The organism is Draconibacterium mangrovi, assembly GCF_010586825.1.
In the GTDB taxonomy this organism is placed as follows: domain Bacteria; phylum Bacteroidota; class Bacteroidia; order Bacteroidales; family Prolixibacteraceae; genus Draconibacterium; species Draconibacterium mangrovi.
On record NZ_JAAAGB010000006.1, the window covers coordinates 1 to 115343 of the forward strand.

Annotated in this window: 84 protein-coding genes and 1 tRNA gene (1 of these 85 running past the window's edge); 30 read left to right on the forward strand and 55 right to left on the reverse strand. The window is 36.2% G+C overall.

Translation table 11 applies throughout. The annotated features are described in order from the left end of the window. Positions 1-363: transposase (locus G4420_RS15110; protein ID WP_163324783.1), on the reverse strand; the 363-nt coding region annotated here is incomplete at its 3' end. Between the two features lie 131 nt (positions 364-494). Here G4420_RS15110 and G4420_RS15115 point away from each other — a divergent pair. The 3 genes from G4420_RS15115 (at position 495) to G4420_RS15125 (ending at position 1622) form a co-directional block, all read left to right on the forward strand. Next, positions 495-863: a topoisomerase C-terminal repeat-containing protein gene (locus tag G4420_RS15115; protein ID WP_163324784.1), complete on the forward strand. Its 369-nt coding sequence runs from the start codon at positions 495-497 to the stop codon at positions 861-863. 104 nt (positions 864-967) lie between these two features. Next, entirely contained in the window at positions 968-1402 is a 435-nt protein-coding gene (locus tag G4420_RS15120; protein WP_163324785.1) for a DUF1896 family protein, read from the forward strand. Further along, on the forward strand, positions 1392-1622 hold the full coding sequence (locus tag G4420_RS15125) for a hypothetical protein (RefSeq protein WP_163324786.1): 231 nt from the start codon (positions 1392-1394) through the stop codon (positions 1620-1622). Before G4420_RS15120 ends, G4420_RS15125 begins: the two co-directional genes overlap by 11 nt. Before the next feature lie 678 nt (positions 1623-2300). Here the strand turns inward: G4420_RS15125 and G4420_RS15130 are convergent. The 8 genes from G4420_RS15130 to G4420_RS15165 all read right to left on the reverse strand — a co-directional run bounded on the left by G4420_RS15130 (position 2301) and on the right by G4420_RS15165 (position 12788). Next, entirely contained in the window at positions 2301-2615 is a 315-nt protein-coding gene (locus G4420_RS15130) for a DUF3892 domain-containing protein (RefSeq protein WP_163324787.1), read from the reverse strand. Between the two features lie 44 nt (positions 2616-2659). Further along, positions 2660-3226 (reverse strand): toll/interleukin-1 receptor domain-containing protein, encoded by a 567-nt coding sequence (locus G4420_RS15135; RefSeq protein WP_246241651.1) that lies wholly within the window; start codon positions 3224-3226, stop codon positions 2660-2662. Between the two features lie 793 nt (positions 3227-4019). Then, complete coding sequence (locus tag G4420_RS15140; RefSeq protein ID WP_163324789.1) at positions 4020-4595, reverse strand: outer membrane beta-barrel protein; 576 nt, start codon at positions 4593-4595, stop codon at positions 4020-4022. Positions 4596-5073: 478 nt separating this feature from the next. Continuing rightward, positions 5074-5250 carry a polymorphic toxin type 37 domain-containing protein gene (locus G4420_RS23655; protein ID WP_163325044.1) on the reverse strand — a complete coding sequence of 59 codons (177 nt, stop codon included), beginning with the start codon at positions 5248-5250 and terminating at the stop codon, positions 5074-5076. 7 nt (positions 5251-5257) lie between these two features. After that, positions 5258-5494 carry a hypothetical protein gene (locus tag G4420_RS15150; protein ID WP_163324790.1) on the reverse strand — a complete coding sequence of 79 codons (237 nt, stop codon included), beginning with the start codon at positions 5492-5494 and terminating at the stop codon, positions 5258-5260. 100 nt (positions 5495-5594) lie between these two features. Next, positions 5595-11657, reverse strand: coding sequence for an FG-GAP-like repeat-containing protein (locus G4420_RS15155; RefSeq protein WP_163324791.1), 6063 nt, complete (start codon positions 11655-11657; stop codon positions 5595-5597). Between the two features lie 29 nt (positions 11658-11686). Then, on the reverse strand, positions 11687-12142 hold the full coding sequence (locus G4420_RS15160) for a T9SS type A sorting domain-containing protein (RefSeq protein WP_163324792.1): 456 nt from the start codon (positions 12140-12142) through the stop codon (positions 11687-11689). A gap of 13 nt (positions 12143-12155) precedes the next feature. Next, positions 12156-12788 carry a tail fiber domain-containing protein gene (locus G4420_RS15165; RefSeq protein ID WP_163324793.1) on the reverse strand — a complete coding sequence of 211 codons (633 nt, stop codon included), beginning with the start codon at positions 12786-12788 and terminating at the stop codon, positions 12156-12158. 555 nt (positions 12789-13343) lie between these two features. Here G4420_RS15165 and G4420_RS15170 point away from each other — a divergent pair. From G4420_RS15170 to G4420_RS15185, 4 genes are read left to right on the forward strand one after another with little or no spacing between them, the layout of a single operon-like run. Next, a complete protein-coding gene (locus G4420_RS15170) occupies positions 13344-13688 on the forward strand; it encodes a PadR family transcriptional regulator (protein ID WP_163324794.1) in 345 nt (114 codons plus the stop codon). Then, positions 13661-14374, forward strand: coding sequence for a hypothetical protein (locus G4420_RS15175; RefSeq protein ID WP_163324795.1), 714 nt, complete (start codon positions 13661-13663; stop codon positions 14372-14374). Before G4420_RS15170 ends, G4420_RS15175 begins: the two co-directional genes overlap by 28 nt. Before the next feature lie 53 nt (positions 14375-14427). Then, positions 14428-15075 carry a bacteriocin fulvocin C-related protein gene (locus G4420_RS15180; protein WP_163324796.1) on the forward strand — a complete coding sequence of 216 codons (648 nt, stop codon included), beginning with the start codon at positions 14428-14430 and terminating at the stop codon, positions 15073-15075. Positions 15076-15127: 52 nt separating this feature from the next. After that, the gene (locus tag G4420_RS15185; protein ID WP_163324797.1) at positions 15128-16660 is read left to right on the forward strand and encodes a hypothetical protein; all 1533 of its coding nucleotides are present in this window, start codon (positions 15128-15130) and stop codon (positions 16658-16660) included. Here G4420_RS15185 and G4420_RS15190 read toward each other — a convergent pair. From G4420_RS15190 to G4420_RS15305, 24 genes are all read right to left on the reverse strand, one after another. Next, the gene (locus tag G4420_RS15190; protein ID WP_163324798.1) at positions 16640-19837 is read right to left on the reverse strand and encodes an efflux RND transporter permease subunit; all 3198 of its coding nucleotides are present in this window, start codon (positions 19835-19837) and stop codon (positions 16640-16642) included. The two genes, G4420_RS15185 and G4420_RS15190, sit on opposite strands and share 21 nt — an antisense overlap. Next, complete coding sequence (locus G4420_RS15195; protein ID WP_163324799.1) at positions 19837-22863, reverse strand: efflux RND transporter permease subunit; 3027 nt, start codon at positions 22861-22863, stop codon at positions 19837-19839. The genes G4420_RS15190 and G4420_RS15195 overlap by 1 nt, the downstream gene beginning before the upstream one ends. A gap of 72 nt (positions 22864-22935) precedes the next feature. Next, positions 22936-24195 (reverse strand): 6-bladed beta-propeller, encoded by a 1260-nt coding sequence (locus G4420_RS15200; protein ID WP_163324800.1) that lies wholly within the window; start codon positions 24193-24195, stop codon positions 22936-22938. Positions 24196-24227: 32 nt separating this feature from the next. After that, on the reverse strand, positions 24228-25313 hold the full coding sequence (locus G4420_RS15205; protein WP_163324801.1) for an efflux RND transporter periplasmic adaptor subunit: 1086 nt from the start codon (positions 25311-25313) through the stop codon (positions 24228-24230). A gap of 46 nt (positions 25314-25359) precedes the next feature. After that, complete coding sequence (locus tag G4420_RS15210) at positions 25360-26892, reverse strand: glycosyltransferase (protein WP_163324802.1); 1533 nt, start codon at positions 26890-26892, stop codon at positions 25360-25362. Between the two features lie 6 nt (positions 26893-26898). Then, positions 26899-28086, reverse strand: coding sequence for a DUF4934 domain-containing protein (locus G4420_RS15215; protein ID WP_163324803.1), 1188 nt, complete (start codon positions 28084-28086; stop codon positions 26899-26901). A 337-nt stretch (positions 28087-28423) separates the two neighbouring features. Continuing rightward, entirely contained in the window at positions 28424-28627 is a 204-nt protein-coding gene (locus G4420_RS15220) for a hypothetical protein (protein WP_163324804.1), read from the reverse strand. A gap of 197 nt (positions 28628-28824) precedes the next feature. Further along, positions 28825-30114 carry an HlyD family secretion protein gene (locus G4420_RS15225; protein ID WP_163324805.1) on the reverse strand — a complete coding sequence of 430 codons (1290 nt, stop codon included), beginning with the start codon at positions 30112-30114 and terminating at the stop codon, positions 28825-28827. Positions 30115-30185: 71 nt separating this feature from the next. Further along, the gene (locus tag G4420_RS15230) at positions 30186-31487 is read right to left on the reverse strand and encodes a 6-bladed beta-propeller (RefSeq protein WP_163324806.1); all 1302 of its coding nucleotides are present in this window, start codon (positions 31485-31487) and stop codon (positions 30186-30188) included. Between the two features lie 537 nt (positions 31488-32024). Further along, positions 32025-34250 (reverse strand): peptidase domain-containing ABC transporter, encoded by a 2226-nt coding sequence (locus tag G4420_RS15235; protein ID WP_163324807.1) that lies wholly within the window; start codon positions 34248-34250, stop codon positions 32025-32027. Further along, a complete protein-coding gene (locus G4420_RS15240) occupies positions 34251-35510 on the reverse strand; it encodes a 6-bladed beta-propeller (RefSeq protein ID WP_163324808.1) in 1260 nt (419 codons plus the stop codon). Between the two features lie 479 nt (positions 35511-35989). Then, complete coding sequence (locus tag G4420_RS15245; RefSeq protein ID WP_163324809.1) at positions 35990-37165, reverse strand: 6-bladed beta-propeller; 1176 nt, start codon at positions 37163-37165, stop codon at positions 35990-35992. A 61-nt stretch (positions 37166-37226) separates the two neighbouring features. Continuing rightward, entirely contained in the window at positions 37227-37451 is a 225-nt protein-coding gene (locus tag G4420_RS15250) for a hypothetical protein (RefSeq protein WP_163324810.1), read from the reverse strand. A gap of 140 nt (positions 37452-37591) precedes the next feature. After that, the gene (locus G4420_RS15255) at positions 37592-39235 is read right to left on the reverse strand and encodes a vitamin K epoxide reductase family protein (RefSeq protein ID WP_163324811.1); all 1644 of its coding nucleotides are present in this window, start codon (positions 39233-39235) and stop codon (positions 37592-37594) included. 22 nt (positions 39236-39257) lie between these two features. After that, complete coding sequence (locus tag G4420_RS15260) at positions 39258-39881, reverse strand: lanthionine synthetase LanC family protein (protein ID WP_163324812.1); 624 nt, start codon at positions 39879-39881, stop codon at positions 39258-39260. Positions 39882-40206: 325 nt separating this feature from the next. After that, positions 40207-42228, reverse strand: coding sequence for an O-antigen ligase family protein (locus G4420_RS15265; RefSeq protein WP_163324813.1), 2022 nt, complete (start codon positions 42226-42228; stop codon positions 40207-40209). An 886-nt stretch (positions 42229-43114) separates the two neighbouring features. Further along, the gene (locus G4420_RS15270; RefSeq protein WP_163324814.1) at positions 43115-43405 is read right to left on the reverse strand and encodes a helix-turn-helix domain-containing protein; all 291 of its coding nucleotides are present in this window, start codon (positions 43403-43405) and stop codon (positions 43115-43117) included. A gap of 170 nt (positions 43406-43575) precedes the next feature. After that, positions 43576-44409 carry an RteC domain-containing protein gene (locus tag G4420_RS15275; RefSeq protein ID WP_163324815.1) on the reverse strand — a complete coding sequence of 278 codons (834 nt, stop codon included), beginning with the start codon at positions 44407-44409 and terminating at the stop codon, positions 43576-43578. Between the two features lie 641 nt (positions 44410-45050). Beyond that, a complete protein-coding gene (locus G4420_RS15280) occupies positions 45051-45431 on the reverse strand; it encodes an HU family DNA-binding protein (RefSeq protein WP_163324816.1) in 381 nt (126 codons plus the stop codon). 12 nt (positions 45432-45443) lie between these two features. After that, positions 45444-45746, reverse strand: a complete 303-nt coding sequence (locus G4420_RS15285) for a hypothetical protein (RefSeq protein ID WP_163324817.1) — start codon at positions 45744-45746, stop codon at positions 45444-45446. Positions 45747-46676: 930 nt separating this feature from the next. Then, on the reverse strand, positions 46677-50801 hold the full coding sequence (locus G4420_RS15290) for an NACHT domain-containing protein (RefSeq protein WP_163324818.1): 4125 nt from the start codon (positions 50799-50801) through the stop codon (positions 46677-46679). A gap of 1197 nt (positions 50802-51998) precedes the next feature. Beyond that, on the reverse strand, positions 51999-52691 hold the full coding sequence (locus G4420_RS15295) for a toll/interleukin-1 receptor domain-containing protein (RefSeq protein WP_163324819.1): 693 nt from the start codon (positions 52689-52691) through the stop codon (positions 51999-52001). A gap of 85 nt (positions 52692-52776) precedes the next feature. Further along, entirely contained in the window at positions 52777-53259 is a 483-nt protein-coding gene (locus G4420_RS15300) for a hypothetical protein (protein WP_163324820.1), read from the reverse strand. Positions 53260-53602: 343 nt separating this feature from the next. After that, the gene (locus G4420_RS15305) at positions 53603-53833 is read right to left on the reverse strand and encodes a helix-turn-helix domain-containing protein (protein ID WP_246241653.1); all 231 of its coding nucleotides are present in this window, start codon (positions 53831-53833) and stop codon (positions 53603-53605) included. Between the two features lie 816 nt (positions 53834-54649). Here G4420_RS15305 and G4420_RS15310 point away from each other — a divergent pair. From G4420_RS15310 to G4420_RS15320, 3 genes are read left to right on the forward strand one after another with little or no spacing between them, the layout of a single operon-like run. Next, positions 54650-57700, forward strand: coding sequence for a SusC/RagA family TonB-linked outer membrane protein (locus tag G4420_RS15310; RefSeq protein ID WP_163324821.1), 3051 nt, complete (start codon positions 54650-54652; stop codon positions 57698-57700). 12 nt (positions 57701-57712) lie between these two features. Then, the gene (locus G4420_RS15315) at positions 57713-59083 is read left to right on the forward strand and encodes a RagB/SusD family nutrient uptake outer membrane protein (RefSeq protein ID WP_163324822.1); all 1371 of its coding nucleotides are present in this window, start codon (positions 57713-57715) and stop codon (positions 59081-59083) included. 3 nt (positions 59084-59086) lie between these two features. Beyond that, on the forward strand, positions 59087-61603 hold the full coding sequence (locus tag G4420_RS15320; RefSeq protein WP_163324823.1) for an alpha/beta hydrolase family protein: 2517 nt from the start codon (positions 59087-59089) through the stop codon (positions 61601-61603). A gap of 145 nt (positions 61604-61748) precedes the next feature. Here the strand turns inward: G4420_RS15320 and G4420_RS15325 are convergent, their stop codons facing one another. From G4420_RS15325 to G4420_RS15340, 4 genes are all read right to left on the reverse strand, one after another. Continuing rightward, entirely contained in the window at positions 61749-62018 is a 270-nt protein-coding gene (locus G4420_RS15325) for a DUF6520 family protein (protein WP_163324824.1), read from the reverse strand. A gap of 15 nt (positions 62019-62033) precedes the next feature. Then, positions 62034-63566, reverse strand: coding sequence for a DoxX family protein (locus tag G4420_RS15330; RefSeq protein ID WP_163324825.1), 1533 nt, complete (start codon positions 63564-63566; stop codon positions 62034-62036). A 306-nt stretch (positions 63567-63872) separates the two neighbouring features. Further along, complete coding sequence (locus tag G4420_RS15335; RefSeq protein ID WP_163324826.1) at positions 63873-64484, reverse strand: Crp/Fnr family transcriptional regulator; 612 nt, start codon at positions 64482-64484, stop codon at positions 63873-63875. 132 nt (positions 64485-64616) lie between these two features. Beyond that, positions 64617-65174 (reverse strand): UpxY family transcription antiterminator, encoded by a 558-nt coding sequence (locus G4420_RS15340; RefSeq protein ID WP_163324827.1) that lies wholly within the window; start codon positions 65172-65174, stop codon positions 64617-64619. Positions 65175-65554: 380 nt separating this feature from the next. On the opposite strand from G4420_RS15340, the gene G4420_RS15345 reads away from it, so the two are divergent. The 3 genes from G4420_RS15345 to G4420_RS15355 all read left to right on the forward strand — a co-directional run bounded on the left by G4420_RS15345 (position 65555) and on the right by G4420_RS15355 (position 69469). After that, on the forward strand, positions 65555-66148 hold the full coding sequence (locus tag G4420_RS15345) for a TetR/AcrR family transcriptional regulator (RefSeq protein ID WP_163324828.1): 594 nt from the start codon (positions 65555-65557) through the stop codon (positions 66146-66148). 66 nt (positions 66149-66214) lie between these two features. Further along, the gene (locus G4420_RS15350; RefSeq protein WP_163324829.1) at positions 66215-67354 is read left to right on the forward strand and encodes a beta-ketoacyl-ACP synthase III; all 1140 of its coding nucleotides are present in this window, start codon (positions 66215-66217) and stop codon (positions 67352-67354) included. Between the two features lie 516 nt (positions 67355-67870). Next, the gene (locus tag G4420_RS15355; RefSeq protein ID WP_163324830.1) at positions 67871-69469 is read left to right on the forward strand and encodes a recombinase family protein; all 1599 of its coding nucleotides are present in this window, start codon (positions 67871-67873) and stop codon (positions 69467-69469) included. A 169-nt stretch (positions 69470-69638) separates the two neighbouring features. Here G4420_RS15355 and G4420_RS15360 read toward each other — a convergent pair whose 3' ends face one another. Further along, the gene (locus tag G4420_RS15360; RefSeq protein ID WP_163324831.1) at positions 69639-75749 is read right to left on the reverse strand and encodes an InlB B-repeat-containing protein; all 6111 of its coding nucleotides are present in this window, start codon (positions 75747-75749) and stop codon (positions 69639-69641) included. Positions 75750-75865: 116 nt separating this feature from the next. Beyond that, the gene (locus tag G4420_RS15365) at positions 75866-76018 is read right to left on the reverse strand and encodes a hypothetical protein (protein ID WP_163324832.1); all 153 of its coding nucleotides are present in this window, start codon (positions 76016-76018) and stop codon (positions 75866-75868) included. A gap of 389 nt (positions 76019-76407) precedes the next feature. On the opposite strand from G4420_RS15365, the gene G4420_RS15370 reads away from it, so the two are divergent. From G4420_RS15370 to G4420_RS15385, 4 genes are all read left to right on the forward strand, one after another. Further along, positions 76408-77130, forward strand: coding sequence for a LytR/AlgR family response regulator transcription factor (locus G4420_RS15370; RefSeq protein ID WP_163324833.1), 723 nt, complete (start codon positions 76408-76410; stop codon positions 77128-77130). 32 nt (positions 77131-77162) lie between these two features. Then, the gene (locus tag G4420_RS15375) at positions 77163-79250 is read left to right on the forward strand and encodes a sensor histidine kinase (protein ID WP_163324834.1); all 2088 of its coding nucleotides are present in this window, start codon (positions 77163-77165) and stop codon (positions 79248-79250) included. Between the two features lie 249 nt (positions 79251-79499). Further along, complete coding sequence (locus tag G4420_RS15380; RefSeq protein ID WP_163324835.1) at positions 79500-86261, forward strand: PKD domain-containing protein; 6762 nt, start codon at positions 79500-79502, stop codon at positions 86259-86261. Between the two features lie 13 nt (positions 86262-86274). After that, positions 86275-87234 (forward strand): PorP/SprF family type IX secretion system membrane protein, encoded by a 960-nt coding sequence (locus tag G4420_RS15385; protein WP_163324836.1) that lies wholly within the window; start codon positions 86275-86277, stop codon positions 87232-87234. A gap of 39 nt (positions 87235-87273) precedes the next feature. On the opposite strand, the gene porK is transcribed toward G4420_RS15385, so the two are convergent. The 4 genes from porK to G4420_RS15405 all read right to left on the reverse strand — a co-directional run bounded on the left by porK (position 87274) and on the right by G4420_RS15405 (position 90717). Then, positions 87274-88629 carry a T9SS ring complex lipoprotein PorK/GldK gene (gene porK, locus G4420_RS15390; protein ID WP_163324837.1) on the reverse strand — a complete coding sequence of 452 codons (1356 nt, stop codon included), beginning with the start codon at positions 88627-88629 and terminating at the stop codon, positions 87274-87276. A gap of 1008 nt (positions 88630-89637) precedes the next feature. Beyond that, positions 89638-89976 carry a hypothetical protein gene (locus tag G4420_RS15395; protein WP_163324838.1) on the reverse strand — a complete coding sequence of 113 codons (339 nt, stop codon included), beginning with the start codon at positions 89974-89976 and terminating at the stop codon, positions 89638-89640. Next, complete coding sequence (locus G4420_RS15400; protein ID WP_163324839.1) at positions 89976-90335, reverse strand: hypothetical protein; 360 nt, start codon at positions 90333-90335, stop codon at positions 89976-89978. The genes G4420_RS15395 and G4420_RS15400 overlap by 1 nt, the downstream gene beginning before the upstream one ends. Further along, positions 90328-90717, reverse strand: a complete 390-nt coding sequence (locus tag G4420_RS15405; protein WP_163324840.1) for a hypothetical protein — start codon at positions 90715-90717, stop codon at positions 90328-90330. The genes G4420_RS15400 and G4420_RS15405 overlap by 8 nt, the downstream gene beginning before the upstream one ends. 962 nt (positions 90718-91679) lie before the next feature. Here G4420_RS15405 and G4420_RS15410 point away from each other — a divergent pair. From G4420_RS15410 to G4420_RS15435, 6 genes are all read left to right on the forward strand, one after another. Then, on the forward strand, positions 91680-92282 hold the full coding sequence (locus tag G4420_RS15410; RefSeq protein ID WP_163324841.1) for a peptidoglycan-binding domain-containing protein: 603 nt from the start codon (positions 91680-91682) through the stop codon (positions 92280-92282). 1 nt (position 92283) lies between these two features. Beyond that, on the forward strand, positions 92284-92637 hold the full coding sequence (gene hxsD, locus G4420_RS15415; RefSeq protein WP_163324842.1) for a His-Xaa-Ser system protein HxsD: 354 nt from the start codon (positions 92284-92286) through the stop codon (positions 92635-92637). A gap of 8 nt (positions 92638-92645) precedes the next feature. After that, the gene (gene hxsB / locus G4420_RS15420; RefSeq protein ID WP_163324843.1) at positions 92646-94040 is read left to right on the forward strand and encodes a His-Xaa-Ser system radical SAM maturase HxsB; all 1395 of its coding nucleotides are present in this window, start codon (positions 92646-92648) and stop codon (positions 94038-94040) included. Between the two features lie 5 nt (positions 94041-94045). Beyond that, positions 94046-95149 (forward strand): His-Xaa-Ser system radical SAM maturase HxsC, encoded by a 1104-nt coding sequence (gene hxsC / locus G4420_RS15425; RefSeq protein WP_163324844.1) that lies wholly within the window; start codon positions 94046-94048, stop codon positions 95147-95149. Further along, complete coding sequence (locus G4420_RS15430) at positions 95139-97154, forward strand: GDSL-type esterase/lipase family protein (RefSeq protein WP_163324845.1); 2016 nt, start codon at positions 95139-95141, stop codon at positions 97152-97154. The genes hxsC and G4420_RS15430 overlap by 11 nt, the downstream gene beginning before the upstream one ends. A gap of 296 nt (positions 97155-97450) precedes the next feature. Further along, positions 97451-98515, forward strand: coding sequence for an MBOAT family O-acyltransferase (locus G4420_RS15435; RefSeq protein ID WP_163324846.1), 1065 nt, complete (start codon positions 97451-97453; stop codon positions 98513-98515). Here G4420_RS15435 and G4420_RS15440 read toward each other — a convergent pair. Then, on the reverse strand, positions 98505-99515 hold the full coding sequence (locus G4420_RS15440) for a DNA/RNA non-specific endonuclease (RefSeq protein ID WP_163324847.1): 1011 nt from the start codon (positions 99513-99515) through the stop codon (positions 98505-98507). The two genes, G4420_RS15435 and G4420_RS15440, sit on opposite strands and share 11 nt — an antisense overlap. 36 nt (positions 99516-99551) lie before the next feature. On the opposite strand from G4420_RS15440, the gene G4420_RS15445 reads away from it, so the two are divergent. Both G4420_RS15445 and G4420_RS23600 read left to right on the forward strand, forming a co-directional pair. Further along, positions 99552-101357: a carbamoyltransferase family protein gene (locus G4420_RS15445; RefSeq protein ID WP_163324848.1), complete on the forward strand. Its 1806-nt coding sequence runs from the start codon at positions 99552-99554 to the stop codon at positions 101355-101357. Between the two features lie 17 nt (positions 101358-101374). Further along, positions 101375-101500 (forward strand): DUF5989 family protein, encoded by a 126-nt coding sequence (locus G4420_RS23600; protein ID WP_394351209.1) that lies wholly within the window; start codon positions 101375-101377, stop codon positions 101498-101500. A 581-nt stretch (positions 101501-102081) separates the two neighbouring features. Here G4420_RS23600 and G4420_RS15450 read toward each other — a convergent pair. From G4420_RS15450 to G4420_RS15460, 3 genes are all read right to left on the reverse strand, one after another. Next, complete coding sequence (locus tag G4420_RS15450; RefSeq protein WP_163324849.1) at positions 102082-102618, reverse strand: hypothetical protein; 537 nt, start codon at positions 102616-102618, stop codon at positions 102082-102084. A gap of 163 nt (positions 102619-102781) precedes the next feature. Further along, the gene (locus G4420_RS15455) at positions 102782-104023 is read right to left on the reverse strand and encodes a hypothetical protein (RefSeq protein ID WP_163324850.1); all 1242 of its coding nucleotides are present in this window, start codon (positions 104021-104023) and stop codon (positions 102782-102784) included. 695 nt (positions 104024-104718) lie between these two features. Further along, positions 104719-105327: a hypothetical protein gene (locus G4420_RS15460; protein WP_163324851.1), complete on the reverse strand. Its 609-nt coding sequence runs from the start codon at positions 105325-105327 to the stop codon at positions 104719-104721. A gap of 255 nt (positions 105328-105582) precedes the next feature. Between G4420_RS15460 and G4420_RS15465 the strand changes: the two genes are divergently transcribed. The 3 genes from G4420_RS15465 to G4420_RS23605 all read left to right on the forward strand — a co-directional run bounded on the left by G4420_RS15465 (position 105583) and on the right by G4420_RS23605 (position 106917). Continuing rightward, complete coding sequence (locus tag G4420_RS15465; RefSeq protein WP_163324852.1) at positions 105583-105840, forward strand: hypothetical protein; 258 nt, start codon at positions 105583-105585, stop codon at positions 105838-105840. Positions 105841-106097: 257 nt separating this feature from the next. Next, positions 106098-106547 (forward strand): JAB domain-containing protein, encoded by a 450-nt coding sequence (locus G4420_RS15470; RefSeq protein WP_163324853.1) that lies wholly within the window; start codon positions 106098-106100, stop codon positions 106545-106547. A 202-nt stretch (positions 106548-106749) separates the two neighbouring features. Further along, on the forward strand, positions 106750-106917 hold the full coding sequence (locus tag G4420_RS23605; protein ID WP_394351210.1) for an HNH endonuclease: 168 nt from the start codon (positions 106750-106752) through the stop codon (positions 106915-106917). A 276-nt stretch (positions 106918-107193) separates the two neighbouring features. Here G4420_RS23605 and G4420_RS15480 read toward each other — a convergent pair whose 3' ends face one another. The 8 genes from G4420_RS15480 to G4420_RS15515 form a co-directional block, all read right to left on the reverse strand. Continuing rightward, positions 107194-108966 carry a hypothetical protein gene (locus tag G4420_RS15480; protein ID WP_163324855.1) on the reverse strand — a complete coding sequence of 591 codons (1773 nt, stop codon included), beginning with the start codon at positions 108964-108966 and terminating at the stop codon, positions 107194-107196. Between the two features lie 270 nt (positions 108967-109236). Next, a complete protein-coding gene (locus G4420_RS15485) occupies positions 109237-109674 on the reverse strand; it encodes a hypothetical protein (RefSeq protein ID WP_163324856.1) in 438 nt (145 codons plus the stop codon). 515 nt (positions 109675-110189) lie between these two features. Continuing rightward, complete coding sequence (locus G4420_RS15490; protein WP_163324857.1) at positions 110190-110411, reverse strand: hypothetical protein; 222 nt, start codon at positions 110409-110411, stop codon at positions 110190-110192. A 71-nt stretch (positions 110412-110482) separates the two neighbouring features. Further along, positions 110483-110740 (reverse strand): hypothetical protein, encoded by a 258-nt coding sequence (locus G4420_RS15495; protein ID WP_163324858.1) that lies wholly within the window; start codon positions 110738-110740, stop codon positions 110483-110485. 2 nt (positions 110741-110742) lie between these two features. Next, the gene (locus G4420_RS15500; RefSeq protein WP_163324859.1) at positions 110743-110946 is read right to left on the reverse strand and encodes a helix-turn-helix domain-containing protein; all 204 of its coding nucleotides are present in this window, start codon (positions 110944-110946) and stop codon (positions 110743-110745) included. A 121-nt stretch (positions 110947-111067) separates the two neighbouring features. Next, a complete protein-coding gene (locus G4420_RS15505) occupies positions 111068-112333 on the reverse strand; it encodes a site-specific integrase (protein ID WP_163324860.1) in 1266 nt (421 codons plus the stop codon). A 271-nt stretch (positions 112334-112604) separates the two neighbouring features. After that, a tRNA-Ile gene (locus G4420_RS15510) sits at positions 112605-112678 on the reverse strand. A gap of 145 nt (positions 112679-112823) precedes the next feature. Next, positions 112824-114332: a Gfo/Idh/MocA family protein gene (locus G4420_RS15515; RefSeq protein ID WP_246241655.1), complete on the reverse strand. Its 1509-nt coding sequence runs from the start codon at positions 114330-114332 to the stop codon at positions 112824-112826. A gap of 307 nt (positions 114333-114639) precedes the next feature. Between G4420_RS15515 and G4420_RS15520 the strand changes: the two genes are divergently transcribed. Both G4420_RS15520 and G4420_RS15525 read left to right on the forward strand, forming a co-directional pair. Further along, entirely contained in the window at positions 114640-115182 is a 543-nt protein-coding gene (locus G4420_RS15520; RefSeq protein WP_204273713.1) for a peroxiredoxin, read from the forward strand. 6 nt (positions 115183-115188) lie between these two features. Further along, positions 115189-115343: the start of an OsmC family peroxiredoxin gene (locus G4420_RS15525; protein ID WP_163324861.1), read on the forward strand. It continues 271 nt past the right edge of the window; 155 of the gene's 426 nt are visible here — the first part of the coding sequence; its start codon is at positions 115189-115191; its stop codon lies off the right edge, out of view.

Here is a 115343-nt window from a genome sequence, read left to right on the forward strand (position 1 = left end):
TAAATCTATAGTTTGTTCGGAACCAATTGCGCTTTTTTTAAGTGCCCTGATATGAAGACTTTGCTCTGCAACAAGCAGTTTTAAGTCAGTGTTTTCGTTTTTTAGATCATGTACTTCAACAGAGTTGGCTTCACGCTTGACATCGCCTGCTAAACGGCTTTTACCAGCTTCCATGAAATCCTTGCTCCATTTGTAATATAGGTTGGCATTAATGCCTTCTCGCCTGTAGAGGCCAGCTATACTTTCTTCTCCTCTCAGTCCTTCAATTACAATCCTGATTTTTTCCTCTGCTGAATACTTCTTTCTTGTATGCCTCTTAATCTCTTTAATCTTGGCTTCGGCACTTTGTTTTTTTACAGTCATTTTTGAACTTTTTAATGGTGATTAAATTAAGAAAACCATCTCTTAATTTTTATACCAACGTGTCCAAATTAGGCTGAAGATTTACAGATGATCAACAGCAGCAAGGGCAAAAACAAAACGAACAAAAACAAGTGCATATTCCCAATTCTCTTTTGGGAAAGGAACTTTCCGAAGAGCAGCAACAAAAACTGGAAAAGCGAGAAACCATTTATGTTGCCGGAATGAAAGACAAAAAAGGCGAAGAGTTTAACGCTTACATAAAGGTCAACGACGAAAAAGGCAAGCTGGATTTTTACAAATGGAATCCTGATAAGGCCCAAACCAAAGGAGCAGAAGTTATACCGGATAACAAGAGCAAAACCCAGGTAGCGGTTAACTCGGAAGGTAAATCCAATGAAGCAACCAAAGACGTAAAAGAACCGCTGAAAAAAGACCAGGTAAATCCGACGGAACGTCAACAAACGACCAAACGAAACAGGTCCAAATCGCACTCGATGTAAATCTCAATTATATAGAATTTCCTTTCATCAAAGCGTTCGGAGAATACCGGACGCTTATTTTCCCGCTTCTCACCGCTATATTTTAAAATTTAAATTTCAAAGTCATGAAAACAACATCTACAGAGCTCTCATGGTTTAAGTTGTCTTTGCTTCACTTTTTATACGAAAGTCATCCGGAGTTAACAGACAATAACGATCTTCTGAATACCCGTAGTGATCTTGCGGCAGAATGCTATTCGCAGGCCATTAAAGACGGACACAACCACCAGGAAGCAGAAGAACTGGCGCATAAAGAATTGTACAAGGGGCTTCACTTTTCAAAACACGATACCCTTGTAACTATTATCTGGAATGAGTTTCCGGGAATAATTCCATTGGAAGACGCCAAAGATTTTGCCATTCGATTTCTGTCAGAAGCAGTTCCGGTTTTTGAAAAATACAGGTTATATGATGAGTTTGCTTTTAGCTCAGAGTTCAACGATTTGTACACCGAGCTAACAGGAGCTATAGAAATCTGGCTGGAAGAACATGAGCTTTAATAAAGACCAGCACCTGCGTGCAAATATTGAAGCCATTAAGCTTTGTTTTCTATTGGAGAAAGAAAATCGGAAGCCAACGGCAGAAGAAACAAAAGCCCTGAAACAATATTCCGGTTTCGGGGCTTTGAAGTGTATTCTTAATCCGGCAGAAAATCTGTCGGATATTGCCCGTGGCCCGATTCCGAAGTGGATTGTTTCCAACGGTTATGGAATTACATGATGTTTTAAAGCGAAATTCAAAAACAGCGCAACAATACAAGCTATACACAAATAGTTTAAAAATTTCCATCCTAAGCGCTTTTTATACTCCTCCTGAAATTGTTAATACAATATCGGAAGCATTTAAAAACAACCAACTTGAAGTCTCCCGTTTCCTTGATCCTTCAGCCGGATTCCCTGAATTGCATCCGAATTGAAAAAGATGTTGGAATCCGATTTAAGGACCTGACTTAATATTACTATTATTTCAGAAAGAGAAAACGAACAAAATAGCTGTTAGTTTTTCAAAGAATGGTACAACAAGAGAAATACCAAATGAACAAGCTCCCCAAAACCTGTAAGATCATTTTTGGTTTCAATCAGATAGAACGAATCCAGACAAATATCCGACGGTCCAAACAGATAAAAAAAAAAGCAAACAATCAAACCTGTTTAATACCCCAGGAAATGACAAAGAACGAAAATAGAAGTATCATAGCTTACAGTTTGGACTTAGGGGCTAGAAAAGTAAAAATAGTATTTGGGGAATTAAATACAATTAAATTTATTTATAGTTTGTATTCTTCGATTTAAGTCCCTAACCTGATATTTGCGAACTATATATCCAATAAATTATTCATTGGTCTTTGAGTCAATCATGAAATACCAGATATTATTCTCAACATTGTTCTTTTTTTTATTATTGAAAGATCCAATCAAAATCAATTAAATGTGCAAGATTATCAGTCTCTGTCTTATTTGGATTTGTTCTTAAATATTTCCCATTGCTTCCATTTACAACTTCCACATTCTCTCCAATGTCCCATCGTGAACTATTATAGTTCCATTTCCAAGTAGTTGCACGACTTCCACTAGTTTCCAATATTCTAATTGCTTCTGCTTTTGTAGTTTTACTTGATCTTGAAGTCGATCTTTCACCCACTGTATGGAAAGCATAATGTGTTATCACATCATTTGAATTTTTCCATACTCCTGAAATTCTATATAAAGCCATTTATATTTTATTATTAGTAATATTTGATCTTATTTTCAAGTTCTCTAGATTGCTACAAGTTCAGCTAATTTGGAAGCAATTTCTTTCATCGGTTCCTCAAATGTGCTTAGTCCACTTCTTGAACCAAGTAATGGACTAACTTCACGAAGTTCGTCAAATGTTGTATTATGCAAAATAGGAACAAGTAAATCACGCGCTAGAAGTGCAGAAAGTTCTTTCTCAGCAATTCCTTCTCCTTTAATGCGCTCCAGAAATGAAGGAGTTACCAATACGATTCCTATTCGCGAATTAGCCAATCCTTTATCTATTTCACGGAGCAAGGATGAACCTAACAAAACATCCTTTTCGCTAAACCAAACTGAAACCCCGTTCGACTCAAGAAAATCATGTAATTCTCTTGCAGCGTTTTTTCGATCATCCCACGCGTGGCAAAGAAAAACATCGCGAAGGTCTGGTATCGTCGAGCGTTTTTCTACATTTTCGCGAACGGGTGTAAGCGTTCGAATCTCGGCTGGCGTATACCAATTAGTGGAACCTGCTCCAGACCAACTTGGTTTACTATTTCTGGATTGTCCGCTTCCATATCCGCGACTGCTCGAACTGTTACTCAATGAATTGTATGATGATGAGTAGTACGAATGCGAACTGTAGCCGCGAGAACGACTACCGCATGCTGGACAGGCAGCTGCTGCAGCCGCTGTGCGATGCCCTCTTATTGGTGCTGTACATCTTGCCATAACTTTATCTCCAATACCCTTTTAGGATTTCTTTCAATTTGCCACTGGTACAAAAATGCACCACCCTTCAGATTAGTCTCCCTTCCGATGCTTATGAGGTTTTAGCGATGGCGTATTTCCTGGAGTTTCTTTATTATCTCTTTGACGCCTGTCTGGTTTCCCTGTTGATTTTGCAATTCTTTTTGGACCCGGTTTTATTCCCATAATTTTTTATTTTAGTTAATAGTCTGTATTCATCTATTATCTTCACAAAAGAGGATCTTTGCAATATAAGATTAAAATGTATTTCATGTTTTAATATTTATAATCGCAAACATAATAAAATAAATCAATAAGTAGAATATCTATATAAAAATTTGACTTGTCTTTTTATTCGGATTAGGTTTTATGTTTTCTGGGGGAAATTCAATTTTCTTGAAAATAGAGATATGGATGGAATGAAGTTAATGCAAATTGAGAATCAGTAGATCTTAGATGAAGAGACGGTTATTTGTAATAGTTGTTCTTCATCGGGCACTCTGGCTTGTTTTCCGGAGATATGATTAACGGGTAGTCAATAAAAAAAAAGCCCGGCAAATCCGGACTTTAAAATTCTATTTCACGTTCAATTGAGCCGAAAGATTTTACTTGCGGCTTTTAGGTAAAAGGATGCAGAACGGTGGATTGCCTAAAACAGCAAACCCACAATCCCAATCCCGATAGCAAAAATATTTCCGCTGTAGGAAGTGTCGGTTTCCTTTTCTTTGATATCCATCATATGGTATCCGGCTTCAAAGGTTATTCCGAGGTGAGATTTAACCGGTATAACAATTCCGGCACCAAAAAATATATCGGTGCCCGAACCTTCTGAATTGTCTGAGCCGTAATCTATATTCATCCCATAGTAACGTAATCCTACATCAAAATACGGGAAAGCTGTACTGTTTTCGTTACCAAAGGCATAACCTATTTGCGGGCCTAGGCCGATGTTATTGCTTGTGTAATCGCCTTGTTTCTCATGGGCAAACTCAAGCCCTCCACCAATGAAAAAGTTTTTGGCTACAAAAAAGTTAACACTTGGCGAAAGATTAAATGTACTGGCATTATTGCCATCGTAATCTTCGAAAAGTTCGCCGCCCTGGCTGGTAAAACTTGCTACACCGGAGATAAACGTTGCACCTTTGTCAACGGCGTATATCTGGGCGAATAAATTGCCTGTACTTACTAAAAATACAAACGCAAAAAATAATGGTTTAAATTTCATATAATTTGATTTAAAAGTTATAAATATTTGGCTGCCCAAGTGTCTCATATAAATTATATTCGAACCGTGTATTGTATCTAATATAAATCTACGGCTTTGCTTTATTCAAACTCTTAAGAGTGAAATCAAGCAAGACATGAGGCACTACTCCTGCCAGTCGTTAAAAACATAACAATCGTGTGGCAGGAATATTAGTCGTTGTCTTCTACCAACCAATTGTATTCATCTTTAAAATCCATAAAGCAATTGATGCAAATCCAATGATATCCGCTTACTGTTGTATAACCTTTTTGTAAATTATCATCCGTTTCAAAGAACTTTGTTCCGCAAAACTCACAATGATCATGATCCCTTCCTATTCGATATGGATGATAATTTTTAAATACAAGTTTTACTCCCTGTAGGTAGTTCTCTTGCCCTAGTCTACGCCAATCATTGTCAGCCGGCACATTCCTTTTGCTTATTTTGTTCATAAATCTTATTCTCTAGAGATTCTACTTCCGTCGGGATATAATCGCCACCATTTCCCTGAACTATCCCTATAATCCCAATGAGGGCCAATGGGATCTGGTTGATATAAATCTGGACGTAACGACTCCCGCTGCCCATCTTTTGTAACTAGAGGCAGCCGGGAGTCTGATTTTAATCTACTCAGGTCACCATTAGGCGTTACTTAACTTATCAACAACCAGTTTTGTTCCTGTCAAACTTAGCATAGACTTACATGTTACATAGCTTCCAATAGGGAATAACCATTCTTCATCTAAATCTTCGGGACTTAACCCTTGTTCTGTTCCTACTATTTGATAAATGTTATTTCCCATATCGATAGCAATGACAGGTCTGGATACTGTTGTTCCTTCATTTAACAAAGGCATAAATATTTGTATTTGTTTCATCCGTTTATTTTGTAATGTTCAGAAAGTGAATGGAATTCACCCTCAATAAAGTAATTATATGTGTTTATGAGATTGCTCTCATTGCTCGTTTCATATTAATTTAATAAATAAATCCGTCTCCTCCAACATGCAATAAACGTCCTGTAACATTATCTATAACAATACTTCGCCCAGTTGTAGGGTGAACATAGCGAGTTGCTCCATTATTTGGACTAATATTATTGGGGGCGGAAAACGATTCCCCAGAATGTAAAGCTTCATTTATTTGTTGCTCAGTCCATCCCCTCTGCTTCATTTGATTTGCCCATTTTGTTTGAGATTTATGGTCGCCGTAATTCCAATTGGGTTTATTCGTGTCTAATGATTTCCCGCTCCAAGGATCCAAATTATTTGATTTTGCATATTTGTAGCCACCATACGCCCCGGTAGCTGCACCTACACCAAGACCCGTCAATGCTCCTGTTTTTGCGCCGTTAAGTCCGGCTTTATTGGCAAGCCCAAAGTCTCCTGTTTGTATTAGAGTGGGAAGAAAATTACCGACATAACCGGCACCTGCTCCACCCGCAGAAGCCCCTAGTGCACCTGTTACAGAGCCATTTAATACAGGACTTAAAGAGCCTTGTCCTATTTTCATCAAACCTTTGCTGGCTAAATTTGCACCCAGCTTGCCCATACCATAGCCGGCCATGCCCGAAAGCGCCCCAACACCCATGCCTATAGCACCATTCCTTAAATAGTCCATTCCGCTGCCCCCTGCAAAGGCAGTACTTAAGAGCGAACCTGCCAGCCCTCCGGATGCTCCTGCAATAGCAGCAATTGCCAAAGGGGCTAATGTGCCACCGGAAGCAACAATAAGTGCAGTAACACCTACTGCAACCCCAATGGTTACAACAGTTGATACAATTGCCTGACCATTCTTCCCTAACCAGTCGCCCAGCTTGGAAAACCAAGTATAGCCATTAATATCGACATATAAAAGAGGATTATTTAGGCAATAGGAATATCGATTAAAACTTTGGGTACCATCCGGCATTTGTACAAACGGATCAGGACTCAAAAACCGTCCCACCAGCGGATCGTACAACCTCCCATTCATATTCACAATGTTAAAATACGAAAGTTGTTCGTGACCTGTAAACCCGCGGTCGGCGGTTAAATCAGGTTCGCTGTTTAAGGTATAGCTCCAGTCGTCTTTGTCGCGACGTCGCCCCCAGGCATCAAAACTGTATTCGGCAGTTACGGTATTCGATGTATTTACCTTATGGGTAATATTGCCAAGGTAATCACGTAGTAAGTAATAATAGTTGGTTGTAGAGCCAACCTTTTCGGCAACTACGGGTGCGGAGTACGCATCGCCACCAATCCATGTATATTCGGTAGTTGTGCTTCCTTCGGTTTCTTTTATATAACGGCTGCCTACATACCATCGGGTAAGTACGGTACTGCCCAAATCGGTAACCAACATTTTACAACGTTGGTTGTCACTATTATAAGTGAATGCAGCATGATAGTCATCTTCGTCGATGGTACTAACCTGCTCAAAAGAGGTATAAGTTGCCACCTGGTCGGCCGATGGGATAACCTGGTTGCCCGAGTTAATTTCGGTTACGGCAAATGGTTTGGTGGTATGTCCGTAGGTATAAGTGCCCGGCCCCAAATCGCTTTTGGTCAATATATTACCATTGCTTTCGTATGCCATGGTAAGGTTTTGCGGCCCGCTAACCCCGGTTAACCTGTCGAGGTTATCGTAGGTAAAGGTTTCGGTTTTACTGCGCAGGTAATTTTGCCGCGAGTAAAGGTTGCCGGTGGAAGCCGTAAAGCTGTAGCGGTAATCCTGCCGGTAAGTAGAACTGACCTTGGCTTTTGAGTAAGTCGGGTAACCGTAACTATCGAACCCAAACTCGCCAATCAAGCTGCCTCCATAAGTTGCCCCGGTAACCTGCTGGCGGGCATTCATGGTATTGATGGTATACCGTGTTGAACCACCTGCCGAAATTGAAGCCAGGTAACCATAGCTGTTGTAGTTATTGGTTTCCACAATACCTGAAGGGTGGGTGCGTGTGCTTAAGCGCCCTTTTGTATCGTAAGTAAACGAAGTTGACAATGCCGATTGACCCGGAATGGTTTCACCAATGGTTGAAACCCTGCCTTTGCTGTCGTATGTATAACTCCGGCTTACGCTGCCCGGCGAAGAAATTCCGGTTAACTGCTCATTACTGTTATAGGTGTACGAAGTGGTACCTTCAGGTGTAACCTTTGAACTTACACGGCCATCGGTATGATAGTTATAGGTTGTGGTCTGGTTACGTGCATTCTTTTGTGTTTTTAAATTCCCAAAAGCATCGTAAGTATAAATTATTGTTCCGGCACTTGGATCAACCAGTTTGGTTTGGTTGCCTGCCACATCGTATTCCATACTTGTAACTGCCCCGCCCGGCGAGTTAATAGTTTTCAACTTCCCGTTGGGGTAGTAGGCATAGGTAATATCGCCACCGTTATCGTGGGCTGTGGTCAACAAACCCTGGCTGTCGGTTTCTTTCCAGCTGCTTTTTCCACCGGTTGTCTCTGTTACCCTGTTTGAAGAGTAGGCATAGGTTGTGTTCTTTCCTGATGGACGGGTAATTCCGGTAATCCTGCCATAACTATCGTACGAATGGGTATTCCATTGCGATGGTGAAGTAGAAGTACTGGGTTCAGAAACACGGTACAACTGGCCTTTGGTATTGTATTCGGTAGCAGTATAAATGTATGAGCCACTAAAACCACGCACATCGCTCCGGATTTCACGCCCCAGTTTATCGTGCCATATTTTACTCAGGGAGCCATCATTGCCCGATTGTTGAACGTAGTAGCAAGCATATGACGGGCCACCCGATAAGCCCCAGGGGTAGCTGGTTGTGGAAACAAAACCATCGGCCTGCGTTTCGGTAAGCTGCCGCCCCATGTTATCGTAAGTATAAGAGGTGGTGTTGTCCAGGTAATCTTCTTCTGATGATAACCTGCCATAAGTATCGTAAGTCATGGTTGTAACATGGCTCATAGGGTCGGTAATGGTTTTTACCCTAACTCCGTTGGTTTCGTAAGTGTAATTGGTTTGTTGGGCTCCAACACCACTGGCATACACATACAATTGTTTTAGGTTACCATTACTGTAGTAATCATGGTTTTTATAATAATACTTATCAGTTCCCTCATAATATCTTGTGAAGTCCGGTTTTAAAATACCGTCGGTGTAATACGTGTAAGTTACCGTATTTGTAATAGTTGTTTCTCCAGATTTCTGATACTCAACCTCCGAGCTGTTCAGTTTGCCGATATACCAGTTAGTGGCATCGTTGGTGTAATTATTTGTTGTAGTTTCTGTTACACCATTATTAAAACTCTTCTCAATTTCTGTTGCATTACCATAAGTGTCGTAGGTAAAAGAGGTGGTTACACTGTGACCTGTTAAACTGTTTGTTTGGGTTGATGAAGAAATGTATGGTAATATAGCGCTACCCGTCGTGGTTTTATAAGTCCAGGTATTCGATACCGAATTTAAGGTAGTACTACCGGCTTTATTAACGGTTGATGTCAGGGTGGGGAAAAATTTACTGGTATTGTAACCGTAACTGGTTTCAGTACTCATATTATTGGCCACATCGGTAACAGTTTGTTTGGTGTGACACAAAAATCCTTTTCCCTGACGGTGTATTTTCGCGCCCTCAAATTTGTAGGTTGTTGTATTTTGTGAGCCACGGCCGTTATCGGACAATACTGATTTTACAATTTGTAAGGGCCCCTGAAAATCCATGACCGGGAATGATGCCCCGGAACCTTTCACATAGGTTGTCCCGTATTCAGAAATAGACTGATAACTGATCTCTGTTAACTGATCGAGGCCATTTCCAACTTTTTCCAATAGAATATTGTTTTTGCTTCCCGATTTATAAATCTGGTAACCATTCCACCAAGGTGATTGTCCGTCGGTGCAAAGAAAGTCTGTTCTGCCATTGCCGTAAAAATCAGCTACATAATAACCGTGTGATGCCGAAGGGTAGGCAGGCAAGGTATTGGTATAAAAGTCTGTTCCATTGTTCTTTGCAATATAAAACTTAGTTCCTGTCCAACTTTGGTCAGAAGAGCTAACCATCAAATCGGTTGCTCCATCACCATTGAAATCTCCCAAGCGAACGTAATCATTCTTAAGGTTACTTTTTTTTCTGGCAATATAATTGGTGGTAAAACCGGTACCGGTAGATAAACGGACTTGCCAGTTAGACCAGTCATAAGTTGTATAACCGTATACAAACATATCAGTTTTACCATCGGCATTAAAATCACCTAACGTAAAGTAATGGTTGATGGTTGGCCATGTAGAACTGTAAAGTTGGGTTAATGATGAGCCATTGTAACTATAGATTTTTGTACCATCTTCATCGATGCTCCATATATCGGGATTCCCATCACCATCGAAATCAGCACTTAAAACCTGGTCTGCCAATGTGCTTATATTTCCTAAAGCACGCAGGGCCATTGAGCTTCCTCCTGAATAGCCACATTCATACATCCACCAGTTTCCCTGTGTATCGTTCAGGAATACCTCATTGAGTCCGTCTCCATTATAATCGGCTCCGCTCATTTCATTATCATCCTCCTGTTTATCAACTTTTCGCCGTTTCTTTCCGCTTATTCCTGTAGCATCGCTTCGGGCCGAAATAGATCGTATGGAGATTGGGGAAGAAAATGAAGAACCATCAAAGTACATGTATTTAAAGTAGGATACCCCTCCTGATACAGTTTCATAAACGATATCATCCCGGCCATCCCCTGTAACATCAAGAGCCCTAATATCATCTAAAGTGCTAAGTGATAAACTGGTCGTTTCCGAGAAACCATAATTGAAGTTATTATTTCCATCACCATAATAAACTTTCATCCCAGTCCAAGTAGCCCCTTTGCTGGCATCAGGTAAACATAGGAAATCTGCTTTTCCATCTCCGTTATAATCACCGGTAATCATTTTTGATTTATAAGTAACATAACTATGAGATGTGTTGTAAAGTTCCTGGTTAAAAGTAACATTATCAGGTGACGTATAAGTAAACGCAGTAGAGTTATATCTACTTGAACCAATACCATATTCAATTATCTCGTTTAGTACAGAATGCCTGGTATAGTTGCTGCTGGGATAATTGTATTTGAATTCGTATTTTTTGACAACATTGGAATTGTATTCAATCTCAATCTTATCAAGAATCAGATTTTGGCTTAATTCCTCTCCTTTTAAATAAGTTGTTTTCTTATCGCTCCTTTCTTTGTAATAAAAGGTTACTGTATTGGGGCCATAGGTTATTTCCCCGATATAATTGAAACCGTTGTCTTTTATATAATTGTACTCCATTGTATTGCCGTAAACATCGGTTGCCTTATTGATGTACCAACTTACGGTTTCATTATGTCCGTCAACGGTTTGGTCAGCATCGCTGTCATATCCATACTGGCAGGTAATACCGCCCTTGGTTTTTACTTCAAACTTATCAGGGCCATAGGAGCCTGTATAACAGGTAACTTTGCTGAATACGTCGTTTTCTGTCCTGTATTGAGAGCCGTTGTTACCATAGGTTCCACTGGTGCATCTAAGGCGTTGTCCGTCAAGAGAAAATCTATCGGTTGTGGTTAAGTCAACGCCAACACTTGTACCATCAGAGTAATAAGTTTTAGGGCTTCTGGTAATAACTGAAAGCCCATTAATTTGCCATCCATAGCCTGCAATACCAGATCCGGCCAGGCTATTGTAATTTATAGAAATGGGAGGTTGTAGTCCTGCTACTCCGGGAGGCAAATCCAATGGGATGGAATAAGTTGCTCCACCAACCGGGTTTACATCAAAACTCCCGTTTGTGGTTCCAACCATGTAGGAAGTATTTATTGACCGGGTTTCAGGGTCTGCTACGGTATAGTTGTACGACACACTTCCTGTCACCACAGGGTCAACAATTTCAGCAGTCATTGTGCCACCACTGGGGGTGTAAGAGTAGTTCGGGCCAAAAGTTATACTGTTTCTGGCCTGATGGATTTTGGTACTGGATTCGGCAGCAGTTAAGGTAATGTCAAATTCCTGCGCATAACCCGTGCCAATACCCATCAATAATATGATGAATAAAACATGTATTTGCTTCATTTTAATTGAATAAAGGTTTGTTAGCAGATTTAGTCTTTAATAATTTTCCAGTCAAGGGATTCTTGTCCGTTTACAATCTTCATGATATACATTCCTGCCGGGTGCCCGGAAAGATTGATGGTACTGATTTGGTTAGAAACAATTTTATAGACAAGCTGTTTCCCTTGCAGGTTATAAACTACCAATGTGGGTTTTATGTCACCGATATCCGGGATCTCAACTTTTACTACTCCTTTTGTCGGGTTTGGGTATATTCTGATATCAAGATTTGCCAATTCGGCTTCAAATAATTTTTCTTCATTAGCCGTTGATGCACTTGTCGCAATTTCAGCACTTTTTGTCAGGTCAATAATCCTTTCTGTTCTATTGCCACTTGCATCGTAGGTAAATACAAAAGTGGTATCACCGCTCATCCCGAATGACGGGACACTAATAACAAACAGCATAAAACAAACTACTGAAAGGAAGAAATATTTAAGTTTCATATTGCATTTCCTCCTATTTTTTTGAGTCTTCAAGTTTCTCAATTCTTGCCTTTAAATCATCAATCTCAGCCTGCTGTTCCTGAAAAGCTTTTATTAGAACAGGGATAAGCCCCGTATAGCTAATACCTAAAGTCCCGTCTTCTCTTGCCGAAACAATCTCGGGAAATACCTCTTGCACTTCCTGGGCGATTAAACCAAGCTGGTCTTTTGTTGCCTTTTCTGCAATTTTGGCATCTGCTTTTTCATTGCCTTTATACTTTGGTTTTAGTTTATAGGAAACAGGCCGTAATACAAGTAGTTTGCTTTTGGCATCCGGTAGGTTCTTGATGTCTGTTTTTGCGTTGACATCCGACATAATGTAAGGATTGTAATTGAAAAAGGCCTGGGAAGCATAAAGTTCTTCCCACATGGAACCATAGTCTCCTAACATACTGTAGCTTGAATAGGATGGAGAAAGTGCACCATATTGAAAGGTTATTTCATCACCACCGTCGTCAATACGGAAAGTACCGCTAACATCGAGCTGATAGGTTGGGGAGGTGTTGTTGATTCCTACCTTTCCTGTACTGCTAACTTTAATCTGTGAAAAGCTGTTTAAAGACAGGGCCATAAAGCCCAAAACGAATAAAAAGGTAAATTTTTTCATAATTTTGGTTTGTTTTAGTGTAGCATTATGGGTTGCAGCCCGGCTACGTTATTACTTGCGTTTAAAGCCCGGTCTATTGATCGGGTTTTTGTTTTTTATTCACACATGGAATATCCCCCTAAATTTCTTTATTAATTTGCGTCCAGTCATGTATAGATATATGTTCTATATATGATAGAATCAAAAATAAAAAAGTTTGATGTTTTTCAAAATGTTTTTCAAAAAGAAATTTAATTTAGAAAAAATCTATTTAAGACGGATTGATAAATACTGGGCGAATATCTCTGGTGGTTATTATGATTCTGAAATTCTATATGTCGCAATTATCCAAGATGTCCCATTTCTCAGTAGATTCAAATTGATTCAAAACTTATAATAGTTCGATAAACAAAATGATATAATTGGTTCTATTTAAAAAGAGCTTATTATATTTGCACTATTCTTAAATGTGTGGGATAATTGAACATTTTTATTTAGTAGCTGTATTAGGTATTAAGGTATATGATATTTTTACCTTATATGGATTTGTAGTTTAGGACAAATTTTATTTTCATTATGAGAAAAATTCCAAAGGAATTGATGGGAGCTTCATCAATTCCGCTAATTTTATCCATTCTCCTCTCTCAAGATACTTATGGTTACGAAATTATGAAACAGCTTAAAGAACTTTCTGGTGGCCGGTTGGTCTGGAAAGAAGGTAGTCTGTATCCTGTTTTGAAAAAAATGGAAGATTTAAAGTACATTAAATCCTACTGGAATGTTAAGGATTTTGACCGTCCTAGGAAATATTATAAGTTATTAGCAGGTGGACAGAAAGCATTGGAAGATGCCAAAGAAGATTGGAACTTAATGCAAAGTATTTTTAATAATTTATGGAAAGTACAAACGATTTCAACTTAAATTCTGCTTTAGACTGTTGGATTGAGGTTAATTGTTCTAAAGAGGACATGACTGCTTCAAGTATTGTTGAAATGCGTGACCATATGCTTCTTACTATTGAAGAACTTGTTGAAGAAAAAGATTTAACAACAGAAGAAGCTTTTGAAGTTATGAAAGTTCGCTTTGGTAACTCAGATGATTGGGCAGAAGAGATGCAGATAATGAATGATGACAATTTTCAGCTTAGGAAAGTCGTTTTTCTTTTTGGAGGCGTACTGGTGTATTTTATTTTGTATCATTTTATTATTGCTACTGCCGAACTATTATATTTCTGGCTCGATTATTACAACAATCAACCTGCAGAGATTAATATTCTTAGAATTCAGCAATACATAATTACTTGTTACTTTTTAACCAGCGGGGGGATTGTTACGTTATTCTTTATGGAAAAAAAAATAATTTCCTTTTTATCTAGGGTGAAAATTAAGCCACTTATAATTTTGGTCCTATTCTTTCTTCTATTGGTGCTTTTTATTATGGGAAGATATTTGAAATATGAGATCGGGAATCAGTTTGGTGGTGATACAAGAGAAAACTATAAATTTCTAAAAAGTTTCTCAGATTTAAGTTATATATACCCGGTAATATTTGGTTTAGGTTTTATTATGTTGTTTTTTAGGTATAGAAAAAGATTCTTTGTGAAATAATATTCGGATAATATTTATATATTGCACCTCTATATAATGTTAAATGATGGAATATGAGATATTGGGTTTTGCTACTCTTGATTTTCACAATTATTTTTACTTCATGCAACCACGAAGAGCTTGTATATTCTTGCGATACTGAAATAAACGCTATAGTTAAGTCTGCCACAAAAGAATTTTCGGAGTTAAATTTAAACGATTTCTTGGGATATGACTTAGTATTCCAACGTGCTATTTTCAGGAGCTTTACTCCAGAAAAGATGAGAGTTTTTTGGCTTGAAAAGCTGGATTCAGTACAAATTGTTAATTCGTATACTGAAGAAGAACAGGCGCATATTCAGAAGTTAATTGACCATTTGGATTTAGGATATTTTAACATGACTAAAGTTGATTCCACCGAGATCCTTACACGTCAGGATTTTATTAAGAATTGGTTAGATCATGCCAGAGTTAATCTAAATTGGTCAACAAAACATATTCGTTATATTTTGTACTCTCTGTATATAACAGAAGATCAATATACTGTAAGTTCAATTGAACAACGCGAAAACACACTTCAATCTATGAGTGAAAGTTGTGACTGTTCTAGTGAAATGGATTGTAGTGCTGGTATTGGTTATAGTTGTGTAAGTGGAGGTTGTTCTACCGGGTTAGGATGTGGACCGTTTTGGTTAACAGATTGCACCGGAACTTGCCAATGATCTATTTGCGTATGGAGGTCATTAGGGCCCTTGGTTTCCAGGAGTTAGAGATATGAGGAAAACTCATTTGTATTGGTGGTTTCTGGGAATATTAATTGTATTCGCAGTTTACAAGACATGGTTTGCAAAAGTTGATGACTTGGAGGTTGCGTTGAAGTTGGCAGGAGCAAATCGTAGAGAATTAGAGAAAGTAATAGCACACTATAAAAATGTTGACGAAGATAAAGAGAAACTTAAAGCGACACAATTCCTTATTTCAAACAGTATAATTCATGCATCGCAAAAAACAGGAATTAGAGATATATATCACAATTCGATTCAGTTCAATCCGTTAGATTATAAAGATTTTCCTTCTGTCAGGGAGGCAAAAGATTCTTTATTTAAAGTTTCCCAAGTTACAACTATTATCAACTATGATATACAAGAACTAAGATCGGATTTTCTAATTAAGCACATTGATCGTTGTTTTAAAATTTGGAGAGGAAGTCCTTGGAAAGACAAGATTGATTTTGATAAGTTTTGTAATTATATCCTCCCATATAGAGGGACATCAGAATCTATTTGTTATTGGCCTGAAGAGTTATACAACAAATACCAAAATGTTTTGGATACTATTCAGGAAAAGACAATTATTAACACATGTATAGCACTTAATACTGCTATTGCCAACGATATTTCATACGATAACAGATGGGTTGCAAGAGGACTAGGGGTGCAGAGTATTCATGATATTCTGGAAACAAAGAGCGGAATGTGTGATGACCTGACAGTTTATGGATTATGTGTAATGCGATCGTTCGGAATACCTGTATCTATTGATTTTGATATACACGGAAGACACAATTACGGGCACAGTTGGTGCGTCGTATTTGACGAAAGTGGTGATGCAGAAAGCTTTGGGCCGGGGGAACAACACCCCGGAGAACACAAACATACTTTTGCAAAATCCAGGTACAGAACACTGGCAAAAGTTTTTCGAAAGAATTTTTCTGCAAATGAGGATGGATTATATTTACAAGTAAATGATGAGAATGACATACCTCCGTTTTTTAGAGTTAGAAATATTAGTGACGTAACGAAGGAATACATTAAAACATATAACATTGAATATATGCTGGAACAACCACTCTCTGTTAAGCAAAAGTATCTATATATATGCGTATTTAATAACGGAGTATGGAAACCAGTACAATGGGGTGAGATAAGTCAGGATCATGTAGTTTTTGAGAATATGGGAGCGGATATTTTATATATGATTGGTTGTTTTAACAAAAAAAGAATTTATCCAGTGTCTGAACCGTTTATTCTTAAAACTGACGGATCAAAGAAATTTTTGGGGACATCGAGTGTTAAAGTGTCGAAACAATTTGCCATTAAGGTAATTAAGGGGTACGAGGCTCCCAAAAAAAACAAAGAGTATTATTTGTATTTCTGGGAAAATAGAAGGTGGAATTTAAGTCAAACCATTATTGTTAATAAGGACAGTTTATTAGATCTTGCCAACCTGAATAAAAACACTCTATACAAATTTCAAAACTTTTCCCGGCCTTTTACTGTAAACGACTCAACTTTTACCTGGTGGTAATGATATGATCTTGTCAGTTTTAACCTTCTCAAAAGTTATCTTGTCCTTATTACTTGCTATTAATAAAGGAAGATAAACCACAATGGACAAAAGAGAAAAAATTAATCCACCCATAGCTCCAACGGCAAAAGCAAACCAGAAAACTTCTTTTTGGCCGCCCCAGATAAATGGAATCAATCCTAAAACCGTGGAAAGTATGGTTAAGGTAATGGCGACAATTTTGTTGTTAAAAGCTTTCAGGTAATTTTCAATGCTGTAGGTTTTGTTTTTCCCTCTTACCAGGTTATTAAAATCGTTGATAATGTATATGGCGGCATTCACCACCAATCCGCTTAACAGAATAAACGAAGCAAATCCTCCCTGGTCGAAATTAAAATCGAAGAGGTAAAAAGTAAGGAAAACGCCGATAAACGAGATGGGAATTAAGCTGATTACCGCCAACGGTTTTAATAGCGATTCAAACAAAATAGCGGTAACAAAATAAATGATCAGGATAATAAGCAATAACAGTCCGTATTGTTTTTTATCGTTTTTGTCCCAGCTCCACCAGTTACGCTCCGGTTTTTGGGTTTTATAACCCAGCGGTAATACCTGGTTAATGGCTTCAATTTCGCGTTCCTGAACCATTTCGGCAAGCGGCCCGGGACCTATAAAATTGTAATTCAGATACATCTGGTAAACCTGGTCCTTTTTGAAAATTGATTTTCCACTCAGCCGTTTTTCGATGTCTCCGGCTTGCGACAGTTTTTTCTGCCCCCGGCTGGTTTGAACCGGAATGTTGTAAAAATCCCAGTTGTTATACTCGCTGTTTTTTGATGAAACCAGCACCACGGGCTGTAACTCTGTTTGGTTGTAAAAAGCATCAAGGTTGCGCGAATAAAGCTGGGTAAACAACGACCCGGTGTAATCCGAATAACGCAGATTATAAGCCGCGAGCAACTCTTTATCTACGTTCAATTTATATTCATAACGCGCGTTCGATCCCCAGCTCATAGAACTGGTTATTTCTGTTTTCTCCACCCGTGGATTTTCAAGCAGTTTTGCTTCCAGTTGTTCAGCATATTTATACAACTGGTCGTAATTGTAACCGATAAGCAAAATATGGCTGTTTTTGTAATCCATGTTCAGCGAATTGGAAAAACCTTTTCCCACCCCGTAAACAGCCCAATCCATTCCACCTAAGGAAATCGCTTTCGATTCAATCTGACTTTTGAGCAAATACGGGAACGATGATCTTTCTGCTTCATCGGTAAACTGTATGGTAACCGACGAGTTTTTATAGCCTGTTATTCGTGTTTCAAACTGCGCCACCTCATCAAAAAGGCTAATGTATTGTTCCATTTTTCGTACAGCATCATTTAACTGATGAATGGTGCAACCTTCCGGCATTTGCCCTCTTACGTATAACGTGGTTTTTCCCGGATCGGAATAAAAGCTTCCCTCAAAAACGTGCTCGGTAAACAGGCGTAAACTTCCGCCCATTACCTTGCTGAGAATAGGTTTAATTTCCGATTTAAACAGGTCGCCACCCAAGGTTTTATTGTAAAATTCAGCCGTTTTTTTAGTGCTGTCTATTTCATCAGGCAATTTTCCAATTGGTATACCAAAACCAAGTATGGCCAGTATAAAAAAGGCCCAGCGGAAACGTTTTTCGAAACGAATAAAACGAAGGTAGAAGTGGTTTGAGCGGCTTATTCTTTTTAGTGTTTTTACAGGTATCGGTTTGGGTTTTGTATGATAAAGTTGCTCCATCAGTGCCGGTACCAGGAACAAGGCAATAACCAGCGAAACACTGAGGTTAATAAGCATTACATAAGTAAAATCAATGAGCATTAATTTCTGGTTTTCTTTTAGAAAGAATACCACTGATAAAGCTCCAAGCGTGGTGAGCGTGGCAGCCAGCAAGGAGATAAAAACACGTAGTCCTTTTTGCCGCTGAAGGTGACTCACCATGATTATGCTGTTGTCTATGATAATACCAAACGAAACGGTGATTCCTGCCAGCGAGTAAATATGAATTTCAACTTTAAAGAGGTAATAAAAAACGGCAGCAAAAAGCAGGTTAGCGGCCAGTGAAATAGATAACACCGCCAAAACACGAAAAGACCGGCTGGCAACTAAAACAAAAAGTAAAAGAATGAGTAACGAAAAAAGCGTACGGTAACCTATTTTTTCCAGTTCTTCTTTTATGTATTCGGTTGAATCGGAAGCGATCATTACGGAATAACCCATCGGGAGTTTTTCCTGAATTAGCAGAAGCTGGTCTTTTATTTCGCCGGCCAGTTTTAGCTGGTTTTCTCCCTGTGCAGCATAAACCACCAGGTTGATCGTGTTTTTGCCGTTTATGCGGTAGTAGGAGGTAGGTGGTTTTTCCTGCAATTTAACTGTGGCAATGTCGGAGAGGCGGATAATGCGACCATTTTTATTGGCCACCGGCAAACTGATCCATTGCGAAGGTTCAATAAACTGCGTGGAAGCTAAAACCGGCACCGAAACATTGGCTCCATCGTTTTGGTTGCCTAAAAAGTTTTGATCGCCCAAACGGTTGATAACGGTGCTGATTTCGGCAGTTGTTATTCCGTAGAGTTTTAGTAACTCCGGATTGTAACAAATTTCCCATTGATTAGGCGATGCTCCGTAAAGCGAAATATCAGCAATGCCTTTAATTTTAAGCAGCTCGGGAATTACCAGCTGCTCGGCTTTGTTTTTTATATAATAAGTAGATGAGTTGGCGTTAAGAGTAAGCACCATAAACGAAACCTGGTCGTCTTCATCAGCGGCGTTGGTGGTAATTTCCGGGTAGCTCATTTCGGCTGGCAGATTACTCCGCAGTTGCCGTATCAGCGTTGACACCTCGTAACGTTTTTGGTTCAAATTAACCGATTTGTCAAACTCAATAACTACACTGCCCGAACCTACCGAAGAAGTGGATTCTATGGATTTAATCCGGCTGACTTTCCCCAGCACCCCTTCAATTTTTGAGGTTTCCTGCTCAATAACTTTTGGTGAAGCATTGGGCCAGTAAAAGCTAATGTTTAGCTGTGGTAAACTACGGCTGGGCTTAAACCGGATATCCAACTGTGGAATAAAGGCCAGGCCGATAATAACAAATGCAAGAAATACCACTATTATGGAGAAGGAGGAAAATGCTTTCTTATTTGAAATTGTTTTTTGCACTATCTCCCTTTTTTCAACAAATTATACATCATCGGAATAAAGAACAAACTAACCAGTGTTCCCAGCAGCATTCCTCCTATGATTGCCAGTGCCAGTGGTTGTTGCAATTCAGCACCCATTCCTTTCTGAAAAAGGAAAGGCAGCATGGCCAGGATGGTGGTTAAACTGGTCATAATAATCGGTTTTAAACGCCGGTGTCCGGCTTCCATAACCGAACGAATCAAGGAATAACCTGAATCGTGCAACTTGTTCATGGTGTCGATTTTCAGAATGGAATCGTTGATGATAATTCCGGCCATTACAATAATTCCAATGGCCGACATAATATTAATTCCTGCACCAAAAAGTTTCAATGCCAGAAATGCACCATACAAGTCGATCGGAACTTCAAGCAATACAATTACGGGTAAAACAAACGACTCGAACTGCGCGGCCAGAATAAAGTAAAGCAAGAGTAAACTAACGCCAATAATCAACAGTAATTCTGTTAGCATGGCACGGTTTGAAAGTATTGACCCACCAAACGAAAGATCGAAAGAGGTGTGATTTGCTGCAATGGTTTTTATATCCGCCGAAACCGTTTTAAAATCGCCGGGATCGATCTCAAATTCCACCGGGAAATATTCATTATCCTTACCGGCAACAATAGATTTTAGCCCCGAACCACTATTCACTTTTACCAATCCCGACAAGGGAATTTCCTCATTGTTCTGATTCCGTACCTGGATATTTTGGATGATCTGATAAACCGATTGATACGAGTTTCCTATGCTAACCGGAACAAACATATTATTGTTGTTAATGGTAAACACCGTATTTACATTAAAAGCACTTTTTACTTCGCGGTAGAGTTCGTCGTTGTCAACCTCGTAAAACATCAGTTTCTCCGGATCGGTTTCCAGCAAAATCAATTGTCGTGTTATCAGTTTCGATTGCAAACTGTTATGATAGTTTTTATCCAGATCGGCTAACAAGGCAGAAAGCTCATCGAGGTAATTTTTATTGCCCGGATTAAAATGCGAAAAACGGGCGATAAGCGGTGCTTCCGATTTCCCAAAAGCCAGGTTAAACAGGTTATCAGCTTCTGTAAAACTGAAATCTGCATCCGGGAAATGACCGGAGAAATACGTACTTAATACCTTGATCATTTTTGATAAACGGGCCGGCGATTCAGCTTTTATTATCAGCTTGTTTTCAGTTGTTCCGGCATCCTCTCCACTGTTTAACAGGTATTGTTGTTTTCCTGCTTCTTCAATGATATAAACTGGTTCTGTAGACAGTGAAACCATTAATTCGTTTACCCGTTTGTTATTTTCTTCGAGGGTGAGCGGTTCGTTCCAGTCGATTTTTAAAACTATTTCATCCTGACTAACTTCCGGGAATCGCGAGGTTGTTAACATTCGACCTAATACCGCCGCACCAGCTAATAACAAGATTACAAGTCCGATAGTGGCAGCCTGGTTGCGTAGTACAAACTTTAATCCGCGCTCATACAAGCGATAATAACCGGGATCTTTTTGGCGCTTTTGTTTTTCCTGTTTCGTTTTTGAATAAAACAGCCGGTAAAGGGTGGGGAGGAGAGTGATTGAAACCAGCAGCGAAATACTCAGGCCAATAGTTACTGCAATGGCCTGATCGAAAAACAAGGCTCCTGCCATTCCTTTCATAAAGATTAAAGGAATAAAAACAGCGCAGGTGGTAAGTACCGAACTGATTAAGGGCCGGATAACTTCGTTTGTTCCCACTTCGCACGCCCGTGACAAAGTAAAATGCCGGTCGCGGTATTGCGTAATATTATCGATTACAATAATCGAATTATCGATCATCATTCCAACGCCAAGTATCAATCCTGAAAGCGAAATAATGTTGATGGAGAGTTTAAACAGGTAAAAGAAAAAGAGGGCGAGTAACAGCGAAACCGGGATGCTGATACCGATTAGCCAGGGAGCTTTTCGTTCGCGCAGAAATACAAATAGTATCAGAAAAGCAAGCATTCCGCCGATTAGCAGGCTTTGTCCCAGGTTATTGATGGAATATTCCAATAGTTTCGACTGATCGCGGGTGATCGTAAATTCCAGTTCGGGGTAATCTTCTTTAAAATAACCGACCAACTCATTCAGCTCGTCTTTTAAGTCAGCCATTTTTGCGTCGGATTGTTTAATCACTGCCAGGCTAATTGCACTTTCTGAATTGATCTTTATGTTCCCCTGTGGTTTTTGTGGCTGAAGACCCACATGGGCAATTTCCGATAGCGACACCACTTTCCCGTTCAGGTTTACTGGAATTTCGGCAATCTCTGAAACATCGCGAAGCCGCGTGTTAAAGCGGATGTTGTACTGGTATTGTCCATCGCGTACTAAGAGGTTTCCCAAATCAATATTGTTATTATTCAGCTCCTGCTCCAGTTGCGAAATGGTAAACGTGCCGTTTTGCAGGTAAGCAGCGTGCGGTGTTATTTTAATTTCGGGGTATTGTAAACCACTCATATCCACCAATGCCACTTCCGGTAGCTGTTCCAGACGCTTTCGTATCACCTGGCTGGTGAAATTACTCAGTTGCAGAAATTCCTCTTTGTTGCCCGTTATTAGTTCCTGTTTTTTATTTACCATCAGGTAGAAAACGGGAATATCCGAAGCGCTGGCTCTTATAACTTCCGGGCGGCTCATATTGCGCGGAAGATAATTCATGGCCTTATCCACTTTTTCGTTCACCTCAATGGAAGCCAGATCAATAGAAGTTCCGTGTTTAAAGCGCAGTTCTATCCAGGCTGTTCCGTCGCGTGTTTCGCTTTTCATCTCCTCAATGTGGTTCACTTCTTTCAGCACACTGCGGATTTGTTTTACAACCGTATTTTCCAGCTGGCGTGCCGGCATTTCGTTCAATGGTATCCGGATGGAGATAACAGGAATATCGATGTCGGGCATTAAGGAAACCGGAATTTGTACAGTGGTGGCTAGTCCTATCAGAAGAAAAGCCAGAAATGCCATTGTAACAGCTATAGGTCTATGAATCAGGAATTTTACCATAGATTTGTATTATTTCGCAACCAGATTGATTCTAATATAAATGCATAAATAAGATGAATTACGGTGCAAGATTTATTTTAACAATGCTAGCATAATCACTGGATTATCGTCTTTTCTTAGAGAATCAAACACTTGTTTCAATTGTTGTTCGTTTTGTTGTTGATCTCCTGATTCTTGAGCATTTAGCTTGTTATAAATCTCTTTCAAGTCTGAAGCACTAATTGAACAAGCATACTCATTAAAATTGTAACTTGTTTTACGCATATCAAATGGTATCCCTCCCAAAATGTCGTTTGTAATCTCGCTTATATTTATATTCTGGTTGAATATTTTCGTGTATTTATCGTATATTCCGAGGAAGGATGAGCCTTTTGAATCATATTTTAAAAATATGTGATCAGATGTTTCAAAGAATCCCCAGATTAAGGTTTTGTCTTTAACCTCATTATATTTGATCAATCCAGAACTAAGTTCCAGATTATCTTTGAGTGTCCATTTGTTATTACCTATATTTATTATTGCATGTGGTTCAAGATCTTGCTCGTTGATTGAGAATATAGTGTCGTTAAAATCTGCCTTATAATAATCTTTCCCCTCAAAATTATATGTGGACTCTTTCCCCATGCTAATTCCAAACATTTTAGGACTTTTAGAAACCTTAAATATATCATGGTTTTCAAATGTCTTTTTTAAAACACCGCTTTGTTTATCTAATAAAGCTAGTTTATATTTAGAATTACCATATGCATTTCCGTATGTGATAAATAGATCGCCAGTTTTGGAGCGTATTCCAAAAGATTCGGCATTTCCTGTTGAGGTGTTAAGGAAAGGATCGTCAAAGTTTCTTATAAAATTTCCATCAAAATCATATTTGAAGATTTTGTGTTGATGTAGGCCATAAATATAAATGAAGTGATTTTTTTCATCGGCCTTGAAAAACTTGCATTGACATTCTCCAGGCCCCCTTCCAACTTGATTAATTTGACAAATAAATTTTCCCGCCTTGTTAAATCTCAAGACTTTTCCACCATTTCCAACAAAGATCTCATTTTGCGTTAATTTTATGGAATATCGCCTGCCTATCAAACATTCGTCTTTAGTCTCTAGCGGTATGAATTTTATTTTAGTAGCAATTTCCGATAACTTTAAAATATTAAAGTGATTCTTTTCTGACTCTTGAAACTGTATGACGAAAGGTTCCTGTACAATTCCCATATTATGTTTTTCCTCTATTATTACGCGTTGAGTCTCTTTTGGTTTTTCTTTTTGGGGAGTTTGAGAATTACATGCATATAATGCAATTATTATGAAAAATAAGAAACAAGTTTTCATAATGTTAGTTTTCAAGATTAGTAATACATATTTTATTCTATTTCCACTTCCGATTCGTGTGCCAGGTTTAAATTATTCGACACAATTACCGTGTCGCCGGCTGAAAGTGTCGCCCCTTCAGCAGCTACTACTGCATATTCATTTTCGTTTTCGTTAAGTACGTTTATGTAGGTCCAGTAAGCAATACCCTGGGTGTAGCGGAAAAGCACCTCGCGGTTCTGACGCAATACAACCGCTTCTTTAGGAACAACCAATTGATCGGGTATCGCCTGTTTTATACTTACTTTTACATTCATCCCCTGCATGTATTCTCCGGGATTCTCCACTTCCGCTTTTAGCCAAATCAGTCCATTTTCATCGATTTTTGGATCAATTTCACAAATTTTACCTTTAGTATTACTGGCGCCTGAAATAGGCGAGATAGTTACATCTTGTCCTAATTTCACTTTTGAGATTTCGGTTTCAAGCAAAGGAAAATCGATGTAGAAATGTTGATCATTGATGAGTGTACAAAAAGGTTCTGAAGTGTTAGCCTGCTCAAAAGGTTTTTGTTTAACACCCGATACTTTCCCGGAGAAAGGTGCTTTTAGCGATGTTTTATCTAATTGCAGCCGGGCCTCATCAAAAGTTACCAGTGCCTGGTTATAACCCGAGCGGATATCGGCAATCGCTTCATGTTCTTTGGAATAAACCGTGTCGGTAGTAGAGTAGCCCACCCCAATTAAAGCGTCCAGCTTGTCAATTTTGGCCTGTTCCAGAGTAATGTCGGCCTTTTTCATATTAAGACGATAGGACTCATTGTCCAGACTGGCAATAACATCATTTTTATTAATGATATTCCCGTTCTTCACATTAATGGTAGCTAATGAGCCGGAAACTTCGAAATAAAGTTCAGCTTGTTGTGAAGCCGATAGTTTACCATTGCTAACTATCTCTTTTAGAAAATCTTTTTCTTCGAGAGTGATTACCTCTACCGTGTTTTTTTCTTCAGGAAGTGCTTCCTTGTTTACTTCTGCAGAAGCATTGGGTTTGTTTGTGCACGCCATAGTAATAAATAATGCGAATACTAAAAGAACTGCAACTTGCAGAATCGATTGATAGAAGTGCTTAAGTTTCATTCTGTTTTGGTTTTGTTGAGATTTTGAATTTAACAAAAATATGTCTTTAACCACTGTTTAATACAGCCATTCCTTTTGTGGTTTCAAGTTGGTTAAGTTTAAGATTGGGACTTTCTACCAGCCATTTGTTAATAATCTCCTGTTCATCTGATCGGTTACTATCGTCCAGGATGATTCTGGTGCTGTTATTAAAATATTTCTTTAGTAGTGGTATGGCCGGATAGCGTGAATTCTTTTGTAATTGACCGGGGGGGCCGTCAACCAAAAGTATGTCAATTTCATTTATTTTTGTTTCAATAATATCTGTGTCATACCACAGCCACTCTTCACCATCAATGTATACACTTTTCAAAGGGGTATGAACTAAAGTCACATACTTTTCGAGACCATGTTCTTTTAAATCTGCCAGCGTTGCTTCATGAAATTGTTTGTCATGTTCAACTGAGATAAATTGTTTTATTATTTTGTTTTTTGCCAGGTAGCCTCCGACTAGCGTTGATAATCCACTTCCGCATTCAACAATTGTAGCAGGTTTGTTTTCCTTTATCAACTCAAGTAAGTTGTAAATAAAATCGGGTAACACAGCCCATGGTTTGTGAAAAGGTAGTGCAATTTTCGTTTGTAATTGATCGTTTATTTTACTGATATAAACCTGTTGTTTGCTTCGGTTGCTTTGTGCTATTTGATACTCTTTTAGAATATATTTCAAAAGACTTTTTAAAAAGTTGGCCAATTGTAAAGAATCATATATGCATTTGTCATAATTCGATTCCATCAAATGATTTGCCCAGTTTTTGAGCTGTTCAAATTCAGCCATATCTTTAACCTGGAACCGATTCATTAATGCGAGATGAACTCTTTTCTCGTTTTGGGTTACATCTTCTTTTAACAATTTCAACTGTTTCAGAATTACCTTTCCTACTACTTCAAATTGACCTGACTTATGTGCTGATGAAATTTGCTCCGGATGCCGGCGATATTGTAATAAAACTTCCTGAATATTAGTAACGGGAAACATAAGGGCAGCTTTTACCAAAAAATCATAATCGCCTGCATAACGGTATGAATTATCGTACTTAAGGTTATATTTTGTAAGGAATTCTTTTCGTAAAAAAACAGTAGGATGCCGGAACATAATATTACTCATTGACCAAACCTTTATTTCATCATAATCCTCAGGAGCGGTAATAATCTCATCACTATTCAATACCTGAGCAAAACTACCACATAATCCAAATTTGGTGTTGGCCTCCATAAAATCGAATTGCTTTTGGATACGATTAGGCAGAGCGACATCATCTGAGTCCATTACACAAATGTATTTGCCAACCGCCATTTCCATTCCTTCGTTTCGGGCTGTATAATTCCCTCTGTTTTCGCATTTTTTTACCAGACGTATTCTTTTGTCATGGTATGATTTGAGTATTTCAACTGTAGAATCAGTGGAGCCATCGTCGATGATGATAAATTCAAAATCGGTGAAAGATTGAGTTAAAATACTGAGTATCGAATCCCTAACGTACTTTTCTCGATTGTAAACAGGCATTACAACGGAGACTTTGGGTAATTTTGTTAGCATAAAATTTTATTCTTTCAGTTTTGCGATCATTATAATTGGGTTATCGGTTTCTTTAATATTTCTTAGATTTTGTAAGTAAGGAGGTAGTTTTGTCGCCTTTTCGGGATTTTCATTAACCCAATTAATTACTTCATATGTATCAACGTATGAAATAATTTCATTATTTTCATTTATATACTGTGGAAAAAACTGAATAAAATTATCTATATCATTGTTAAGTCCAAAATATGGAATGCTAAAGAAAGTTTTATCAAATTTTTTCGAATCTGAAATCATAACTTCTTCATTTCGTTTGTCAAATATGCAAGAGCGATATTCACTTTTATAGTTCAATGTAAAGAATATAAATCGATTAGATTCAAAAATCTTTTCAATCAAGTGAAAATTCTTCATTTCTTCTTTTGAAACGAAATTTCTTCTATACGAAGAGGGCTTGAAATCTCCAGAAAAGAATTCAAATTTTGGTAGTAATGTTTTGTTTTCGATTCTAAAAATGGTGTCATTGAAGAGTGTCTTAATATTTAAATGGTTATTAAATCGATAAAACCATCCCTCTTGTTCTCCCCACGAACGATATCGTTTTGGATTTTTTTCAAAATAGTCATTGATATTAATATTGTCTATTTTGTTATTATAAGTATCAAAATAAATTAGCATTGCCTTATCATCCCCTGTAACGTTCGGGGCATAGCAAATAAACACTGAATCATTCAATTCAACAAATGAACTTAGTATTCTAACATAATCCGGTTTTTCAAAAGTTCTTGTAACATTGCCATCAATTGAATATTCAATGATGTTTTTCCTCCATCCTCCGGCATATAAAGTTTGTTTTTTTTCATTATAAGGTAAATTGACTTTAGTGAATCTGTAGCCATTAGGACCTTTATCTCTCCTACCTACTTCTCGAATAAATTCACCAGATTTTCTATCAAAAATGAATTGTTGCTTGAATGCAATTGCAACGATATATTCAGCATCAACAAAAAACTTTGGCGCCAAACCTATTAACGAATCTTTATTTGACAGTTGAACATATTCAACTGTTTCAGCTATTTCACTGAGGTTAATGATTCTTTTATTTTCATAACCAGAAACTAGATCTATTTTTTTAATTGTATTGGGTACTTTAGTTTCTTTGCAACCAGTCAGGATAAATAGGATTATCAATATGAAATAAGCGATTTTAATCATAAGGCTTAAAATTTGAAGTATTCTCATTTTTCTATATCTAACTTTTAATCTGCCTCAAAAAGAGTGTCAAACGATAGCTCTTAATTAAATAGGATTCGATAACCTTAACATCGTAGGTAATTTAATGTGAGCATATTTGTCTAAGCAATACTTAATGAGGCAGATGTGTTTTGTTTTTGTTCTTTAGTGAATATATGGATCATGCAAATTCGTTATTAGAACGTCATGTTATCAATACAACATCTCTGATATAAAGACACTTAAAATAAATTCAGGTTAACGTCCTAACTATGATTGAAGATGAATAATCAATGTTTTAAGCAGTTTCCTGAAACTACTAATTATATTCCAATTCATATGAGCTATTTGGACAGCAATCATAACCTTCTTGCATGCACTGATTTACATCAGTGCCACATCCCCAGTAATCTCCACCAAAGGTACATACAACTGTAATATATTCACCACCTTTCAAATTCACCAGCTCTTCATTTTTTATAACCTTTTCAGGATTGATTGTTAATTTTCCTAATTTTTTCATTTTGTTATAATTTAAATTTAATTACTACCATTTGGGTTATAACACACTGTACATTTAAGGTTGGCAGCCTTTACAGATTTTAATTTATCTTTGCCAAGCTCTCGTTTTTATGGGAAGCGGCAGGCAGGAAGTAGCTAATAGTAGTTGGCATACACTTCCTGCCTTTGTTATCCGCCAATTGACGGACACTTCCCTTGTTATTTTTCAAAAATCATTCTTAACGGATTAATAAACCGATAAATCATTCTCATTTGTTTAGTTATAATCTCAGCCGTACCATCCATTTCCTGTACCAGTTTTAGTTGTTCGCTGTAACTGGAAACCATACCATCGTTTAAATTTATTTCTACAATATATCCTTCCTTTTCGGGCACAAGTGAAATTGAATTAACTGCACCAGTTAAAGTACCGTGTTCTATCGATGGGTAACCAGCCAGTTTTATCAGAACCTGTTGCCCGGGTTCAACTTTTCCTATTCCGGATGAAGGAACTACCGCCCGGCAAATAACTGAAGAACTATCCACAGGGACTATTGTTGCCAGGCGGTCGCCTGCTGTAACCACATGGTTCTCGCTCCAGTATCTGGTCAGGGTGACCTTCCCTTCAACCGGACTGCTCAACAAATAAGTATCTTCCCAACCTTTAATTTGGCTTTTTAATGTTTTTATACCGGAAGTGATTACTGTTTCAAACTGCACTATTTGTTTATCGTGCTGTTCCTGCAATTCAAGTAACGATAGTTTTTGCCCAATCAGGTTTGCTTCAGTCGATTTTAGTGAAGCAAGAAATCCGGTATAGGCCCTTTCCGACTGGATAAGCCTGGCTTTTGCCTCCTCAATCTGCGATTCCGACACTCCACCTTTATCTAATAGATTCTTATAACGCGAAAATCCATTTCTCGCAATTTCAAGCTCTTCCTCCATCATTTGTTGTTGTTTGATGGCAAGCTGGTATTGTTGTTCCTGTTTTTCAGTTTGTTCTTTTAATAACTCAATTTTTTGGGGAATATAATTATTGCTGATAAAGTTCTTGTAGTCATACCAATTTCTGTAAAGTTGGTTGTACAAATCCTGTAAATCGCCCAAAACCAATTTTTCAGGTAAGTTAGTTGTATCCATAGAACTTTGGATATTTTTATAATTCAGGAAGTTTATTATTTCCTTTAGCTTTCTGAAATCATGCAAGTTAGTACCATTACTTATTAGGGCAATGTCGTCTCCTTTTTGCACCAGTTGCCCGTCAGGAACAAACCATTTGTTAATCCTTCCCGAAACTTTGCACATTATTGGCGCAGGTGGATTGGTTGTGGTGATAACCAAAGGAGCTGCAACTACTTCTTTAAAAGTAAAAAAGTAACTGCCTATGATAATTGAAGCAAAGATTAAGAAAATGACTGTCAATCCCCAGCGTAGTATACTCCCCGGAATTTCTTTCATTATTTCCCTTACTTCTTCGTTATGGATTTCTATGTTTTGAATTTTTGACATTTATTATGTTTGTCGTTCTTGGTTTGTAGTTTATTGTTCTGTAACCACAAACAATAAACTACGAACTTTATTTATTCTTTTAACTTTACCAGCATCAAAACCGGGTTGTCATTCTCATCTAAACTGTTTGCAAGTTTTTCGAGGGCTTTTTTCTTTTCGGGGTATTTTGGGGTTGAATTTTTGAAATTATTTGAGTTTATATGTGTTTTGAGATCAAAAGCTGAGATATGACGAATCAAGATATTGTTTTGACAGTTGTTTGTTGGCCAAAAACTAAAACCACCATCAATATCGTTAATCATTTCAGGATCAGACAAGGCTACCACTTTTTTTTCAGTCTTATTGAATAATACCCTCGTATATCTTGTGTCTCGACTCCCAAAAGGTAATCCCTTTATATAGTCAGAGAAAACAAAAATCTTACTCTCTATAATTGAGTTGTTTATCAGTTTATTTTGTGCTTTCTTAATTATTTCTTGCATATCTGGCCCTGGATGTAGGTCAAAGTCTCTGTCTATTAATAACTTATTTTCTTTGTAAACGACATATGGAATCATGGAATTGTTCTTTATGCAATAAAGAGTGTCATTATAGTTTTCTTTAAAGTAGATATTATTTTCATAGGAGTACAAAGGGCCACTGCTCATTTTTAGTTTCTTCTTTATTGGAGGATTATGACTTTTAAATTTACATATTGGTTCCAAATTTGTATTCCAGATAATTAAACTTGTTGGATTTTCAATATCTGCATAACGATTGCATGCTAGTCGCGTTGGATTAAAATAAAGTAACTTTGAAGTAAACTTCTGTTCTTTATGACTTCTAATGTATTTACCTTTCAGATCATACCAATTTAATGAATGTTCACCTTGTATTAAAATTTTATTTGCTGCCTCGTTAACGGCGAAATACATTATGCTCTGGTAATTCTCTGGTCCACGTCCAACACTTCCTATTTGCCTAATAAATCGCCCTTCACGATTAAACTGTTGTAAACAATTTCTTTCACCAATGAAAATGAAAGATTCTGTAATTTCAATCTGCTGTACTCTTCCAATCAATATATGAGGGGTAGTTTCCAAAGGAATATAATTAATATCAAGAGCTACATTAGAAATAGGAACAGACTTTTTTTCATTCACAGCCAGTTCCACATCAATAGTATACAGATCAGAAGGTTGTTGCTGCTTATTATCATGTTTGCAACTTACAAATAGTGTTAACGTAATTGCAATTAAAGAGAAGCATGCCTTCGATACGTTTCCTATTTTGGGATTACGAACAATCATTTTCTTTTGTGTAAAATTGTTAATTATGCCCATCACATGAAATAAAGAGCTGGAATTAGAACTGGTTGGTAGCTCTAATCCCATTTCTCGTTATTCTAATTAAGTACAAGATAACCATGTTGCTGATGAACAACTATCACAACACCAGCTTCCTTCACAATTGGTTCCATCATCATCACATCCAGCAAACGAAATAGCACTGGCTTTACTCAACCCCGTACTACAAAACATATCTCTTTTTGCCGCACATGTTCCACTTTCCCATTCATGCGGATATCCACCTCTCAAATTCACCAACTCTTCATCTTTTATCACCTTTTCAGGATTAATCGATAATCTTCCTAATTTTTTATTTTTATAATTTTATATTCAACATTTATTTAGCCTTGTATATCGTTTCAAAGGCTTGGAATTTATATTCCCAATTTTTTAAATGTTTATCTTTGTCACTTCCCTCCTTTCTTTGTTAATGGAGGAGTCGCGGCAGGAAGCGGAAGTTTTGAGAACAGCATTGCTTCCTGCCCTTCTTCCAATTAGTTATTATTTAAATGTCTCATATTTTATATACTTTTTGGCCAAATCCTCTCACTTGGGGAGTTACTTGCCGGTAGGCATGGAGCATTAATTTCCCAACTCCAACTGATCTTTCACCAAATTAAAATAGTTTCCTTTTGCAGCTACCAGTTCTTTATGTGTGCCAATTTCAACAATTTTGCCTTTTTCGAGCACAACTATTTGGTCGGCCTTTTTAACCGTACTAAGCCGGTGTGCAACCACAACCACAGTTCTCCCTTTAAAGAACCTGTCCAGGTTTTCCATAATTACCCGCTCGTTTTTTGCATCAAGGGCATTGGTTGCTTCGTCGAAAAAAATGTAATCAGGATCTTTATATACAGCCCGGGCAATTAAAATACGTTGCTTTTGCCCGGTACTAAGGCCATGCCCCTGACTGCCTATTTTTGTATTGTACCGCAAAGGCAATGTTTCAATAAAGTCACCGATATTGGCTGTATTAACAGCCTGTTCTGTCTTATCTAGGTTTGGAGTTTCATCCATTACTCCAATATTGTTTGCAATTGTGTCTGAAAAAATGAAACCCTCCTGCATAACTACACCACAACGTTTACGCCATTCCGATTCGCTGTACCTTTTTATTTCGAGACCATTTAATTTAATTGTCCCTCTGGTCGGCTCATAGAAGCCAAGCAACAATTTTATCAGGGTGGTTTTGCCGCTACCACTTGTGCCCACAATTGCGGTTACCTTATTGGCCGGAATTTTTAGGTTAATTTTTTTCAGTACTTTTTCGGAATGGGGGCCTTCGTACTGGAACATTACATTCTTTACTTCAATATCAGCATTTGACGGAATATCCCTTATTTTTCCGTCTTCCGGTCTCTCTTCATCTTCACGGTCGTGTATTTCTCCTAATCTTTCCAAACTGATTTTTGCGTCCTGGGCCTGCTGGGTAAACCCAATAAATTGCTGAATGGGTGCATTTAATTGTCCGATTATGTATTGCACTGCCATCATCATACCGAGGGTCATGTCGCCAGTTATAACCGCTTTTGCAGATAGGAAAGAGATGAACAGGTCTTTGGCCTGGTTAATAAATGTTGCTCCCAGTTGTTGGTTCTGGTTTAATGCCATTCCCTTGATACCTACCCGATATAACCGTGCCTGGATACTTTCCCATTCCCAACGTTTTTGTTTTTCGCAGGCATTTAGTTTTATTTCCTGCATACCGTTTACCAACTGGACAATATTGCTTTGATTGGCTGAAGATTGCTGGAACCGCTTATAGTCAATTTCCCTTCTTCTTTTTAGAAACAGGAGCACCCACCCAATGTATAAAACACTTCCTATGAAAAATACACCAAGAATACCAAGGTGATATGAGGCCATTATCAACGTATAAATAACCAGGGTAATTACCGCAAATACAATATCAATTAGCGATTTGGTAAGGAAAGATTGTATACGGTTATGGTCTTGAATACGTTGCATTATGTCTCCAATCATTTTAATATCGAAGAAAGCGATGGGTAGTTTCATCAGTTTAATCAGGAAATCAGTAATTAGCGAAATACTAATCCGGGTGGTTATATGCAGCATTATCCAGCTACGAATTAACCCGTTTGCAGTTTGGCCAAAGGTTAGCACCATTTGCGCTACCAATACCATGACAATAAAAGCCAGATCACTGTTGTTAATACCGTAGTCAACTACCGATTGTGTAAGGAAAGGGAAAATCATGCTGATTAAACTCCCGGTTAACATTCCCAAACCCAATTGGATAATGTATTTTTTGTATGGCCTTAAATACTCAAGCAGGTACAAAAATCTTAGTTTACCCTTTTCTTCGTCTTCGTGTTTGTAAAAATCGGGCGTAGGTTCCAGTAGCAGGGCTGCCCCTTCTTTTTTCCCCTCGGTTTTGGTACTGAGCCAACAATTAATAAACTCTTCTTTTGAATAAGTTAATAATCCTTTTGCCGGATCAGAAACATAAACTACAGCTTCATCTTTGCCTCGATTTTTTAAAATGGATTGTGATTTTTTTATCGAATAAACAATTACAAAATGCCGTTGTTTCCAATGCACGATACATGGCAGGGGAACTTCATCGCGCAATTCTTCCCATGTTAAGCGGTAGCCTTTAGTACGGAAGCCAATGTTTTCTGCGGCTTCGCTAATCCCCAGCAAGGATACTCCCTCCCGGGTAATGTATGAAGTACTACGAAGATATTGCAAGCTATAGTTTTTACCGTAGTATTTTGCCACCATGCGCAGGCAGGTGGGGCCACAGTCCATAGCATCAAGTTGTTTATAGTGTGGGAATTTTGGCATTTATTCTTTTAGTTTTACAAGCATCAGCACCGGATTGTCATTTTCATTTAAACGATTAGCGAGTTGATGAAAGGCTTTTTTGTTTGGCGGATAGTTAGTCTTGGAAGATTCAAATTCTGGAGTGCTGATATGTTTTTTAATTTTGTAGGCATTTATTGTACCAACTAAGTACTCTGCCCGCATATTGGTGAAATAATTAATAGGAAAAAAATTTAATCCACAGTCAAAATTATTTGGGATACCTTCATTTAATTCCGAATTCCATTCGAAATCACAGGTATATGAAGATTTGGATCGCTTGTCAAGCAAAACGTATGACGATTTTCCAGAATATGTGTATCTACTAATTATATACCGAGTGGTTTGAATAAAATAGTGAGGATAATACAAATTACCAACCTTTTTTAAATAATCTTTCATTGACCGAATCTCAATGTTTTTAGGCGACCATTTGTGATCACCAGAACTAATTATTGCGGATGCTTTGAATGTAAGATCGGGATAAATCGTAAACAACGTATCGTTATAGTCAACCCAATAGGTTATTTTATCGCCAAATTTATATATTTCGCCTAAAGGGCCTATATTTGTTTTGAACGCTGGTGTCGTATTTTCCTTCAGAAACAAGTTATTACCAAGTGTATCACTAATACTCCAGAGGTGTTCACACTTTGCCCCAAGTTTTTTCATAGCAAATAGAAGGTAATCATTTCCCAATAAACTTATCTGAGCATAAGATGGACTATGGTTATTAAACTTGAAATCTCTAATAAAATCTCCGTTGGTATTATAGACGAGTATCGTATTGGGTCTGCCGTTAATATAAATCCTATTGTTTATTTCATCAACGGTAAAGTATTCACTTGATAAATATTCTTGAGAGCCTCTCCCTGTAGCTCCAATTTGTTTTGGATTTTTACCGTCAATATCAAATCTGAATAATGTTTTTAACCCATTTCCTTCACCACCTTGGGCCTTATCGCTAACAACGTATATAGCTTTATCATTAACATAGAGTTTAACTATCTTATCTATAAGTACTTTATTGGAAAGAGGTATATATTCTATATCTTCAGCGAAACTTGTTAACTGAAGTTCATTTTTCTCAAATGTTCTGGGATCAATATGAATTTCACTATTTTGCTCTAATATCGCGAATGATTGTAATGGTATGCTGGAATCATTATTGATTCTAACCTTTTGCTTACAAGAGATTGAAAATAGAAGAAAAAGTAAAACGATTATTTTTGAGATTTTCATGTATGTTTTTTATGATAATTGAAGATATTAGATTGATTCTTTCAATCTAATATCTATTTGAAACTAACAAGTATACCAGGTGGCAGAAGAACAGCTGTCGCAACACCAATTCCCTTCACAGTTTGTGCCATCTGAATATTCACAACTAGCATGAAAAATCGCATCGGTCTTACTAATATTACAAAGTATTATTCCCTCATGTATTGCCGCGCAAGTACCTCCATTGTACCCTCCTTTCAGATTTACTAGTTCTTCATTTTTTATCACCTTTTCAGGACTAATCGATAGTTTTCGTAACTTTTTCATTTTAATGATTTTAAATTTAACAATTCAAATATGCCTTGCTATTCCTTTCAAAGACAGGAATTTTGTAATTCCAATTTTGTTTAAATAATTATATTTGTCACATGACCTCCTTCCTTTTTTAAGTAAGGGGCAGGCAGGTGGCGTAAGCTTCCTGTCTATCATTTCTACCAGTTTTATTCTTTTAATTTTACAAGTATTAAAACTGGATTATCGTTTTCGTTTAAACTACTTACAAATTCATGAAAGTTTTTTTTCTTTTCGGGGTACTTGGGAATTGAGTTTCTGAAATCATCTGAGTACATATGTTGAATTAGATCCATGGAATAAATCACGCCAATTAGTTCATTATTCTTCTGCCTTAACGGCACAAAAGAAGGACCATTATCATAATTGTTTGGAATCCCAGTCGAGATGAACGAAAATGATTTATTTAGTGATTTATCATAGTAATCAAAATGTTCATCTTTATTAAAGGAATAATTATATAACCAATATTCTTTTGTCTCAATAATATGGTTCATTAGAATATATTTGAAATCTTTTCTTTTTACAAATTCCATAAATTCTTGTCGGAACCTAGCCGGGCACTCATATTTTCCAGAGTTGAATACCAACTTCGGAATGAAACTATTATCGGCTGAAATTTGGTATAAGGTATCATTCAGTATATTCTCCTTAACAAATAAGGAATTGTTAAAATGGTAACAACTAAACTCATTTATGGTACTAAAATAATTTCTACTAGAAAACTGAACCGGACGGATATCGCTTTGTATTAATTTAAACTCAGTTGTGAATATTTTATAACTAAATTGTGTATTTCCATTTACATTACATAACATCATCAGCAATCTGTCTGGTTGAATAAATTCCATGTCAAAAAAAGGTTGTGTGTGATAGTCGGGACAATCGATCTTCTCAAGAAACCTTCCACCTATATCGTAGATTAAGATTTTCGCTGGTGAACTTGCGTATATATAAATTGTTTTATCTGCCTCGTTGAAACAAAAGCCACTTAATGTGTTATATTCATTTGGCCCATTTCCTTTATGCCCTATTTGTCTGATATACTTTCCGGAACGATTGAAAAGATATAACTTAGCCGGATTTAGATTTTTGATAAATATATATTCGTCTGAAAATTTTACTTTGTCAATATTATTAATTAAATTCTCATTAGTTGTTTCAAGTGGGACATACATAATCTCGTCTGTAATATCGGCCAATTTTAGATTCCCGGGACAGTTCATCCCTGCTATAATATCAATGACCTTTGGATTTTGAGCAAATGTATGCAAACGAGAAAGTAAAATAATAATGAACAAAATTGTGTGTAATAATTGTTTCATTTGGTAATTTTTATGGAGAAGGGATATGGAAGATATCCCTTCTCCATTTTATTATTAATACTTAAACCATACAATTATAAAATGTTGTCCCAGAATAATATGACCTGCACTGTTCCAAAAGGTCTCCAGAGCAATACGGATTTAAAAAAGTGCCAAGTAAATTTGCCTGACTATCAAAACAATATACTTTGCCAGGATCTTCGGCATAACCACCTTTTAAGTTTAACAGTTCGTTGTTTTCAATCACCTTTTCAGGGTTGATCGATAATTTTCCAAGTTTCTTCATTTTTATTGATTTTGAAATTAATCACTAATAGTTAAGGGGATAATATACCGCTATACAAGGTTGGCAGCCTTTCACGGATTTTTGTATCTTTGCCACCATCTCCTTTCTTTGTTGAAAAGGAAAGAGCTGGCAGGAAGCAGCTAATGACAATTCACGCAGGCTTCCTGCCTTTTACTTTCCCTTGTTAATTGTATAATATCGTCAATAAATAATTCAATATCATTGTAATCGTATTGTGTTGAGAATTTATACCCGTTTACATAGATTGTTGGCGTACCCTCAACTTTGTATTTTTCAAAAAGCGCTTTGTTTTTGTCTTCAATTTGCTTAGCAATATCGAAAGCTTTGGATATGTCATTTGCGTAAATTGATTTCCTGTTTTGTTTGAACAGGGAATACCATTTGTCGAGAAAATCAACGGTATGTGCAGCCCCTTGCACAATGTAAGTGGAATACAATGTATTTATCAGTTTTTTTGATTCTTCATCGTTATAAACCGAAAAAACAGCGTTGATTTTTATATCAGGGCAATTCTCTAATAAATTTTTAAGTTTATTAAAAGCACTGGCACAAGGATTGCAATATGGACTAAGGAATGCTGTTACCGTTAATTTGGCATTGGGGTTTCCAAGAATCAAACTATTTTCATCTTCTTGGAATTCAGTAAACCCATTACCCTTCAAAAGATGCAAGAAAATATCAGGATTTCGTTTAAACTGAAGAAATAAATAATGCTCTTTCTTTTGTTCTGTAGATTTATGGTAAAAAGCCTTAAAGGTTAACCAAATTGAAGCGGGGACTAAAAATGAAACAATTAATTGTAGCAATTCAATACCCGAGAAAGTAAAAAATTTTAACGAAGGAAATAAAATAATAAATTCTGCAATTAATATCACTTGCACCAATAAACAAAATGGGCACCATTTTTTTAGTTTTACCGATTGATAGTAGATAGAAAATACCGGATACGGCATTGATAATGCACTGATTATGGCAAGTAGCCCAAACGTGTTATTTTCTGGAATGTCCAATAAAAAAATGAGTGAGCCGGAGAAGAAAACAAGCCCTGTATCGGCCCAGTTTATCCAACCAAATAATTTCGATGCTTTTGAAGACAGAACGGTATCGCAATCAGTTTTAGAGCCAAAACCACAAATCTTGTCTGCTAGCGGTGTATGAACCTTGAGTTCGTGTAATACCAGAAAAATGGAAGCCGTCAGCCCAACTATTTTGCTTGCCAGTAATCCAAAAAAATGAAATCCGAGAGAAGGAAATAAACTACCCGATCCAGCGGTAAAACTTAAAACAACTAATACTAAAAGTGTTATAACTCCAATTGGTAAAAGGCTTTTATTCAGAAACTCGTTTTGCCGAATATAAGAATATTCCTTTTCGCCTGAAATCTTGCTCCCTTCCATTACCACAATAGCTCCTGACATTCTTTCTGCGAATTTTTCGAATTCCTCTGTAACCCCTCCACTCCCCGTCACGAAATAAGTTACTTGTTCATAATTTATCTTTTCTACAAATACCAATTGGCCTCCTGAGGTTTTCAAGTGAGCAATAAATGGCATTTCCAAAGCTCTAATTTCGTCTAATTCGAGGTTTAAAGCATAATGATCAACCTTCCATTTTTTTAGGGCGTCGCAAACACTCTTTAACGATGGGTAATGGGGATGCGCCAACAAAAATTCTTTAACCGAGGTATTTGTCACTTTAATTTTGAAATGTTTAATAGCCTTTTGTAATATAAAAATTACATTGTCTTCTTTCGATTTTAGCATAAGGAAATGGGTTTTGGATATGTCAGGATACTTTTAAGTTTTCTGTGTCATGAATAATGTAGGCAATCACTTTTGCATTGCTTTGGACAGTTGAGTTTACGTTTGAAATATTAGAAATGCTAGTTTCAAGGCTATTTCTTAATTTATCGAGAATGATATTTTCTAGCTGGTGTGCAATTGGGGGTGTTGATAGAAAAGCGTTTGAAAACAGCTTTGTTAATTCGGGGACAACTTTCTTTCTTTTGGAAAAATAGGCAAAATGACCCAAAAGCCCATCTAGGCCTTTCTCCATATTAGAATGGTTTTCCTGTAGTTCAAAATAAATCTTTTTATCAAATTCCTCCAGCACTTCATTCGTGTCAGCCTCAATAAAACTATTTAGTACAAGGTATTCTATACCCCAACCAATTCCGGCTAAACCATTTTCAAAATCTACTGGGGTATCCGCTGTAATCTCTTCATAAATTTCATCAATCAGTTCACCGGCATACTCCTCATAAATCTTGTTCTCAAATTTTCTAGAAAGGTGATAAAATAAGATTGAAATACCCATTTTGCCATTGAGTAGTCCTATATTGTTTATAAAACTTGCATTTAGCAATAAGGTATTTATTAAATGTTCCTGGTGGTCTACATCCGTTTTCATTTAGGCAATGAATTTGATTTATAAAATTGTTAGATGGTATAGTTTATATATTAGACCCAAAATAGTTAGAAAAAACAAATAATAACATCTATGCAAATATGTTTAGCGACATAAATAGAAAATCTATATATGATTTGAGCAATAGATTGAACTAAAAGCGCATTTTATTTTTTCATTTTTAGATTCAATAAAAGAAAGGATATATAAGCTATGTATGTTAACGAAGTTAAAACTGTAATCAGATTTAATACAAGTAATTTCAAAAGTACTAGGGCAATTTATTCTTCATCAAAGTGCTAGCTTCGAAAACAATAAATATGAGGTTTTATGATAACTGATGTTTTGATAATATACTTCTCATTTCCTGTTTCATTTCTTCAATTGCATCTGATTCAATTTTCACTTCTTTGTTTAAAAGTTCGTATGCTATCTTTACTGCTTTTTCTTTTTGCCCGGTTTCATCATATAATTTGGCAAGTAGGTATTTTGGGTAGAACCGGCTCGGAATCATTTGCCATGCATACAAATAAGCTTTTTCTGCTTTTTCGATTCTCCCCAGGGCCTTTTGGCTATCGCCCAAAGCAGTGTACAATATTGTGTTTGGATAATATTCCCGGGCATATTCCAATATCTCAACAGCTTTGTCATGCTTTTCGGCCATAGACAGTGCTTTGCCATAATTGAGCAAGAAGTCGCCGTTATACCTTAAATACGGAAATGTTTTCTCGTAATCTTTTATACAAATTTCATACGCTCCCATTTGGTATATGGTAAAAGCCCTTTTCCAGTTCGTATTGGCATCGTACAATTTTACTACGTTCTGAATAAATATATAACCTCCAAAGAGAAGTAGGGTAATTATTGATATTCGTCCAAAATTCAATAAGAAGGTATTTTGATTCTGATAACTTGTTTTTACATCAAAGTTCATTGGTACTATTTTCAGCACCTGAAAAGGTTTTAAATAATCTGCAACCAATGCCAGAAGTACTACAATATTTATTTTTATGGGAATGATTTCAGCTGGATATGAGAACAAACCAAAAATAATGATAGCTACAAAGGTTGTACGAAAGGCTATTAGGAATAATTTTTCTGTCTGATTTAATCGAGTTGTTTTACCAAATAGTACGAATCCAATAATTATCAGACAGATACTCAGTCCAAAAATCCCCATTTCAACACCAATACGGATAAACTCATTAAAAGCATATTTCGTGTTGTCTGCAACAAAACTTTCATAAGAGCTAAGGTTTTGAGCAAAATAGTTGGCCTGATAGTCCATGTATGTCGCTTCAAACGCATTTATTCCATGTCCAAAAATTGGTTTGTCTTTAATGATTTGCGATGATACTTTCCATATTAGAAACCTTCCATCAACCGATCCTTGTTTCATTGTGTATAAGGAGAACAATCCGCTCAATAATAAAACAACAACAGTTATCGCACCTATAACCTTAATTATAGTTTTTCTTAATAATTTGTCAACTCTGACTTTCCATTTCCCTTTAAAAAGAGTGATGTTTCTTAATAAATCAGGTTGCCACATATGCATAAAAACAAACAGCAGGGAACTTGCTATGGCTACCCATGCAGCACGAGACCTTGAAGCTGGCAACACTAATAAGGTTGTAATAATTGAAATTCCTATTAAGTATTGCGATAGATTTGTTCGGTTCTGATAGGCAGTTTTTGTGATTTTCTGAACAAGGGGTTCTAGGGCAGATTCCGACATAGAGCCGAGATCTTTTATATTAGTTGATTTGTTTGGAGCCGGAAATTCTGTCCCGGAAATATTTTTATGATGGTTTAGGTGAGTTGTATATTTTAATAGGAATAGAGCTAGGGCTAACGGTATAATTGAAATTAAGTAACCCGAATATGGACCGGGATTAAAAAAACTTCCTGTAATTTTGAACGTGCTGTGATTAGACGGATAAATATCATATAATTGCAGGTTGCCATAAATAGCCTGGGCTGTTCCTGCTATAAGTAAGGAGAATAGCAATATTACATTGTATTTTTTATCTATTCCACGCAGCGTTATGTATAGCAAAATATAGGAGATTGTTTCCAAAATAAAAGCGATGGAAAAATAATTTTGAATGTAGCAATGAATTCCCGTAAGGACAATTAAAGAAAGTAACAAAATATCTGTTTTTGTAATGTTTAGGATTAACGAGGTCAAAGGTTTTGATAACCTTAAAAGATGTAACGACAAGATAGCCACACTAAAAATAATAAAAATAAAAAACTGCCCAGTCTGGGCATGTACGAATTGATTTGAAAATCCCCATGGTACCGTACAGAGGAATAGTGACAGTAAAAGAATTTTGAGTATATTCATGATTAGTTTACATCCAAATATTTCAGTTGTTTTTTATGTGCATAAATATAGGTAATTGTTTCTTGTGAATATAATCTCTACTTATTGTGTGATATAAAATTTGTTTTTAAAGACAATAGAAAATCTAACCTTTTGAAGCTGAAATTCACAGAATTAATTGATCGTATCAATACATTTGAAAAAGAACTTAAAAAAGCAAGAAATACTGGAAAAGATAATTTAAATTATTCGGCTAATGCGTTTGTTTCTGCAAAATAGTAATACTTAATGTATTGGATTATGTAAAAGAAAAAGGATTTGATAATATTAAAGAAGAGACGAATCGTCTAAAAAACATGAAACGAAAAGTATTTAGCAAACTTAGTTTTTATTCAAAAACCCACCCGATAGAAACCAATCGTCCTAAGTAAAACAAAAAGTTTCAAATCAAGTACCTAAAAATGGAATTTCCTAAATTTCATCAATACCTAGAATTGAACTTTGACTTTTGCGAATATTATTAGAGAGGACTGACCTACTTAGAGGATATTTATTTTGTACGAAATCAGGAAATTCTTATTTGAAATCCCAAGAGGTATGAGCAGAACATGATCAAAAGTTCTGAATTTCTTTTGATGAACTGGCCTTCAATATTTTGGCTTATGAGAATTTTGAAAAAAAGTAGATAATGAAATTGTCAAGATGAAAAAACAAGAAATATTCTATATTTTCAATACAAGATCGATATATTAACTTGTGGTCCATTATCGAAAGATTTGAATGAGAATTGGGAAATGGCCTTCCGTTTTTATCATGTATTTATTATTCTGATAGGATATTCATTTATTTTTTGGAAGTATAATAAGATCTTTAATGTTAGCATTTAATATAAGAATAAGGTTTGAAATTACCTGTTTTTAGGAAATCCATCATAAATAAAATTAGTAACATCCGATTCCAGATAGTAAACCTTTCTACCAATTAGACGATAAGGTAGTTTGCCGGATGAACGAAAACGCTGCAAGGTTCGTTGGCTTACTTTTAATAGGAGACAGAGGTCTTGATTATCGAGTAAGATTTCATTATCAATTTTTGGAGTGACTGTATTATCCTGCCGGTCAATTTTACGACCAATTTTTTCCAGTTGACTTGTTAAGCGGTTCATCCACGAATCAAAATATTTTTGGTCGATATACATATCAGTAACTTTTAAAATTACTGTAAACTTAAGGGGAAGGAGTATTGCTGATCAGGAAGTCGGTATCATTTTTCTTTTAGCGTTTGGTGTAAGGTGCATATAAACAGTGTTGAGAGTGTTGTGCTTTTTGCAAGTTTGCTTCAGTTAATATGAATATTTACTCGGTATAATTATTCAGATTTGCGTCCCATTCGTTTTAAGAGAGCATTTTTTAAGTTATCAAGAAATGGGGTAGGGACATTTCTGATTTTCATATCGCTAAAAGAACGCGATAGGTTTTTATCCAACTGGATATTAAAAACTTTCTGGATGTAATCGGATAATTGCGTTAATGGAACATCTCCGAAAGAATTATCACTATCCCATGAGTAAAGCTGTTCCATAAGTTCTGTTTTTGTCCCTTTCCATGTAAGTTTGGTTGCAGGGAAACCAAAATGAAATGGTGTTAGGCCGTTGGTATTTAACAGCTCTATTTCTTGCATCAAATATGCAGATAACATATCGTTTGATAATATTTTTGCAACTTTAAAATCGCAGTTTGTTGAAAAATTTGGATCTAGCTCGAAATAGAAAGTTTCCAGGTACTGTTCCGTATCCATCTTTCCTCGCAGAAAATATAATGAATCCAGATGAGAAGCACCCGAGCGGTAATACCGTATAAAATCGAGCCGCTTAATGTTATATTTATTGATTTCATTCAACTCATCGGAGAGATACTCCTTTTGTTTGTTGGCTCCTGCAGGGCGGTTCATTTCGATGTTGTAGATTTTTCGGTAATAAATTAAACGGTAACAAAATTTCGGTTTAATCTCTTTAAAAAAGGTAATCTCTTCCATTTCGTCCCGAAATTTATAAGAAAGAATAAATTGTTTTAGTTTATCGAACGATTCAGCAAGTACGCGTGATGCTTCGAGCGATTTTTTTAAGACATTATTGTTCGATGACTCAATATTCTCTATTAATTCATCGGTCTGTTTTCGCAGATTAGTAATGTATTCAAGCATAAATTTTAGTTTTTGATTTGTAGTGAATATTTTAATGGGGTAGAGGCTCAAGAGTTATTCGAAAAAATGGTGGTTATAATCAGTGGCTCTCCTAATGATCTAACTATTCATGTGGTATAAATAGTTCGACAGACGATGGTCCGCATAAAAGTTGAAGCAAGGCTAAGATGAGATCGTGGTATTTTAAAAATATTGTGTTAACAATAAGTGTAAGATAGAAGTAGACTTACCCTATAAAATCCTGGAATAACATAGATTATTTAGATCACATTTACACCAAATTGCAATTAAAAAATAATTATATTTACAACAGATGATCATTCTGATCATCTGTGTGTTTGGGGGTTAACATTAGAAAGAGCCATTGTTGAATGGCTCTTTTTTATTAAACCTATTTATCTGCCTGTACAAGCCTGTTTCAGAACCGTGATGACCGGCAAATAGCTTTAAATAAATCCAATCAAAATAAATTCGTAAAGAACTTTCGGCTAAAACATGAAGAAGATCTCTCAACTTTATCAAGAAGATCTTTAGAAAAGATAAAGACGATTTCCGGAAAAGTCTTTGTTGAATTTCGTGTGGTAACAGCAACCTCCCAACAAACTGTCGGGAGGTTGTGGTATTAAAACAGAAAGCAGCCACTAACGGGCTACAAAGGTTGCTTTCGACAGGGCCTCTTTCATCTGTTTGCCGGGGCGGAAACGGATGTTGACCGATGTTATTTTATCGGCTGTGCATTCCGCTTCGGTATCCGTGCCGGTACAGTTGAAGGTTAACTGAAACGAGCCCCAGTCTCCCATTTGCACCGAGTAGCCATCGAGCAAGGCATTCTGGATCACCGCCTGCAGCTCATCCACTACCAAGGCCGCTTCACCACGGCTTAAGGTGGTGTTTTTACTCAATGCTTCGGCAATCTCCTTTTCTGTTTTTTGTTCCACGCGGTTGGGCACCAGGTACCATTTACGGTCGGCTTGTGGGTTGCGTGGGTTCACCCGTTGAATTTTTGAATATAATATCGACATAATTTGTTGTTTTTAAATTTGTATAAATCTCCCCGTACCGCCGGCCACCCCTAAAAACCAGGCAATATTTCCCCTCCTCTGTTCGAAACCAAACAGCGCGAAGCGGTAAAAGTAATATCCGGTAAATTGATGGGGTAAAGCCGCAGGTGCGGCACCGTGGAGTGAAAATTGAAATAAAAAAAGCTGACTACCCCTGCGCAGGATTGCTCCCGGCAAGGGCCTGGCCGCAGGTTCTCCGCTTGTAACAAACAGGTACCTAGGAAGCACCCGCCAAAACTGTTGCAAGCGGAAATTGGATTTAAAAATATAATACATGGGAATAGGGTTTTTAATCCGGTTGGACTACCGGAACATTTATTATTTGATGGCTATATTCTATCCATTATTGATTACTTAAGTGATTCAATACTGAAACATTAGTATACCTTAAGCTCAGAAAGTGTTGAAAGAATAATTACATCCTTGACATGCCAATTAGTCACCTCATTTGATGCAGATTAAGTCCACTTATAATGAAATTATGGCAGAATCATTTTACAATATGTTGTGGCATTGTTATTGAGAAACAGCCTAACTGAACCAATGCTCTTTCTCTGTGAGAAAAACGAAATATGAATTTCGATATTGAAAACAATCGCTAACGGTTGAACTTGAAACTGATCTGACTTCCAACGAGTGATCTCACCTCACTGAAATATGTTTTAAACCTTCTACATATTTTCAGATTATTTACAAATCATTTTTTATAATCAAAAAACTGAAAGACAATGGCTTTTTACTATGTAAACAAAAATGCTCAGGCTAATGGCGATCATGAAGTACATACAGGTAGTTGTTCGTACTTACCAGCAGCAGAGAACAGAATTTACTTAGGTTCTTTTACGAATTGTGCTGAGGCGGTAAAAGCAGCGAAAAGTTATTACAGCCAGGTAAATGGTTGTTATTACTGCAGTCGCCCATGTCATACTGGGTAAATAAGTGAACATGCCTTGGATTATTAGACCGCAACTCCATTATGTGTTGCGGTCTTTTATTTTTGAACAACCTTTTTAGATTATACGTACCGGCGATGGCTACATCTTTTATGGAATCTATGGAATAAACTGAACAGCTCCAAAGAACCGGTTCAATCCGCCGAATTGCACACCGAGCACATCCCGAAGTTTCGGGAGGCGCGAGCGGAGATTAATCCTTAAACAAATTTGGTTGTGTGGCTGATATGTGCGTTTGCTTAATGTGCATGGCTTAGGTGGTTATTAATGATTGTATCTTTATTAAAGCAGTTTCAATATTATAATTTATATTTTCATTACTGTAATATTTTTCTTTAATTCCTTCAATTGGTCTGTTTAAAAATTCAACATTTTCCAGGATACCTTTCTTTTCGACAATAAATGACTTCATACGTGCTATTACAATAGAATAATTTTCTTTTGAAGCAAGCGCCAAATTCTCTAAGCCATTTACTACTAAACTCCACAACCTATCAAAACTATGTTCAGATGTTATGCTAGAGTCATATGATAATTCTAATAGTTCGATTAAGTATGGTAAAGCTTTAATGTCATTAAAATGAGATAAACCTTGTCCATGTTGACTAAACGGATTTTGCTTATGACTCTTAATCCAGTCAATAGACCTTTTAAGACCTGATATCTGTTTTGTTGTAATGAGTAAATTATTTACTAATCTATTCTCATTTACATCTAAATCTGACTCAGAATATGCCACTAATTTTGCAACAACAAATGAAGCTTCATCATTTTGAATAAGTTTATCAAATAGATGTATTTTCACATTAAACTCAAGTTCGTCGCACATATCTTTTAATCCCATAATCCCCTCTTTATATTTGAAGAACAAATCAATTATTGAGTTTTTGTCGTATTCTTCATCATCTGCGATGAGTAAGTTTTGTAAGATTGTAGGATAACATTGACTTAGATTATTTATTAAGGCGAACTCTACGTGAGCCTTGTAAATGGAAAAATGGGCAATTTTTTGTGAGATAATATTTTCAACAACCCTAGCTTTAACTAATTCTATATCACTTACTGATTTTATAATATAATCAAATTGAATAGTTTCTATTCCAATCAATTCACCAAATGCAAATAAAAGCATATCAAGCAATATGGCTTCTTTACATTCGAATCCAAATTTCTTCATGAAAAAAGTGAGATAACAAGCATAATTGTTAATTGAAAATCTTTTCTCATCTTCTTTTGTTACAGCTCTTTTGAAATCAATAACTCCGATATATTTTTCGAACCAACTTTTAATTTCATTAATTTGTTTTTCACTAATTTCTAGAGAATCATTGTTTTTAATGCTGTGATATTTTTCTTCAATAAAATAACGTTCCACATTATTTTTATTCGTAAACCATTCTTCTATATTTTTTTTGTGAGCTATTTTTGAATCTCTAGCAAAATCACGAACAAAATCTAGTGCGGAATTAACAAATACTTCTTCCATCTCCTGCGGAATTGATTTTGTTTTCGTAATATCCCAAAGTTCGTCCCAAGTTAAAGATACCTTATCACCAAAAACTCTTAATGCCTCTTCCTTAAATGCGTCAACATCAAAAAGTAAATTAAACGAAGCTTGAGCTCGCTTATTCCTAATTTCATCCCAATCGATTTGTTCTGGCAATTCAATCTTAATATCAGTTTGTTTATGCACCGCTTCTTTATACAATTCTGCTAGATCAATATCTTCGTTCCTAATATCCCAATAAAGCCTTCGTGTAAAATTATTTGAAATATAATTGCTTAGATTTTGTTCTATTAGCTGGTTGTAATTATTTACATTGATAAAGCTTGACAAAAGAGCATAATAAGAATGGTTCTCATCTTTTGTTTTAATTAATTCCAATGTTGTTTCAAATGCTTTCTGCTCTGTTTTTGTTTTAACAAAAAAGTCTTTAACTATTTTGGCAACATTATTTGACCAACGTCTACAGAAATGATGCATCAGTTTGAATACATAATCAAATATTTCTTGTTCTGTTACATAGATTCCGATACAATTAGCGATTATGCTCTTAAATACCTTATCGCTGTCATATTCCTTTTCAAGATAATTTTCAGAAATACAAAATTCAAGGATTAATTTAAGAGAATTAAAAGTCTTAAATTTTTTCAAACCTTCTCTTAGATTCCAACTTTCATCCCATAGACTAGTTTCCCCTCTTCCTTCATCTTTTGTCTTAAGTATACGGAAACCTTCTATGTAGTATTCTATGTAATTTTCAAAATCAATTGCTTCAATAAGAAATTTATACATTGCAGCTCTAATGTACCTTGCTTTCTTGTCTTGTGTTATTTCAAATACTTTACTTACGGTATTTTTATCTGTATAGCCACACTTGCGAATAGTATTAATAACTGTAAATACAAAATTTGAATCTTCAATCTTCTCTTTTAGAACATTTATCAATTGATTTTTAATTAATGTATTATCAGAAATATTGGTATATGAAAATCCGCCTAGGACATTTAGGGCATTTAAACGCACAATACGGGGCTCATCTGAATCTATAGCAATATTAAAGATATATTTTATACATTTTTCAGATTGTCCAAAATAAGCTAAATCCTTATCTCTAAATTTATTTGAGTCAATCCAAATCTTTAAGTTTCTATAATAATTGAAAATTTGAATAAAAATACTTTCCCTTAATTCTAATGATAGTTTCTCTCTTTCTACATTAACCAACACTTCTGAATCATTTTTTATTAACCATTCAGTTATTTCTTTTAATAAATCAGATTTTGAATCTAAAATACTTATAAGTTGCGCGACAGTATTAAACCATGTTGGCAAAACCTTTTCATATTCATTATATGAAATAAAAGATTTTACTATCTCAAATGGTTGTTCCGATAATAATTCTGCACATAAAAATTCTTGAAAGTAATTATGTTCAAACTTCCACTTTGCAGCAACTCCTTCTTCCTTTTTAAAAACTGTGCAGTACTTAACCAGATTAAAATCTGAAGTTTCCGCAACAACCTTTCTTAAGTCTTGTTCGTCAATGGCTCTAGCTCCAATAACCTCCATTGAGAGTGAAATCTTTCGTAATAGATTTAGTGCTTTATACTTTTCATCATTCAGATTTACTGTTTCAACAAAATGACTTTCATCTAGTTCTAAACGAGAATCTATAAATTCTCTAAATAATTCGACTCTACTAGAAATTAGTTGTTCGTTATGCTTTTTATAGTTCTTAAGAATGAGTTTTAAAAAGAATGGGTTAAAAAGTAAATCTTCTAAATTGTTATCATAAACCGCCTTTAGAAAGGCTTCTCCATCGTAGGAATAGTACTTTGTAACATATGTCTTTACATCATTTAAAGTAAGCTCATTTATAAAGTAGGGTTTAAAATCTCGTAATGTTCCAACTTTATTATTAGAAGGCAATTCATAAAAATTGGTTCTACAACTAATTACAATTTTTGTTTTAGAATATTTTTGAGAGTATTGAGCTATCCTCCTTTTTGCATGATTGAATTGAGAAGGTTCTATTTCATCAAGTCCATCAAGAAAAAGAATAAATTTGTTTTCGGGAACAGAATTCCACTCATTCGGTAAAATATCTTCAATTTTATCTTCTGGAAGGTATTTATTTAAAGTAAGAAATATTGGATAATATTCATTTGATCTTGCAATTTCTATGGCTGTTTCTTTTAATTCAATGGATTTCCCAGTTCCTGCACTTCCAAGTAGTACTACTTTTGATTCCTTTAAAAGCAACTCTTTTAAACCAATATTTTCTTCAGACTTGTCATTAAATAGAATTTTCTCTTCATTTATATTTTGGTAGTTTACAAGAGTTCTTGGAATGTATATTGGTTCATTTTGCAATTCATTAATAAAGAATGATTTTGGAATTGTCGTATTATCTTGGATTAAAGAAATTGGAACAAATTCTTTTGTATCCAAATTTCTCAATTCAAATCGTTTACTAAAATCAACTATTAATTCATCAATATTGTCAATTTTACCTTCCATTCTAGTTAATCGACCGATAATATTTTGAAAATAATTATCTATTAATAGATTATAGGCAACCTTATCACTCATTAATTCTAAGCGAAACAAATTCAAAAGTTCCTGTATATTCTTATCAATTGAATTACTGCTTTCATATTCAGTTACAATTTGTTTCAATAAAGTTATTCTACTTGCAATATGAACAGACTCTTTTCGTCGGATATCGTCATTAACAGTCCAATTATTAAGTGCTCGGTCAAAAGCATCTGCAACAAATTGAACTATCGTTTTACGACCTGTTATTTTTTCTAAGATAGCCTTACCTGCTTCTGTTGTAATATTTGCCAGTATACTTATTAAAAAAGCTGTCATATTCAATTTTTCTTTTGTACGATTGATAAAATTTGGCTCCTTACAAGCTTAAGTATTAGCCTGTGTGTAGCTTGTAAATGAGCCAAATATTCGATGGTCTTTTCAGCATGAAGCACAACGGTTGGTACATGTTTCCAGTATTGATTTTGGAGGGAGTTCCTGTCCAAAAAACACATAACTGCAACACGTGAATCCAGCGAACGACACACCTCGAAAACCGCGATGTAATTTATAATTGTTGTACTCGACATTCTTCATAATGTCTTTTGGTAAAACTCTAAATCATTAATTTGAAATAAATTGTTCTTTATGAATAGGTTATTCAGTTCTGTGAATTCATGCGATTTATAAGCTACAGTGTCGAAGAGCTTAAAATCATATTCTGGTTCTCCAGTGGAGTCAACGTTATTACAAATTCTGAAATAGTGTTGAAGTAACAATTGCTCAGTTTTTAAATAAAATTTTTTCTTGTATCTATCACTAAGAATGTCATTTTGTATTACTTCGTTAAGGAAAATGATGAGATTTTTATAGTTACGAATCAATGGAAATATGACTCCGAAACGTATTCTGCTTATTAGTTCCTCATTGTCACTTTCTGTTCTTGATAACTCAGAGCCTAAAAATAGCATGAACAAAGAGATGTAATTTGTTCTGTTAGATTCCGCTAATTGCTTTTTAAAATTGTCGGAGAATCCATCTGTGTCAAAATTAAAGGTTAGATTCTCAATATTGGTTTTTACCAATTCAAAATCCTGCAATAATATATTATACTCGTTTATCCCTAATTGTCTTGAATTAAAAGTTTGACTGTCAGACAGTGTTCGTATCAATAGGATTACAGAAAATAAAGTAATTACCGGAGTCAGTAAATTGCTAAACTTGGAACTGTCTAAACACAAGAAGAAATGATTCTGATTTAGCCATAGAACTGTTACAGACAATACAAGCAATATTGTAAGATAGATCAAATTATTTTTGGCTCTTAATTTCATATAGCTATTGTCTTTTTTAGCCTTGCACACAACGATTGGCACTTTTTGTCAGGGTGGATTCCGGAGAGCGTTAGTGTCCGGTAGAACACCGAACTGCGATGCGAGAATCTACAGTTGGCGCACCACTAAACCCCGCCCTGCAATATGTACCGTGTTGCAGTTTTTTTCTTAATTAACCAGAATTCTGATTTTAAAAAATAGTCTATATGGTTACTAATTCGGCTAACTTTGATGCAATATTTTCCATTGAATCTTCAAGTGTACTTAGTCCACTACGCGAACCTAGTAATGGACTTACTTCTCGTAAATCTTCGAAAGTCGTGTTGTGAACAATTGGAACTAGTAAATCACGAGCTAATAAAGCAGAAAGCTCTTTATCTGCAATTCCCTCTCCTTTTACACGTTCAAGAAAAGAAGGAGTAACTAATACAATCCCAACTCTAGATTTTGCCAGTCCTTTGTCTATTTCCCGAAGTAATGATGAGCCTAATAAAACATCTTTCTCACTAAACCAAACGGATACACCATTTGACTCAAGTAAATCGTGCAAATCTTTAGCAGAATCTTTGCGGTCATCCCAAGCATGACAAAGAAAAACGTCTCGTAAGTCTGGTAAATTTGAACGTTTTTCAACATTTTCTCGAACTGGTGTTAGAGTTCGAATTTCTGCCGGTGTGTATAAAACAGCAGAACCAGCAGAAGACCAACTTGCTTTAGTTTTAGTTCGTCCTGTACCACTGCTACTACTTATTCGATTGTTTGAATATGAAGAGTAAGATGGAGAATAAGATTGATAGGAACCGTAACTACGATAGCTACTACCTCCACATACTGGGCAGTTTGCCCTTCCACTTGCCGTTCGATGACCATTTCTTGGTGCTGTACATCTTGCCATTTTTCTTAATTTAGGTTGTTTACATTATAATTTATAAGCTTAAAAAATTGTGTTTCATATTTAATGTTTCAAATATATATGTCTATTATTTTCCTTTTTCAATTAGATTTATTTCATCTTCGGTAAACAATTCCCAATTCTTTGTTTCATTGTTCCATGAGAATTTGTTGTTGTTTATACAGTCGATATATAATTCTTCAAAATGAGTAACAATGTTATCAAGGTCACTACCAAGTTCGCTCGCATTTTGTGTTATAAAAAGGCTTGACTGTCCTAAAGAATTTTCAAATTTTATTTGCCCTTTTATATATTTGTCACAAAATTTTCGGTCGTCTACTCCAATTACATATTGTCGTATGTAAGGACACTTTTGCAAAACAGCGCAAACTTCAAGTTCAGATTCAATAACTTCAAGAATTAGAGATTTAATCGGTCTGTCATCAAGCGGTTGACCGCAAATAGCATAGCTCCCAATTAAATATGGAATGGTTAGTCCGTTTGCTATAATTCTACTTTCTTTTTGGAATGTAATCTGTTTAAACCATATCGGTAAATTAGTTATTCTCATGTCGTTTTAAAATTGAACACATCTAGTACATAATATCCCCAAGCGATGTTACATTCATGATATCATTTTTTTAAGCACTGTTCCCAACCAAAATGGAGGAATAACAACACTTAAAATAATTACCGATTTTTTTATTGTTATTTCAGGGTACCCAATCAACGGCTAAGGTTTTTATTCGAAGCTTAAAGTTAACAATATAAATAATTAAAACAACACTTGTTAATTGATAGTCACCAAATTGTAGGTGATCGGTAAAAAATAGCTTAAAAAGGATTGATGTAAATCGGAAATACCAATCGATAGAATAGCTGCCGATTTTATTATTAAGTGAAGACTCTCTATTTTAAGTTATTGGAGTATCCGGCCAAAAGTCTTTAGGAGAACAAGCAAAAACTTTGGCAATTTCATTTAGATGATTAATATTGTATTTGGCCCTACGTTTTGAAGATTCTACATGAGATACAAAGCTACTACTCATGCCTATTTTTTGAGATAAAGCCATCTGTGACAGATCGTTATTAATCCTCATTCCACGAATCTTATCAATTATATATTTTTCAATCTCAGTTGCCAATGACGATATTATTTTATCTACAAATTGGGAGATTTTTTATTTTTTTATCAACGGTACATGTACCATTAAATAATTTTTATTAATTTAGCCTCGTAATCATAATTTTGCGATACTTCGTAAATAAAATATAGAAGCTATTGCTTAGAATCTCGACTTGAAAACTGGTAATTTTACGGAACGAGATAATAAGTCAAGAGGCTCACGACCTAGGCGTGGGTTCTCTTATCGTTCCAAGGTATACCAGTACCTCAAGTCGGTAAGTTGAGTCCGCGCCCTTTTTCATTTAATTCCAGGCGTTTTATAATTCAACTCAGCTTTCCGGCTTACATCATACTTATCCGCTGGTATGATGCTGCGTAATGATGCTTTTACCTAAAAATAAGCTGCCTATGACAAAATAAACAGAGAACAATTAGTAAGCCCGCTACAACAGTTTGGCGACGTGTAGCAGGCTTGGTCGTTAATTAATTCTAACCATCAATTAACATCGAAATTTATGAAAAACTTTCCACACAAGGAAAATTATACCTCTGTGTGTCTGATTTTCCGGAAATACTTTGAACTTTTTGCGATTCCTCAAATAGTCAACAACAAGCCAGGGAAACGGCAAAAACTATTCAGTTTTGCATCTACACTTTCCTACATGAGTTTGGTATTTTTCTTCAGCCGGCACCATAGCCTGTACCAAAACAAAATTAAATCACCCGAGTGAGGAATGACTTCCTATAAATCGTGAAATACCAAACTTTCACGATCCACATACCAATCCTGGCATCTTAGGATTTAACCTTATTACCCAATATTAAAATAAATTTTATGCAAAATTTTAAAAGCTATTCCTCTGCATTATTACGTCGTGTGTCGCAAATAGTAAACGGCTTGGACAGAACGCTTAAGCTATTAGTTATCTTTTGTATTCCCATTCTATTGTTCTCCGGCCACGCCTACGCACAAACCATTAACGTTAGTGGTCGTGTAACGGATCAGAACAATCAATCACTCCCCGGAGTAAACGTAGTACTAAAAGAATCACCGTCAATTGGTACGATTACCGAAGCCAGCGGGCGTTATTTCTTAGATGACGTACCTTCCGATGCAATACTCTCCTTTTCCTTTATAGGTTTCAAAACCCTGGAAATTCCTGTAAACGGACGTTCGCTGGTGGATGTACAGCTGCAGGAAGATATTACCACACTTTCAGAAGTAACGGTTAATGCCGGTTACTATACGGTAAAAGAACGCGAACGCACAGGTAGCATCTCCTCGGTAGCAGCTAAAGAGATCGAAAACCAGCCTGTAAATAATGTGTTGTCGGCAGTTCAGGGGCGTATGGCCGGCGTAAATATTACCCAGGGCAGCGGAGTGCCCGGTGGAGGGTACAATATACAAATCCGCGGTGTTAACAGTTTGCGTCGTACAGGCAACTATCCAATGTACATTATCGACGGAGTACCCGTAAGTGCTGAAAGTAGTTCTTCTCTGTCCGGAGCGATACTGCCACGCGGAGAAACCAGTCCGCTTAATGCCCTCAATCCAAATGATATTGAAAGCATCGAAATTTTAAAGGATGCCGATGCCACGGCCATATATGGTTCTCGCGGTGCCAACGGAGTAATTTTGGTTACCACTAAAAAAGGAAAAGCGGGAAGCAAAACTATTTTCAGTATCAACAGTAGCTACGGAATTAGCCGTATAGCCAATAAAATGGAACTGATGAATACTGAGCAGTACTTAGAAATGCGCCGCCAGGCTTATGTCAACGACGGAAGAACAGACTATCCGGCCAATGCCTACGATGTAAATGGTACCTGGGACGAAAACCGTTACACCGACTGGCAGGATGAACTGATTGGCGAAACAGCCACCAACACCAATATTCAGCTATCGGTAAATGGAGGCAGTCAAACTACCCGCTTTCTAATCAGTGGCAGCCACAACGAGCAAAGCACGGTTTACGGTAAGGGTTTCAAATACAAGACCAATAACCTGTCCTGGAACCTGAATCACCGATCTAAGGATAATAAATTTACTTTAAATGCCAGCACTCTGTTTTCGGATCAATCCAACAACCTGGTACAATCCGACATAACCAGCAAAACGCTGATCTTAAGTCCGAACGCCCCGGCACTCTACCAGGAAGATGGCAGCCTAAACTGGGAAAACAAAACCTTTAACAACCCGGTAGCTGCATACGAGGCCACCTATTCGAGCGATGTGAAAACTATTAACCTTAATATGAACATTTCTTACGAATTATTACCTGCGGTTTATATAAAACTAAATGGCGGAATCAACCAACAAGGTTCCGGAGAATTACTGCTGTCTCCCAATACAAGGTATAACCCGGCCTTTGGAATTACCCCGGCCAGATCGTCAGCTTATAAGAGCCAAAACCGTCTGTTTTCATACCTTGTAGAACCCCAGTTGAACTACAAACAAAAGTATGGAGACCATGAAATCGACCTGCTGGCCGGAAGCACATATCAACAACGGGACAAAACCTCGTTGCAGATCTTTGGATATGGGTTTGAGAGCAATGCTCTTATTACCAACCTGGAAGCGGCTAATACGGTTTCGGTACAAAATGATGCGAAAACCGAATACCGCTATTTTGCAGTTTTCGGGCGGGTAAATTACCAGTACAAAAAACGGTACATCGTAAACCTTACCGGGCGGCGCGACGGTTCCAGCCGTTTCGGGACCAACAACCGTTTTGCCAGTTTCGGGGCTGTGGGAGCTGCCTGGTTGTTCAGCGAAGAGAACTTTTTAAAAAACAGTACGTGGCTAAATTTCGGTAAACTTAGGGCCAGCTACGGGACTACCGGCAACGACCTGATTGGCGATTATCAGTATCTGGATACCTATACGCTAAGCAGTACCAGCTACGGCGGCAGCTCTTCGCTTTACCCTTCCCGGCTGTACAACCCTTATTTTAGCTGGGAAAAAACCACCAAGCTGGAAGTAGCACTGGAAACCGGCTTTCTAAACGACCGTATGCACTTTTCAGCAGTCTGGTACCGGAACCGTTCAGGCAATCAGTTGGTAGGTATCCCGTTGCCAGCCACTACGGGCTTTAACAGTATACAGGCCAACCTACCGGCTACCGTAGAAAACAAAGGAACAGAGTTCGAACTCAACACCACGCCAATCCAGGCAAAGAATTTTCGCTGGGTTAGTGATTTTAATATCAGTTTTCCTGATAACAAGCTGGTGGAATTCCCCGGTATAGAAGGTTCCACCTACGCCAACTCCTATGAGGTGGGCTATCCTGTCTCCATTAAAAAAGTTTATAATTACGAAGGTATTGATCCCGAAACCGGCCTGTATACCTTTACTGACTATAACGAAGATGGCAGTATAACCTCCCCTGACGATAATCAGGTAATTGAAGATGTAGGGATAAAGTACTTTGGCGGCTGGACGAACCAGTTTACTTATAAACGATGGGATTTCTCGTTTTTGTTCCAGTTTGTAAAACAGCGCCAAAGTAACTATAATGCTTTGATGCTAAACCCGGGTACGATGAACAACCAGCCTGTAGAAGTGCTGGATGTATGGTCGGAATCTAATCCCGATGGCCGGTATATGGCCTATACCTCCGGAGCTGATGCCCAGAAAAACAAGGTGTTGAGGTATTTCAAAGGCAGTACAGCCACTATCAGCGATGCTTCTTTTATCCGCTTAAAAAACATACAGCTCAGCTATCGTTTACCGGTTTACAAAAAAGTACAGGATATTAGGCTGTATGTACAGGGACAAAACCTGTTGACCTTCACTGATTATTTTGGGCTTGACCCGGAATTTTTCTCGACCGGTTTTTTGCCACCGCTAAGAACATGGTCTTTTGGCCTACAACTTAACTTTTAAAAACATAGAATCATGAAAAATATATATTTATTGTTTTGCTTTGGTGTATTTCTGCTGACAGCCTGCGATGAATTGGTTGATGTTGACGCCCCGACTAATCAGCTGGGCACCGAACAGGTATTTGAAAGCCCGGAAACCGCAAATGCAGCTCTTGCAGGTTTATATGCCGATTTACGCGACGGATCAGTTATTACAGGTGCCGGATTTTATACCGCCGGTACCTTAATGGCTTCTTATACCGACGAATTGGATTGCTACACCAATGACCAGGACGGGATTCTGGATATATACCGAAACCTGCAGCAGGAAACCAATACGGTTATTTCAAATATATGGAATACCGCCTACGGGCAGGTCTATTATGCCAATTCCATTATTTATGGGGCGACACATTCAACAAAACTTTCTGATACCGAAAAGAATCAAATTACGGGGGAAGCCCTGCTTATCCGTTCCCTCATTTATTTTTATCTGCAACAGTTTTTTGGCGATATTCCTTATACCAGTAGTTTGGATTATGAATACAATCGTAATCTAACTAAAACAGATGCTACGGCAGTATTGGAACAACTGGAAACCGATGTAACAGAAGCGGCTTCGCTTTTAGAGGATGAATACCGTGACTCAGAACGTATTCACCTGAACCGAAAGGCTGCGCAACTGCTGCTGGCCCGCATTTACCTGCTCAGGGAAGAATGGGAACTTGCCGAACAAACAGCAGGTACGATTATAGAATCACCCTTATACGAGTTTGAGGAGGATATCAACGAAGTATTTCATAAAACGGGCAAGCATATTCTCTGGCAATTGCAACCGGAAAACGATGGAGATGCCACCGAAGAAGCCTCCTTTTACTATTTTTCTGATGCGGCCCCCAGCGCTTATACGCTGGCACCTGATCTGGTTAATTCCTTTGATAATAACGACCTGCGCAAACAGGAATGGATAGCCGAAGTATCTTTTGATGGTGAATCGTGGTACCGGCCGTTTAAATACAAAAACAAGGATAACGGGTCAAATGACAATGAATACTCCGTTATTTTTCGCCTGGCAGAGCCCTATTTTATTATGGCCGAAGCGCTGATCAAACAAAACCGGCAGAATGAAGCTTTACCTTATTTGAATGCGATCCGCGAAAGGGCCGGGCTGACTGCGCTTACCTCTTTATCTGGCGAGGATTTCATTAATGAACTGTTGGCAGAAAAGCGCCGCGAATTCTTTACCGAGTTTGGACACCGTTTCCTTGACCTGAAACGGACAGGGTACCTGAATGAATTAAGAGCGGTAAAAACGAACTGGGAAGATTATATGCAGGTATGGCCATTGCCCCAAAACGAATTATTATTGAATCCTAATCTCAACCCTCAAAATACAGGTTACTAAGGCATGAAAACCGCAATTCTTTTCATAATCCCGGTTCTGCTGATTCTGGCAGGCCGGGAATTAACTGCACAAAGCAGACACGACAGCCTGTCCCGGATTGCTAATGAAGCATCACATGACATTAGCGGTACTGTAATGTCCGAAGACGGCAACTGGCTTACAACACGCAAGCGGAGTAGGATGCCTGTAAGGGAAATAGGAGATATGGACAAGGATACAATAATCTTGTTCGACCTCCGTGATCCGGTGAGACACAGTATTACGGGATACAGGCAAAACGTATGGAAAGTGGCGTTTGTTGACAACCACCACTTATTGTTACAATATGAACGGCAAACCGAGCTGCTTGACCTGAGTAAACAATCCAGTATTTTCTATAAAGGTGTAAAAAGCATACAATCCCTAAACGATCACGGGAATTTCCTGCTGCATTACAACCAGGAACACAACAACAAGATTGAACTACGCAATAACAGGGGGGATTTGATTAATGCTGCAAATCATGTGACCCGTTTTTATCCCACTGGAAACAACCATATTTATACCATTACAGACAATGGAGAAAACAGGTATGAAATCCTTCGGTTTAAAGGAGAATCCACAGAAAAAGTGTACGAAACTACACGTAAAATTGTCTCTTTGGTCACAGTCCCGGGAGAACAAGGGATTATAATCTGTGAACAAGTGACTGAGAATGATTGGCAGGAAATTGTTTACCTGGATTTAAGCAATAAAATAACTTACCCTTTAAAAGAAATTTTACCCTTAAACTTTCAAAAGGGATCTATTGAAATAATACCGGAGAGTAGTAGCTATTTCTTAAAACTTAGAATGCCACGCAAAAAAGGAAGCGACTCACCGGTTGATATCTGGTACGGAAACGAAAAAGGACTGAGACAGAAATTCTTTCCAAACAGAGACAGTTGTTTTGTGTGGGAGCCTGAAAAACGAAGGGTACAGCGAATAGGGAACAATCAACTTACTAAAAATGCAAACATCGGAAGTAACCGTTATTTCCTGAGTCTTGACCCTTCTTACTTTCAAGACTATCCCCAGCCTCCCCGGTATAAGGTAAACGTTTACGACCGGCAGAAAGATTGTTATACACTGATGGATACTACATCCCGGAATCTATATACTTCACCCGACGGACGGAATGTTTTGTACAAAAAAAACGAAGCATGGTCTTTATATCATATCCCCACCGGCACTAAAAGAACGATCAGTAACAGTAAATTAAATACTCCCTATTTTGTAACAGGCACTGACACTGTACTGTTCGAAGGCGAAGGCGGACTATTACGTTACAACCTGACAGAGAAAGAAGAGTCCGTACAATTGGGCAGTTTTGAAGGCTGTCAGGTTACCATCCTGAACGGGTCATCACGCAATACGTTGCCGGGACTTAATTTTTTCGAAAAAATAATTATGGCAGAGCAAGCTTTGTTGCTTAAACTATATAACTATCAGAAAAATACGAGTACTTATGTTTTGTGGCAAAGCGGCAGGCAGGATACGGTTATCGCGCCAACAGGTAAGCGCATAGAAAACCTTGATTATAATAGCACGTACAACCGTTTCAGCTATACCGAAGAGGATTACAACCACCCGCCACGCCTGGTTTATAAAGAAATGGGAAAAAAGAAACGGGTTATTTATCAAAGTAATAAGGCCGACAAAGCAGTTTTATCCCTCAAACAGGAAATTGTTTCCTATACCAACAGCGACAGTATTCCCATGAAAGGTGTTTTGTATTATCCGGCAAACTATAATCCTTCCCTAAAATACCCGATGGTGGTGCACATTTATCAGAAACAGCGTAGCCTTTCAAACCTGTATCCGTATCCATTTTATTATAACGGGCTCGGATTTAATATACGTTTACTTATTGAAAAAGGCTATTTTGTGTATTTGCCTGACATTGTCATCCAGGGAAAAGACGGCCCTGGTATGGATGCACTGGATTGTGTAAACCATGCTCTGGATGCTTTAGACGGCAATCCCTTAATCGATAAAAACAAAATTGGCTTAACCGGTCATTCCTTTGGTGGTTATGAAACCGACTTTATTGCTACCCGGTCCAACCGTTTTGCCGCTTATGTTTCCGGCTCAGGGCATAGTGACATTAATTGGGCTGCCAATGCTTTCAATTATAATTTCCTTTTCCCGGATTATGTAAGGATAGAAGCCAATATGTATAAACTGGGTGTAGCTTTTTGGGAGAATAAAGCATTGTATCTCGCAAACAACCCCATTTATCAGGCCGACAAGGTAAATGCCCCGGTGTTGTTATGGTCAGGTCTGGAAGACCAAAATGTAACCAGCGACCACAGCATGGCCTTTTACAATGCCCTGCGCAGGAACAAAAAAGATGTGGTGGCGCTATTTTACGAGGGCGAAGGGCATAGCTTAATAAAACCCCGGGCACAATTCGACCTGACAAGTAGAATTCTGGATTGGTTCGATTACTTTATGAAAGGAAATACAGATATCGAATGGATTAATAAAAGACTCAATTGACCTCCATATGTTGAAAGTCGGAAACGGGAAAAAGCATACAGGACATTTAGCCTGTAAGGTTTTGGAAAGTATGATAGAAAGGAAAGATATTCTTTTCCTACAAAATGGGAGGAAGGGGGTGCCTACGTGGCATCCCCTTTCTTTCTCAATTCGCAGGCTTGTACAATGACACTGAACACTCAGTATCAGCCTGGAACAAACTGTGGATAGTTGAACCATCATCCCAGGTACATAAATCCCCAGGTGTGGTGGAACACATTTCCGGAGATTGACGACATTCTCCCGTAGAGCTGTCGATATAATATCCGGTTTGCGAATTAGCATCCGAATTTTTTGCAACGTTAGTTGCAAGAGCGGCACCGGCTCCTATCAATATAATAGCAGCGGGTAAAATAAGGCTTTTTAAATTTTTCATAATTAAAAAATTAAATTATTGCTTACTCTGTTTTGGGTTTTCAGCTTCCCCCGTTTTGAAATTCGCCGTCACCGCTTGCGCAAAACGGTAGCGCACGATTTCACTGCCACGCAATACAAATAGATAATTATCTGTGGCAAGCATTTGAGACATTTTGTTTTCCCCGCGGTGGTATATATAGAAACTGCCCAAATACTCTTGTTTTCCGGTACTGTACATGTCAACAATGGCAGCTTGTTGCCATGCCTTTCGGGATTCGAATTTTCCCATTAACATGGATTCATTAAACAGCACTTGTTTATACAGCACGGATGTCTTATTTACCTGTAGTGGTGGTGCATCAAGTTTATGTCTTCCGTCAGATAGCCTTCGTACTTGCACCTGAGCATGAGATATGGTATCAATGGTATGAAGTTTTTGCAGAAGTTGTAGTTCCTTGTTGATCACCAGAATTTCGTTACGGTAGCTATAGATGTAAGCCAGTTCGTCAGTGCTGTTATCACGAAGTAACTTACCATCTGTATCAAACATTCCGTCTATCTGTTTTTCCAGCAATCCATAGTTGAGGGTTACTTTAGGCTCCCGGTTGAGACTGAGCCTCCCCAATACCTGGGATTTGGTACTTCGGCTTTGTGCCCTGAAAGCAAAATTAATGGAGTCTATCACTTGCAATTGAGAAAAATAACAGTCTTCAAAACTGATTGTCCGAGCTTGCGAATCGCCCAGCTTTCCTCTGTATATTATCGGGATATTGCCATCATATACATAAAAATAAGGAGATTCTATTTGTATTCTTATGGAACGAAATGGAAGGGCAGTATTGTCAAGCTCTAATTTAGCCTGCACTTTAGTTGTCAAAGAGGTATCCACGCTGGTTAAAACTAATGGAGCAGTATAATTTCCAAGATAGATCTGTCCATAGGCCATTCCTGCAAAATAATAGGAATTTGCTCCCAGATCTAGTGCCTTTTCGTCTCTAAGAGAATGTTGCCCAAACCGGCGAATAAAGTTGTTTTCTTTTTTTATGATATGCTCCGACGACAAAAAGAGCCCCACAACAACACCTGCTGCCAGCAAGGATGGCAAGGATATTTTGAAAAGTACCATGTGTTTTCGTGTATGCTTCTCTTTTTCTGAAAATGCGATTGCGAGAAGAGCGAGGATTACGAAAGAAAAATTAAAAATCATGTGCTCCGTCCAGTTCAATTTTTCAATGATACCTCCACACGAGCAGGGAACAAAATCGCTGTAATTCAGGATCAGATAAATATAGATGGTAAAAGCGATCATTAGAAAGAATGATCCATAAAGACCTGTTAGACGAGTCTTTCTAAAAATCAATAATAAGGACAGTATGAATTCCATGCATATTACAACGGGTGCAACCACGCCGGCATATGCGCTTAGTAATGGTGACTGTGCTAACTGTACGGTGAAGTTTTCATAGTCCAGCAATTTGCTGAATCCGGCATACACAAAAAGCAGGATATACAAATGGGAGGTGACCGGAACCAGAATTGAAAAGTGTTTTGTCAGGAGCTTTTTCATAGCTTATAAATGTTTGTTTTAAAGGTCTGTCTGCGGGAGAATGTAATCTTCAGGTTATTGAACAACTAGTGGTTGATGTATATTACCGTTCTCCCGTTAAATATTTGAGGTCATGTTTTTGCCTCAATACATTTACAAAGGTACAGTTGAGCCGGGTCATTCGTCTGAACCTGTATTAACAAATGAACGAACCCGGATCAAAAAAAATCTTAACCGAATGATGGGGCACTCTTAAAGAATCACAATTCAAAATGTGCATAATTGCAACTGATCATCCTATATGATGAAATCAGAACTTCTGAACAATCAGGGATGCCCTTTCTTTCGAAGCATTCTACTAAGTGACTGTGGGGCTATGTTCAAATAAGATGCTATGATATCCTTCGATACTTTTAATTCGATATCCGGATGTGATGCTAATAAGTGCAGGTACCTTTCCCATGGAGAGTTCACCGCTAATTGCCGGGATCTTTGGGCAAAAAAGTAAACATACTGAAGGGAAACACAACGTTCAAAAACACTCGCTTCCGGGAACTCATGAAATATGTCCTGCAATTGGGGATGAGAGATCGAAAGCAATAAACTTCCCGGCATCACTTCAATATTAACCTCTGATGTCTTGCGCTGAAAAAAACTCACCGGATCACAAACAATACTCTGTTCTTTCCAAAGAATGGAAGTAAGTTCCCTTCCGCTACGATCGTCAAATGAAAAGCACCGGGCAATGCCTTTCTCCACAAAATACATATAATCTGACCGATGCCCGGCATTAAGTAACAATGACCGGTATCTGTGCTCGGTTATGGTTAAACGTTCTTCAATGGCTGCAACCAGCGCATCAACATAGGATCGTTCTGTAAGTTTTTTGGGCAAGGGTCTCATTTTAAAAATGACATCATATAAACTGTGTTTTTCCATAGCTAAGCTTGTAATGAGTTCGGGTCAAAATCTTAAAAAATTAAAGTCTCCATTTAATGGAGCAGGTGTAATCTTTATCACGACGACTTTATTGCTCAGATCCTGGCCTAAAGTTTTTAATCTTTGTTATACTTAAAGCTTTTCCAGATCTGCTTTGCCTATATCGATAAATACCGCATGGTTGATCGCTTTCAGGCGAATTCCAAAACGGCTGTTATTACGTCTTTTAATCAGGATTCCTTCATGCCCTTTTAAGGGACCAGAAACGATTCGTACATGTTCTCCGCTGGAGAATTGATTTTCGACTGTAATCACACTCCCTAATTCCAACATTTTCCGTATTCCATCTACCTCCTTTTCCGTTATTGTGGATGGTTTACCGGCAAAAGAAACAAAGTTTACAACCTGAGATATTCTTCGAATGGTATATATTTCATGGTGATAAGTAAAGACAAATAAGTAATTAGGGAATAGCGGGAACCAGATCTTTTTTCGTTGTCTGTTTTTCCACAGTCTTGATTTGGGAATTGCAGGACAAAATACTTCATAGCCATGATTCGAAATTAGCCGGGTTGCAATTCTTTCATTACGTGGACGAAGATAAAATACATGCCATGCTTTTTTCGTGAAATCATTCTGCGTTTCATGAAATTGTGCCCCTCCTCTCATATGAATAATTCTGTCTGGCATGGTATAGATTTAATGGTGTATATTAAGCACCCTTTTTCTGTGAATTATACTATACAACCAAATAAATATTGGTTAATAATCCTGTCGTATAGCTAGAGTCTATCTGGTTGTTCTTTCATATAATTATAACTTTTTCAGGAAGTCATCTTTACTAACATTTGCAGTTGCCGAGCATGCCAAAGGCACGTCGCTTAGCACAAATAATGTATGTATAGCGTCCAATAAAATACCATATATGCGGTATGTAAATATATGAAAAAATAATCCAAACAAAAAAATGGTTAGCGATACCATATGTTATTTTCGATCATAAAAATGATTCTTTCATTTGCTTAATCATGCTTTTTACGTAAGTTTGTTAGCATTAGATCTACAGTGTTATGACAACAAAAGAAAGAATTATTGAAGAGGCTTTTAAATTATTTCTGAATAATAATTATGAAAAAGTAAGTATTTCTGATTTGGAAAATGCAATCGGGAAAACAAGGGGAGCAATATTCTATTTTTTTAAAAATAAAGAAGAAATATTTAACGAGGTAATAGATACCTACCTGATTAAAACGCAGGATCCTTCTGTGAAATTCAAATTCGAAGACAATATTTCTCTTGAACAGTTTATTAAGCTATATATCAGTGGAATAAATACCACTATGTCGAAGATGTTATCCATTTCTGTAGTCAATATTTACAAGCATTATTTTTCCCTGTATCTCCAGGCAGCTCGAATCTATCCAAACTTTTCTGAGATTATGACACGTAACTCAATTGAGGAGACCAACATGTGGGAAAAAGTGATATCCAGAGCAATACAGAATAAAGAAATAAAGGCAGTAGATACCAAGCATTATGCAACTCTTTTTCGAAGTTGTTTTCTGGGTCTCGCATTCGACAGATGCCTTTTATACGGGCTAAATACAGAAGAATTATTTACGCTTTATCAAACCATTTACCAGCAAATAAAATTAAAATCCTAACTCATTCATAACAATTGTATGTAAATTTTACTTACTTTTACATACCAACCATTATAATTTATTGTTATGAATAAAAATGTTTACATCTTATCCGTCAGCAAATTTTTGCCCAATTCACCCGTCGAAAATGAAGATATGGAACAATATCTGGGCTTAATTAATGAAAAACCGTCAAGAGTAAGGCGTATTGTATTGAAACAAAATGGAATAAAATCCAGGTACTATGCTTTGGATAAAAAGCAAAAAATTACCCATACCAATGCAGAGCTGGCATTCCGTTCCATAAAGAAATTATTTCCTGATGAGAGAATTCCGGAGGATATTGATGTATTGGCATGTGCCACTGGTAATCCTGATCAGTTGTTGCCATCCCATGCATCCATGGTTCACGGACTGATGAAAAACAGGCCGATGGAATTGTATTCAGCATCCGGGGTATGTCTTACTTGCCTTCAGGCTTTTAAAACGGCCTATCTGTCTGTATTGTCTGGAGTTTCTTCTAAAGCAGTCTGTTCAACTTCGGAGCTCGCTTCTCCTACATTGTTATCAAAAAACTATGAAGAAGAGTATGAACATTGTTCGAAGGTAGGAAAAGATCCGTATATGGCATTTGAAAAGGATTTTCTGCGCTTTATGCTTAGTGATGGTGCCAGTTCGGTATTACTCTCTGACAAAAAGAACGATAATGGAATTTCATTTAAAGTTGAATGGGTTGAAATGACTTCCTATGCCAATGAACTTCCAACCTGTATGTTTATGGGAGCAGAACTTCGTGAAGATGGAGAACTCACCAGCTGGAAGGAATTTGAAAGCCGGGAACTTGTCAATCGTTCCGTAATGACAGTAAAGCAGGATATTCGCTTGTTAAAACCAAATATTATCCGTTACTGGGTAGACCATCTGGAATATTGTCTGGAAAAATATAGCCTTGATCCAAATGACGTCGACTATGTCATCCCTCATGTTTCATCTATGTTCTTTTATGGTAAGCTTGCCGAGGGAATAGAGGCCAGAGGTTTAGATTTAGGGACGAACAAATGGTTCACCAATCTTACTGAAATTGGGAATATTGCCTCTGCTTCTATTTTTGCAGCACTTGATGATTTGTCAAACTCAGGGAAACTTAAAGAAAATGACAAGATCTTACTCTTGGTCCCTGAAAGTGGACGTTTTTCTTATGGTACGGTTTTGTTGACCGTTAAATAATTGCGAAATATAAAAGACGAACATTATTTGAAACTAAAGTTAGAAACACAAAAACATTAATAGTTTTATTCAATAGTTATTTTCCATACGTTCCTGTGAAATACATATTGTAGTAAAAGCGTAACAATGGAATTTTTAGAACAATTAAAGACACATAAGGCCTCAGACGGACATAAAAGCACAGCTCTTTAAGTCTTGTGCGAAATTGTATACGTTTGATATGACTCAATAACCATGATGTTAAATGGTCATATTAAACTATGCGGGAAAACGAAAATAGAAGTATTGAAGAAGCCACAGAAAGAGTCAAAAAGAGACTCTCATTGGAGAAAATACGTTCTATTCCTAAATACAGAGATTTGACATTTTCCGATTATGAAAAGCTTATTAAAGATTCGGAAACGATTGCTTTGATGATTTTGAAAGCCTTTATGTTGAAAAAATAACTGCATTAGTATTGGGTGTTTTCGCAATTTCCAAGGATTATCATCCCTTTCCAAGAAAATTCTTCAAGCCATGAATGATTTAAGTCTGTTCAAACAATTTGCTCCACAAACCCCAAAGAAATTTGAGGAGGGAAACAACGCTGTAATTTACACCCGTGTATCATCAGCAGATCAAGAAGATAATACCAGCCTTGGCTCACAAAAAAGATATTGCGAGATGTACGCGAGCAAACGAGGTTTAAGTGTGGTTGGTTATTTCGGTGGTACGTACGAATCGGCAAAAACGGATGACAGGAAGGAATTCAATAGGATGCTAACCTTTGTAAAGAGGTCTAAAAATGTCAGCTATGTAATTGTTTATTCCTATGAAAGATTTTCACGTTCAGGAATCAATGGTGCATCGATTGCCGATGAATTACTTAAAAAGTATGGAGTAATAACTTTGGCAACCACACAGGAGCTTGATCCAACAACACCATCTGGCTCTTTCCAACAAAAAATACTTTTCCTGTTTGGGCAAATGGATAATGAACTCAGGCGTGATAAAGTTGTAACAGCAATGAAAGAGCTTCTGATGAAGGGTTATTGGGTGTGGGCTCCTCCAAGAGGGTACAAAGATTTGAATAAAGGCAAGGCAACTGAGAGAAAATTGGTGGTTGATGAAGAAGGGAAACTTCTAAAAAAGGCATTTGAATGGAAAGCTTATGAGGAGTTGTCAAATGCTGAAATTGTAAGGCGCATGAAGAAGATAGGTGTAAAACTATCGGAAAAACATATAAATAATCTATTTACCAACCCTTTCTATTGTGGTTTAATTACAAGCAAACTAATTCCCGGGGAAGTAATTCAAGGCATGCACGAGTCACTTGTTACAAAAGAATTGTTTTTAACCGTGAATAATATAAAGCAAGAAAAGAGAGTGCATGGTTTTATTTATAAACACGAGAATGAGAATCTGCCACTAAAAATATTTACAAAGTGTGACAAGTGTGGAAACACAATGACAGGTTACTTGGTGAAGAAGAAATCGTTGTATTACTATAAGTGCAACACAAAAGGGTGTGGCTCAAATCGAAGCGCCAAGGTTATGCATGAGCTTTTTAGAGACCTACTTAAGAATTTTCAGATAGGGCAGGAGGAAATGGTTCTTATCAGAGTTCAGCTTGAAGAACAAATGGCCGGTTTCTTTAAATCTGCTACAGAAGAGATAAAGACTTTAAAGAGTCGTTTAAGGGAAATAGAACGGAAGATGGAAACAATGGACGAACGTTTTGTAATCGGTGAAATCCATCGTGACTTATATGAGCGGTTCAGGCCAAAATATGAAAAAGAACATTTCGAAATTGAGCAAGAATTAAGCAAGACAGGTAGTTATTCATCGAACCTGAAAAAGGTGATCGATTTTGCTGTTAGAATATGCCTGAATCCCTTGGAATTGTGGGATAATTCAGATTTATACGGAAAGCGTATATTCCAAAAATTGTTGTTTCCTGAAGGAATTGTCTATAATCGAGAAAAAGACCAATATCGAACCACCAGAATAAATGGATTCTTTTCTCTAATCCCAGAGATATCAAGGGATTTGAATGGTCATAAAAAAAGGGATTCTGTTATTTTTAACAAAATCCCCAATTGGGTGGGCCCACCTGGGCTTGAACTTGTTTTTTAATGTCCATATAGTCAATGTGATAGAGTGATTCGTTTTCTTCAACTCCCGAATTCTACACCTTTTGTTTGCATCATGTATTAGAACTTCTCCATAAAAATAAAAAACTCCCCGATGAAAACAAAGGGGAGTTTGAATGTGAATGTTTACGAATTAATATTCGTTCGATGATTTAATTTTTATTTAGAATAAGCTTTTTTATCTCCTGTGTGTTAAAAGTACTGACCTTTACTAAATACATACCACTAACATGCTCCGACATATCGATAACTATTTTATCGGTTGGCTGATAGGTCTTTTGAAGTACTTTTGTTCCATCGATGGATAAAACTGTTACTTTGATCTCCTCTAACGGTAATTTATTAAATTCAATATTTAGCTCACCTTCGCTTGGATTTGGATATAGGTTACATTCGCCCAACATTAACTCTTCCACAGAGACAGGAGGATCATATAAAGCAGTAATTGTTAAGTCAGAGGTAATATTGTCAAAAGGAACATCCCACCCTAAGAAGGAACGCCCTTCTAATGTCGGATCAGCCGGGGCAGTTGCCGAACCATTTTCAGCAACTTCTTCCATTTTTATTACTGTACTATCCCCATTAACAAAGGTCACTGTATATATAGGCAAGTACAGAGCAGTAACTGTTAAATCCGAAGTAATATTATTGAAAGCTACATCCCAGCCCGTAAAGGAATAACCATCCCGTGTTGGATTATCGGGTGCTGTTGCCGAACTATTTTCTGTTACTTCATCTGTTTTCAGAACGTTGTTATCCCAATCTACGAAGGTCACAGTATAAGTAATAGGATTAGCTGTGTACTGAGCTGTTACAGTCAGATCTGAAGTAATATTGTCGAAAGTTACATTCCAACCGGTAAAGGTGTAACCCTCGCGTGTTGGGTCAGCTGGTGCAGTTGCAGAACCATTCTCTGCAACTGTTTGGGAATGTAATTCTGTGCCATTCCAATCAACAAAGCTTACAGTATACATTGTTACATTTTGCGAGTATTGAGCAGTAACTGTTAAATCGGAAGTGATATTATCAAAAGGTACATCCCAGCCAGTAAAGGTGTAGCCATCGCGTGTTGGGTTAGCTGGTGCAGTGGCCGAACCATTTTCTGCTACCTCTTCTGTTTTCAAAACAGTGCCATTCCAATCAACAAAAGTTATAGTATACGTTCTGGCAATTACAGATAGTTGATCTTCTAATATCCACCCCGCAGAAAAATCTATAGTATTCGGCCCCGATGACGTTTCATCGTAAATCGTTTCCCAATTATTCTGATCACGGATGGCGGCACCAACAGAGATATTTCCAGTTTCCAAATTTGCCGGAACAGTCCAGTCAAAACTCATATAAACTGTACCCGACTGTGTATCAATGGCTATGGAGTATGAATTATCTGCATCAACCTGATGTGTATCGTAAATAACATCACCCGATTTGTTAAATAAATTAAGGACACCCAAAGGCAAGATTGCGCCTCCTGAATTACTAACTGAGAAAGTAATACGAGCTGTTTCACCTGGTTGAAATTCAGATTTTATGGTTCCCGGATTAGAAGTATTGGATCCTCCTGAAGTATCTGATATTCGATATAGTTTTAATTCAATCTCAGGATCAGTAATATTTGAATCAGTTACAACTTGTATTCCTTCTTCAACAATAGTACATCCATTAGCATCCGTTATCTGAAATTGTAAATTGTAGGTGGTCTCGGCATCTAAGCCATCATATATTAATGGAGAAGTCTCAATTGCATCCCCCTGATTAAATGAACTTGCATCAGGAGTACCAACTACTTTAAGTTGGTATGGCGCAATACCTCCGGAAATTTCAATATTGGAGAGTGTGAATGAATTTGAAGTCTGACTTATTGAATAATTTATTAGTTGAACTAAATCAGGTTCAGATATATGTACTTCTTCTACCTGGCTATACTCAATTCCGGCTTCATTTTCAGCATATGAACAGACATTATAGGTTCCTGCTTCAAGATTTTCAATTATCGCCTCAAATATTCCTTCACCAGCTCCCTGACTTACAAAATTACCATCAATTGATGGATTCCCAGACTCACTCCAGCAAACTCCTTTATCAAAAATATTTCCATTTTCTAATATTACAGAATAGTTTATTGTTATTTCACCATCAGAGGATGAATTGCAACTAGCATCAGATATAGAAGTACTAATAATAGCTACGTCAGGAAGGTTAATAATACACTTATTTCCGGTATCACTTGCTTTGCTACTTTCTCCACAAAATCCATTCGCGGATACTGAATAAGTTGCAACATTTGAAGTTGCATCATAATAATCATATGTTGTATTGACAATATTTGATGCAATCATATTATCATCTTTATAAATATTATATGATGTTGCTTCAGAGAATTCATCCCATGTTATTCTTACTTTATCACAATAGATACCATCACTTGCCTGTACGTTGTTAGGTGCAGAAATTTCAGGTGCTCTAAATCCTGAATCACTTGTTTTATCACTTTCTCCACAGTTGCCATTCGTTGTTACATAATATTCTGTCTGTACTGTTGGGGCATCAATATCTTCAAAATTTGTTTGCGTAATTTCATTACCAATTTTTATGTTTCCCCGGTAGACATTGTACGACACAGCTCCGTAAACATCATTCCAACTGATATTTACCTTATCACAGTATGTTCCGTCACTGGCTACAACGTATGTAGGAGCTTGGGATTTTGGAGTTTTATAACCTGCATCATAAATTCTATTGCTTTCGCCACAGTCTCCTATTGCAGAAACAGAATAAGATGAAGAAGTTGAGTTTGCATCATAATCATCAAAACTTGTTGAAGCAATATTACTTGCAATTATTTCATTATTTCGATAAACATTATAACCGTAGGCACTGCTTAAAGCATCCCAGGATATGTTTACTCTATCACAATAGGTTCCGTCACTTGCCAGAATATTCTCCGGTGAATCCATAGTTCCAATGCTAAAAGAAAAACCATTACTTGTACCGGCACTATTAATTACATAAATATTTCCAGCTTCAATTCCAGAAGGTACTGTGCATTGAATACTTGTATTTGACCAACTATTTATAGTTGAGGAAGACAGGCTATTAAATTTAATTGTGCCTTGTTGCGTTCCAAAATTGGTTCCATTGATTGTTATTATATCATTTCCACAAAATGAGTTTTCTGAAAGAGAAGTAATTGATGGAAGAGGATCTAGTACAGTAATAGATAACATACGTAAAAAGTAATCACCACCTGATAGCTCGGCACCCATATAAAACTCATAAACCCCTGCTGGTGTATTATTTGGAATTTCAAATTCGTATTCAGCTGTTTTATTACTATTGAATAAATCTACATCTTTATACCAATCATCTATTTCGACATTTCGGTAAATATTAGGACTCCACGTATTAAATGTTGTTCCGTTACATGTTCCAGTAAAAAATACACTTTCTCCCGGATATCCTGACACATTTGTTGAAGTGTATTCAACAACACCACTTTCTGAACTGCCAAAGCTCACCCATGCAGCAGCATCTCCCACCGTATTTATATATTCACAAATAAGTACATCTGTATAGCTATTGTACTCTCTAAAATCTTCTGTATCTATATCTTTTTGTGAACCTCCATCCTGACTTATTTCAATTTTTCCATTTCCGATGTATTGTATGGTGTATGTATGACCCTCAAAGGTTACAGATTGGTTCTCGGCATCCATTTTAACCTCTCTCCATTCTGACTTGACGTAATACTCACGTGTTGGGCCATCGGCACCAATAATTACAGGTATTGACTTTGAATTGTTAGTATTATCTACATCTTTATCCGGATAAACCGTAAAAACTATTTGATGTGAACCATCAATGTTATTTGGAGTCAAAGTTACGGATTTCGTTAGTATTGATCCTTTAGGACATTGCGCTATAGTTCCTGATTCTGAATCTTCCAAATCTCCATTAGGTGAAAACATCTCAAATTTGTAAGGGAGATTATAATAAATTTTGTCCTGCGAGTCTGACATGTTAACGTACTCTACAGAAACACTCACATTTTGTGCATCAAGCATGTATTTTGGAGTGGCACTAATTTCATTTGTAACCATATCCCATCCGTTGACACTTTCGTTAACATTAACTTTTAATTCTCCGGATGCAGGAAATCTGAGTTGCCCTCCAGAATTGGATATTGCTTCAAAATGAAAATCATAATCTCCCATACTACTGAAATTCTTTGTATATGTATATGTTTCGCCGGAAGATGGAGAGTCGCCAGATCCGCTCATCGCATAGGATATTCCTTCTATTACTGCATTAACTTGTTGTGGAGACAATCCTGACTCATCAGCATAAATTACGGAAAACTGAAAATCATCTTTTGTGGTTCCTGTTTCATTATTTACTTCTCCCTCGGTTAAAGAATTATTGCCATCATCAGTAGTGAAGGTTAAAGTATAGTTTGGGCCTTCAGTTCCATTATTGTCACCGTCAAGACTGTTGCCTGCCATATCTTTTATCCCGGTGGATAGGGTAACTATTATATCTTCATTATAGTCAAAATCAATCACAGGTTCTAAAGTCATCAGGTTACTACTATCACTATATTTTAAGCCAAATGTATGTATCCCGGAATTTGAACCAACCAAATTGATGTTTGCACTCGTCACAGTATTAATATCCATCTTCTCACTAAATATGAGGTTTATATCAGTAGTGATATCAGATGTAAAATTGGTTTGAGTTACAACGGGGGGATCATTATCAATAATTACGTTCAAATTCACTTCTTTCTTATCAATAATAGTATAAACTCCTGATAATGTTTCCCGATATAAATAGATATTGCATACTTGTGACTCTGAAGTTGGAACAAAATCGAATGTAAAAATGTTTTCTTTTTGCGAATCGATAAAAACACATTCTGAACCAATATTAAGGTTTGCAGATGAATAATCTTGCTCCCATTCCCAAAGAGGTTTATCGGTTTCATTTTGGTTCCAGATTCCCACATAATAATTATCCCCATTAACCACTGATACATTAACTTTTAATGTATTCGATTTTTCAGAATAAATATTATCACATTCTATCTTGTCAATACTGCCACCGCCTTTAATAAAAATGTCGACTATACCATATGATATTGAAGTATAATTAGCAGGTAGACCATCAGGTATTTCATAAAAGTATTCACTACCCTCCTTTGCATATGGTCCATCCTTCCAACCATAGTTAAAATGAAATCTTGTGCTACCGTTCTCCGTAAGAAATCCATCACAAATTACACCGTGCCCACTACCGTCATCTTTGTAAATGGCTAACAGGCAGGGCATCCCATTTTCGATATTCGATCTTAATTTAGATGCGAAAGTGCCATCATAATTTAATCTTTCTGCATTTGTAAACCTAAATTTATCAGTTAAAGCTGTTGAGCGAAAGTGAGCTCCTGATCCAGTATATGTGTAATTCATTTGTAATGAAACGCCACAAGCATAACTCAGTCTTCCCTGATCAACTGTCGACAGTGGATAACTCAAATTTGATATTGATGCATCAACAGCATTCACAAACCATTCATTTGTCCTAGTTGTATAGTTGTCTTCTGATGAAAAAGATACGCTCATTGGATTTCCTGTAATCTCTCCCCAGTAATTCACAACCTGAGCCATTGCAGTCGCAGCACATCCAACGACTGCCTCTTCTTCTTGGTCCTCAGGATTTGGACAATAATCATTGAAAATCCCGCTTTGGTACCATGACGTTTGGATTAATCCACCTGTTGTACTGCTGCCTAATAATGGTATCTGATATGATTCATCAATTGTCGCATTTTTTAAAGATAAATCATTCCACTTTGTTTTATTTTTTTCAATTCTAGATTGTGGAATCTTATTGTCTTTTAACGCTTTATATCTAAGTTTTAATTCATTAGATAAAAAATCAACAATAAAGTTATCGGCATTACTGCTAAAATCCCCTTCTCCAGAGAATGCAAACTCAGGCGTTAGTTCTCTAAATTTCGGGATTAGAGAGAAACCTTCGGGAGAGTAATAAACCATATATCCAATTGTTGTTCCATCGACAACAATTGAATCCATTCTTTCAATATTAACTGTTTGTCCGCTTTTTAGCTTGTTTTGCTGGAAATAAGACTTTTGAGAAAGCTTATTAGCAATGTTACTAATTTCAGTTTTTGAAACTTCTTGTGATAAAGTATTATTACAAATAAATACATTTATCAGAAACATAATTAGTAAAGCTCTTTTCATACCACAACATATTTTAGTTAAACATTTATTTTTTATTATTAATCTGGTGCTTTAGGGTTAACAAAAAAACCTGCAAGGCTGTATAACCTTGCAGGTTTTTACGGTCAGGTCAACGCCTAAACCTTAGTGGCCACAATATCACTTTGCATTCCAGCCTCGTTATCGCCGAGGATTAAGCAGGCGTAATATTGTGTACCGCTTTCCATGGGGTGGTTATCAAAATAAGGGCTGAGTGAATTCATGTTTACTGTATTCGTGTATGGTGCCATAAAAGTTTGGTTTTGGTTGTTTCATATTTTCTTTAAAAATAACAGTGAGAAGTTAAGTATCGCCAAATAAAGCTTAACGCTTATTGGACCACGCTTTTTTATGATTAAAACTACTGTTCATAAGAACGAGCAAAATCCAAAATTTAGGGATCATATTATTTTATTCAAGATTAAATGCTTAGATAGATTTATTGAGACACATCTTTTTATGATTAAACATCATTATTTCACAAACAAGCTATTACAGAATAAAAATCGAAATGCTTATATTGCGAATAAGAAAATACAAATTGTATTTCTTAAATACCCAGCAACAATGTGTGATACCTAAATTCGCCTATAAAACAAAAAGATTAAAAACCAAATTGCCCAATTAAAAGTGTCCGCTAATGTCCATTTACAGCACATTTATTATTGATGACGAACCCGATGCCGGGAGATTGTTAGAGAACCTGTTGATTTCGCATCCAGCTATTCATGTGATAAAAACTTTTACTGATGCTTACGAGGCCTTGGATGCCCTGATGATAGAGCAGCCATCCATAGTGTTTTGTGATATTGAAATGCCGGAAATTTCCGGCATTGAGCTATTGGAACAAGTAAATAAATATGTGCCGCAAACCAAAGTTGTTTTTGTGACAGCCTATAAAGATTATGCATTGGAAGCCTTGCAAAACAATGCTTTCGATTTTATTTGCAAGCCCATAGACAAGTCTGATTTACGCCGGGTGGTCCATAAATTAATGGCAGCTTTTCAATTGCAACAACCAGCAAATGAAACGGAAGACAATAGGCGTATTCTTTTAAAAACAACTGAAGGTCATCATTATGTAGCGATTGACGAAGTGTTATACCTTGAAGCCGACAGCAACTACACTTATCTTGTATTGAAAGATGGACGTAAGTTGTTATCAAGCATCAACCTGGGGAAAATACATGCACTTTTCGCCGAAGCAGATTTTATACGCATCAGCCGCAAACATGTCATCAACAAACAATACCTAAGCTTTATGAATTTTTGCAAAAAATACTGTATTGTTTCAAACAACGGAGAGGAATACCAACTGGAGGTTAGTGTTAGGATGAAGGACCTGAAGCAGGAATTAAGTTAACCAGTCATATTCACAGTCATCAAGAATCTAGCATGGAAACCAAACTTAAAAATATCTTTTCCAATCCGTACCTGCAATCGACTTTCGTGGGGGCTTTGGTTACCTTTCTGGTGATTTTTGTTTGGGATGCACCCATTACTAAATATAAGGTGGAGATTGAACCATTTGCACACAAATCAGATGAGAAAACGCATTGGTTTATTGGAGATTTTGATGATGACGGAAATAGCGAACGAATCAGATGTTTCCAAGGCTATAACTCCTCCTCTATGGATATCATACATTACGATAAAGATGGTAACCTGAGTGATCATTTTCATTTCCCTTTTTCTGATTGGTATTATCGACTGGTTCCAAAGATATTCGACATCGATGAAGACGGCACAGAAGAAGTATTGTTTTTTACAACCCGAAATGATTCGATATTTCTGAATGCATTCAATCTAAAAAACTTTAACTTAATAATCGATCATCTATATTTTAACCAATTTGAACAAAAGAGAACTAATTATGCACATTTCTCACAATTTAATGAATTTGGAGATTTTAATGATGACGGTAAGAATGAGCTGTTCTTTACTTTCGACGCAGGATTTGGCCTTTATCCACGGGGATTATTCAAACTTCAGTTCCCATCCTTAGATATACAATCATCTCCAACAGGCTATATGCTCATTAGCGAAATTTTTTTTAACGATTTGAACTATGATGGAGTTCCAGAATTATTTTGTCACACTTCTTCTCCATCTAACGCATCGGGATATAAGAATAAATATTCAGATACGATAAGTTATCTTACGGTATTGGATTACAACCTTAATCCTATTTTTGAACCTATCCCTTTCGGTCCAGAATACTCTTCTGTAATAAGCATGCCATCACCAAATCAGGACTCGATATTCTACTCCATGTATTTTTGTCGTTCAAATTATAGTGAGCCATTTAAAATAATGGTTGTAAACAGTTCTGGAAAAATAATCAATGAAAAAAGCTGGAAGAATATAGCAAATCCGGAAGATCGATATCGAGGTTTTAAAATCATTAATGGCAAATCTTATGTTTTTTTCCATGATGTTGGCAGATTTGAATTAACCCCTTCACTTAATCGGCTGCCTGATAATTTAAATGCTGGTCAAAATGCACCTAATAGAACTCCCATCTGCTTAATGGATTTCAACAATGATGGCTGGGATGAATGGACTTATTGGAACAGAAAGGATGTAATAACCATATATAATGAAAAAATTGAGGAAGCAATTAGTTTTGACTCCCCATTGTCGATAAATTCATTTTTCAAGATATTTCCATTTTATGAAGGTCAAAAACTTACTAAATATTTCGTTGATACTGGTGCCGGTTATTTCTTTTTTAGATATCATAGGAATAATCTCTTCAATACCTTATATCTGATTTATTTTTTGATATTTTCCTTAACAAGTGGATTAATTTTCATCATACTTTATTTCCAGAAGCACATGATCGAGAGAAAATGGAACATTGAAAAACAACTTTCTGAACTGCAGTTTAATTCAGTAAAGAATCAATTGAATCCACATTTTCTTTTTAATGCTCTTAACTCAGTAGCCTATATGATTAACGAAGGCCGGAACGACGAAGCCTACGATTTCCTTGCTGTCAACTCGCGAATGATTCAACGGGTTATGAATGATGCTAAAGATGTAAAACGTTCTTTAACTGATGAAATTCAATTTACAAAGGATTACATCAGAATACAGAAACATCGTTTTAAAAATAGGTTTGATACTGAATTTATCGTTCATCCTGATGTTGATGTGAAAATGGAAGTTCCAAAAATGTGCATCCATACTTATGTCGAGAATGCGATAAAGCATGGTTTTCGAAATACGAAATCAGGAGGATTATTAAAAGTAAATATTGAGCCGGAAGTAAATGGGATTCTGATTACAATTTCGGACAATGGTATGGGCAGAGATGCTGCTTCTGAATACAAAGATTCATCAGGCAACGGTATTGCTATTATGAACGAATTCTATCAGTTATTCGAGAGATACCATGGTTATAAGATTTCTTGTAAATTGATAGATTTACATGATAATACAGGCACAGTTGTAGAATTAGTAATACGAGTGCAAACGTAAGTTTAAATATCCGTGTCAAATACCATTCAACCATTGTCTTCAATGTGTTTCTATACTTATTTAACAGCTTTTTAGGCACAAAGGTATCGGCTGTTGCTAGCATCGGTCCCCAAATGGTTAATTAGAATAATTACAGATAAAAGCAAAAAACGGCAAAAAGGAGCAAATGCTCAAAAGATAGATTATCTTTAGTTTTCGAACTGAAAATTAAACTTAACGCACAATCGAATCGATTTCAAAATCAGCCGTATGAAGTTGTTGGTAAAATACACTGGGCTAGTCTTTTATGCTTTAACAGTGGCACTTTCAGCAGTTGCTAATGATACCGATGAAGGTTTAATTGAAGGACAATTGATTAATAGGGTCAATTCCCAGGCTGAAGAACTTAAAGTAGATTTTTCCTTTCCCGAGGAGGCGGCATGTTCGGGTACTACCATCCAATTCACATCGGAGGTTACAGGCAAGCCTCCATATAAATACTCATGGGATTTCGGAGATGGAACTAATTCAGACAAGCAACACCCAACACATGTCTATAACTCGCAAGGGTGTGGCATTGAGGTGTATACGGTTGTATTAACTGTTACGGATGGTGACACAATCTCTAACGCGATAAATAAGCAAATTGAAGTAAAGCAAAAACCAGATATTAATTTTGCTGACCCAGAAGATGAGTTCGGCAACAACCCATTTAACAACTGTTCTTTCGCATCTATCGAAAATCCAAGTTATACAATAACAGTAGAGAATACCTCACCATCGGCAAATTGTATTAGCAACTACGATATTGACTGGGGAGATGGAAATTTTGAGACAAGTATCTCTTTTCCAATAACACACACTTATGATTTTTTAGGTGCGTACAAAATGGTTATCAGTGCAATAGGGGATAATGGCTGTAAAAACGACACAATGTTTGTTGTAAAGAACCAGACTAATCCATCAGGAGGAATTAACAGTCCAGGTGAGACGGCAGGACTTTGTTCTCCAACAGACGAATTGCAATTTACAATTTCACAGTGGGGTAACAATGCTCCTGGAACTAGGTACGAAATTGACTATGGCGATGGAAGTGAAATTAAGACATTCTTTCAAGATGAGATGATGAATTCCGAGTATTATGATGCTGATGAGCCATCTGCTTCTAGAAATTTTCCAATTCCACATTCCTATACTATCTCAAATTGCCCAAATGAACCATTCGTTATAAACATGGACATTATTAATGAATGTTTAACTACCCCTGCATCTGTAGGTGGAATAACCGTATATTCTGTTCCACAAGCAGATTTTACTGTGCCTTCTGCTTGTGTTAACACAAGTGTTTCATTTACAAATACTACAATTCCTGGCTTTGATAGCCAATGTAGGCAGAAATCCAACTTTACTTGGGATTTTGGAGATGGTTCAGATGTTATAAAATTAGTAAATGTTGATCCCCAAAGTGTTTCTCATACATATACTGCTCCCGGCGAGTATAGCGTGACCTTAACAGCCAAAAATAGCAGTTGTGGAGAAACCAGCATAACCAAACAAATAACAGTTAGCGAACTTCCAACGGCAACAATTTCCGGGGATAATAGTGTTTGCGTTGACGATGAGTTGCCCTTGATAACATTTGTTGGTGCTAATGGTACACCACCATATTCCTTTAATTACAGAATAAATAATGGAAGTATTAGAACGGTATCAACAGCTGATGACAAAAATAGTGTTACCGTCGAAGTTCCCACTAACCAGGCAGGAACATATATTTATTCTCTGGAAAGTGTTAAATCGCAGACTTGCTCACAAACTCAGAGTGGCACTGCAGAAGTTGTTGTTAATCCGGCTCCAAAAGCAACCATTGCAGGTGATCAAAATGTTTGTCTTGGGAGCGATGAACCCCGTATTACTTTTACCGGAATTGACGGAACTCCACCTTATACTTTTACATATACTATTAATGGAGGTGATGAGCAGCAGGTTACAACAATAACAGGAGATACTGTAACTGTTTCGGCACCCACTAATGCTGTAGGAACTTACCACTATAATTTAATCGATGTTCAGGAAACGAGTGTAAATGCATGCGCACAGGTACAGTCGGGCACTGCGACCATTACTGTTAATCAACCACCTTCTTCACTCGACTTGACAGATTATGAATATTGCAATGGTGTAGCTACATCGAAAATAAGTTTTTCAGATACAGTTCCCAATACCACTTTTACATGGGTAAATTCAAATACAGCTATTGGATTAAGCCAAACAAATGGAATGGGAGATATTCCTTCATTTATTGCCAGAAACACAGGAGATAGTGCAATAACGTCAATAATTACTGTCACTCCTGAGTCTATGGCTTGTGTCGGAGAAAGTCAATCATTTAAAATTACCGTGAATCCATCAGCAACAGTTCAATTTTCACCCGATAACCAAATGATTTGTTCCGGCGGTAATTCGGAAGAGGTAAAATTAAGCAGTACTACTACCGGTGCAGTTTTTAGTTGGACAGCAACAGAGCCGGCCGGAATCTCTGGAGTAACAACAAGTGGCTCAGATATAATTCCAGTACAAAATCTAATTAATACAACGGATACACCGATAGATGTAATTTATACCGCACAAGCAACTGTTTCGGGCATGACATCATGTGAGGGTGCTGAATATAAATACATTATTACCGTTTACCCTGAACCTGTAATTACGGAGGTTTACGAAGAAAGTATTTGTAATAATTCCGCATTTACAATTATTCCTGAGAACAATAGTGAAAATGTTGTTCCATCCGGAACTCAGTACATATGGGACCTGCCTGTCATAAGTCCTGCCGATGCTTTAGTGGGGGCAGACGAACAGAATGTGCCTCAAAACAGAATTAGTCAAATCTTAGAAAACAAAACAACATTAGTTGCTACAGCCACATATACGGTAACTCCTTTATTAGACAATTGTGCTGGCACCCCGTTTGAAGTTGTCGTATCCGTAAGTCCAACCCCGACAATCGATTCGATTTCCAATATAATCTTATGCGAATCAGACCTGAGTGATGAAATTGTTTTTACAGGAGTTATACCCGGAACATATTTTGAATGGGAAACAAATAACTCAGGTATTGGTATTTCGCTGTCTGGTACCGACTCAATTCCTCCTTTTACTGCTGTAAACAATGGCACTTCGCCAGTTAAGGCAACCATTACGGTAGTGCCCACTTTAAATATTGGGACTGGAGAATGTAAAGGTGAACCTTATCAATTTACAATCACTGTCAATCCTTCAGCTCAGGTTAACAATCCTGGAGATATAGATGTATGTATTGGGGATAGCGTTAAAATTGAATTCACAACAAACAATTTGGGAGGAACTACAAGCTATACATGGACAAATAGTAACAGAAGAATAGGCTTAGAAGGTACAGGTACTGGGGATATTTCATTTGCCCCTGTAAACAGTGGAAGCACTGTCACAACTGCTACCATTGAAGTTACACCCAATTATAGTAGCAATGGAGTTTCTTGTACCGGTGAGGCTGAACAATTTATAATTCGTATAAATCCGGAGTTAAGCATGGATCAGCCATCCGACCAAATTTTATGCAACGGAGCACCAACTGATAGTGTATTTTTTAATGGGAATTTGCCTGATATGAAATTTTATTGGACGAATGATAATCCTTTGGTAGGGCTGGGATCCAGTGGGGAAGGAACCATTCCTACTTTTGTAACCCAGAACAACACTGCCGATACACTGGTTTCAACAATAACAGTTACTCCCTCATTAAATAATTGTAATGGTGAAACTAAAACATTTTTAATAAAAGTAATACCTGCTGGCATTTTAACACAACAACCGATATCTAATACTATTTGTCTGGAAGAAACACTTACAGAGTTATCTGTAGACTATAAAAACGGAACCGGAACACCGGTTTACCAATGGTATAAAAGTACCTCAAATAGCACATATGGAGGAGTGGAAATACCTAATGCCACCGCACCAACCTATTTGCCGCCAAATACATCTGCCGGTACCAGCTATTACTATTGTGTAATTTCTTTCCCTTCTGGAGATTGTAGTACGCTAACTTCTAATGTTGCTGAAATCATTATTAATCCTTACCCCGTAATTTCAACATATACTATAGATATAAGTAGCGGAAAGACCTTTTCAGTTGAGCCTGATTCATTAAATGGAGACATTGTTCCTGAAGGAACTACGTACACTTGGGAAGAGCCGGAAATATTACCTCTTGGGAGCGTTACAGGAGCGAGTGCAGAAATAATTCCGCAAGCATTAATAAGTCAAACTCTTACAAATAATTCAACTAGTACTTCCACTGTTATTTATAAAGTTACTCCTACATCCGGTTCTTGTGTGGGGGAAGTTTTCAATGTTGTAGTAAATGAAAGTCCTCCGATGAACACAAATGCAGTTGTAAATCATATTCCGTGTTATGGGGCAAATAACGGTAGTATTGAAACAAAAATCGAAGGAGGTTCACCAATTAGTTCGGAGAATCCATATTTAATGCAATGGACAGGCCCCGATGGTTACACTTCTTCAATGGAAAGTATATACAATTTAAAGCCTGGCATATACGATCTGGAGGTTACAGATGCTATTGGCACGAAATATAACTTTAGCTATACTATAACAGAGCCTGAGGATATTGTTGTAACATTAGATACAGAGAAGAACATTAGCTGCAATGGAGCAGAAGATGGTGAAATCACACTTACTGTAACGGGAGGGACAGGTGAATATACGTACGAGTGGAAGAAGGATGACCTTTTCTTTTCAGACAAACAGGACATCACAAATTTGGCACCTGGAGAATACAGCGTTTCAGTGACTGATGAGAATGATTGTGGACCAAAGATGTTAACATTCGAAATTACTCAGCCTGATATTCTGGATATTAATATTCTGAGCATTACCAACATTGAATGTTACGGTGATAATACTGGGGCTATTTCAATTGATGTACAAGGCGGAACTATGAAGGAAATGGCTCCGGGAGTGTTCGATTACCAATATTTATGGAGTGGAGATAATGGTTTTTCTAGTACGGAGCAAAACATTAGCGATTTAGTAATTGGGAATTATACCTTGTGGGTTGTCGATGCTTTCGGTTGTACTGATAGCCAAGCAGTTCAAATTGAAGAGCCCAATGAAATTGAGGTATTTGTAGAACAAACTTCCATAAGTTGTTACGGAGCCAGTGATGCTTCGATTAGTTTAACAGTTTCAGGTGGCGTGTCTCCATATGATATTGGTTGGAGTAATTTTGCGACTGGTGCATTTCAAGATAACTTATCACCTGGCGATTATATCATTACCATTACTGATGCTAACGGATGCCTAAAAGTTATTACAGAAACTATAGCTGAGCCAGACGTGTTTACAATCAATCCGGTTGTAAAAAATGTTTCGTGTAATGGTTTAAACGACGGTAGCATTAATTTAAATTTCATAGGTGGGCAGCCACCCATTAATTTTAGTTGGCTTGATAATGAAACAGCAGGAGCCACGCGAAATAATCTTCCACCGGGAATATATACCGTAAACATTAGTGATAATGCCGGGTGCTCAATAAACGAATCTTTTATAATATTAGAACCGTCTCCATTGCAGCTAAAAGCCGATATAAAGAATTCATTGGATTGTATTGAGGATAATAGCGGGGCAATTGACCTTCACGTAGCAGGAGGGCAAACACCATTTAACTATTTATGGTCAAACGAAGCAACAACCGAGGATCTGTTAAATATTCAAGCCGGAGATTATTTCGTTACAGTTACCGATATGATGGGCTGTTCAGAAATAGCACAATTCTCCGTTGATAGACCTTTGCCATTAGAGTTAGAAGTAGATACAAAGATTAATTACGATTGTGAAAGTCAGGAGGTGACAGAAATTTGCACAGCTGATGTACGTGGTGGCATGCCTCCGTATCAATACAATTGGTCCGTTGGAACAGTTAACGATTTGAATCCTTCAGTAATGGAAACCGAACTCAGTGGAATGGTTGTATTAACAGTTACAGATTCCGTGGGATGCTCTATTATAAACAGTTTCGAGACTTATATCCCTCAGATTGGATTGACAAACAAACTCATTAATTGCAATGATCATGCTTACCAGTTTGAAGCTTTGGTTGCAAGTGAAGATAGCAAATACACATTTGAATGGAATTTCGACGATGGAAATACATCTAGCTTAAAAAATCCCATGTATTCTTTTAACACGGCAGGTGCTTTTAATGTACAGCTTTCCGTCACAAACGATATTACCGGATGTGTCAGCACATTCAACCAAGTGATTAATGTTGAACCAATACCCACCATTTCGCTTAGTGAAGCTCCTCAGTTTTGCGAGGGAGATTCAATTCTTGTTTTTGCAAATGGAACGGATTATTTTGAGTGGAGTGACGGTACGTTCGGTGATAGTATTCTGATAACAGATATCGGGAATTATAGCGTTATTGGTACTTCTATAAATGGATGTAAAGACTCACTTAGTTTTGAGGCAACTAATTTTGAAGACATTGGTTATGCTATATCGGCGGATAAGGAAGAAGTTACACCCGATCAAAACGTTGTATATTTCTCCACAGAAAACATTCAATATTCGGATTATACCTGGGATTTTGGAGATGAAATTGAAGGCTATGCATCAGATATTTCCCATAGCTATGATATTACAAGCGACGGTTTTTATAGTGTACTTCTAAATGTTATTAATCCGTATGGATGTCTTGAACAAGATTCAATAAGGATTATTAGAAACATCGTTGACATACCAAATACCTTCACACCAAACGGAGATGGAATTAATGATTTCTATTTATCGGGATGGAATATTAAAATCTACAATAGAAATGGAATATTGATGTTCGAAGGCGACGAAGGTTGGGATGGTACCTATAATGGGAAACCAGCCGACAATGACACTTATTTTGTAATTGTTTATGACTCTTCTGCTGAAGGAAGTAAGTACAGAACTAATTATGTAACTGTTTTGCGTTAATTGAGTTATCAGCATGAGGAGTAAAAAAATATACCGGATTTTGGAATACAATTGGATTAACCGGGCGCTAACAGCACTTGTATTTTTATTTATTTACTGCTTGCCTGGCTTTTCGCAGTCGAATATTAGAATAAACAATTACTGGGAGAACACCTATTATATTAACCCTGCCTCTATTTATGGTGAATACAATTTTGTACTAACCGGGGCTGGTCGTAAGCAATGGATCAATTTTCCGGGGGCTCCTCAAACATTCTTTACCACATTTACTGCGTATAGTGATCATTTAAATACGCAGTTGGGCTTAAAATTTTTTAGTGATAAAATCGGTTATACATCACTCAAAAACCTTTCATTATCCTATTCCTACTCTGTAAAACTCGATGATGCACATAAACTCAATTTGGGCGTATCCGGAAATGTCCAGGATGTACTGTATGATATGAATGAGGCAAATACAGAAACAATCGGAGATCCTGTGGTATATGCCAATCAGAATAAAATGACCAATTTTAATGCAGACGTCGGATTTGAATTGGTAGGCAGATATTTCCTTATCGGTGCTTCCAGCCAGAATCTATTGTCGTTGTTTAATGAGGATAATAAGCTGCAAACAAATGCCAGTTTTTTATATGGGTCATATAATATGTTGTCCGAACAACCAGTTCGTTTACGTACCGGCATAACATTCATAAAAAATGATGCATTAAACCAACTTGAATTCAATTTATCCAGCTATTTTAGTTTTAACAGACACCCTGATTTATTCCAGTTAGGCGCATTGTACCGCACAAATAATGAGATTGCCGCACTATTTAGTATCGACCTGATAAGTTCAGTTCGTTTGGCATATAGCTACGACTTTTTTATCGGAGATATTAGAAGAAGTTCCTACGGTAGTCAGGAAATAATGTTGATCTGGAAATTTAGTGAAATACCGGGCTGTGCTACATGTTATAAGTTGTTTAAGTAGAGGGATAAGGAATATTGCCCATTACCTAATTCCGGAATTTTACCAATATTTCTTATTACTAAAGCTCGGATTGAAAGAACTCCTTACACAACGGAATCCGATATATGATTTAGCTGAATCCTGATATTCAAAATTGCGTGTTGAAGCTCGAATATTACTCGCAATATCTTTCCATGAACCGCCACGAACCACTTTTCGTTTCATAACAGGCGGATCATCTGGCCTTGCATTATATCCTAGACTGGGATTTAAATCATGAATGTATTCATATGCAGCTTCATCAAAGGCATCATTCGTCCATTCGGCAACATTTCCTGACATATCGTATAAACAAAAATCGTTTTGCTCGAAACTTCCTACTTCCATTGCGGTCATTCCTTCGTCGTCTACATAATTCCCTCTTAGGGGCTTAAAGTTTGCCATGTAATCATATCTATTATTTCTTGAATAATAGTTACCCCAGGGATACATCGCATTGTTTTTACCTCCCCGTGCAGCGTACTCCCATTCTGCTTCAGTCGGTAGACGATAATCATTTACTGTAGTCTTCTGCTTGTTTTCCAGAAAATCATTTTGAAGTTTCGAACGCCAGTGACAGAATGCTTTTGCCTGTTCCCAGGTAATACCAACAACAGGATAATCATAAAATCCGGGATGTGAGAAATAGTAGTTTGCAAGAGGTTCATTATAAGAATAGGTAAAATCCGCGATCCACACCAAAGTGTCGGGATAAACGTGAACCTGCTCATGCATAATGAAAGATGATCGATCTACAATTGGTACCAACTCGCCGTCATTATTGTATACGTTCCCATCATACTTTTGCTTTTCAAAATTATATCTGTTGCGTTTTTTTGCTGCTTGTTGCAAATCAATCCACCAGAATTCATACACCAATTTACGTGTATCAATTTCTTTCTTACCATAAAAACGTTCATTTTCGGGCAGGTATAAATCCTCCATGGCGGTCAGATAATCAGGGTCGTCCCATTCTATTTTTTCATCCCAGTTAATTTTAGGTGGATCAATTGGATTACCATTCTTATCTTCTGCAATCAAGAATTCTGAATACTGTTCACTCAACATTTTACGCGCCATTGATTCTTTTACCCAGTTTACAAACTGACGGTACTCGCTATTTGTGATTTCTGTATCATCCATCCAAAAGGCTTCAACTGAAACAGTTTTTGTTGGTGTATATGCCGAATTTGGTTCCTGATCACTTGGCCCCAGAGTATAAGATCCTTTGGGAATAAATTCCATCCCAAGGGGAGTATTCTCTTTCCAATTACCTTTGTTCTTTACTCCAATTAATTCGCCATTTCCGGATTTACTGCATCCTGACACGACAAAAAATGTTAAAATAATTATTGATAATAACGGAGTTAGCTTCATACCCTTACTTATATGTGTTCTTTATCTTTTATCTTACGGTTATTCTCCTGTCCCTCATTCAATAATCATATCAAATCACATTGGGCGGGCCCAAACAAAAATGCAAACTATTAATTAACTGCTTGACTGATGCGTTGTCAGGATATGTCGTTGAATATCATTGGTTTTTTCAGAATAACATATGTTATAAAAGTATAATAAAAAAATGATTTGTTGATATCACATGCTTATAATTGTAAGTAAGTGAAAATATGACCTAATTTACTATGCAGTCAGATGTTTCATATCCATTGTAAATTGAGTATGGCGAGTGTTAGCTTAAAACAAGTGCTTTTATTTGGGAAGGTCCAACATGAGCTTGAACTTAATTTTAAGATTCACACATTCAATGCGATAGAGTAGGGGTATTTTATAGCTCTCGAATGTTACACCTTCTGTTTTTAATCATGTGTCTGAACTCCTTAGATATGATAAAACTGTCTCTTCAAACCGATGTACGTACTGAATGGTTATGAACGTCGGGACTACAAAGGTCGCTGATTATCAGCGGCCTTTTGTTTTATCATATCCTAAGTTATACCCTTTAAAATAAAACGTTTAAATATGGTCGAATTGGAAACTTCCACACAGGATGTTTCTAATCAATCGAACATGGATACAATATACTAACTAAATGTTTTTACCAAGTAACAATCATTGAAATTTTAACGACAAATTCTAAATTTTGAAGCTTATGAAATTCCTTTTACTTTATTTATTTGGAGGTGCAATAATTGGGCTAATAGTATTTCTGATTGCCGCAGCTATTGGCCTATTTAGCCACATTACAAAGAAGAAAAACAAATAGCTGATTGCCATTACTTCAGACAATTGCGAAAAAGAAACAAAAAAGTCCAACTCAAACGAGTTGGACTTAAAATATGTATTCTGATTAAAACCGTAATAACTAACCATAAATTCTTTTCTGATATTTGGTTGTAATGGTTTCGTTCTTAAACTATTTGATTTTCAAAGTATTGATTTTCTTAACTTCGGTAAATTATTCATGAAGTATTGTCGAATAGCAAGAATTATTTCTTTTTTAACTTCTGGACTGATGTCATCTATTTCATTTAGACCTCTTACAAAATCTGCCTCTAGTTTGGTATAAAGAGAATCTCTATTTTTTAAAAAGTGCATCATTTTTGAAGTTTTAAATACAGTTCGTTTAAACATTGGTCTTGTTGGATCTTTTATCTTTATTTTTAACCAGTTAGTTTCTCCAAGGTCAATATGTGCTCTAAAAACGTATTTTTCAACTGCAAACTCTAGAGGAAGGAAAGTTATTGATGTATATTTTATTGTCATTATTCTCTATTTGTTAAGTTATATCCTGCTTTTTCTTTTAATGCGAGTAGTTTTTTATAATCTGTTTTATTTCCATTGATTTCTTTCATGAGCTCTTCTGCTAAAGCCTTTTTTTCTTCGTCTAAAAATCTGTCAGGGTGATAGTTTCTTGATAACTCTTTATGAAGTTGGGATGATTTATTGATGTTATTCATTAAGTTATCCATATCGATATCTTCTTTTTTAAATACTCGATAATTCTTTCTTTCAGTTCTTACCTTTAATCTTTTTCTTTTGTGAAAAAAAAGAAATGCTACCGTTATTGGTAACATTGTAATTAATAAAATAATATATGGATTGAATAAAACTGAACTATTCATTTAGCATTCCTCCAATCTTAGCATGATTTTCTAATTGCCACTGTAATCCTGTTTTTCCAATATTGTCGTGAACTTCAAGCGTATCCCAACCAAGCGAGATAAGCTTTCTAACTAATATTTCGTTTTCTATAATGATATTCCCAATAAGATTCATTTCTGATTTTAACAATTCCCTACCTGATAATGCTTTTATTCTAAAACCAGCTGCTAAAAACTTTGAAAAACTGTGTTTATAACTAAAATTGCCCTTTGTGATACTTGCATTTAGTAAAGTTTCAGCTTCTCCGTTTACAAAAGCTCTTCTTGAAAGTGTATTAAATTCTTTAATAAGTTTTCTTCTTTCTTTAAAATCTCCAAACCAATCAATTATTCTATTCCACATAATTAGTTTTGTTTTTATTTAGTTTCTAATATCTATTTTCTTTAATAATTCCGGCAGTGCTAACCATGGTAAAGCGGAGCTAATATTCTAAAGGCAACCACTTTTATACTTTCAGGATTAAACCTAAAATTCTAAGGCGTTTTTGTCTTAGTAGTTTGTTTGCTGGAGCAGTTTATGATTTTGTATTTATGGTTTGTGAGCCAAAATAATGAGAATTAAATTATGATAAAAGAAATTATAAGTAAAATGATCAACAGATATAAGTTGAAACTATTCAGATAATAATTAGCCTTTTAATCAAGATCCTATTAGACAGGAAATAAGGTATTCGTCATCAATCGTCGGCAAAATACACGCCAAGCATTTTTACGTGTTATATCAAGTACCGGTTTTACAAGGCATATAACACATAAAAATCCCTTCAGGTACCGTTGGTAGCTTGTCATGTTTTTTGCGCTCCTCAATCTTCCTCATGGCAGCTTCCACTGTATTTTAAGCACATGTAGTCGTTCCTTTGTACAAGAGCTTAAAATCCAACCGCTGCCTGTGTTGGGCTCGCCTGCGGATCGCTCAGGCTTCAACCGGGATTTTTTAAAGTGATGGTCTGGCGGTTTCGTCTATTTCGTTCCTTCGTCACTGCACAGATATCACACAAACCGGTTTCATACTTCAACCTGCTTTTTGTGAGACCCTCGCTCAACTCGCAGACGGCTCGCGATGCTTGAACGATAACTGCAACCCATTTCATTCATTGCATTTATTATTCAGCCGTATTAGTCTGACAAGAACCCGGATCGTACAATAATACAGGCTTTTAATATCTCACTACTTTTTTTAATGAAGAAGCGTATCGGTGTTTTGTTTAAAGAATTACCTACCTCCTTAGTTAATTTAGAATAGTTCTTATGAGGTTTTTTTCAATTTTTCAATAAATTTGAATCCAATCAACCCAAATTTGGCTTATGAAATTAAAATTCAATAACTACCTAAAGGGAATATTTATAACATCTGTAGCAACTTTGTTCCCTAATAAGGATAATTTGGCAAATGTTTACGATGTTTCTAAATTGGAATTAGATGATAATTCAATTGGATTGAATGAAAATAACCGGGATTTATCTCCTAAATTCATTATAAGTTTTAACGATGATGATACTTATAATGTAAACTCGCACAGAAGCCATAGGTCCCATTCTTCTCATAGAAGCCACAGTAGTCATCGATCCCATTATTCGAGTACAACTGGTACAAGTTCGCAACAAAACAATAGTAATTTGAAAGTGCCTACTACCACTAATAATACTACGCAAAATACAAATCCAACATTATATTCTCTTGGAGACAGAACTATTAAGTCAGGCATGTCAGGTGCAGATGTTACAGAATTAGTAAATCTTCTTTTAAAGAAAGGTTATCTTGAACTGAAAGATGGAACAACAAAAGTAACCGGAATTTATACTTACGAAGGAGTTATTGTTGATGCAGTAAAAAGTTTTCAAAAGGACAAAGGATTAACCGAGGATGGTATTGTTGGACCGAGTGTGATTTATGCATTAAAACATTAGCATGTTCGATTTTAATCTTTTAAGTGAGAATAAGATATCTTTTAAAGTTAGCAATAATTTATTCTCTGATAGAGTAATTACAAAAGTTATGTATTGGCTTCAAAGTTCTTATGTAATAGAGTGGAAAAAAAATGAAGAATTTTCAGAAATTAAGCTAGTCAAAAAGAATGGACATTTCAACGATGAAGAAAGGGATTCACTATATAAAAGAATAAGTCAGGACCTTATAGATTTTAAGACGAGAGCTTTAATTTTTGAAGAAACCAAGGAAATCAGAAATATACTTTTAATTAAAGCCTTTGCGAATAATGATGATTTTGAAGACTATTTCCTAACAAAAGATTCTCCAACCTAGATCTCACTATGTATTTTTTATTACCATTTAAGTTCATCGACATTGATGATAAAGAAATATTAGTAAATGAGGTCGGAGACTACCTGGTAGTCGAAAGAGGTACTGCGGAAAGAATTGTAAATAGAGAAATTCAAAATGATGGGAAACTTTTCTATGATTTGCATGCTAATTATTTCATTTCGCAATCTAGGATTCCGAAACTTATTGACAATTTAGCCACAAGGTATAGAACTAAAAAGTCATTTCTCAACGATTTTACCTCGCTCCATATTTTTGTTATGACATTGCGATGCAATCAAAATTGCGAGTATTGCCAGGCTTCAAGCGTTGTATGTAATGAATCTAGCTATGATATTTCTTATGAGGATTTAGATCATGCAATTAATCTGATGTATCAATCCCCATCTCCTTCATTAACAATGGAATTTCAAGGAGGAGAACCAACTTTGGTTCCTGAAAAATTAGAGTATGCTATTCAAAAGTCGGAGGAATTAAATCTATTGTATAATAAAAGGATGACATATGTTTTGTGTACAAACTCAATTGAATTAAACGATAAGATTTTGTCAATTTGTAAAGATTATCAAGTATTGATTTCAACATCACTTGATGGTCCAAAAGAGATTCATGACGTGAATAGAAATAAGGAGGGGAGTTATGATAGAGTGGTCAATGGGATACAAAAAGCGAGGGAGGCACTTGGATTTGATAGAGTATCAGCATTAATGACTACATCATTTTTGTCGCTTGATTACTCAAAAGAAATTGTAGAAAGTTATATCAGAAACGGCTTTACAAATATTTTTATTAGAGCATTAAATCCTTATGGATTTGCTCGCGAAAATGATTGGGATAGTTATTTCGAGAGATTTATTGAATTTTATAAAGAAGTTTTAGATTACATAATTGAAAAGAATAAGCAAGGTGTATTTTTTATTGAGGATTTTACGGCGTTGATAATTAGGAAGATACTTACGCCTTTCCCTATTGGATTTGTTGATCTCCAATCTCCAGCAGGGATAATAAATAGTGTTATAGTCTATAATTTTGACGGGTATGTATACGCATCAGATGAATCAAGAATGTTGGCAGAAAATGGAGACTATACATTTAGGCTAGGTAAAATTTCTGATAGTTATGAAGAAATCTTCTATGGGAATAAAGCTCAAAACATTTCACTTTCTTGGTCTACTGAATCACTTACAGGATGTGCAGATTGTGCATTTCAGGGATATTGTGGGGCTGATCCAGTAAGAAACTATGCAATTCAAAATGATATGATAGGATTCAGGCCAACATCTCATTTTTGTTTCAAACATAAAGAAATAATTAAACATATATTTTCACTTTTGATTCATAGAAAGGATGAGGTCTTGCCTATTTTCAAAAGCTGGATAGCTTAATTTAGATGCAAAATACGATACCAATTATATCAACAAACATTGAAGGAAGTTTCCTATTAGAGTTTAAGGGGCAACAGAATTGGTTCGGCTATAACTTGAATTCTAGTATTCCAAGACCTGAGTGTGTTTTGGTGTCTGATTCAGAGTATAGTAACTCTCTTTTTGTTAGAGTGAAGGATTTACAGTTAAATGAGCTTACGATTGGTGATATATATTTTATTTCAAGATCCAATTTAAGGTTGGTATACAAAGAAGGATCACATGAGAATGTGTTATTTCTGACAAATCAGTGTAATAATCATTGTCTAATGTGTTCTCAACCACCAAGCGAAAAGGATGATATACCTTTTTTCTTTCATTTTAATAAAACTTTGATAGGCATATTGCCAAACCATATTCAAAATATCGGAATTACAGGGGGAGAGCCAACATTATATGGAGATAAACTTCTTGAAATAATTGAAGTACTAGTGAATAAAAATCCGGATATCAAAATTCATATTTTAACTAATGGTCGCTATTTTAATAATTTTGAGAAAACACAACTATTTCAGAAGTATAGTGGCCAATTAACTTGGGGTATACCAATACATTCTGATTTTTATGGCATCCATGATGAAATAACAGATAATGATTCATCTTATTTTGATACTCTCCAGGGGATTTACAACTTGGGACGAATTGGAAGTTCAATAGAATTGAGAATCGTAATTAATAGGATTAATTTTAGCAGATTATTCGAATTATCGGAATTTATATATAAGAACATGCCATTTGTGAGACATGTGGCATTTATGGGGATGGAATATTTCGGACTTGCTGTTAAGAATCATCAACGACTTTTAATAGATCCAATAGATTATGCAGATGATTTAGAAAGAGCTGTTATAAATCTTGCTACATGGAAAATGAATGTCTCAATCTATAACATACCATTTTGCTTGCTAAGGCCTTCACTTTATGAGTTTTCTAGAAAATCTATATCTTCTTGGAAGATTGTATATTCACAGGAATGTAGTTTTTGTAGTATGCGTCAAGTCTGTGGAGGCATGTTTGGAACTTCAAAATTTCAAAGTGAAAATATTAAGGCAATAAAGTATGAAGCGTAATGTTTCAAATATATATAAATATCTTGCCTATGTCTTGATTCATTTACTGTTAATAAATCCTCTGACATTATTTCTTTTAACGAAATCTGTATTAATCACACTTCTAATTAGCCTGGTTTTATTAGGTGTGACATTATATATTATTCTTCATGACGGTAATATAAGAGTCAAAGTGTATTACTATAATATTCTTTTCTTAGTCAGTATTTTTTATAATGCAGAACTAATATTTAGGGTAAATTTTACGGATTATAATATTCCAAATCTATACGAAATAAGAGGTAAGTATTATTTTAATAAAGGTAATCTTACTAAGGTTCTAGATGATGGCGAATATGTGACAGATTATGTGACAAATAAACAAGGTTATAGAATTGCGATTTCTTTAGATCCTAGTATTGAGGTGAAAAAGTGTGATTGGCTATTCCTTGGGGATTCCTTTACCCAAGGAGCGCAAGTTAATTATGAAAAATTGTATACGACGCAACTGTATCAATATTTCCCTGATAAAGTTATTTTAAATGCAGGGATAAGTGGATACAGTCTTATAGATGCTTATAACTACTATGTTAATGAAGGGTGTAAACTTAACCCAGATAAAGTTTTTTTGCAGCTCGGAACTTTTAATGACTTCATGAATGTGACTTCCTCTAATATTGGAATATCTGAGTATTTAATGCAATATTCTGAATTGTACAGATACGTTATTTACAATACAATGTATCAAACACCTAATAGTTTGCCTTTAGGACGCTTCACAGAGCCATTCTATCCTAATGAAAAAGATAACATTGATTATAACATATTTTATAAAGAATCTTCAAGCGTCAAAGAAAATGACATTGCAAATCTGAGATCATATTTAAAGAAATTCAATGATGCAGTTAAACGTAATGGATCTGAACTGATCGTCGTATTATTGCCAACTAAGGAACAAACAAACTATCAATTTTTTGAGCAGGTAATTGAGAACTTCAATATAGAAATATCTAAATTGGATATGCAATTCCCTAATAAAAAGATGGTCGAATTTTCAAAAGAGATTGGATTTCAGGTGATTGATGTTTTGGACTCGTTTCTAATCACGACAGAAAATTTATTCTACGAACAAGACGAACATTTAAATGAGTGGGGGCATGAGGTTGTAGCGAAGACCATTGCTAGTCAACTTGAAGATAATAGACTTTCATATTTATATCTATCAAAGACAAATAATGGGAATAGGTATCCAAATTATTACTCCGGAGATTCACTTATAATATATCAAGGAATAAAAGAAAATCATTTTCAGATTTTTATGAATAATCGGTCCTTCGATGCCGAAATGATACTGTTATCTAGTAATGAAGATAAGATTCATCCAAGAATGTCAGCAAGAGAAAATTATATCGCATATACAATAGGAGATCAAGAGAGTAATAGGACAAAGGTTATTCTTGAAGATTTCAAAGGAGAAGAAGTAAAAGTTTTACCTACCGATCAGAATCAATATGCTGCGATTCCATCCTTTTCAAATGATGAACAATTTCTTGTATATCCAAGCTGGGAATATAATAATGGCCTATTTACGAATCCGATTATAACGCTGTATAATATTCTTAGTGGTGAAAGCTTTTATTTGACACAAGATATAGAAGAAACGTGGAGACCAGTTTTTCATCCAAATGATTCAGTTGTTTATTATATTGGAAAGGGAGAAGACAAAAATTTTTCGATTAAATGCATTAATATTTATACACAAATTGACAGTACTGTTTTAACCACAGATTACAATATCTGGGATCCATGTATCTCTAGTGATGGGAGTGAAATTGTCTTCGCCGGTTATGAAAATGATAACTGGGATTTATTTATTTATAATATTAATTCTAAAAGTATCGAACGCTTAACAGAGACTATTGGAAATGAATGGGACCCATCTTTCAATCGAAAGGCAGATGAAATATTGTTCGCGGGGTCTTTCGGGCTAAATAATGGCATTTATACAATGAAACTAGAATATTAATGTTGCCAACATTCTATTTATTTCTATCACTTATTTTGATAATAATTGGTTATTATCAGCTTTCGAATGTAATTGGAAGAAAGGTACTCCTTGTTCTAGTAAGTCTAATTTTATATGCTCAGTTTTCGTTCTATTATTCGATCGCACTGATAATAAGTATTGGAGTCACATATATTTTCGGCCGTTTAATTGCTCGGTCTGATTGTAAGAAAATACTTATTGGAGGGATTATTTCTAACGTTCTAATTTTAATTGTTTTTAAGTATAGTGAAGAGATTGGTATTAATAATAAGTTTTTGGCATATCCAGTAGGTTTATCATTCTATGTGTTCCAATCCATCAGTTATCTTGTTGATATTTACAGAAAAGATTACCAAGGGAAAAATGATCTTATCAGTGTCAGTTTATATATTAGTTTTTTCCCAAAACTTCTTGCTGGGCCAATTGAGAAGGTGTCAGAATTCCTTCCACAGTTTAATATTAAACAGTCTTTCAATTTTGAGTCCTTCTTCACTGGAATCAAGACAATATTGTTCGGCCTGTTCTGTAAATTTGTTTTGGCTGATGGCTTAGGTTTATCTGTAGATGAATCTTTACGAAATATACAAGCCCTTCACGGAGCTCAAATTTTCATCATCTCTGTATTGTATTCATTTCAAATATATTTTGATTTTTTTGGGTATTCAATTTTAGCAATTGGGACAGCAAAACTTTTTAATATACGTCTATCAGAGAATTTTGACCGGCCATATCTAAGTCTAAGTTTAAAGGATTTTTGGAGAAGATGGAATATAACTTTATTTCAGTGGTTGCGACATTACCTATATATTCCATTGGGCGGGAATAGAGTTGAGAAAAAAAGACAATACGTTAATATTTTAATAGTCTTTATTATAAGTGGGCTATGGCACGGTCCAACCCTGAACTTCATTTTATGGGGGGGGCTTCATGGTGTTTTATTTATTTTTGAGGACAAGTTATTTACGTCTAGAAAGAATATTTTTTCTAAAAGATTCATAGTTCAGTTCATCCATTTAGTTTTTATGTATGTTTCTATTTCGTTATTGTGGTTAGTTTTTAGAATTAATGAATTTGGAGTATTAGAACATGTCTTTTTAAAGTTGACTGATTTTAGTAATTGGTTTATATTTTCAGACTCCCTAAAGATTAATTATTATAACATTTCGTTAGTTCTTCTGACTTTTGTATTACAGGGATTTAAATTGTTTAAGAAATATACCTATCAAAGTGAAAATACAGTTCCATATATTATTAGGGAAGTGGTCTCAATAAACGCCTTGATTTTTCTGATTTTGACAAGCAGTGCTGGAGGAGCAGGTTTTATTTATTTTAATTTTTAGTTTTTGAAGGTGTCACTAGTTGTAAATTTTCTACCTTTCTTTTCAATTCGCCTAGATGATAGTAGCAAAACTTTTCGTTTGGAGCTCTTGATCTTGTACAGCGATAACCATTGGGCTCGATATACTCACATTGATTAAGTCGAAATTCCCACTGCCATTTATTAATATCGATTTTCGATTCAATAGAATCTTCGATAATATCTGGGATCAATGGGAAAAAATCAAGGTTTGTTAGTCTCTCAATACTATCAATCGAGACTGCAAATTCGTATAGCTCTTTGTCAGATCCTTCATTTGGAATAACGAAACCTATTGCATCATAATTAGGGGGAACATGGTCAAGTACGATTTTATAAAAATATTTAGGAATTGATATATTGTTAAATCCAAGTTTACTTAAATTCGGCTGAAGAATGGGACCGGTAACAACTAGTAATTTCTGATTAGATTCTGACCACCTTCTGACTAGGTCTTCAAGCCTTACCCAAATACCTCGGTTGAAAGAGGGGTCCTGAGGACTTATATTACTATATAAGAAAGACTCATGCATTGAGTTCCAGGACCAACACATATCTCCTGCTGGAGCCAAGTGACCTCTATCCCATCCTGAACCTTTATAATCGATATTTAATGCAACTTTACCGGCTAATTCATCATCCGGTCGAAATGCATTATTTCTCTTGAAGCTGCGAACCAATTCGGAGCTAGTTAATTCATAGGCTACCCAATTGGCCTGTTTGTATTCAAGATTGTAAGATAATGTATAAGCGAATCTATAAAGTATGATGTTCTTATCGGAATTTTCAATCTTTGGAATTTCTATATTTGGGATTGAATCTAATGGCAATTCATCAAATCGGTTTATATTACCTTCTAATTTTTTAATATTAGGGGATGAAAGAATTAATTCTGAATTATTTTGAGCATCGGTGTTGTTAAAAACAAAACAGAAGAACCCTACAAAAAGGTATGTTAAGATTAATGATTGGTGACTTTTCATAACCTTAAAATTAATAAAAGTTACTTAATTTAGATTATGGTTTTATTGGGTATATCTGCATATTATCATGATTCAGCAGCTGCATTAATTCAAGATGGAAAAATAATTGCAGCTGTTCAAGAGGAACGTTTTTCAAGAAAAAAGAATGATAACTCTTTCCCTATAAATTCTTGTATTTATTGTTTGGAGCAAGCTAAACTCAAATTGTCGGATGTAGATAAAATAGTCTTTTACGAGAAGCCTTTTTTGAAGTTTGAAAGGATAATGGATACACATTTAAATAATGTTCCAAATGGATTAATTTCATTCGTTTCTTCAATTCCTGATTGGATTTCAAAAAAAATCTATTTCAAAAGATTGTTGTTTAAAGAGCTAAAGTTAATTGATGTATCAATCACGAAGGAAATAAAAGAAAGATTTCAATTTGTTGAACATCATCTTTCGCACGCAGCAGCAGTGTTCTTTACTTCCAATTATCTGGAATCTGCTATACTTACTATTGATGGAGTAGGAGAACATGCCACAACGTCAATATTTAAAGGAGAAGGGAATAATATTGAACTTATTAAAGAAATTCACTTTCCTGATTCAATTGGACTTTTATATAGTGCATTTACTTATTTTCTTGGATTTAAGGTGAATTCAGGAGAGTATAAATTAATGGGCTTAGCACCTTATGGTGATCCAAAGAACCCTGAGACTTCAAAATACATTGATCTTATCAGGAATAAATTGGTTAGGATCAATCAAGATGGATCCGTAAAATTAAATATGAAATATTTTGGTTTTACGAGAAGGATGAAAATGATTGAAGTTAGGAAGTGGGAAAAATTATTTGAATTAAAAAAACGAGAACCCGAATCTAAAATTCTGCAAAAACACTGTAATCTAGCTTGGGCAATACAAAATATTACCGAGGATATTATTTATTTACTAGCGGTCACCGCCCAAAAAGTAACTAATTCAGAAAACTTATGCATAGCAGGAGGTGTGGCTTTGAATTGCGTGGCAAATGGCAAATTGTTAGAGAAATTAAAAACAAATAATATCTATATACAACCAGCGAGCGGTGATGCTGGAGGTGCTTTAGGGGCCATTCTTGCAAGTTACTTCATTGGTACGGGAAATGAACGAAATATAAATATGAAATTCGATCCATTTTTGGGGCCATCCTATTTTAATGTAAAACCGGAAAGTCTTCTAAAAGGTAACAATTCAATTAATTACACTTCATATGCTAATGAAAAGGAATTAGTAGATAGGATTAGCGATCTGATTTTGGAAGGTAAGATTGTTGGATGGTTTCAGGGTAGAATGGAATATGGCCCAAGGGCATTAGGAAACAGAAGTATTCTTGCAGATGCACGACATCAAAAAATTCATAGTTTTATAAATGAAAAAATAAAAAAGAGAGAGAATTTCAGACCTTTTGCTCCATCTGTTTTGGAAGAGGATGTTTCCTCTATTTTTAATTTTGAAACAGTTTCTCCATACATGTTATTCACAGGGACTGTTCGAGAGGGGTATAGGAAAAAGATATCAGGCAATAATTATGATCTTCCAATTTTAGAAAGATTCGAAATTGAGAGATCTAGTTTTCCTGCAATCACGCATGTGGATTATTCTTCAAGAATTCAAACGGTTGATGCAAATTTGAATCCATTGTATTATAAATTGCTATCGAAAATAAAGGAGAAGACTGGATTTGGAATTGTTCTCAATACTAGTCTTAATATAAGAGGAGAGCCGATGGTTTGTTCACCGTTTGAGGCTATAAGTTGTTTTAAGAATACACACATGGATTATCTCGTTATTAACGATTATTTATTTGAAAGATCATGAGTGAATTAAGGGATTTAATGATATTTATTATAAAAAGAAAAAAGTGGTGGTTATTACCATTCACCGTTTTGCTACTAATAATAGGTTTATTTATCATTTTTGGATCTAGTTCCGTAGCTCCATTTATTTATTCGTTATTTTGATATGAAATCTCTTAAACATATTGTTGAGGTTTTTCCAATTCTAGTTGCTTTAATACTCATTTCGTATTTGTCAAAGGCAGGTGGTGTCGTTGGACTATGTATTATATTGGCAGTTGTATTAGTTTTTCCAAATCCAGTTTCAATACAAGTACTGAAATGGAAGGATAAAACAATTCAAGTAATCAACAAAGCTTTAATATATGTCTTACTAGGTATATCATACTTCTGTTTGTTATGGCCTATTGCAATATTGAAGAAGCTTTTAAATAAGAAGGAACAACGGACCAGATCAACATTTGTTGACCGGTGTTATACCTTTACGCAAAAAGACTTCGACAATTTATGGTAGACTCAATGTTCAATTGACAAAATAATTTCATATGAATCATTAGACCATATTAGTAGAAATTGTAAATCTGTCGTTCGCAGATCGAAATTTAGTGTCTTCTAAGATTCTATGTATTGGAAAGAGCGAATAACCATTTTTACATGTGAAGATAAATTATATTCCTTTGAGAAAATACTCTATAATGTTTCTCTTGTATCATCGAATTAAGCTAAAGCCAGCCATATATGATTGGTTATGAACTATTTTTATCTTTTTTATATAACTCTCTAATTTTTTCTCTTGCAAACCTATCTAGATCAACAGAGGTATGACCAGATTTATTATAAAAATCACTTATGTCAAAATATATTATTTTTTCATCTCCTTTGTCGTTAATAATTGTCAAATTGTCAAAGTATAACGACTGATTTTTATTTATGTCAATCTTTGATAATCCTTGGCTGGTTATGTTGTATCTCGGATAATGTCTTTTTATCCAGCTGTATTCCGCATTTAATCCTATACTATGTGTAATTGCATTTATTTTTACAATGTCAAAGTATGTACTTTTTGTTTTATACTCACAAGTAATTGTTTCACCATCATGCTTAATCACGAAATCGTTAGTCTTTTTACTTAATATCGTTTTAGTGAATTTGGAAATTTGTAAGATGCCATCCCAAAATGAAGGAATAAATGCAATTAATAGTGCGATAATTACTATGATTGCTATAATCCAATAGTCTAACAGAAAAGTGATTATTTTGTCATATTTTGTGCTATCGTTCATCTGGTCAGCTGTTTAGATTGATTATGATAGATGGTACAGGTTATCGAGGCAAATTTCGGAGAGCGTTCCTATCCGAAGGACGAGGAACTGTGTAACAAGAATCCATAGTTGGCATGCCACCGTAATCCTTCCCTATAAAATGTATTTCGTCGACGGTAGTGTTTTATTTAAGAACTTTTTCAAGATCATTTTTCCATTTTTCAAATCCATTTTCGTTCGTTGAATAGTCATGATATATTCGGTCAAAATTGTCATTACTTAATTTTATATAATCAGTCTTGCCATTTAAAATTAGATTATTTATTATTAGCTCAACTTCTCGAAACGTATGTTTTAAAAATTCTATTTCTTTCGGTGAATGCCAAACATAAGTGGCCTCTTGTGTATCTAATGTTTCCCAAATCAAATGATAGTAATTTTGTCCTTGAATAAGAAAAAGGAAAGAAAAAGGCCTATGAATAAACCTTAACTTCATTTTGTTATGAGCATGCTTCTTGGACAAATAACTTAAATGATTATAGTGTTTAGAATTTGATATTAAAACCATGTCTTCAACAAGCTTCACTTCATTTTCATGAAAAGTGTCAGGCTTGTAATTTTCGTCTACATAGTTTTCGAAATATTCCTCCATTGTATATAATGCCTTATCTGTATCGATAGGTTTTTTTCTATTTTTTGCGGACCTAAGTATCTCTAATTTTACATCATCAATAATTTGCTCATTTATCTTTTGAATCTCTATTGAATTTGCCATTTTAGAAACGATTCTACTATCAACAATTTCAATTTTTACAGAAACTTGTATTTTTTTAGTTCTTAGCACGTTAGAGAAGTAGGTTTTGACAGCTTCAAATTCCTCACGAATATGATGATTTGAAATAGTCAATTCAATTGGCTCTAGATATTCTGTAAACTTTTTTTTGAAAAAAATTTCTCCCGTCCCAAAAAGTAATTTTTTAATTGGGACAAAGAATTTTTCAATTATTTGTATTCTTTCGGGTTCATAATGTTTTGAAGGAGGGTTGGTGTGATGTTTTATAAATTCAGGCCGTGTGGAGTCATAAGATTTATGTCTTAAAGACCTTGAACTTCTTCCTCTAATAGTGTTTAATAATCCACCGGTGTTAATACCATTAAAAGATATTCTTTCAATCTTGGACAGTTGTTCAGATACTCTTGTTTGATAGAGGTTAAATTGACTTTCTCCAATGTTATACTCTAGTATGTCGACGAATAATTTATTTTCGTTAGGTCTATAGTTTAATACTTTAATTACCCAAAAGGCAGGTTCCTCGAATGTTCTCTCTTTTGGAAAACCTTCCAATTGACTTAATGACAATGGGTGTCCATCAACTAAGTATGCTTTGTCGAATCGAAATTTTATTTTTAGTTCATTTCCTATCATTTTACTTACATTAATTTATTGGACTTCAATATTACCACCAACGTATAAGTGTAATGCAATGTGTAATACATACCATTAAATGTTAGCTATTAATTTGTTGTTATTCAGATTTATATCGTCATGCAAACGATAGGGTGGGCTTTTGATATTTGCAAGAGTTTTTTTGAAAAGGGGATAAATCTCTGTTGTTATGGTCGTTTCATGCCCCAAAAGATTCTGGATATAATTAAATCTTACACCATGTAAAGGCTGTCCGTAGTGGTGTTCGTTTGGAAGCAATATTTGAGGCTTAATAGTCACATCATTAAGGTTTTCCGAAATATACGAATAACAGATTAATTAACAATATATTTTTTCTCAACTAACGTTGCTTGAAGGATGAAATTCAATGAGATTACTGGCGGGATTGACCCATTGCGGAACAAATCAATTCTATTTCATAATTTGCGATGATTGATCATTGAAAAATTAATTGTGACACCCGGAGATTAGTATACTCCATAATACCCAATTTCTCCTCTCAAAATAGGTGCTATTCAGAGCTGTTTTCCCGTATATAATACAACTTCAGTTTTGGATAAAAACTATTAGACTTATTAATGCCCGTTTTTGAGGAATTTTAACACAAAACAACGCTAATTTGACTTAATCTGAATCAAAATGGCCATTTTGTAACACAGGTATAATCACTACAATTATATGTCATCATCAACAGTTGCTTCCGGATTGATGGATTGCATTATAAACTCTTCTACCTTATCCTGGGATATTTTATAAGGTTTGAGTATTTGATTGATCCTTTTAATGTCTTTTTCCAATTTGTCCTGAGCCCACGAAACTTCTGCTTTTAGTTTATTAAAAGTAATCTCTTCCACCGTGTAACGGTCCGCTAACCGGAGTATGTCGGTAACGTCATAGTTAACGGGTAAGTTGATGCTTCTTAGGATTCTGTCATTTTTGAAGAAACAGGTTTCTACCATCGTGGTTATATCATTTACAATCATGTATTCATTGCCTACCTCAACCTTTGTTATTTTTAACGGCCGGTCGTTTACCAGGTGTTTGAAATATTTGTAGGAGACGTTTATTCGTGCCGGACCTTTTGCTTCACACTCGATACTTTCCTTAATTCCGGCAACAACAAATTCCACTTTCTTTGTCTTGATGGTTATCTCACAGTAGGGATATTGGTTTTTTCGTTTTGCATCAAAGGCATTATTCAGTATTCTGAAAACACGTCTTAAATCTTTTGTTGGTGCTTTGAATCTTGCTTTTACAGGCCCTTGCTTTGTGAAATCTGACATCGAATGCAGTTTTATGGATTAGTGATGTTTAAAGTTATGAGTTTGCTGAAAGAATGAGTACCGGTTATAACAAGAGTTATTAAGAAAAAATTTGTGTCGCGCGGATTGCTATATACCCCATGTAAATAATTGTTTGGTCTCAAATGGGAAGCATCCCCCCCACCTTTGCCTGTGAAAAAACACACTTGACCTTCATTTTTTTTCAAATCGAGATCTTTCTAAACCATTAAATCTCCCAATCTTAAATTATTAATTATGAAAGAATATTCTAAGCACTTTGTAGGAAAGGGCACACAGGTACCTAACCTACCTATCATTAAAGCTACAGTGAAGGTAACAGAGTTTATGAAACACGTTCATGTTTTTGAAGGTGACTTGTACTGCACTTTTGAAGTTGCAAAGCTCCAGGAACCTGACAAGTTCGGAAGGGACCATACAGTCTACTGTACAACCCTGGAGGAAGTGCCGGAAGACAACACCAAAAAGACCGTGAAAAAACCTGCGAAGAAGTAGGTACAGGCTGTTATTTTACTGAAGACAATTTCCATAGTGCGGGGATTGTCTTTTTTATTTTCAGTAGGTACACGTTGCTGATTAATCATCGGCAAATATATTGATCGCATCCCTGGAATGCACAAGGCTATACAAGCTCCTGAGAGGCTTTCTGAGGTGGTTACGGCCTTGTGCTTATCCAGAAGCTCAATGGGGCGGTGCCTACAATTAATTAGCTCGCCAATGCTTTAATCAGTCCCTTGGCAAGGGCAAAATCTATGAATCTATTTGAACAAAACATTGCTGAGGTTACTATCAGCTATTCACATCGCGTTATGCCGTCTAAACAGATACGCGTTACCGGCTCGAAGTCCGTTTATGATTACGTTTACCCCGTATGGCCCGATCTGGATTATCGCGAAAGGTTCGCAGTTTTACTACTTTCTCGAAGCTTGAAGATACTGGGACTCTCCTGGATCTCGACCGGTGGAGTTTCCGGGACCGTGGTTGACGCTAAGTTGATATTTCAGTTAGTATTAAAGGCCAACGCTTCCTCAATTATCTTGCTCCACAACCATCCTTCAGGAGAACTTCGTACCAGTGAAGCAGATCGTAGCATCACCAGGAAGATCAAGGAAGGTGCAAAGCTATTAGACGTAGAGGTTCCTGATCACATCATTATGACTTCGGAAGGTTACTATTCCTTCGCTGATGAAGGTGAGTTATAATCTTGTAAAACCCATCCGTTGCCGGAGGTTGAACGATCCGGTTCGATTATTCGTAAACGGATGGGGCTTCTTAACCTGCTGTGTGATGATTTCGATGGACTACTCAACGGTAAATGTGAAATACACTGATCTGGGTAAGAAAAGAAAGCCCATGGCTAGATGGGCAATAAAAATTAAAATAAGGGATCACAGTGTATGTTAGATTTGTGGATCGCATGAAGATCTGGATGCCCATCATATTATGCCGAAAAGTCGTTACCCTCATTGGAAATATAATGTTGACAATGGAATCACACTCTGTAATCAGTGCCATGAAAAAGCTGATAAAGGTTTGTTCGCATTGAGTTTCCTTCTTGGTATCACTTCCTAAGACTTCTAACGAGGATAAGTGCTTCCTCCTGACATATTCGGTAGTCAAACCATTAAAGCTTCCAAAACACTTAAATCTATCATCATGAAATCTTACAGTAATAACCACATCAAAGAAGAAAATCTACTAACTAACATCTGGGATGCTTTCGTTGATCATATTGATTCAATTTACTTTCCTGGTGCATCTGAATTACTTGATAAAAAGACGTTGAGTTTTGAATTTGAATCGTTCGTAACTTACTATCCAAATAATCGGTAGCCACAATAAGTTTCCCTACGGATTATTTTGTTGCTCCCGATTCCCAATTATTTCATAGCCTCGGATATTTCCGCCTTTATAAGTTTGCACCTTAAAGAATTGACTTAGATCAGAGGCTTTTGCTTTTCTACTTATATTGTTATTGTCATAAACATCCTGCAGTGTTTCTTTAATGAAGGTATTAGTATATCTATTATTTATTTTAAACTGTTTTTGCACCTCTGTTATTATTGCCTGAGTCATAATACTCTTGTACTCCGCAATTTTATTTATAGCGTATCTATGATTGGAAAAGGTTTTTCCAAGATAATACTTACAAGTTTTAATCGTATCAACAAACTCCGTGTATATCTCATATTCTCCAAAGTTCCCATTTTCGCGAAAATACTTCTCAATACTTTCATAACTCGGAGCTTCAATTATTGCTTCCTTTCCAATGTTCATGTTACCCTGAAATTCAGCTATGATATTAACGCCTTTTTCATATATCTTTCTTGTTTCAAGAATAAATTCCAAATCTGACTGATATAGATTTTCATTGAATGTAAAATAACCGGTTGATTCGTCATGCAATGTGTATTCTTTAAAATCCTTATTTTGGACAATGAAATCATCAAAAATGGATTTATCCACTTTTCCCATTGTGGCATCAAAATGATATTTTAGCGCTCCTTCTACTTTGACTTTAATTTCTGCGGCCTTTGCCAATAGTTCTTCTTCAGTTATATTAAATGATGACTGATTATAAATAAATATAAATCTTCCATAGTTAGGATTGTTCTTATTCCTTTGACGTGATATAGCTTGCTTTAAATCTGTACTGAAATCGATCATCGTGAAATTTTTTCTGATTTCGGAGATTACAATATTAACTGCATTATCGTCATACAAGTCTATTCCTTTAAATCCGGTTCCCGTGACGAATGTGTATTTGGGTAAATTGCCATAGTCCTTCAGCCTTTTGAATCCCTGCATATAACTATCGTTCCCTTGATTATTTCCCATTATAACTCTGATATCCTCCTCTGAGATTAATGAATTGTCTGCAACGTGCTTAATAGCCGAGAGCGATTTTACAAAGATTATCGCCTTACTAAATGTCATACCACCTATTGTAACCGAACCATTCTTTTCGATTGGATTTAGAACTTCCTTAATCAAAGCGTTCTTTGGATAAGATCTTTCCATGGAGATAGGACTAATTGTGATGGTGTTCGCCCATTTTATGATTACTTGTTTCAAATTACTTATCCAGTTAGGCAAATACTTTAATTTGATCGGAGTGGCCGATACAAAACTCACTCTTTCCTCAAAGGAATGGGCGATGTTAAATACATTATCAACAACATCAAAAACGTATGCATCGATCTTGCTTTTAGCTTTAAGTCTTGCATAGCGTAACAGTTCCTGAGATTCGTCGATAACAAGTCTACACTCTTTGTATTTGTATAAGATCCATTTGACTTTCCAAAGACCATCGTAAGTCGTTATTATTTTAACGGGATGTCCAAGTTCTATAACTTCAGCTATATACATTTCAATTTCTTTAGTGTTCACGCCGGATTTTATTCCAAGAACGGAGTAATTGCACCTTGCATTAGGATACTGTGATAACTTATTTTCGATTAACTCGATATTGGGGACAGCGATAACCGTATCTAAGTGATTTTCCAACGCAACCGTTGTTAATCCGCATCCAGGAACTGTTTTGTCGATATATCCTAATGGGATCTCCGTCATAGCCTGTGATGCATATTCGACTTTGTAATATAATTCAGTTTTATTCATTTTCTGTAGTCAATCTTTATATATAACCTGATTTCCGGGACACATGTCTTGGGACATTTTTTTTCTGTTTTATATAGGAGTTTTTGACGAAAACTGCCCTGAGACTTCGATGTTTTAGGAATATATCCCTCCAACCTGAAGTTCAGGAGCAGTTTAAGACATAACCATATGTAACCAAAAATGCATGCAGGAATGGATTTCTTTGTTGAAATGATTTAATAAGGAAGTAGTTATACGTCTATTTATGTGCTTATTCAGATTTTATACTCCCTACTTCGGGCTGTCTTGTGCTTCCTCTTTCATTACGATTTCGCCGTCGTAATACACAGATATTTTTTTCTTATCCCGTAGAAATATTAGATGGTCATCTTGTTCAAAATCCGGAATTTCTTCCAATAATCCATTCAGAACGCGAGGAGAAAAGAATTTATCGTGCCATAATAGGAACTTTCTTACTGTTTGGGTTTCCTTTTTATTTAGAAGATCTAAAACTAAGTTTTTTATTTCTTGAAAGTTGAAATGCGTAAGGTGGTATTCGTCAGTCATTACCCACATGTATTCCCCAGGGATTACTATCTTGCGCATACCCATGTGGGATAGCTCATTAATTAACATAACTTCGTTCCATAAAACTTCACCATCTTCTGTAAGGTAGCAGATATTTTCCGGTGATTGTCCTTTGTGGGTAAGCATGTTTTCTCTTTCCATGTTTCAATATTTAGTTTATAATTCCATTTTTATGTATAAATCTTTACAAGGACCCAACTACTTCACCGTGTTTCGCACTCATGGTAGTTGCAAGTATTTTGAAAAAATTAAAATTAGTTTTTATCATTGCAACTCAAATTCCCATTCTCTTTATACGAGCGGCAAAAGTATAATTAAACAACAAATATTCAAAGGGAGTAAATTGGCTAATAAGCTGAATATCAATTTCGTATAATAACTTTAATGAGCTTATCGAATCGTTTAACTGATTGATATTAGAGGGTTTATGTTTTAGTCAATAATGGACATATGATCAAAAAATAGAATATTATTTAACAAATATTAACATTTCAGCAAAAGGGGTGCCAGCATTCCGTCCGCATTATTTGGGAAAATAAATTAGAACCGGATATCAATCACTGAGGAGTTTTCTAGACAATGAAAATGGTTCAAACAGCATGTGGTACTATTAGGTTGGCGTTGAATAAAATTTAAATAGAAAAAGGAGGATGAAGCTATTCGCCACCCTCTTTTGATTCAGTTTCTTTCATCAATGCTAGAAAGTAATCCTGTAACGCAAACCAACTTTTTACCATTTCATATCTTTCTTTGTCAGTACGTTTTAGATACATGGATGAAATCAGATACTGACCAAATACAAGGTCAATATTTTCTTTTATCACTTCAGGACTTTCGTACGATATTATTTCATTTTCTCTGTCATTTAATTTGCTCATAGGTCATAAAGTAGGATTCGTTTATTAATTATAATACTTCATTATTTTGTGTAATCAGGGATTTAAGTAATCTATGTTTTAACGGTGTTTCTCCTAAGAAAATCATCACGCTGTTGTTTGGTGTACCAGATTTTATCTCCGGCTTTTACATATTCGATCAGACCATTCGCTCGCCAGCTCGCCAGTGTTCTTTTGGAAATGTTCCAGTTTTTGATCATGTCACTGTTGTCCCATAGAGCCTCGTTAAAGCTGTTTTTAAGTTCATCTATTTCTGATCGTAATAATGTAATTTGGCTCAGGAGGTCTTGTATCTCGTTGTTGTAATTCATTATTAATTTAATCTGTTTGCCATTAGCGCCTCAATGACTTCATCTTTGTTATAAACCCAGGTGGTACCCATCTTATATGCCGGTATGATTCCTTTAATTCTCCAGTTTTGTAGGGTACTATCAGAGATATTAAACATATCTCTAACATCTTTGCTTCTCAGGTATTTTGATACACCATAATTTTCACATTCTTCAATCACTTTCATTATTTCAATTTTTAGGTATTATACGATTGTTTGTTAAGGTCTTTTTTATTCTCAGTAGTTATAATATTTAAGTTTTGAAGGACCACAGCATGGGATATGTTGCGGTCCGTAAATTTCTGAATTAGACTATACTTTTTTTAGATTGTACCTCTAATTCCTGTCCTGTTTCACCTTTTGAGGCAAGGATTTTTTCAAGTTGTTCCATCTCATTCGAGATTTTAGTGTCAACAACCTTACTATATATTTGTGTTGTCTTTAAACTTTTGTGTCCAAGCATTTTAGAGACAGTTTCAATGGGCACACCGTTTGTCAATGTTACTGTTGTTGCAAACGTATGTCTCCCAATATGCATTGAAATTTTCTTGTCAATCTCACAGAGTTCTGCAATTTCTGAAAGATATAGATTGAGCTTCTGGTTGCTTTTCACCGGAAGTAGTTTGTTCCCCGTTAAACATTGCTCATCGTTGTTGTATTTGTCAATTATCTGCTTTGCAATAGGGAGTAGTCTAAGTTTTACTTGGATTCCGGTTTTCTTACGCTTGTATTCAATCCAGTGTTTTCCATCAATACCAATTGATAAATTGTCTTTTGAAAGTAGTTTGAGATCAGAATAAGATAAACCGGTATAACAAACGAATAGAAAAATATCTTTTACTTCTTCCAGACGTTTAATCCTGAAGTTTTTCTTTTCTATCCTGGCGAGTTCATCTTCAGTCAATACTTCTCGTTTAACTTCTTTTTCCGCTGTTTTGTAGTTAAAAAACGGATCATGCTCAATGTAGTCCTGTTCCATGGCAAAATGTATTACTCTTTTTAATTGTTTTAAGTATTTCATTGTTGTATTGTGTGAATAATTATATTTCGTTCGTAAAAAGATTTCATATCTCCGGATGAAGTCGTGATTTAGTTTATCTAGTCTAATATCTTTCAATCCAAGATCTTCGGAAATAAAGGCTTTTAGCCTTTCAATGGAAATTCCATATCTTTTAATTTGATCAGTGCCGTATTTTGCTCCTTCTTCCAGTTTTATCAGCTGATTATTTTTCTCAAATACCTTAATGAGAGTATGATTCTTGTCGAATTTGCCTGTTACCATGTCGCGCAAGATTGAAGCGGAAACTTCATCTTGATTGTCAAGTAATTTATTAAAGGCTCGTTTTATCGTGTTATCCCAAGTGTCTAGGTAGTCATTAAGCGTACGAGCAGTTTCCGAACGGCCTATTACTCGTTGCATTTTGCTGTTCCATTTCTGTGGATCAATCTTCCTTCCAATAGATAATTCTGCACGTTCACCATTTAAATTTATCCTGACATAAATATTCGCCTCAGAGCTATTAGGAGTTCTGGCCCCTCTTAAAAAGAAAAGTGTAGTAAGATTTTTTTTCATAGTGTTTACTGTTGTTATATATAATATACTCAAAAAATGTGAATTTTACAAGTGCAAAATGATGTATTAAGATGCAATATAACAGTCAGTTACAGTGATTTTGGTGGGCATTTTTTTAGTGTCTAAAATGCTCACCGATTGCACACCAGAAAAAGACGAAAAAATGTGAATTTTGGGGTTTTTATTACCCAGTGATATGCTTGATAAAACGCAAAAATGCCCGCTATCCATTGATAACAGGCATTTTTATGAATTTTACTTCCTATTGAAGTGGGCCCACCTGGGCTTGAACCAGGGACCACCTGATTATGAGTCAGGTGCTCTAACCAACTGAGCTATAGGCCCGGAGTGAAAATGTACTATTACATACGATTTTCGGGGTGCAAGTTTACGAATTTGCACGAATATACGCAAGCATTTCTTGAAAATTAGACAAACAAAAAGGTGCCCGCTCTTGCAGGCACCTTTCGCTTATCTTCTAAAACTGAAATTATGCAGGCATATCAGGTAAGCTCCAAGGCTTACGGTAAGTATGCTTGATTAATTCAGCTGCAAATTCTTTTGCAGGAACAGGATCAGTCCATGTTTTCGTGAACGATGGGTGACCATCATGAATTTCGAAACCATCTTTGATAACAACTTTGATTTCTTCACTGTCGGTAAGGTTGGTGAATTGCATGTTTTCGCCATCCCAATCCAGTTCTTTATTCAGTCCTTGTAAACGAACACCAAGAACACCCATAACCACCATTTCGTTGAATGGTCCTGCTTCTTTAAAGTCAGATGCAGTTGGAACACGGTTCTCAGCACTTTCTTTACATGCGCGTACCCAATCCATTTCGTGACTGGTTTCTACACGACGACGGAACTTCGGAGCATTTGGCTCGCGACCCGATAATAACCATGGGTTTACGCCGTAACATCCGCAAATCAGTTTGTCTTTTGTTCCGTGGAAAATTACACCACCACCCTGGTCGTTAGGATTTTTACCATCTGGCCATCCTTCAGGTAGCATTGGCTTAATACCACCGTCGTACCAGTGTACATCAACTTGAGGAAGTGTGTTTTTCTTCAAGCCTTTCCATGGTTTATCAGTATTTGCCTGACGCGCAGGGTAAGTCAATTTTACTGATTGAGCAGTAGGAGCACAGTCTTGTAACAACAATGTTGAGTTTCCTTGAGTATGAATAGGATAGCCTAAATCAAGCCCAACGAATACCGGGTGCAGAATATGGCAAGCCATATCGCCAAGAGCACCAGTACCATAATCCCACCAGCCGCGCCAGTTCCATGGGTGGTAAACCTGGTTGTAAGGACGCATTTTTGCAGGACCGGTAAACAAATCCCAATCCAAAGTATCTGGAACCCAATCGCCTCTTTCAGGAGTATTTAATCCCTGAGGCCAGATAGGACGGTCGGTAAATGCTTCAACTTTTGTTACTTCACCAATTTCGCCGTTAGCTAACCATTCCGAAGTAAGGTTTACACCTTCGCCCGAAGATCCCTGGTTACCCATCGATGTGGCCACTTTGTACTTGTCGGCCAGTTTGGTAAGTAAACGCGATTCGTAAACGGTGTGAGTTAATGGTTTTTGCACATAAACGTGCTTACCCAAAGTAATGGCATGCGCTGCAATAATGGCGTGCGTATGATCGGCAGTAGCTACTACTACACCATCAATGCTGTCGGCCATTTCGTCGTACATTTTACGCCAGTCTTTGTACTTTTTGGCACCCGAGTAATTCTCGAATACAGGTGCTGCGTACTTCCAGTCAACGTCGCAAAGTGCAACGATATTTTCCGACTGAAGATTTCTGAGGTTTGAATTTCCCATTCCTCCGATACCCACTGCAGCAATGTTTAATTTGTCACTTGGTGCTTTATGACCAAGGCCTGCTACTGCGTGGCGCGGAACAATTGTAAATCCTGCAGCCGCTGCTGCTGTTGTACCAAGAAATGCTCTTCTCGATACAGATGTCATTTTTGATTTTTCCTCCATAACAATATTAGTTTTAATCGGATAGGTATTAAATATTCTTGAAAATTATTCAAAAAACGGTTAAATATAGTGATAGTTAAGTGCTTTTCAATAAAGAATGTTGAGAAACAAGCAGAAAAATGAAAATAAAACGGCTCTCAACGAAGTGGTGTTTTTAATTACCGGAAGTGAACAATCTTCAACATCAAGGGGTTACTGTTTTTTATATAGCTTTTGTCTATTTCGCTTAAAAAAAATCAATTTGACACGCGCTGTATTTCAATCTACATTTGCATGTAATCTTTAAAAAATAAAAAACGAAAAAATCATGAAATCAGTAGGAGATAAATTTCCAAAGTTTAAAAAAACTGCGGTATTAGCAGACAACCAGTTCGGAGAAGTAACATCTGAAGATCATAAAAAAGCAGGCAAGTGGATGGTAATCTACTTTTACCCAAAAGACTTTACTTTTGTGTGCCCTACCGAAATAGTGGAGTTTAACAACAATCACGCAAAATTTGAAGAGTTAAATGCTGAGTTATATGGTGTATCAACCGATACTGCCGAGGTTCACCTGGCATGGAAATCGAACGACCCGCGTTTGGCCAATCTTACCTACCCATTAATTGAAGATACTTCGAAGTCATTGTCTAAAAAATTGGGTATCTTACAACCTGGAAGCGTTGCTTACCGTGCTACTTTTATTGTTGATCCTGAAGGAAAAATCCAATGGGTGAACTGTAACAACGATGCAACCGGCCGTAACGTTGCCGAGGTATTAAGAGCTTTGGAAGCTACTCAAAATCCTGGTTTAACCGGATGTAACTGGCAGCCAGGCGAAGAAACATTGAATTCATTAACATTAAACTAAAGAATTATGTCAGTAAGAAAGGTAAACTCAGTTTGGAACGGAACTCTTAAGGAGGGAAAAGGAAATATGAACATCACCGGTTATAGCGGGCCGTTTACTTTTGCATCGCGTTTTGAAGATGGAAAAGGAACTAACCCTGAAGAACTGGTAGGTGCAGCACA

What these genes read in the sequence shown, in the direction of transcription:
- G4420_RS15120 (WP_163324785.1), top strand. Translation starts at nt 968, where the DNA reads ATGAAAACAACATCTACAGAGCTCTCATGGTTTAAGTTGTCTTTGCTT.
- G4420_RS15125 (WP_163324786.1), top strand. Translation starts at nt 1,392, where the DNA reads ATGAGCTTTAATAAAGACCAGCACCTGCGTGCAAATATTGAAGCCATT.
- G4420_RS15130 (WP_163324787.1), bottom strand. Translation starts at nt 2,615, where the DNA reads ATGGCTTTATATAGAATTTCAGGAGTATGGAAAAATTCAAATGATGTG.
- G4420_RS15140 (WP_163324789.1), bottom strand. Translation starts at nt 4,595, where the DNA reads ATGAAATTTAAACCATTATTTTTTGCGTTTGTATTTTTAGTAAGTACA.
- G4420_RS15150 (WP_163324790.1), bottom strand. Translation starts at nt 5,494, where the DNA reads ATGAAACAAATACAAATATTTATGCCTTTGTTAAATGAAGGAACAACA.
- G4420_RS15155 (WP_163324791.1), bottom strand. Translation starts at nt 11,657, where the DNA reads ATGAAGCAAATACATGTTTTATTCATCATATTATTGATGGGTATTGGC.
- G4420_RS15160 (WP_163324792.1), bottom strand. Translation starts at nt 12,142, where the DNA reads ATGAAACTTAAATATTTCTTCCTTTCAGTAGTTTGTTTTATGCTGTTT.
- G4420_RS15165 (WP_163324793.1), bottom strand. Translation starts at nt 12,788, where the DNA reads ATGAAAAAATTTACCTTTTTATTCGTTTTGGGCTTTATGGCCCTGTCT.
- G4420_RS15170 (WP_163324794.1), top strand. Translation starts at nt 13,344, where the DNA reads ATGAGAAAAATTCCAAAGGAATTGATGGGAGCTTCATCAATTCCGCTA.
- G4420_RS15175 (WP_163324795.1), top strand. Translation starts at nt 13,661, where the DNA reads ATGGAAAGTACAAACGATTTCAACTTAAATTCTGCTTTAGACTGTTGG.
- G4420_RS15180 (WP_163324796.1), top strand. Translation starts at nt 14,428, where the DNA reads ATGAGATATTGGGTTTTGCTACTCTTGATTTTCACAATTATTTTTACT.
- G4420_RS15185 (WP_163324797.1), top strand. Translation starts at nt 15,128, where the DNA reads ATGAGGAAAACTCATTTGTATTGGTGGTTTCTGGGAATATTAATTGTA.
- G4420_RS15195 (WP_163324799.1), bottom strand. Translation starts at nt 22,863, where the DNA reads ATGGTAAAATTCCTGATTCATAGACCTATAGCTGTTACAATGGCATTT.
- G4420_RS15200 (WP_163324800.1), bottom strand. Translation starts at nt 24,195, where the DNA reads ATGAAAACTTGTTTCTTATTTTTCATAATAATTGCATTATATGCATGT.
- G4420_RS15205 (WP_163324801.1), bottom strand. Translation starts at nt 25,313, where the DNA reads ATGAAACTTAAGCACTTCTATCAATCGATTCTGCAAGTTGCAGTTCTT.
- G4420_RS15210 (WP_163324802.1), bottom strand. Translation starts at nt 26,892, where the DNA reads ATGCTAACAAAATTACCCAAAGTCTCCGTTGTAATGCCTGTTTACAAT.
- G4420_RS15215 (WP_163324803.1), bottom strand. Translation starts at nt 28,086, where the DNA reads ATGATTAAAATCGCTTATTTCATATTGATAATCCTATTTATCCTGACT.
- G4420_RS15220 (WP_163324804.1), bottom strand. Translation starts at nt 28,627, where the DNA reads ATGAAAAAATTAGGAAAATTAACAATCAATCCTGAAAAGGTTATAAAA.
- G4420_RS15225 (WP_163324805.1), bottom strand. Translation starts at nt 30,114, where the DNA reads ATGTCAAAAATTCAAAACATAGAAATCCATAACGAAGAAGTAAGGGAA.
- G4420_RS15230 (WP_163324806.1), bottom strand. Translation starts at nt 31,487, where the DNA reads ATGGGATTAGAGCTACCAACCAGTTCTAATTCCAGCTCTTTATTTCAT.
- G4420_RS15235 (WP_163324807.1), bottom strand. Translation starts at nt 34,250, where the DNA reads ATGCCAAAATTCCCACACTATAAACAACTTGATGCTATGGACTGTGGC.
- G4420_RS15240 (WP_163324808.1), bottom strand. Translation starts at nt 35,510, where the DNA reads ATGAAAATCTCAAAAATAATCGTTTTACTTTTTCTTCTATTTTCAATC.
- G4420_RS15245 (WP_163324809.1), bottom strand. Translation starts at nt 37,165, where the DNA reads ATGAAACAATTATTACACACAATTTTGTTCATTATTATTTTACTTTCT.
- G4420_RS15250 (WP_163324810.1), bottom strand. Translation starts at nt 37,451, where the DNA reads ATGAAGAAACTTGGAAAATTATCGATCAACCCTGAAAAGGTGATTGAA.
- G4420_RS15255 (WP_163324811.1), bottom strand. Translation starts at nt 39,235, where the DNA reads ATGCTAAAATCGAAAGAAGACAATGTAATTTTTATATTACAAAAGGCT.
- G4420_RS15260 (WP_163324812.1), bottom strand. Translation starts at nt 39,881, where the DNA reads ATGAAAACGGATGTAGACCACCAGGAACATTTAATAAATACCTTATTG.
- G4420_RS15265 (WP_163324813.1), bottom strand. Translation starts at nt 42,228, where the DNA reads ATGAATATACTCAAAATTCTTTTACTGTCACTATTCCTCTGTACGGTA.
- G4420_RS15270 (WP_163324814.1), bottom strand. Translation starts at nt 43,405, where the DNA reads ATGTATATCGACCAAAAATATTTTGATTCGTGGATGAACCGCTTAACA.
- G4420_RS15275 (WP_163324815.1), bottom strand. Translation starts at nt 44,409, where the DNA reads ATGCTTGAATACATTACTAATCTGCGAAAACAGACCGATGAATTAATA.
- G4420_RS15280 (WP_163324816.1), bottom strand. Translation starts at nt 45,431, where the DNA reads ATGTCGATATTATATTCAAAAATTCAACGGGTGAACCCACGCAACCCA.
- G4420_RS15285 (WP_163324817.1), bottom strand. Translation starts at nt 45,746, where the DNA reads ATGTATTATATTTTTAAATCCAATTTCCGCTTGCAACAGTTTTGGCGG.
- G4420_RS15290 (WP_163324818.1), bottom strand. Translation starts at nt 50,801, where the DNA reads ATGACAGCTTTTTTAATAAGTATACTGGCAAATATTACAACAGAAGCA.
- G4420_RS15295 (WP_163324819.1), bottom strand. Translation starts at nt 52,691, where the DNA reads ATGGCAAGATGTACAGCACCAAGAAATGGTCATCGAACGGCAAGTGGA.
- G4420_RS15300 (WP_163324820.1), bottom strand. Translation starts at nt 53,259, where the DNA reads ATGAGAATAACTAATTTACCGATATGGTTTAAACAGATTACATTCCAA.
- G4420_RS15310 (WP_163324821.1), top strand. Translation starts at nt 54,650, where the DNA reads ATGCAAAATTTTAAAAGCTATTCCTCTGCATTATTACGTCGTGTGTCG.
- G4420_RS15315 (WP_163324822.1), top strand. Translation starts at nt 57,713, where the DNA reads ATGAAAAATATATATTTATTGTTTTGCTTTGGTGTATTTCTGCTGACA.
- G4420_RS15320 (WP_163324823.1), top strand. Translation starts at nt 59,087, where the DNA reads ATGAAAACCGCAATTCTTTTCATAATCCCGGTTCTGCTGATTCTGGCA.
- G4420_RS15325 (WP_163324824.1), bottom strand. Translation starts at nt 62,018, where the DNA reads ATGAAAAATTTAAAAAGCCTTATTTTACCCGCTGCTATTATATTGATA.
- G4420_RS15330 (WP_163324825.1), bottom strand. Translation starts at nt 63,566, where the DNA reads ATGAAAAAGCTCCTGACAAAACACTTTTCAATTCTGGTTCCGGTCACC.
- G4420_RS15335 (WP_163324826.1), bottom strand. Translation starts at nt 64,484, where the DNA reads ATGGAAAAACACAGTTTATATGATGTCATTTTTAAAATGAGACCCTTG.
- G4420_RS15340 (WP_163324827.1), bottom strand. Translation starts at nt 65,174, where the DNA reads ATGCCAGACAGAATTATTCATATGAGAGGAGGGGCACAATTTCATGAA.
- G4420_RS15345 (WP_163324828.1), top strand. Translation starts at nt 65,555, where the DNA reads ATGACAACAAAAGAAAGAATTATTGAAGAGGCTTTTAAATTATTTCTG.
- G4420_RS15350 (WP_163324829.1), top strand. Translation starts at nt 66,215, where the DNA reads ATGAATAAAAATGTTTACATCTTATCCGTCAGCAAATTTTTGCCCAAT.
- G4420_RS15355 (WP_163324830.1), top strand. Translation starts at nt 67,871, where the DNA reads ATGAATGATTTAAGTCTGTTCAAACAATTTGCTCCACAAACCCCAAAG.
- G4420_RS15360 (WP_163324831.1), bottom strand. Translation starts at nt 75,749, where the DNA reads ATGAAAAGAGCTTTACTAATTATGTTTCTGATAAATGTATTTATTTGT.
- G4420_RS15365 (WP_163324832.1), bottom strand. Translation starts at nt 76,018, where the DNA reads ATGGCACCATACACGAATACAGTAAACATGAATTCACTCAGCCCTTAT.
- G4420_RS15370 (WP_163324833.1), top strand. Translation starts at nt 76,408, where the DNA reads ATGTCCATTTACAGCACATTTATTATTGATGACGAACCCGATGCCGGG.
- G4420_RS15375 (WP_163324834.1), top strand. Translation starts at nt 77,163, where the DNA reads ATGGAAACCAAACTTAAAAATATCTTTTCCAATCCGTACCTGCAATCG.
- G4420_RS15380 (WP_163324835.1), top strand. Translation starts at nt 79,500, where the DNA reads ATGAAGTTGTTGGTAAAATACACTGGGCTAGTCTTTTATGCTTTAACA.
- G4420_RS15385 (WP_163324836.1), top strand. Translation starts at nt 86,275, where the DNA reads ATGAGGAGTAAAAAAATATACCGGATTTTGGAATACAATTGGATTAAC.
- porK (WP_163324837.1), bottom strand. Translation starts at nt 88,629, where the DNA reads ATGAAGCTAACTCCGTTATTATCAATAATTATTTTAACATTTTTTGTC.
- G4420_RS15395 (WP_163324838.1), bottom strand. Translation starts at nt 89,976, where the DNA reads ATGACAATAAAATATACATCAATAACTTTCCTTCCTCTAGAGTTTGCA.
- G4420_RS15400 (WP_163324839.1), bottom strand. Translation starts at nt 90,335, where the DNA reads ATGAATAGTTCAGTTTTATTCAATCCATATATTATTTTATTAATTACA.
- G4420_RS15405 (WP_163324840.1), bottom strand. Translation starts at nt 90,717, where the DNA reads ATGTGGAATAGAATAATTGATTGGTTTGGAGATTTTAAAGAAAGAAGA.
- G4420_RS15410 (WP_163324841.1), top strand. Translation starts at nt 91,680, where the DNA reads ATGAAATTAAAATTCAATAACTACCTAAAGGGAATATTTATAACATCT.
- hxsD (WP_163324842.1), top strand. Translation starts at nt 92,284, where the DNA reads ATGTTCGATTTTAATCTTTTAAGTGAGAATAAGATATCTTTTAAAGTT.
- hxsB (WP_163324843.1), top strand. Translation starts at nt 92,646, where the DNA reads ATGTATTTTTTATTACCATTTAAGTTCATCGACATTGATGATAAAGAA.
- hxsC (WP_163324844.1), top strand. Translation starts at nt 94,046, where the DNA reads ATGCAAAATACGATACCAATTATATCAACAAACATTGAAGGAAGTTTC.
- G4420_RS15430 (WP_163324845.1), top strand. Translation starts at nt 95,139, where the DNA reads ATGAAGCGTAATGTTTCAAATATATATAAATATCTTGCCTATGTCTTG.
- G4420_RS15440 (WP_163324847.1), bottom strand. Translation starts at nt 99,515, where the DNA reads ATGAAAAGTCACCAATCATTAATCTTAACATACCTTTTTGTAGGGTTC.
- G4420_RS15445 (WP_163324848.1), top strand. Translation starts at nt 99,552, where the DNA reads ATGGTTTTATTGGGTATATCTGCATATTATCATGATTCAGCAGCTGCA.
- G4420_RS23600 (WP_394351209.1), top strand. Translation starts at nt 101,375, where the DNA reads ATGATATTTATTATAAAAAGAAAAAAGTGGTGGTTATTACCATTCACC.
- G4420_RS15450 (WP_163324849.1), bottom strand. Translation starts at nt 102,618, where the DNA reads ATGAACGATAGCACAAAATATGACAAAATAATCACTTTTCTGTTAGAC.
- G4420_RS15455 (WP_163324850.1), bottom strand. Translation starts at nt 104,023, where the DNA reads ATGATAGGAAATGAACTAAAAATAAAATTTCGATTCGACAAAGCATAC.
- G4420_RS15460 (WP_163324851.1), bottom strand. Translation starts at nt 105,327, where the DNA reads ATGTCAGATTTCACAAAGCAAGGGCCTGTAAAAGCAAGATTCAAAGCA.
- G4420_RS15465 (WP_163324852.1), top strand. Translation starts at nt 105,583, where the DNA reads ATGAAAGAATATTCTAAGCACTTTGTAGGAAAGGGCACACAGGTACCT.
- G4420_RS15470 (WP_163324853.1), top strand. Translation starts at nt 106,098, where the DNA reads ATGAATCTATTTGAACAAAACATTGCTGAGGTTACTATCAGCTATTCA.
- G4420_RS15480 (WP_163324855.1), bottom strand. Translation starts at nt 108,966, where the DNA reads ATGAATAAAACTGAATTATATTACAAAGTCGAATATGCATCACAGGCT.
- G4420_RS15485 (WP_163324856.1), bottom strand. Translation starts at nt 109,674, where the DNA reads ATGGAAAGAGAAAACATGCTTACCCACAAAGGACAATCACCGGAAAAT.
- G4420_RS15490 (WP_163324857.1), bottom strand. Translation starts at nt 110,411, where the DNA reads ATGAGCAAATTAAATGACAGAGAAAATGAAATAATATCGTACGAAAGT.
- G4420_RS15495 (WP_163324858.1), bottom strand. Translation starts at nt 110,740, where the DNA reads ATGAATTACAACAACGAGATACAAGACCTCCTGAGCCAAATTACATTA.
- G4420_RS15500 (WP_163324859.1), bottom strand. Translation starts at nt 110,946, where the DNA reads ATGAAAGTGATTGAAGAATGTGAAAATTATGGTGTATCAAAATACCTG.
- G4420_RS15505 (WP_163324860.1), bottom strand. Translation starts at nt 112,333, where the DNA reads ATGAAAAAAAATCTTACTACACTTTTCTTTTTAAGAGGGGCCAGAACT.
- G4420_RS15515 (WP_246241655.1), bottom strand. Translation starts at nt 114,332, where the DNA reads ATGGAGGAAAAATCAAAAATGACATCTGTATCGAGAAGAGCATTTCTT.
- G4420_RS15520 (WP_204273713.1), top strand. Translation starts at nt 114,640, where the DNA reads ATGAAATCAGTAGGAGATAAATTTCCAAAGTTTAAAAAAACTGCGGTA.